Source organism: Streptomyces sp. DSM 42067 (assembly GCF_055792885.1).
Window position 1 is genome coordinate 7,248,025 of record NZ_CM147706.1, and the last position, 113,504, is coordinate 7,361,528.

Genomic DNA, 113,504 nt, shown 5'->3' on the forward strand with positions numbered 1-113,504 from the left:
GTGTCTGCTTGCGCTGTTCGAGCCGGTGCGGGACACGTTCAGCTTCGGGCAGGTCAATCTGCTGCTGCTGGCCCTCGTCCTGGGTGACGCCTGGCTGCTGGCCGGCGCGGCCCGCGGGCGCGCGCGATGGGCGGGCGTCGGCATCGGACTCGCTGCGGCCGTCAAGCTCACGCCCGCGCTCTTCATCGGCCTGCTCCTGCTTGCCCGGCGGCCCCGCGCCGCCGCTGTCGCGACGGGCGTCGCAGCCGGTGGGACGGCGCTCGCCGCGTGGGCCGCGCCCGACGCCTCCCGCTTCTACTGGACCGAGGCCCTGCGCGACACCGACCGCATCGGGCAGCTCGCCTACGTGTCCAACCAGTCGCTGCAGGGCGTCCTCGCCCGCCTCGCCCAGCCCGCCGAACCGGACCGCGTCGTCTGGGCGTTGGCCGGCGTGGCGGTCCTGTGCGTATGGGCCCGGCGCGCCTCCCGCGCACTGCGCAGCGGCGACACGATGGCCGCCTTCGCCCTGACCGGCCTCGCCGCCTGCCTGATCAGCCCGATCACCTGGGTGCACCACCTCGTCTGGCTGCTGCCGGCCCTCGCGGTCCTCGCCGACGCGGGACTGCGGCACGCTCCCGGCACCGGCGCCCGGCGCCGGCTTCTCGCCACGGCGGGCACGGTGTACGCGGTGTTGTGCAGCAGCGTGGTGTGGCTCTGGTACGACGACGCGTCCGGCATCGACGGGTTCCTCGGCAGCAACGTCTATGTGTGGATCACGCTGGGGCTGCTGCTGTGGCTCCCGGTGCGCGGGCGGGCCGTGGCCGCGGCGTCCGTACCGGACGGCCGGGCCCTGGACGACTACCGGGACCGCCGGGCCCCGGGCGACTGCCAGGATGCGCGGGAGAGATAAGGAGGGCCAAGACGACCGGAACGGCGTCGAGTTCACCGCTGCGGAAATTCTCCTCGAACATCTGTTGACTTGCTCCTCGTGCTGAAGCCCGGGGATTCTGGCCTTCCGGTCCGGGACTGTGCCGCTACGCGGCACTGGCTCCGGTTCGGATTCCATGGCTTCCTGCTTCACCGCGCTGTGCCGGAACACGTTCCGGTCTTACCTGCGCTCCACAGGCTGAAACCGCCAGTCCGGCGGCCTTGATGTTCTTCGCGGCATTGTGGTCCCGGTCGTGGACCGTTCCGCACGCGGGACAGGTCCACTCCCGCACATGCAGGGGCTTGGGCCCGTCCTTGATCCCGCAGGCGGAGCACACCTGGCTGGTGGGCTCGAACCGGCCGATCTTTACAAATGTGCGGCCATAGCGTGCCGCTTTGTACTCGAGCATTGCCACGAACGCGGACCAGCCCGCGTCATGGACACTCTTGCCCAGCCTGGTACGTGCCAACGCTCGCACCGCCAGGTCCTCCACCGCGACCGCTTGGTTCTCGCGGATCAGTTTCGTGGAGAGCTGGTGGTGGAACTCGCGGCGCGCGTCGGCCACCTTGGCGTGCGCGCGGGCCACCTTCAGGCGGGCCTTCTCCCGGTTCTTCGAGCCCTTCTGCTTGCGGGACAGCTCCCGTTGGGCCTTCTTTAGCTTCTTCTCGGCCCGGCGCAGGAACCGCGGTGAGTCGACCTTCGTGCCGTCGGACAGGACCGCGAAGTGGTTCAGCCCCAGATCGACCCCGACCGTTTGGTCCGTGTCGGGCATCCGCGCCAGGTCGGCGTCCGGGTCTGTCTCGATGACGAAGGAAGCGAAGAACCGCCCCGCCGCGTCCCGGATCACGGTGACGCTGGACGGGATCGAGGGCAGGGCCCGCGACCAGCGCACCCGCACCTCGCCGATCTTCGGCAGCAGCAGCCGCCCATTCTCGGTGATCTTCCAGCGGGCGTTGCGGGTGAACCGGATCGCCTGCTGGGCATCCCTGCGGGACTTGAAGCGCGGCGCGCCCACCCGCGCCCCACTACGCGCACCCTTCAGGGAGGCGAAGAAGTTCCGGTAGGCGCTTTCCACGTCCCGCAGCGACTGCTGCAGCACCACCGCCGACACCTCGCCCAACCAGTGCCGCTCAGGGGTCTTCTTCGCCTCGGTGATCAGCGTCTTCGACAGCGACGCCGCGGTGGGAAACGCCTCCCCCGCCGCCCGCTCCCGCGCCGCGATCGCGTCGTTGTACACCACCCGCGCGCACCCGAACGCCCTGGCCAGCGCGGTGCGCTGACCCGGACCAGGGTCGAGGCGGAAGGCATAACGAAGCTGCATGACCCGGACGCTAACACCGGCCACTGACAGCCCGGGACGCCTCAGCCAAATCCAGCTCCGCTGGAACGATTCGGCGACGCTCTCCCGTCGCCACGTTCCCATTCGCTTCACCACCGGCGCGAACGCCGATGCAGTGCGAATCCCCGGTAGCGCTGGCCGTGCTGCTGGCCCATGCGCAGGGTCAGGCCCTTGTTCATTGTGGCTCCGAGCGGGACCTTGTCGAGCACGCCGCCGAAGACGCCGAGGATCGAGACGGTTTGTGCGGCACGCGTAGATGGCTTCGCGTAGAGCGATTGCGCCGCAGCGGCTGATACGTGACTCATGTGCCGCGCACCAAGCCACTCAGACGTCGCGCCTGTCGAGCGGCCGGTTCGCGGGTCCTTCGAGCACCTCGCCGTCGACACCGAAGCGGGAGCCGTGACAGGGGCAGTCCCAGGACCGTTCCGCGGAGTTGAAGCCGACGAAGCAGCCGAGGTGCGTGCATCGCGGGGACACGCCGTGCAGGGCCCCGTCCTCGTCGCGGTACACCGCGCAGCGCCGCCCGCCGTGCTGCACCACGGCGCCGCTGCCAGGAGCGATGTCGTCGACGGAGTGGATGGTCACCGAGCTCAGCCGGTCGCCGATGAAGTGGCGGCCGGTCTCCAGCTGGTGCCGGACGAAGGCCGGTGCCTCGCGCAGCAGGCTCCGCATCCGGCGTGGGTCGTACAGGCCTGCCCAGGGGGGCCGTTCGCCGGTGACGAGGTCCGCGAGGAGCCGGCCGGACATGATCCCGCCGCTCATTCCCCATCCGCCGAACCCGGTCGCCACGTACACATGCGCGGCGCCGGGATGCAGAGGTCCGACCAGCGCCACGGTGTCCGTGGGATCGCTGTCCTGCGCCGCCCAGCGGTGGGTGATCTCCACGCCGGGGAAACGCTCATGCGTCCAGTCGGCCAGGTTCCGGAAGCGCTGATCCGTGTCGCCCGTCCCGGGCCTGGCGAGCTCGCCGGTGACGATCAGCAGCCGCTGCCCGTCGCCAAAGGGGGCCGTGCGTACTGAACGGGTGTTCTCCTCCTGCGTGATGTACATGCCGCCGGGATCCCGGTCGGGCGGAAGCGGCCCTGCCACGACGAGGTCGCGATGGGCCGAGAGGCGGCCGAAGAGCAACGCCCGGTCGAAGACGGGGTAGTGGGTGGCGACGACGACGTCCCAGGCGGTGACCGTCACCCCCGACTCGGTCCCGAGCAGGCACGGCGCGCCCTCGTCGAGGCGCAGGACACGGGTGCCCTCGTAGATCCTCCCGCCGTGTGCCAGGAGGTCCCGTTCCAGCGCCAGTAGGTACTTTCGGGGATGGAACTGCGCCTGGTCCTCGACCCTGACCGCGCCCGCGACCGGGTACGGCAGGCCGGTCTCGGTGACGAAGGAGGCGTCAAGGCCCGCCTCCCGGGCGGCGTCCGCCTCGGCCCGTATCCCGTCCAGCCGCTCCGGGTCCTCGCAGTACGTGAACGCGGGGACCCGCTCCAGATCGCAGTCGGCGCCGAGCTCGTCCGCGACCGCCACGGCGTGCTCGATCGCGTCGGACTGTGAACGCGCGTACAGTCGCGCCCCGTCCGGGCCCCGCGTGTGGCGCAGGTGGTCGTACATCAGGGTGTGCAGCGCCGTCAGCTTCGCCGTCGTATGGCCGGTGACACCCGCGGCGACGCGGGACGCCTCCAGGACCACCACGCTCCGCCCCTTGCGGGCGAGCTCCCAGGCCGTGCAGAGCCCGGCGATGCCGGCCCCGACCACGGCCACGTCCGCCTCGGTGTCCTCGGTGAGCGGAGGATGAGAGGGGAACTCGGCCGAGGCCATCCAGTACGACTCGTACACGCCGGGAAGGGCCGCAGTCATAGCCATGGCTGCCGGGTCCCCAGGAACGTCCGGCTGAAGCATCGATGAATCCCGTTATGCGGGTGCTCGCCCGTTATGCGAGCTTGTGCCGGTGTGGGTTGGGTGGGGGTGTGGGTGTCGGTGTCGAGGATGAGCGCGGGTCGAGCACCGCTGGGCGCACGCGTCAGGGCGGCAGCCCCATGTGGTCGCCGCCCCTGCGGCATCCGCCTCCGCCTACCAGCGATACCAGCGCGTCCGTCCGCCCCCAGAGCCCGTACGGGTCGAGAAGAATCCGATGATCCACACGATCAGCAGGATCAGGGCGATCCACCACAGGACGTCCACGGCGAATCCGGCTCCGAAGAGGATCAGGATCACCAGGAGCACCAAGAGCAGCGGGATCATGTCAAGCACCTCCTGACCTTCCGACTGCCCGAAAAATCCCCTTTTACTGCTGTCAGGCCTCTCTTGATCGGTTCCTGTTCGCGTCTCGCGTCCGGTCCACGTCCGTTTCGTGTCTTCAACGGCCTGTCGCGCCATGTGCCAAGGCGTGCCGCCATGCTCATACTGGCGTTCTGGTCCGGGTTTCCGTGGTTCCGATGTCCTGACCGGAGCACGGCAGAATGCCGCGAGGCGGGGTTATTCACTGCATCTCCGACAAAACGAGGAGAGTCTGCATGATGTCCGGGGTGACGGGAAGCCGGAGGGTGGAGTGACCGGCGGCGCACGCCTCACCGTCGATGTCAGGGTCAAGGGCGACGTCCTGGTCCTGGCTGTCAGTGGTGAGCTCGACCACGACTCGGCCGGCGAACTGCGCGACGCACTGACGGAGGGCCTGAGCACGGCCGCCACGCGCATCGTGGTGGACTGCAAGGACATGACGTTCTGCGACTCCACAGGATTGAACGTCCTGCTGCACGGGCGGCTCGACGCGCAGGACGCCGGCGTCGGACTGGAGCTCGCAGCCCTTCGCCCGCCGGTTGCCCGCATGTTCGACATCACCGGAGCCGGCGCTGTCTTCCGGTTGTACGGCAGCCTCGACGAGGCGCTGATCGGCCGGCCGCAGGAGTGACGTGGCCCGGAGAGCGACCGAGATCGGCGAGCAACGGTGCTCGGCGAGTGAGCAGCGCAGGCAGGAGTGACGGACCGCAGCTATGACGGAGCGCGCCATGATCGACGGACTCCCCGCGCAGGGGCAGACCCGCCGGCTCGCCCTGTACGGCACCAAGGGCGTGGTCGGCCGGTGCCGGGACTTCTGCCGGGCGTGTCTCCTGGACTGGCGGTGGCTGCCCGCAGGGGACGAGGACGGCCAGGCTGTGGTCGACGATGTCCTGCTCCTCGTGTCCGAGCTGGTCACCAACGCCTGCCTGCACGCCGGCGGGCCGCAGGAGCTGATGCTGAACTACACCCCGGAACGGCTGCGTATCGAGGTCACCGACGCCAGCCCCGTCCCGCCGCGTCCGCGGCCCAGGGGGCCCGCGGGACGTCCCGGCGGCAACGGACTCGTCGTGGTGGAACGGCTGGCGCGCACCTGGGGATCCACGCGGCGGGGAGCCGGCAAGGCCGTATGGATCGAGGTGGCGCCACCGCTCAGCGTGCCGCGGACTGCGTCGCGGGTGCCGGGGGCGCGGGCGTGACCGCTGCCTCGGTGGTCTCATCCGGGTCCGGGGCGGAGTCCGGTTCCGGCTCCGGTCCTGGCTCCGGTTCGGGGTCCTCCAGCAGGCCCGTCCGCAGTACGTCCAGGGTGCGGGCCAGCAGCCGGGAGACGTGCATCTGGGAGATGCCGAGCCGGGCACCGATCTCCGACTGGGTGAGCTCGTCGCAGAACCGCAGCGACAGGATGAGCCGCTCCCGCTCGGGAAGTGTGGCTATCAGCGGCTTCAGCGACTCCAGGCATTCGACGACATCGAGCGCCGGGTCCTCCTCGCCCAGCTGGTGGGTCGCCCTGCTGCTGGGCTCGTCGTTCTCCACCGGGGCGTCCAGCGAGCGCGCCGCGTAGACGTTCGCCGCCTGGCGGCCCTCCTCGAGCTCGTCCTCGCTGATGCCCAGGCCCTCGGCGAGCTCCGTCGCCGTGGGGGCGCGACCCAGCTGCTGCTCCAGGGTGTCGACCGCCTTGGCTATGTCGATCCTCAGCTCCTGCAGCCGGCGCGGCACCCTGACCGCCCAGCTGGTGTCACGGAAGAAACGCTTGATCTCGCCGACGATCGTGGGCAGTGCGAAGGAGCGGAACTCGACCTCGCGCTGCACGTCGAAGCGGTCTATGGCCTTGATCAGACCGATCGTCCCGACCTGGACGATGTCCTCCATGGACTCCCTGCGGTTGCGGAACCGGGTCGCCGCGTACTTCACCAGGCTGAGGTTCAGTTCGACGAGGGTGTTGCGCACGTACGAGTACTCGGGTGTGCCCTCCTCCAGCGTGCGGAGCCGCTTGAAGAGCGAGGACGACAGTGCCCGTGCGTCCATCGCGCCGATGGTCCTCAGGTCCGGTATCTCCGGCAGACCGGGCAGGGCCGCGCGCACGGCCGCCGGCGGTGCCGCCGACGGGGCTGTCGGCGGGGCCTCGGCCGGGGGGTCTGTGTCATGGGTACGGACGGGGCGAGTGAGCGGGGACATGGGCGCTCCTTCGACGGATGGCGGGCGCTGCCCGCTGAGGCGGACCGTCGGGCTCCCCGCACGGCACTTTACCGCCTGGTGCGATTTAACGCATTTGTTCCATTTCGTGCTATTCCAAGTCTGACGGCTCATTGCCGTTGCCGCTTGTCGTGGGCCGCTTGTCGAAGGGGGCGCAGGGGCTGTCCGGAGGGCCTGACCAGGAAGCCGTCCGGCACCACTCCACGTGGGACGGTGACGTGCGACAGTGGGGACATGGCCGCCCCTCGCCCGCCCGGCGAGAGGCTCCTCTGGCCCGGACGCCGGTTGCGCGAGGTCAGCGATGAAAGAGTCATCCTCAGTCCGCACTTTCGAAGGCACCGAGCGCCCGCCGGTGCAGCTCAGTGAAGAGGGGCTCCGCAAACTGCTCGCCGGGCTCACGGCGGTCCGTGACGGCGACTTCTCCACGCGCCTGCCCGACGATGCCGAGGGGCTCCTCGGCGAGATCGCGGGCGTCTACAACGGCATGATCGACCAGCTGGCCCTCGTCACGTCCGAGGTCACCCGCGTGGCCAGCGAGGTCGGCGGACAGGGCCTGCTCGGGGGCCATGCACGGGTGCCGAGGGCCGGCGGCGTCTGGCAGGAGCTCACCACCGGCGTCAACACGATGGCCGACAACCTGACGTCCCAGGTGCGCTCGATCGCCCAGGTCGCCACGGCCGTCGCCCGCGGCGACCTGACGCAGAAGATCCGGGTGGACGCCCGCGGCGAGATCCTCGAACTCAAGGAGACCATCAACAGGATGGTCGACCAGCTGTCGTCGTTCGCCGAGGAGGTCACCCGCGTCGCCCGCGAGGTCGGCACCGAGGGCAACCTCGGCGGACAGGCCACCGTACGCGGCGTGTCGGGCACCTGGCAGGACCTGACCGACAACGTCAACTCCATGGCGGACAACCTCACCAACCAGGTGCGCAACATCGCCCAGGTCACCACCGCCGTCGCCCAGGGCGATCTGAGCCGCAAGATCGATGTCGACGCCCGCGGCGAGATCCTGCAGCTCAAGACCACCATCAACACGATGGTCGACCAGCTCTCGTCCTTCGCCGCAGAGGTCACCCGGGTCGCCCGCGAGGTCGGCCGCGAGGGCAGGCTCGGCGGCCAGGCCGAGGTGGAGGACGTCTCCGGCACCTGGCGGCGGCTCACCCAGAACGTCAACGAACTCGCCGGCAACCTCACGCGCCAGGTGCGTGCCATCGCCGAGGTCACCAGCGCGGTCGCCCAGGGCGATCTGACGCGCTCCATCACGGTCGAGGCACCCGGCGAGGTCGGCGACCTCAAGGACAACATCAACTCCATGGTCGAGTCCCTGCGCGCCACCACCCGCGCCAACGAGGAGCAGGACTGGCTCAAGACCAACCTCGCGCGGGTCTCCGGACTCCTCCAGGGCACCCGCGACGTCACCGCCGCCGCCCGGCTCATCATGGACGAGGTGCCGCCGCTGGTCTCCGCCCAGTACGGCGCGTTCTTCCTCGCCCAGACGGACGCCGACGGCACCCGGCTCGACATGATCGCCTCGTACGGAGCGCCCGACACCGGGCCTCGCAGCTTCCGCCTGGGCCAGTCCCTTGTCGGCCAGGCCACGCTGAGCCGCCGCACGATCGCGATCGAGGACGTACCGCCCGGCTACGCCACCATCTCCTCCGGTCTGGGCGACGCCGATCCCGCAGCGCTGCTCGTACTGCCCGTCGTCGTCGAGGACCAGGCCATCGGCGCCCTGGAGTTGGGGTCGCTCCACCCCTTCACCGACATCCACCGGGACTTCCTCGACCAGTTCATCGAGACCCTCGGCGTCAACATCAGCTCGCTCACCGCCCACGCCCGTACCGACGAACTCCTCGAGCGCTCCCAGCGGCTCACCGCCGAACTGAGCGTCCGGCAGGAGGAGCTGCAGCGCTCCAACGCCGAACTCGAGGAGAAGGCGGCGCTGCTCGCGGAACGCAACCGCGACATCGAGGCCAAGAACCTCGAGATCGAACGCGCCCGCCAGGAACTCGAGACGCGCGCCCAGCAGCTCTCCCGCACCTCGATGTACAAGTCGGAGTTCCTGGCCAACATGAGCCACGAGCTGCGCACACCGCTCAACAGCCTGCTGATCCTCGCCCAGTTGCTCGCCCAGAACCCCGAGGGCAACCTCACCGACAAGCAGGTCGACTACGCCGAAGTGATCCACTCCGCCGGCTCCGACCTGCTTCAGCTGATCAACGACATCCTCGATCTGTCGAAGGTCGAGGCCGGAAAGATGGCCATCCACCCGACCACTTTTCCGCTGCACCAGCTGCTGGACTACGTCGAGGCGGCCTTCCAGCCCGTGGCCAGCGAACGGGGCCTGGAGTTCCGGGTGGTCACGGCCCGGGACCTGCCCGACGAACTCACCACCGACGAGTCGCGGCTGCGCCAGGTGCTGCGCAATCTGCTCTCCAACGCGCTCAAGTTCACCGAGCAGGGCTGGGTCGAGCTGCGCGTCGAGAACGCCGCGGACGACGAGCTGCCGCCCGCCCTGCGCGGCCGTCCCTCGATCGCGTTCCGGGTCACCGACACCGGCATCGGTATCGCCGACGAGCATCTGGAGATCATCTTCGGCGCCTTCCAGCAGGGCGAGGGGCCGACGGCACGCCGCTACGGCGGTACCGGACTCGGCCTGTCCATCAGCCGGGAGGTGGCCCAGCTCCTCGGCGGTGCGATCACCGCGCACAGCGCGCTCGGCGAGGGCAGCTCCTTCACGCTGTTCCTGCCGGTGAGCAGCGGTCCCGTCGCCGTCCCCGAGAGCGGCGCCGAAGGACGGGCGCGCGCAGAGGGCAGGCAGCACGGCGACGACGTACTGGCCGGACGCCTGGTCCTCGTCGTGGACGACGATCCCCGCAACGTGTTCGCGCTCACCGAGATCCTCGAAGGCGCCGGTATGCGCGTACTCCAGGCCGAGGACGGCCGACGCGGCATCGAGCTGCTGACCGAGCACGACGACGTCGACCTGATCATCATGGACGTGATGATGCCCGGCATGGACGGATGGTCCGCGACCGCCGCGATCCGGCGGATGCCGCGGTTCGTCGACGTCCCGGTCATCGCGGTCACCGCCAAGGCCATGCCTGGCGACCGGGCCAAGACGCTGGCCGCGGGCGCGGACGACCATGTGACGAAGCCCGTGGACGCGGGGGATCTGTTGGCGAGGATCCGGAGCCGGCTCAGTCGGTGAGCCGGCGACGGGTCGTGCTCACAGCACCCGGACCACCACAAGGCTGGTGTCGTCGTCCGTGTCGCCGGTCACGGCGCCGAGCAGCCGGTCGGCCTGCTCGTCGATCTCGCCCGGGCCCAGCCGCTCGGCCTCGTGACGCAGCAGCGCCAGGCTCTGGTCGAGCCCCATGTGGTGCGACTCGATGAACCCGTCCGTGTAGAGCACCAGCGTGTCCCCGGGGAGCAGCGGCGTCACCGTCTCCTGGTACTCGGCGCCGGGTACCGCGCCCAGCAGGATGTTCCGCGGCGGATCCAGCAGCTCCGCATGCCCCTCGCGCAGCAGGAGCAGCGGCAGATGGCCCGCGCTCGCCCAGCGCAGCGAGCGCGTGTCCGGGTCGTACAGCGCGCACACCGCCGTGGCGGTGGGCTGCCCGTCGGAGTGCAGCGTGACCTCGTTCAGCCACGCCATCAGCCGGCCGGGGGAGTGCCCGGTGACGGCCAGCCCGCGCAGTGCGTTGCGCAGCGCGACCATGCCGGTCGCGGCATCGATGCCGTGCCCCGCGATGTCCCCGACCGCCATCAGTACTCCGCCGCTCTCCAGCGGCATCACGTCGTACCAGTCGCCGCCCACCTGGTACTCCTCGGCCGCCGGCCGGTACCGCGCGGCGACCTGCAGGCCCGGCAGCTTATGGAACGTCGGGACCTCCGGGACGATGGCCTGCTGCAGCTCCAGCACCAGCCGGCGGCGGATCGCCGCCTGCGCCTGCACGGTCGTCAGCTGGTCGAAGGTGGCGTTCAGCGCGACCTCGGTGTGGTGCTGTGCGGAGACGTCCTGGTAGATGCCGGTGATACCCGTGAGCACGCCGCACGTCAGGAGGGGCTCGGCGGCGATCCGCACATGCCGCAGCGCGCCGTCGTCGCGGATCACCCGTACGACGGTGTGCGCCCCCTCCTGGCGCCCCGTCAGCGACAGCAGCAGCTCCTCCAGACGTACCGCGTCCTGGGGATGCAGCCGTTCGCCCAGCTGCCGCAGCGGGAGCGGGGGGCCGCCCCGCGCCACGCCGAAGATCGTGTACGCCTGGTCGCTCCACCGGGACTCGCCGGTGGTGAGGTCGTCCTCGAACGTCGCGACGTTCTCCAGCCGCCGTGCGACCCGTACGACCGCGGGACCCGGGTCCGTGGAGACATGCCAGAGCACGAGCGCGCGGTCGGCGGACAGCAGCAGGATCCGCACGTCGAGCAGGGGCGCCGGGACGCTCGGCCGGTGCCCGGCCGGCAGCCGGACCGCGCGCTGCGGGACCGCGTGCGCGCGGGCGTCCGCGATCAGCCGTACCAGATCGGCGTGGACGGACGGGAAGACCTGCGCCAACGGCCGACCGGCCGGGTCCGGCACCAAGTCGGTGCTGCACAGCGCCGCCTCGTTGAGATGCTCGACGATGACGTCCGAGGTGTCGGGCTCGGTGCGCAGCACCATCGCCGGATGGGTCAGCAGATCGAGGAGACCGCCGAGGACAGGCGGGTCGTCGGGGTCGGGGCCGGCCAGATCGAGCAGCCGCGCGGCGGGCTCCAGCAGACCGGTGAGCGCCCTGCACACCGTCTCGTCCAGCTCGGCGGGACCGGGCCAGATCGCCAGCGCAAGCCCGGCTGTCAGTCCCGCCCGTCGTAGCGGTACGACGGCCCGGGCCGCGTTCCGGTCCGGCCCCGGGAGGCGCTCGCCGTCCGGCGGGCCGTCGGGCAGCCAGGCCGGCGCGCCCGCAGCCAGCGCCCGGTGCAGCGGCCCCGACGCCTCCGGAGGGAGCCACCGCCAGTGCGAGGCCTCCAGCGGGCTGACCCCCGCGTGCCCCACCAGTTGCAGACAGCCACTCGCGGTACGACGCCACAGCCACACGGCCTGCACACCGAGTGGCCGCAGCCCGCCGTCCAGCAGGGAGTCCGCCACGGCGGCGATACGGTCCTGCGTCTCCGCCACAGCAGCGGCCTGCCGCACCCGCCGCGCGGCGTCGCGGCCCCGGCTGCCGCCGGCCGTCGCGGCGGCGGTTTCGCGAACGGTGACGGCTTCGTGAACGCCTTCGGCGGTGCGTGGTCCGCTGGTGTCCGGCGGTCTGCCTGGTCGGGGACCGTCGTCTTCGCGAGCGCGGGCGGCGGTGCGTGGTCCGCTGGTGTCCGGCGGTCTGCCTGGTCGGGGACCGTCGTCTTCGCGAGCGCGGGCGGCGGTGCGTGGTCCGCTGGTGTCCGGCGGTATGGCCGGTCGGGGACCGTCGTCTTCGCGAGCGCCGGCGGCGGTGCGTGGCCCCGCAGTGCCCGCGGGCCTGCCCGGTCGGCGGCCGTCGTCAGCCCTGCGCGGTTCGCGCCCGTGCTCTTCTGTGCCGGGACCGCCGGACGTCGCACGAGTTCCGCGGCCGTCCGGTGCCGCTGCGCTGCCCCCTGCCTGCGCGTCCGGTGCGGCACCGGAAGGTACGTCCGCGCGGTCGCCCGCCGCGCCCCCTGTCGCCTCGCCCCCGTAGTCGTGTTCAGCCCCGGCAATGGTGGCGTCGGGGTGCCCGGCGACCACCGTTCCCGCTGCGGCGTTGACGACATCCGCTGCCAGGTCATCCAGGCTCAGACCTGCCGATCCTGCGAGCCGCGACAGATGGTCGGTGGCGTCCGACGGGGACAGGGCCAGCTGGGCCACGAGGATGCCGGCCGCCAGGTCCAGCAGATGGCGGCGCGCGAGCTCGGCGCGGAGGGCGTTCACCTCGGCGGTGAGAGCGGTGACGGCCGCGGCCAGATCGTCCCGTCCCGCATCAGGCCCTCGGGACGGCCCCTGCTCGCGAACGGGAGGGATCATGATTTCTCCGGCTTCCGGCTTTTCGGGAGGGCCGTGGGCACCTCGGTCGCTCCAGCCGGGCGCCTCGGATTCTACTCGGCCCCGGCTCGCACAGCAGTGCCCCTCGCACAGCAGTGCCCCTCGCACAGCAGTGCCCCTCGCACAGCAGTGCCCCTCGCACAGCAGTGCCCGATGATTGAGCGGCCTCCGCCGGGGCAGCGGCAGGGACGAAGGGTCGCAGCGGGCCGGTGCATAAGCAGCTGGCTACACCTGTGGCCCGGAACGGGCGCGCCGGTACGCGCTCGGGGGCGCGTTGCCGCGTACTCCTGGCGCATCCGGTGCGGAGGGAGGCAGCAGCCCATGACCGGCGCAGTCCCGCCGGACCCCGACATCTCGCCCGTCCCGCGGCCGGGCCCGCGCCCCGACGAGCCGGGGCCGAAGCCGGGTCCGGGCCCGCGGCCCGACCCGCGGCCCGATCCGGGCCCCGAGCCCCGGCCTCGTCCGGGACCACCGCGGCCACCGGACGCGTGAGGGCGCAGTAGGAACACGGACGAGGAACACGGACGGTCCGGTACCAACCCTCCGGATCAGGTTCAGGCCGCCTACTCCGGATACTCCTCGCGGACGTCACCGATTTCCTGCTCCGGTTCGTGGCGCAGGGCGGGCTCGCTCTGGTCCTGCAGCTTCTTCGCCTCGTGGCGCAGGCGCTCGGCCTCCGCGGGGTCGGTCGAGCGCTGCGCCCGCTGCATCAGCTGCTCGGCCTTGTCACGCAGGTGCTCTGCGCGGACGCGTGCGGACTCTGACTGGCCGTTCATGACGGGTCCTTCGACGTGGTGCGGTCAGTGGGCGGCTGCCCCCGCGCCCCTGGCACAAACGCCTGTGTGAAGCGCCTGTGTGAAGCGCCCGTGTGAAAGGCCTGCCCAGGGGAAATCGGTCCGGGTACACCCGGACGTATAGGCCCTGCACGTATGCAATAAGTGCAATAGGCCGCAATTGGGTAATAGGCCGGAATAGGTACGTAAAGGTGGGATGACCGTGAAGGTCGCATTTCTCATGGCCCCCGAAGGTGTCGAGCAGATCGAGCTGACCGAACCGTGGCAGGCCGTCATCGACGCCGGAGGCACGCCGAAGCTGATCTCGACCAGGTCCGGAAAGATCCAGGCCTTCCACCACCTCGACAAGGGCGACACGTTCCCGGTGGACCAGACGGTCGCCGACAGTGCTGTGGAGGACTTCGACGGACTCGTACTGCCGGGCGGCGTCGCCAACCCCGACTTCCTGCGGATGGACCCCAAGGCCGTGGCCTTCGTGAAGGGCTTCGTGGAGGCGGGCAAGCCCGTCGCGGCCATCTGTCACGCGCCCTGGACCCTGGTCGAGGCCGACGTCCTGCGCGGCAGGACGGTGACGTCCTGGCCCAGCCTGCGGACCGACATCCGCAACGCCGGTGCCACCTGGGTCGACGACGAGGTCAAGGTCTGCGACGCCGGGCCGGCCAAGCTGATCACCAGCCGTAAGCCGGACGATCTCAAGGCGTTCTGCACGACCTTCACCCAGGAGTTCGGCGGCGGCTGACCGCCGGCACCGGGCCCGTGTCAGGCCCAGTGCAGCGGTACGACACGGGGGCAGGAGTGACAGAAAGACAGGAGTGACAGGAAGGAGCAGCAGCCATGGCGAACCGCCGCCGCGAGGGTCCAGGCCCCGTCCCCACCCAGCCGGAACCGATCCCACACGACCCGGAGCCGCCCGGTCCGGAACTTCCCGACCGTGCGCCCCCGGACGAACACCCGCCGCCCGATCCGGGACCCGGTCCGCACACGGGACCGAACGAGGAACCGGTCCCCGAACCGCCCGACTGACCAGAGACCCGCGTGACCACACACCTGCGCCTCGGCGATCTGCAATCTGCATGTGTCTGCATGTGTAGCAGTCGCATCGCGTCGGGGGCCGCCCAGGCCTGCCCCGCCCCGGCCTGGGTACCCGGCGGCGATGCGCAAGACTCCGCAGCGCCCCGCGAGGCGCAAGAAGGCAGCGACCCGGACCGCCACGGAGGAGTTCCTCGAGGAGGTCGAGCAGACCGCTCACGAGGAGGACACCGACACGGCGCCCGCCGGCGGCGGGTCCGGCGACCCGATCACCCCGAGCCGGCAGGCCAACAAGAACACGGCCGAGGGGCACCCCTCGAACCCGGACGAGTCGTCGCGGCCGCAGTGACCGCGTGGCCGGACCGGCGTCCCGTACGGACCGCGCGGGCGCCGGAAAGGAGCCAGGCGTGGGCGCCGGAAAGGAGCCAGGCGTGGGCGACAACGACGCGCTGAAGACCTACCGCGCCAAGCGTCACTTCGGCCGGACCAAGGAGCCGCGCGGGGACGCCGCCCGGCAGCAGGGCGGCGAACGGGCCCGCTTCGTGGTCCAGATCCACGACGCGAGACGGATGCACTTCGACTTCCGGCTCGAGGCGGACGGTGTGCTCAAGTCGTGGTCGGTGCCGAAAGGGCCCTCCAGCGACCCGGAGGACAAGCGGCTCGCGGTGCCCACCGAGGACCATCCGTTGGAGTATCTCGATTTCGAGGGCGTGATCCCGAAGGGCGAGTACGGGGGCGGCACCGTCATCGTGTGGGACCGGGGCACGTACCGGCCGCTCAGCCATGACCGCCGCGGCCGGCCCGTGCCGTTCGACGAGGCTCTGCGGCGCGGCCATGTCACCTTCTGGCTGGACGGCGAGAAACTGCACGGCGGATACGCGCTCACCCGCTTCCGCGGCGGCGACGGGGACCCGGACGACGAGGCATGGCTGCTGGTGAAGACCGACGACGAGCGGGCCCACCACGGCGAACACGGCACATCGGCGCCGCGCCGTGCCCGCTCGGCCCTGACCGGCCGTACGCTGCGCCAGGTCGCCGAGTCCGACGAGCCGGATGAGTTCCCGGTGGGCCACGCGCCGAAGGAGGCTGATCAGCCCGGCACGGTACGCACCCGGGGCGTGGCCAACCCCCGCCGAAGCCGCCGCACATGAGCGACCGTGGGCGACCAATGAGTGATCAGAGCGACCAGAGCGACCAGGGCAACCAGAACGACCTCCTGGACACCGTGCCCGCCGACCAGCGCCGACTCCTGGCGGAGGCGCGCCCCGGTGCGGAACTCGCCGCCCGCCCCATGCTGGCCACGCTCAGCGACCGCCGGGACTTCCCGGGAGGCCGCTGGGTCTTCGAGCGGAAGCTGGACGGCGTGCGCCTCCTCGCCGTACGAGAGGAGGGCCGCATCACCCTGCTCTCCCGGACCGGCAGGCGCCTCAACGCCACCTACCCCGAGGTCGCCGAGGCGCTCGCCGCGCAGGAGCGCACGGACTTCACCGTCGACGGCGAGATCGTGGCGTTCGACCACGGCCGCACGGACTTCGCGCGCCTCCAGAAACGGATGCAGCTCACCAACCGGCGCCAGATCGAGGCCACCGGCGTCGCGGTGACCTACTTCGTCTTCGACCTGCTGCGGCTCGACGGAACCGACACCCGGCGCCTGCCCCTGCGCACCCGCAAGTCCTTGCTGCGGCGGGCGCTCACCTTCCAGCCCCCACTGCGGTTCACCCCCCATCGCAACCAGAACGGCGTGGACGGCGCGGACCTGCTGGCCGACGCCTGCGGCCGCGGCTGGGAGGGCCTGATCGCCAAGCGTGCGGACGGCCCGTATGTGCCCAGCCGGTCCACGGACTGGCTCAAGCTCAAGTGCGCCCAGGGCCAGGAGTTCGTGATCGGCGGGTTCACCGACCCGGCAGGCACGCGCGTAGGGTTCGGGGCCCTGCTGATCGGTTACTACGACGCGCAGCGGCGCCTGCGCCATGCAGGCAAGGTCGGCACCGGTTACGACCGCAGAACCCTCCTCGACGTACGCGCGCGTCTCGACGAACTGGCCACCTCACGTTCGCCGTTCAGTGATCCGGTGCGCGAGCGCGCCGTGCACTGGGTCGAGCCGAGGCTGGTCGCGCAGATCGCGTTCACGGAGTGGACCCGCGACGGCATGCTGCGGCACCCGCGCTTCCTCGGCCTGCGCACCGACAAGTCGCCGGCCGAGGTGGTTCGGGAACGGCCCGCCGCGTAAGGACGGGCTCGCACCGGCCGCCGGCCCGGCTGGGGAGGCCTTGGCGGCCGACCGCCGGCGGCACCCTGCGTCGTGGTTGTGCCCGCCCTCCCCAGCTACCTCCCCCAGACTCCGTCCGGGAGGTGCCCCCAGGAGGTGCCCCCGGCCCTGCTGAACGTCTGTCCACAACGTGCGACCCGACGGTGCGAGATTGCGCTTCGACCGCCGTGGGCACTTGTTTCCAGTACGAGGCCGGGACCCGCCGGTACCCCCGGGGGGCGTGCCGCCCAGGGCGGCACGGCGTCCCGCGGGATAGTAAAAGCCCAGGTCAAAAGCCCAGGTCAAACACGCCTCGGAGCGCCAGCCGGGAGTCGGCTGGCGCACTTCAGTGACAGGCTGCACCATCTTGGGAGCGGGTGCCGACCCCAACCGGCACCGGCGAGAAAGGGGCGTCTCATGCCTCTCATCGACTTCCACGTTCTGCGTGAACTCGTCGCCGAACACGACAGGCTCACCGCCGGGCTGTTGCTGGCCTCCGGGACACCGGAGGGGCGCCGTCGGCTGGAGGACCTGCAGTACACGGTCTGCGTGTACACCGGCGTCCGCGACCCCCATCAGGCCTTGAGCCACGCACGCAGACTCCTGGCCGACCGGGCGCGGCGCGCGGAGGCATAGGGCATAGGGCATAGGGCCTGTGTCGGGCGGGCGGGGCCGTCCCGTTTCCAGGGGCCCCGTCCGGGAACTCGCCCAGCATGGTGCATTTCGGATACACGATGTGACCGAGCAGGCAGGCCCCCGAGAGCTCGTCGAGCACGTGGTGAGGGCCGAGGAGGCGGGTTTCGAGTTCTCCGTCACCTCGGATCACTACTTTCCGTGGCTCGAGACGCAGGGGCACTCCCCGTACGCCTGGAGCTGCGAAGGCGCACGCACGGTGTGAAAGGAGCACCGGAGATGACGACGTCCAACCAGGATCCGCGGCTCACGCCCGGACAGAAGGGCGGCGGAGGCCCGCCGCCCGAGGAGACCCCGCCGGCCGAGGAGAGTATCCACGGCATCGCCTACCCGGAACCGGTCGAGGTCCGCAAGGCATGGGGTTTCGTTCCCCTCGTACTGATCTTCGCCGTCGCCGTGCTGATCGCCGTCGGTCTGATCGCCATGGTGGTGTCGCTGTCGCTGTAGCGCCCCGTTGAGCCTCGGCGGCGGTGGCCGCCACACAGCTGCCGGAAGGGTCGCCGAACGCGGCCCTTCCGGCAGCTACCGCCGCATGGGCCCCCACTGGCCGTCGTGCCCGGCCGCCTCCCCCACCTCGTCCTTCGCCTCGTCGATCACCTGCAGGCCGATCCAGGCCACCGGTCGGACGTTGCATACGAGCGGCTCGTTGTCGGGGCCGCGGGCCACCTGGTCGCCGGTCAGCACCCAGGGCCGGACCTCGCCCTCCTTGTCCCAGCGCAGATGGGAGTAGTCGTACAGGCGTCGGGCCACCCACAGGCGCAGTGAGCGGCTGCCCCACCAGTCCTCAGCGACCAGGCAGTTCACGGACAGGCCCGGCATGGGCACCCCGGTCAGTTCGTCGACGCTGTTCTCGCGCTGGAGGTCGTGGTCCGGACCGGTGGACCAGCGCACGTACAGATGCCGGGCGGCCACCAGATCGCACAGTTCGTCGAGGGACTGCACCGTCGGCAGGTTGTCGCCCGTGCTGTTGCCGGTCATGTGGCGCGCCTCCTCCGTTCAGTCCTCCGTCGGCCGTCTCTCAGTCCTCTCTCCAGCCCATCACCAGTCCCATCAGGCCGCATGCCGTACGCGCCGTTCACCCGCGGCGGCCAGCCGTCGGCCACGACCGTGCGGTCAGACCTGGGGCGCGCGGTGGGATCCCATTGATCGATATGGCGAGTCCAGTAATCGAGACGCCATTGACCGTGCCCAGACGAGCTGGCTACTTTCGACCGCATGTCGCGTTCAGTCATGCTCACCACGCGCGGTCACATCGACCTGCTGCGGGTGGCCTCCGCCGCCTGTCGTCTCGGCTGCTGACGCCTTTTCACTCTCCGGCTGTTCGCCCTCCGGGCTGCTGTCCGCTCACGCCTCTGGCCCCCGGGCGGTCGCCATTCCTCTCACCTGCGCCCCGTTGCCGTAACGCGCCCTCGGCGCCCCCTCACCTCACGCGTATCCGAGACCGGTCATCGGATGACGCTTTGACGACGCGTCGACGACGCGTCAAGGGGCCTGGAGGGTTCGTGCGAGCGGCCTCTGACGCGTAGCCCCCCTGCGCCTCCTGCCTGTCCCTGGAGCACTCATGAGTGTCAGTCATGCTCCGCCGAGGAAAGAATCGGCGGATATTTCCCCCGTATCAGGGTTCGAGCCACCCGAGCTGGAGCCCATCGTCCCCTCCTCCGCCCGCCGCGTCCGAGTTCCCCGCTGGCTGCGCCGCCCTACCGGCCCGCTCCTCCTCCTCGTCCTGTGGCAAGTCCTCAGCAGTGCAGGCGTGTTGACGTCCGACATCCTCGCTTCGCCGGGGACCATCGCAGGCGTCGGGTGGGATCTGATCACCGACGGCTCGCTGCCGTCCGCGATGGGCGTCTCGCTGCAGCGGGTCGCGATCGGTCTGCTGCTCGGCACCGTCGTCGGTACGACCCTGGCGCTGATCTCGGGGTTGTTCCGCATCGGCGAGGACCTGGTGGACGCGAGCGTCCAGATGCTCCGTACCGTGCCGTTCGTCGGCCTCATCCCGCTGTTCATCATCTGGTTCGGCATCGGTGAGGCGCCGAAGGTCGCCATCATCACGCTGGGCGTGTCCTTCCCGCTCTATCTGAACGTGTACGCGGGCATCCGCGGCGTCGACTCCCAGCTGATCGAGGCCGGGGAGTCGCTCGGGCTGTCCCGCTGGGGCCTCGTACGGCATGTCGTCCTGCCCGGTGCGCTCCCCGGAGCGATGACCGGACTGCGCTACTCGCTGGGCATCGCCTGGCTGGCCCTCGTCTTCGCCGAGCAGATCAACGCGGACGCCGGAATCGGCTTCCTCATGGTCCAGGCACGCGACTTCCTGCGGACCGACGTGATCGTGGTCTGCCTGATCGTCTACGCCTTCCTCGGCCTCTTCGCCGACTTCGTCGTCCGCACTCTCGAAAGGCTGCTGCTGCAATGGCGACCGACGTTCACGGGCCGGTGACCCCGGCCAAGGCGGCCTCCGCCGAGCCGCTCTCCGCCAAGCCCCTCTCCGCGAAGCCGCTCTCCGCGGCGAGCGCCGACGACGGCGCCCTTCGCGACCCGGCCAAGGACCCCGTACGCGACCCCTCCGGCGCCGTCGTACGGGTGGAGGAGCTGACCCGCTCCTTCGGCGGTCGCGCCGTGATCGACTTCCTCGACCTGGAGATACAGCCCGGCGAATTCGTGGCCCTGCTGGGGCGCAGCGGCTGCGGCAAGTCCACGCTCCTGAAGATTCTCGCCGGGCTCGACCGGGACATCGCCGGCACGGTTCTCGTCCCGCGGCGCAAGGCCGTCGCCTTCCAGGCACCGCGGCTGATGCCCTGGAAGAAGGTCTGGCGCAATGTGCTCCTCGGGCTGCCCGGCAAGCCCGAACGGGCCGTCGCCGAGAGGGCGTTGGAGGAGGTCGGCCTCTCGCACCGCGCCGACGCCTGGCCCAAGACGCTCTCCGGGGGCGAGGCTCAGCGCGCCTCGCTGGCCCGCGCTCTGGTGCGCGAGCCCGATCTGCTGCTGCTCGACGAGCCCTTCGGCGCGCTGGACGCCCTCACCCGCATCAAGGCCCAGCGGCTCGTCGACGAACTGTGGCAGCGCCGCGGCTGCGCCGTGCTGCTGGTCACCCACGACGTCGAAGAGGCGGTGCTGCTCGCCGACCGCGTCCTCGTGATGGACGAAGGCGCCATCGCCTACGAGACGCGCATCGATCTGCCACGCCCGCGCGACATCACCGATCCGCGCTTCGCCGAGATACGCGGACAGCTTCTCGAACGCCTGGGCGTCGAAGCGCCCGCCTCCGCCGCCTGACCCTTCCCGCACCGCTCACCGCCCACCGCTCACCGCTCAGCCCTCTCCTGCTCACCCACGTCCCCAGTACCGGCCTGCGTACTGACTCACGTACCAACCGAACGGAATCCCATGCGACGACGACTCGCCCCCGCCCTGCTGCTCCCACTCGCCCTGCTGCTCGCCGCCTGCTCCGGCTCGTCGTCCGCCGACACCTCCTCGGGCGGTACGGGTGACGGGACCGACGGCAAGGGGTCCCTCACGCTCAACGTCGGTGACCAGAAGGGCGGTTCCGAGGCCGTACTGCGTGCCGCCGGCGAACTCGACGACCTCGACTACAAGATCAAGTGGTCGACGTTCACCTCCGGTCCGCCGCTTCTCGAAGCCGTGAACGCCAAGGCCGTCGACATCGGCGGCGTGGGCAACACGCCGCCGGTCTTCGCAGCCGGAGCGGGCTCGAAGATCAAGGTGGTCGCGGCCACGCACGGCACGTCCCAGGGCGAGGTCATCCTCGTGGCGAACGACTCGCCGCTGAAGAAGACGGCGGACCTCAAGGGCAAGTCGGTCGCCGTGGCGCAGGGTTCTTCGGCGCACTTCCAGCTCGTCGCCTCGCTTGAGGAGGCCGGTCTGAGCCTGAACGACGTCAAGGTCAAGTATCTGCAGCCGGCCGACGCCCTCGCCGCGTTCACCGGCGGCAAGGTGGACGCCTGGGCGGTCTGGGACCCGTACACCTCGCAGGTGCTGCAGGCCAAGCAGGGCCGCGTCCTCACGGACGGCGAGGGCGTGGTGAACGGCCTCGGCTTCCAGGTGGCCTCGCCCACCGCACTCGCGGACAAGAAGAAGGCCGCTGCGATCGCCGACTACCTGGAGCGGCTGCGGCGCGCCCAGGACTGGGTCTACGAGCACCCCCAGGAGTGGGCGAAGGTCTGGGCGAAGGACACCGGGCTGGCGCCCGACGTGGCGCTCGCCTCGGTGAAGCGGACCAACGGCACCCGCGTCTACGTCGCCGTCGACAAGGCGGCCATCACCTCCGAGCAGGAGATCGCCGACACGTTCACCCAACTCAAGCTGATTCCTCGCAAGGTCAGCTTCGAGGACTTCGTCGACACCCGCTACAACGGCGACCTGCCGCCGTCCACCACCGCTCCCCGCCTCTACAAGGAGTCCTGACCGATGACCGTCCATCTCCACTGGTTCCTGCCGACGGGTGGCGACGGCCGCACCCTCGTGGACCGGCACGCCTACACCGACGGCGGCATCAAGCGCTCCCGCGTCACCCCGGTGACCGGGGTGCGCGCGCCCGACATCGACTATCTGACGCAGATCGCCAAGGCCGCCGAGCAGCTCGGGTTCGAGGCGGTGCTCACCCCGACCGGCACCTGGTGCGAGGACGCGTGGCTGACGACGGCGGCGCTGTCCCAGCACACGGAGCGGCTGAAGTTCCTGGTGGCGTTCCGGCCGGGCGTCATCTCGCCAGTGCTGGCCGCCCAGATGGCGGCCACCTACCAGCGCATCACCCGTGGACGGCTCCTGCTGAACGTCGTCACGGGCGGCGACTCGACCGAGCAGCGCCGCTTCGGCGACCGTCTCGACCACGACCGCCGTTATGCCCGCACCGACGAGTTCCTGTCGGTGGTACGCGGTGTGTGGAGTGGAAAGCCGTACGACTTCGACGGCGAGCACTACACGATCGAGGGCGGACTCACCGCTCTGCCCCCCGACCCGCTGCCGGAGATCTTCTTCGGCGGTTCGTCCGCGGCGGCCGGACCGGTCGCGGCCCGCCACAGCGACGTGTATCTGACGTGGGGCGAGCCGCCGGAGCAGGTGAAGCAGAAGATCGACTGGATCCGCGGGCTCGCCGAACAGGAGGGCCGCACGGTCCGGTTCGGTATCCGGCTGCATACGATCTCCCGCGATTCCTCCGCCGAGGCCTGGGCGACCGCGAACCGGCTGCTCGACGACCTCGACGCGGACACCGTCGCGGCAGCGCAACAGGCCCTCGGCCGCAGCGAGTCGGTGGGCCAGCAGCGCATGCTCGCGCTGCACGGAGGCTCCCGCGACAAGCTGGAGATCTCGCCGAACCTGTGGGCGGGCGTCGGTCTCGTACGAGGCGGCGCCGGTACCGCCCTCGTCGGCAGCCACGCCGAGGTCGCCGACCGGATCGAGGAGTACCACGCGCTCGGCATCGAGCACTTCGTCCTCTCCGGCTATCCGCACCTGGAGGAGGCGTACTGGTTCGGCGAGGGCGTGATCCCCGATCTGGCGACGCGCGGTCTGCTGCCGCGCATCCCGGCCACCCCGCTGTCCGCAGGCCCGGCGGCGAACGGCCGGCCGGGAACGGCCCCAGGCAGGGCGCCGCTGCTGGTCGCCGGGGGGCGCTGAACCGGAGGCCCGTGCGGCGCAGCCGAACCGAGGGCCGGTGCGGCTCGGCTGATCAGAGGGCCCGCGCGGCACAGGTGAACCGAGGGCTGGGCGGCTCGGCTGAGCCGAGGGCTTGGGCGGCTTGTCGGCAGGCTCACCAGTCGGATTAGCGATCCGTAGTGATCCTGTGGCAGGCATGTCACATGCACGCCCGGCGCCCAGGCGACGTTGGGCACCCTCCTCGGTCAGGTCATACGGCCTGACCGACCAGTGTCCGGAGGGACGTGCCACGAGGGCTGACGGCACCTGCCGCTCAGCACCAGGGCACGAAGGCGATTGGCTCACACCCTGCGCAACACTCAGGGTCACTAAGCCAATCAGAGACGCTGCGGACATGCGGCCGGGACGAGCCGCCCGGCCCCTCGCCTCGCAGGAATCACGGCCGCCGCCATCGTCGCGTGGTGACCGTATGGGGCGATGGGGCCGAGGGGCCCCTGCCGATGCCGCGGCCCTCAGAACTTGCCGGACTGCTCTTCCGTACGGTGTCCCAACTCCCTCCTGAACTCGGCGAGGAAACTGTCGCTGAGCGGTGGCCAGCCCCAGAAGTCGAACGCGAGGGCGCCGAGGGCGAAGCCCGAGCCGAACCGCCACTCGGTGACCGGGACGGAGGCTCCGCAGACGGGGCAGACCACGCTTCCCTCGCCCGTCTCCTTCCAGGCCGCTATGCCCTCCCTGAAGGGCCGCCAGGCCTCCGCGTCCGCCTCGAACTTCTCCGGGTAGTCGATGATCACGGTCTTGGCGTCGCACAGCGGGCACGTCGCGGAGGCAGCCTCGTCCTGCCCCTGACCACCGACGTGGTACTCGCGCCCGACAAGCACCGCCACCGGCCCAGGCTGCCACCACGTCTCGGCGGAACCCTGCACCGCCCGGGCCCAGTCGTGACCCGGCTCGTACCCCTCGTCCACCGTCGTGCTGTACACCCCTTCGCCGGACATCTCCCGTGTGATCAGTCCCTCGGAGACCAACCAGTCGACCATCCGCTCCGCGAGCGGCCCGGCTTCCTCGCCGGTCGCCTCGACGTCGACGATGCGCTCGAAGTAGTCACCCATTGCCCTTCAACTCCCCGCCTTGTCCCGGTCGTCGGAGTCAAATGTGCCAGCCCCCTCTGACAACGGGCCGGACAGTCGCCGCGCCCACAGCACCGGCTCGTGCACCAGGCGGTGCACGAGCCCATCCCTTGCGGGGCTTCTGGGCGTGGCTGAGGCATTGTCAGAAATATGTACGAAACAAGGCCTTGTCGCCGACTTAAAACGAGGGTTAGTTTAACCGCCACTCGAAGCCGGGCCCGGTAGTCGGGTGACCTCCAGAGCGTTTGCACACTTCAAGGAAAGGCAGTGCCGTGACGCTTGACAGAGCTGCGGTTTCGCGTCGGAGTTTTCTTGGTCTGGGAGTCGCGGCGGGCGTCATCACGCTCACGGCGTGCGGCTCCAGCAGCGGTTCGAGCGACGAGCCCCTCGTGATGACGGTGTGGGGCGGCGAGACCGACCGGAGCACGTACCAGAAGCGCATCGACCTGCTGGTGAAGAAGTACCCCGACCTGAAGGTGAAGCTCCAGCTGATCCCGTCGGACTCGTACCCGCAGAAGGTGCAGACGATGATCGCGGGCGGCAAGGGCCCGGACATCATGCAGGTCGCGGAGAACGTCAACGTCTATTCGAGCAAGAACCAGCTCCAGCCCCTGGACGACCTCGCCAAGGGCGCGGGGCTGGACCTGGAGAAGCGGTTCGGGGCGATCGGGTCGCTCTACTCGTACCAGGACAAGGTGTACGCGATACCGGACCGTTCCGGCGCGATGATCGTCTACTACAACAAGACCCTGTTCGAGTCGAAGGGCATCGAGGCGCCGACGGCCGACTGGACGTGGGACGACACCCTCGACGCGTTCAAGGAGCTGACGAGCTCCGGCAAGACGTGGGGCTACGGGGGCGCGGGCTGGTGGCCCCAGTGGTGGAGCTTCGCGTACCAGAACGGCGGCGCCATCATCGACGCGAACGGCAAGCCGGCGGTGGACAGCGACGAGGTCGTCGAGGCGTTGCAGTGGGCGGGCGACCTGCTCTTCAAGCACGGCGTGGTGCCGACGAAGGCGCAGTACGCCGACATGGGCGCGGACGTGGGCGGCGACCAGGCCTTCGCGGCCGGCAAGGTCGCGGTCAACACCACCGGGTTCTGGGCCATCAGCGGCCTTGCGAAGACCAAGTTCGAGTGGGACATCGCGCCGATGTGGCGCGGCAAGGAGCAGGCCGTGTCCTCCTTCGGCAGCGGCCTCGCCATCTCCCGTACCGCGAAGAACCCCAAGAACGCGTTCAAGGCGATCGACTTCCTCACCTCGCCGACGGCCCAGCAGCAGATCATCGCCACCGGTCAGGACGTGCCGGCCAACATCGAGGTGCAGCAGAGCGACGCGTTCCTCAAGCCGGCGTGGATGAAGACGCCGGTGAACATGAGCGTGTTCGCCGAGTCGGGCACCTTCCTCTTCAAGGCACCGTTCATTCCCCAGTGGAACGAGATGCAGGCGGCGTTCGACACGGGACTGGCCGACTTCTGGCTCGGCAAGGAGAAGAACGCCAAGACCGCGCTCACCGCGGTCCAGAAGAACCTCGAGTCCATCATCAAGTCCGCGGGATAACCGGCGATGGCGATGTCGAAGCTGCGGCGCCGTGAGGCGCTCTGGTTCTATCTGTTCGTCTCGCCGTGGGTGATCGGGTTCCTGGTGTTCCTGCTCGGGCCGATGATCTCGTCGATCTACCTCTCGCTGACGGACTGGGACTCCTTCACCCCGCCCAAGTGGGTCGGTCTGCAGAACTACGTCAAGCTGCTGACCGATGACCCCGTGTTCTGGAAGGCGCTGGGGAACACCTTCCACTATGCGGCGATCTCCGTCCCGCTCGGACTGCTGGTCGGGCTGTGGCTGGCGAACCTGCTCAACAAGCAGGTCCGTGCCCGCAAGGTGTTCCGCACCCTGATCTACCTGCCGACGCTGGTACCCCTGGTCGCCGCGGCGCTGGTCTTCCGGGTGGTGCTCGCCCCGTCGGGTCCGTTCAACGACGTGCTCGGGTTGGTCGGTATCTCCGGGCCGCAGTGGTTGCTGGACCCGACCTGGGTGAAGTACGCGCTGATCCTGCTGTCGGTGTGGGGCGCCGGCAGCGCGACCGTCCTGCTGCTCGCGGCCATGAAGGGCATTCCGCAGGAGCTGTACGAGGCGGCCGAGGTCGACGGCGCAGGCCCGGTGCGGCAGTTCTGGAGCATCACGGTGCCGCATCTGACCCCGGTCATCTTCTTCAACCTGGTGATGGGGCTGATCGCGGCGTTCCAGGTCTTCTCGCAGGTGTACATCCTCACCCCCAAGGCGTCCCAGCCCGGAACGTACAACGCGAGCCAGACGATGGTGCCGTTCCTGTTCGACCAGGCCTTCTCCTACTACCACATGGGTTACGCGTCGGCGATCTCGTGGCTGCTGTTCGCCGTGATCCTGGTGTTCACCCTGCTGGCCTTCCGCACCACCCGCCGCTGGGTGTTCTACGAGACCGAGGTGAAGTGATGGCGACCGTGGTATCCGCCGCCGCGCCGCAGCAGGAAGGTGAAAAGCGCCAGGACGGCGAAGAGCGCACGAGCGATGCGCCCCGCACCCTGCGGGCCTTCCGGGCGACGCCGTTCACCTACGCGACCCTGATCGTCGTGTCGGCGATTCTCTCGATGCCGTTGGTGTTCGTCGTGTCGATCGCGCTGTCGAGCGACCAGACGGTGAACACCAACACGTTCACGATCTTCCCGACCGAGTTCCACTGGGAGAACTTCAGCCGGGTGTTCGGAACGGATCTGCCGATGGGCCGGTTCCTGGTGAACTCGCTGATCATCTCGGTCGGTTCGGTCATCGGCCAGATGGTGTCGAGCGGACTGGTCGGCTACGCGTTCGCGCGCCTGCGGGCCCCTGGGAAGAACGCGCTGTTCCTCGTCGTCATCGCGACGATGATGATTCCGACGCAGATCACGATGATTCCGCAGTTCATCCTGTTCAAGGACCTGGGCTGGGTGAACACCTACCTGCCGCTGATCGTGCCCAACTTCTTCTCGAACGCGTTCAACGTCTTCCTTGTACGCCAGTTCGTCTCCCGCCTGCCGAATCAGCTCGACGAGGCGGCCATGGTGGACGGGCTCGGATTCTTCGGCATCTACCGGCGCATCATGCTCCCGATGCTGTGGCCCGTACTGATCGCGATCGGCATCTTCACCCTGACGTACAACTGGGGTGACTTCATGGGGCCGTTGATCTACCTCAACGACGAGTCGAAGATGCCGCTGGCGCTGGGCGTTCAGTACATCACCACCACGGGGGTGCCAGGCCAGCCGCCGCCGTGGAACCTGGTGATGGTCGGGTCGATCCTGCTCACGCTGCCGATGATCGCCGTCTACTACCTCGGCCAGCGGTACCTGTACGAAATGGACATCAGCGGCGGAAGCGCGGGGGTCAAGTGAGCCATTCGGCCATCGTCAACAGTGGCATCGAGCTCGACGCCCGGGGTATCTCGATCGACGGCAGTCCACGCGTCGTGCTGTGCGCGTCGCTGTTCTACTTCCGCCTTCCACGGGAGCAGTGGCGTGCGCGGCTCGAACAGGTACGGGCGTCGGGATACACCTGCGTGGACGTCTATCTGCCGTGGAACTTCCACGAGACGGCGCCCGGCCGCTGGTCCTTCGAGGGTAGACGTGACGTCGCCGCCTTCCTGGATCTCGCGCAGGAGATCGGGCTGTACGTCATCGCGCGGCCGGGCCCGTACATCTGCTCAGAGTGGGACGGCGGCGCGCTGCCGGCCTGGTTGGGCCTCGATCCCGACCTGAGGGTTCGTCAGCATGAGCCGCGCTTTCTCGCCCAGGTCACCGCGTGGTTCGACCAGGTGCTGCCCATACTGGCCGACCGGCAGTACCCGGCCGGCGGCCCGGTCATCATGGTGCAGTTGGAGAACGAGCTGGATTTCTTCGACTGCGAGGATCGCACGGGATATCTGACCGCCCTGCGCGACCAGGCGATCCACCACGGCATCACCGTGCCGCTGATCGCCTGTGCCGGACAGGGCGATCTCGCGGGCGCCACCGGAAACGTCCCCGGCGTCGTACCGGCCTGCAACTTCTACCCGGACGACGACTCCCCGCACATCGAGGCCGAGGTACGGCGCTATGCCGAGCTGTTGGCGGACCGCGGTCTGCCGCTGATGATCACCGAGACGAACCGGCGCCATCGGACGCTGCGGCGGCTGCTGGCGAGCGGCGCCTCGTTGATCGCGCCCTACCTGCAGTCGTCCGGGTGGAACTTCGGGTACACGCCGTCCAGCGGGAACTGGGGTAACCCCGGCAACTTCATGAGCCATGGCTACGATTTCGGCGGATACGTCTCGTCGACCGGTGCCGAACGGCCGGAGTACACCCAGGCGCAGGTGTTCGCGCGCGTGATCGACGCGTTGGGGTCGCGGCTGGCGCTCGCGACGTCGACCGTGCCTCGCGTGGAGGTGACCGCCGACTTCCCGACCAGCTCGTCACCGTCGGCTCTGGACCTCTCTGAAGGCGGACAGCTGATTGCCGTACCGAATCTCGGCACGGCACCTGGTCGGGCGGTCGTGAACGGCGTATCGGTTGCCGTCGCACCGGACTCATGTCCGCTGATGCTGGTGGACGTACCGCTGCGGTCCTGGGGCTTTGACGCTTCCGACGCCTCGCTGACCCTGGCGTCGGCGGATCTGGTGGCGGCTACGGACGGCGCGCTGGCGTTCTCCTCCGACGTGCCGGTCACCGTTGTCCTGGGTGAGACCCAGGTCGAGATCCCGGCACCGGCGGCCGGCGCACCCGAGCGCACGGTCGTCGAGGGACTGACGCTTGTCGTGCTGGCGCCGTCGGACGCCGGGCGCCTTCAAGCGATGGACCGCGACGGAACGGTGCGTCTGACCGACGCGCCCCACCGACAGGGCACGACGCCGCCGACCGCAGTACGGGCGGTTCGGCGGCGGTCGGTCGCCGCTCCCGAGAAGCCGTCCGGCATCCACGAGCTGCCGCCGACGCTGGAGTCGCTCGGCGCCTACCGGGGCCGCGGAACCTACCGGACCACGGCGGATCTGACGGGCGTCGACGAACTGCTTCTCGTCGGCGCGGCGGACATCGTCGACCTGTCGATCGCGGGTCGGGTGTGTCCGACGATCGCCGGATTCGGTGCGGCACAACGGATCGACGTCCATGAGGTGACGGGCAGCGTCGCAATCGAGGCCCTCGTGGAGATCTGGGGGCACGCGAACTTCGACGACGCGCGCCTGCCCGCGCTCCGCCTCGGCGCGCTTCGCGGACTCGGCACGCTGTGGACGGTCCGGGACGTGAGGGACCTGTCGGCCCTGTGGACGGTGCACGGCCAGTGGGCGGGCGTACCGGCGCCCACACGGGAACTCGGCGGCTGGAGCAGCACCCGCGTCGGCATACCCCTCACATATACGCGCGACGTCCAGTTGAAATCCGTGTCGGCGCTGCACCTTCGGGGTGTGGTCGAGCCGGTGCGCGTGACCGTGGACGGCGGTGAGCCGAGCACCGTCCACGCCGAGGATCCCTGGGTCCTGCTGCCTGCCGGCACCCATCAGGTCTCGATCACGATGCCGCACCATCCGAGTGGCGGGGGCCTTCGCGCCGAGCTGCTCGGCCTCGAGCCGGTGACGGACTGGTCGTGCGGCGCCCAAGACGACGACCTGCTGACCGGGTTCGCCGCCGGGGCCGGCCCTTCGGAGGGCGTCCGGCTACCGCTGGCTCTGAAACCCGGTGAGGAGGCGTGGCTCGACGTCGACCTGCCGCCATCGGACGACGGCTTCCTGGTACGGCTGGACGGATCGGGAATCCGCGCGACCGGATGGGCCGCCGGAGAGTGCCTGGGCCGTATCTGGGTCGGCGACCGACCGGCCTTCTCGGGCGGAGACCCGGACGTGCTCTGGGTCCCGGCGGGATGGACCGGGTTGACCCTGCTGATCAGGGGAATCGAGGGGCAGGGCGCGCCGGAGCTCCGTACGCTACGGGTGGAGTCGCCGAACGGTTGAGGGAGGAATGGTGTCGCGGCGCACGGCCCGTGATCTTCGGAACGAGAACCGTTTCGAGGTCCTGCACGCGCTGTTCGAACTCGGGCCGTCCACCCGCCAGGAACTCGCCCGGCACACCGGGCTGAGCTCGGCGACCGTGGCGACACTGGTCACCGAGTTCCTGTCCGAGGGCGTGCTGCACATCGCCACCGTGGAGCGCAACACCGGGGGACGGCCGCAGGAGCGGCTCACCATCGACCCCGGCCGCGGACGCATCGTCGGCGTCGACGTCGCCGAGACCTACGTCGACGCCACGGTGTACGACCTCGCGCTCGGCGTGCTCGGCCACGGCGAGGTCGCGCTCGACGAGCACGAGAACGGCCAGGCCTACGTGGTCGACGGGATCGTCCGCGCGATCGAGTCGGCCGTCGAGGCCAGCGGAACCGAGCACGAGCGCATCATCGGCGTCGGTGTCAGCATGCCGGGCCACGTCCATCCCGACGCGGGCGTCTCGGTCTTCGCGCCGAACTGGGACTGGCACGACGTCCACATCGAGGAAATGCTGGAGAAGAGCCTCCAGATATCCGTGTACGTCGACAATCCGCTCAAAGCGGTCATCCTGTCGGAGATGTGGTTCGGTGTCGGGCGCGTCGTCGACAGCATGGCCGTCGTCAACCTCGGCACCGGCGTCGGCGCCGGCATCGCCATCGACGGTTCGCTGATCCGCGGCGCCACCAACAACGCCGGCGAATGGGGCCACACACTCCTCCAGTTGGACGGCCGACAGTGCCGCTGCGGTCGCCGCGGTTGCGTCGAGGCGTATCTCGGTGTTCACGGCCTGGAGATGACGCTCGCCGAGATCGACCCGGAACACCCGGCGCTCCGGCAGCCACGGCAACGCGACTTCGTCGAGGCGATCGCCGACGGCCTCACCGCGGGCGATCCGGCACTGACGGACCTCGCCCGCCGTACCTCGCACTACCTCGCCGCGGCCCTCGGCGACCTTGTCAATCTGCTCAACGTCCCCACCGTCACCCTCACCGGCTGGACCTCCGACGCACTGGCCGAATGGCTCGTACCCGCCGTGCGTGACGAACTCCCCGATCACGTGATGCCCGGTTCACTGCCCGACCTCGCAGTCGAGGCGTCCCAGGTCCCCGGCAACGCCGTGGCCCTCGGAATGGCGGCCTTCACGCTGGAGCAGTTCCTCATTCGACTCGGCCTGGCCAGCCCTGCCAGAACCCGGCCCCAGGCGGACCCGGATCGGGGCCTCGATCAATCAAGGCACGGGCACGTCTAGCTGACGCGGCACTTGGTCTGCGTGCAGGGGACTCCCCAACGCAGGAAACGCAGGACCCCTCCGCGGGAGATCGCTATCGCGCCGGGGCGGTCTCCAGTAGTTCGCGGGCCATTCGCCGCGCGGGTGCCGCGGTCTGTTCGGCGACGCGCCGGAAGGTCTCCTGAGCGGGGCGTGCCGGCCAGGCGGGGGGAAGGTGCCGGGCGGGAAGCCTGGGGTCGGTACGGATGGTCCAGAGCCATTCGCTGACCAGCCGCAGCCGGGTCCCGATCGGGTCGTCTCCGGACCCCGCGCCGAGGTGGGCGGTCCAGCGCTTGTCGAAGGTGACGTAACGCGCGGCGATGCTTTCCAGGTCCCAGGTGTCGCGGATCATCAGCTCGATGTCGGTGGCCTGGTCGGCCTGGGCGTGGAAGATCTTGACGTGGTCGGCCAGACCGAGTTCCGAGACGACGGCGGAGACGTCGACGTTTCCGGGGGCGATCCACAGCCCGCTGTACAGCGCGCCGAATCCGGACCAGGTCAGCCGTGAGCGCAGGTCGTGGCGCTGGCGCTTCCAGGAGTCGGGGAGGGAGAAGCCCAGCAGCGTCCAGGAGCCGTCCCAGTCGTCGTTGACGGCACCCTGCTTCCAGATGCGGATGCGGCCGTCCTCCAGGACGCGCATCGCCTGCGGGGTCAGGCCGAAGTACATCCTGCGGCCCTCTCGTTGGCGCCGCAGCAGGCCCCGGTTGACCATGCGGGTCAGCGTGGACCGCACGGCCTGTTCACCGACCCCGACCCGGCCGAGAACGTCGATGATGCTGCCCGAGTAGACGCACAGGTCTCCTTCGTCCAGGACGTGGTTGCCGAAGAAGGCGAGCATGAGCGACTGCGGGCGCAGCTGCGGGCCCTCAGAGGTATCCAGGATGTCGTCGTCCTCCACGGTGGCAAGCGTACGTGTCTTTCATGCTCCGCCTCCGGGGCGCCTCAGCCGGTGCCGAGGGGACGACCGTGCTCAGCCCTTCGGGCCTCCGCGCTCCCCCACTCTCGGCTTCTCCCCCAGTGCCTTAAGGGCCTGGGAGGTACCCCCACAGAGCGGGGGGACCCTCATGTCCCCTCGACCGTCGCGCCAATCCGGCTCCGCGGGCCGCCCACCGACAGCGCGGCGGGCGGTCGTACGGCGTCACTGGCCGTCGGCGGGGTGGGCAAGGTCGTACGGTTGCAGGTACGGGGTGGGGCGGTAGGGGACGTAGCGGGCCGGGCCCGAGGGATCGGCCGCCGCGGCACGGGAGTTGAGGGTCCCCGGGTCGGCGCTGATACGCGGGGTGCCGGTTGTCATGCGGGGATCTCTTCCGTGTGAGGGGCGGTGGCACCTTCGGCATTGTCGGCGAGGGACGTCCGGTTGGTCTCGCGCACGAACCAGACGGTCAGCGCGGTGACGAGGGAGCCCCCGCACACCAGCAGGGCGACGGGGGTGCCGTTCCCGCTCCCGGCCACCAGACTTCCGGCGATCATCGGGGAGAAGCCGGCGCCGATGAGGGTGGCTCCCTGGTAGCCGAGGGAGGCGCCGGTGTAGCGGACCCGGGTGCCGAACATCTCGGTGAGCAGGGCGCCCAGCGGTCCGTACATCGTGGACTGGGCGATGCCGTGGCCGAGGACGACGGCGAGGATCAGCAGGCCGGGGGACTTCGTGTCGACCAGCGCGAGTACGGGGAAGGCGAGCGCGGCCGAGATGAGGGCTCCGGCGAGGACGACCGGGCGGCGGCCGATCCGGTCGGAGAGCGCGGAGGCGCAGGGCAGCACGACGAGGGCGACGGAGGCGGAGACCGTGAGGGCGGTGAGCACCTGCGGGCGGGCGTAACCGATGCCGGTGGCGTACGCGATCATGTAGCTGGTCAGCAGTGACTGGGCGGTGAAGGCGCCGATGCCGACGCAGCAGGCCAGCAGCAGAGGACGCGGGCGCCGCAGTACGTCGAGGATCGGCAGCCGCGACTCGGCGCGGTCCTTCTTCACCTCTGCGAAGAGCGGGCTCTCCACCACCTTGAGTCGTACGAAGAGTCCGACACCCAGCAGCACCACGCTCATCAGGAACGGTACGCGCCAGCCCCAGGCCGCGAACTCGTCCCGGGGCAGGGTGACCACGAGGGTGACGACGGCGGTGGAGAGCAGGGAGCCGAGCGGGGCTCCCATCTGCGTGAAGCTGGACCACAGGCCGCGGCGCCGGTCGCCGGCGTGCTCGACCACCATAAGCGTGGCACCACCCCATTCACCGCCGATGGCGATGCCCTGGAGGACGCGCAGGGTGATCAGCAGGACCGGCGCCCAGACACCGATCGTGTCGTATGTGGGCAGCAGGCCGATGAGGAAACTGGCGCCGCCCATCAGGCCCATGGTGAGCAGCAGCATGGACTTGCGGCCGAGCCGGTCGCCGAAGTGTCCGAAGAGGATGCCGCCGACCGGGCGGGCGACGTAGCCGGCGGCGAAGGTACCGAACGCGGCGATGGTGCCGACGGCGGGGTCGGCACCGGGGAAGAACAGTTCGCCGAAGACGAGGGCGGCGACGGTTCCGTAGACGAGGAAGTCGTAGAACTCCACGGCGGTGCCGAGCAGTCCGGAGAGGGCGACCCGGCGCAGTTGCCGGGTTCGTTCGGGCGTCGTGGACGGTGATGCGACGGGGGACGTGGGCATCGCGGTCTCCCTTGACCGGGGGGAAGGACACCGCGAACTTAGGCTCACTGCTGACCGCCGTCAATAAACTGCACAACATTGCCGAGGGTGGGTGGGTTGTCCGCCGCGGTCGTCGCAGTCGATGGCGGCCCCTCGCCCGCAGGACCGGCCATGCCCTGCGCCCTCGCCGACGGGCGCGGAGCCGCCCTGGAGTACGCCTCCGACGACCTCGACGAGTGGCGCTACCAGGGGGTCTTCCTGGCGCGCCCACCCCACCTCCTGCCCGGTGGCCGCAACACCGAGGAAGGCTGGGAGTGCGCCCAGTACGCCGCCTTCTTCGACGGCACCGGGGCCGTCCTCGCCAGCGCCTGGGACCCGCAGGACGGCGCAAGCTGCGCCGTCTACTGGCCGGGCCGCGAACAGGACGGTGAGTTCCGCGCCACGGCGCCGGGGCTCCTCGACCACGGCCCCGACTTCTACGCTCCCGCCCTGCTCCGGGCGCCCGACGGGCGCTGGCTGATGTGGGCCTGGATCTGGGAAGCCCGGGACGAGGAACGCGTCGGCGCCCCCAGCGCCTGGACCGACGATGCCGGCTGGGCGGGGATGCTCTCGCTGCCCCGTGAACTGGCACCGGGCACGGGCGGCGAGCTGATCCAGCGGCCGGCCCGCGAACTGCTCGCCCTGCGCGGAGAGCGCAGGATCGCCGCCGCCGGTGAGGCGCCCGCGGAGGAGCCGGTGGACCTCGGCGAGGTGGCCCGGGCGACCGACCTGACGGTGACCCTGGAACGCGGCGGACGCTTCCGGCTGCTGACCTCACCGGAGGGCACCGAGTACCTCGATGTCCTCCACGACCCGGTCAGCGGTGAGCTGGTCGTCGACCGCGACCGCGCCTCCCTCGACCCCCGTGCGAAGGGCGGCCGTTGGCGCCTGCCTCCGGAAGGTCGCACGGCGACCCTGCGGATCCTGCTGGACCACTCGGTCGCCGAACTCTTCAGCGCCTTTGGCCGCACCCTCACCGTGCGCTTCTACCCTGTAGGCGAGGGCCCTTGGCGCGTGCAGATGGGCGCCATGGGCGTGGCGTCCGCCGCGTACGCGGTCCAGGCGTGGGATCTGACCGCACCGGTGTGACCCGGACTGCTCTCGCCAACCGAGAGGATCAAGCCCCCTGCAGCACCGGAGCAGGGCGCTCGCCCGAGCCCCTGACGATCAGTCGGGTGGGGACGGTGATGGTGCGGGCGCGGGAGCGGTCGCCGTCCAGGCGGGCCAGGGCGGTGGTCGCTGCCGCCCTGCCGATTTCTTCGGCGTCCTGGGCGACCACGGTCAGGGCCGGTTCGAGTGCCTCGGCGAGCTCCACGTCGTCGAAGGCGACGACAGCGACGTCCTTCCGCTTGCTGCGGGCGAGTTCGGCGACGATTCCCAGCGCGACGATGTTGTTGCCGGCGAACAGGGCGGTGGGGGGATCCGCCAGGCCCAGTAGCTGTGACGTGGCGGTGGCGGCCCCGTGCTGGTCGTGGGCGTTGGCGACCAGCGAGCGGTCGTGGGGGAGGCCGGCTTCCTGCAGGGCCGCGCGGTATCCGGCCAGGCGCTCGCGGCGTGTGTAGAGCTTGGTGGGAAGGTCGCCGATGAACCCGATGCGCCGGTGTCCGTGGAAGATCAGGTGGGCGACGCCTTCGTGGGCGCCGTCACGGTTGGAGCTGACGACGCTGTCCGTTGACAGGCCCGCTCCCGGACGGTCGAGGAAGACGACGGGCAGGCCCGCGGCGCGGTGGGTCTTGAGGTGGGAGTGGTCGGCGCCGACGGACGGCACGACCATCAGGATGCTGATGCGACGGGCGAGGAACTTGTCCGTCAGCGCGCGTTCGCGGTCGGGATCGTCCGCGGAGGAGCCCATGAGCAGAGTCAGGCCGCGGTCGCGGACAGTGTCCTCGATGCTCCTCGCCACGGCTCCGAAGAAGGGGTTGCCGAGGTCGGGGATGACCAGTCCGATGGTCGTGTCGGGTCCCCCGACGCGGATGTTGCGGGCCATGAGGTTCGGCTGGAAGCCGAGCTTGGCCACGGCGGCGAGCACCTGTTCCCTGGTCCGGGCCGAGGCGGGCCCGTCCTCGTTGAGGACGCGGGAGACGGTTTTGGCGCTGACGCCCACTTCTCGGGCGACGTCGGCCAGGGTGGGGCGGCGGTTCGCTGCCATGGAGGGAACAGTCTCCTGTGCTCGTCGGTTCCGGCCGCGGCCTCGGCCGGAACCTGTGAGTGGTGAATCGTGTCGTCAGTTGGCCTGGACTCCCGCGGCTTTCGCCGCCTCGGAATCCGCTACGACAGTACCTCCGGCCGCGTCGACGGTGAGCGCGCCGGTCATGATGGCGACGACCTCCGCCATGGAGTAGTCGGAGGGCTTGATCACGGCAGCGCGCCGGCCCAGCCGGTGGACGTGGATCCGGTCGGCGATCTCGAAGACGTGCGGCATGTTGTGGCTGATCAGGACGACCGGCATGCCCTTGTCCCGGACGCGGCGGATGAGGTCCAGGACCTGACCGGACTCCTTGACGCCGAGGGCGGCGGTGGGTTCGTCCATGACGACGACGCTGCGGGCCAGGCGACGGAACGGGCGACCGCGACGGCCTGCCGCTGCCCACCGGAGAGCGTCTCGACCGACTGCGTCAGCGAGCGCAGGCCGATCTTCAGGTCGGCCATGTGCTCGGCGGCCTCCTGGCGCATGCGCTTCTTGTCCAGCATGCGGAAGACACTGCCGAGGACGCCGGGACGGCGGAGCTCGCGGCCTAGGAACATGTTCGAGGCGATGTCCATGGAGGCGGCCACGGCGAGGTCCTGATAGACCGTCTCGATGCCGTGGGCGCGTGCGCTCTGCGGTCCGGAGAACGTGATGGGTTCGCCGTTGAGTCGTATCTCGCCCGCGTCGGGGACCAGTGCGCCGGTGAGGGCCTTGATCAGGCTGGTCTTGCCGGCTCCGTTGTCGCCGATGACCGCGAGGACCTCGCCCGGCAGCAGGTCGAAGTCGGCACCGTCGATGGCGGTGACGTGGCCGTAGCGCTTGACCAGACCGCGGGCCTGCAGCACGGGGGTGGGGGAGGAGGTGGCAGTCATCGCGCCTTCTTCCGGGAGATCTGGTCGACGGTCACCGCGAGAATCACCAGGACTCCGGTGATCAGGGTCTGGTAGATCGAGGCGACGCCCATCAGCTGCAGGCCGTTGCGGAAGACACCGACGATGAGGACGCCGATGAAGGTGCCCAGGACCGAACCGCGTCCGCCGAAGAGGCTGGTGCCGCCGAGGACGACGGCGGTGATGCTGTCGAGGTTGTCGGTCTGTCCTGCCTGCGGGTCGCCGACTCCGGTACGGGAGATGAGCAGCAGAGCGGCGATGCCGTAGAGGAGACCGGCCACGGTGTAGACGCCGACGGTCAGCCGGGAGGTGCGGATGCCGTTCAGCCGCGCCGCTTCCTGGCTGTTGCCCAGCGCGTAGACGTGCCGGCCCCAGCCGGTGCTGCTCAGCGCGTAGGCGAGGAGGAGGAACAGGGCGATGGTGACCAGGGAGCCGTAGGTGATGTCGGTGCGGCCGAGGGGGAAGGTCTGCCCGAGCGCCGTCAGCGGGCCGGGCAGGTTGGAGACCGTCTGCTCCTCGGAGTAGATGTGGGTCAGCGCGAACGCCACGTTGAGCATGCCGAGGGTGACGATGAACGGCGGCAGCGGGATCTTCTGCACCAGCAGCCCGTTGAGCAGCCCGAAGCCGCCGCAGACGGCTATGCCCAGGGCGATGGCGGCGAGCGGGGGCAGGGAGCCCTCGGCGGCCATCTTGGCGATCATGATGCTGCCGAACGCCATCACGGCACCGCACGACAGGTCGATGCCCGCGGTGAGGATGATCAGGGTCTGCCCGATGGCGAGGGTGCCGACGACCATGACCTGCTGCACGATCAGCGAGAAGTTCCCGCCGGTGAGGAACTGGTCGGTCGAGAGGGAGAAGAAGACGCAGGCAAGAAGGAGGGCGACCAGCGGGCCGGTGGTCGGCTGTGTGAGCAGTCTGCGGACCGTGGTCGGTGCCTTGAGCTCGGCGTACGGCGTGGTCGTGGCTGTCATGCGAAGTCCTTGTCGGAAGACAGAGGTCCTTGTCCGTCCCCGTCGGAGGACAAGGGAACGAGGGGGCAGCCGCCCCCGGTCGGGGAGGAGGGGGCGGCCGCCCCGCTGAGGGGGAGAGGCGATGTCGTACGGTCTTCGGGGGCGGCTCAGCCCCAGCAGTTCTCCAGGCCGTAGGCGGTGTCCTTGGACGTGACCCCGTCCTGCGGCTTGTCGGAGATCAGAGTGACGCCCGTGTCGGTGTAACCGGACGCCTTCTCGCCGTCCTTGGCGTACGTCACGACGGCCTTGACGCCCTCGGCGGCCATCTTCAGCGGGTACTGCTGCGACGTGGCGGCGATCTTGCCGTCCTTGACCGCCTGGGTGCCGGTGCAGCCGCCGTCGACGGAGACGATCAGGACGTCCTTCTCCCGGCCCTTGGCCTTGAGCGCGGTGTACGCGCCCAGGGCGGCCGGTTCGTTGATGGTGTAGACGACGTTGATGCCGGGCTCCTTCTGGAGGCAGTTCTCCATCGCCGTCTGGCCCTTGGCCTGGTCGCCTCCGGTGTCCTGGGAACAGACGACCGACGGGTCCTTCTCGTCGATGCCGAAGCCCTTGAGGAAGCCGTTGTGCCGCTGGACGCCGACGGACACGCCCGGCGCGAGGTCGAGGGTGGCTATCTTCGCGGTCTTGCCCTTCATAACGGCCTTGGCGTACTCGCCGATCAGCTCGCCGGCCTTGAGGTTGTCCGTGGCGAACAGGGCGTCGACCGCGCTGTCCGGCTCGGTCGGGGTGTCCAGGGCGATGACCAGGACGCCCTTGGCGCGGGCCTTCTCGATCGCCGGCACGATGGCCTTGGAGTCGCTCGGGGTGATCAGAATGCCCTTCACGCCGGAGGCGACCATGTTCTCGATGGCCGTGACCTGACCTGCGTTGTCGCCGTCGAACTTGCCCGCTGCGGTGACCAGTTCGGCGCCGTTGTCCTTGGCGGCCTTCTCCGCGCCCTCCTTCATCTTCACGAAGAACGGGTTGGTGTCGGTCTTGGTGATCAGACCGACCTTGACGTCGCCCGAACTGGCGCTGGACGAACCCGATCCGGAGCCGGAGCCGGATCCGCAGGCCGTCAGGGTGAGGGCCGCGACGCCCGTGACAGCGGCGGCCCTGAGGAGGGAGGAGGACAGACGAGTGCTGCGAGACATGTTCGACTCCTGTGGGATAGCGAGCGGCACGGGGTCGGGTTCGAAGCATGCCGCCCGAGGTGTCATCGTTGACTTATGTCATCGTTGACACCGCATGGCGAGGATGATGGACTCCGTCTCCCGGAAACGTCAATGCCTTGCACTCGTCACAAATCGGCAACGCCCGCGGCCGCCGCCCACCTAGCCGTCCGGCAGCCGCGCCACGACGTGCCCGGTTCGCCCGTACGTTCGCGAGAGAAGAGCAGCCCATGAGCCCGCGTCAGATCACCGTCCTGGGGGAGTGCGTAGCGGACGCGTTCGCCGAACCCGCAAGCACCTCGAACGAACTCGCCCTGCGCGTACTGCCCGGCGGCGGACCCGCGAACACTGCAGTGGCCCTGGCCCGGCTCGGCACCCCGGCCCGCTTCCTCGCGCGGTTGTCCGGCGACGTGTTCGGCCGCCTGTTCCGCGCCCATCTGGAGGCATCCGGGGTGGACCTTTCGAACGCCGTCGCGGCCGCGGAACCCAGCACGCTGGCCGTGGCGGAGCTGGACGCCCAGGGGCAGGCCGCGTTCTCCTTCCATGCGCAGGGCACGGCCGACTGGCAGTGGACCGCCGAGGAACTGGCGCGGGTGGACCTGTCCGAAGCCGCCTGTGTGCACACCGGATCCCTGGCCCTGGTCCGGGAACCCGGGGCGGCGGCGGTGGAGGACTTCCTGGCGGCGGCCGCCCCACAGGCGACCATCAGCATCGACCCCAATGTCCGGCCGCTGCTGGTGCACCCCGACGTCTACCGCGCCCGGCTGGCCCACTGGTGCGGCCTCGCCGATGTGCTCCGGCTGAGTGAGGACGACCTGGAGCTCCTGCTGCCGGACACGCCGCCCGAGCAGGCATGCGACATCTGGCACGCGGCCGGGGCACGGCTCGTCGTGATCACACGCGGTGCCGACGGCGTCCTGGCCTCGTTCGACGGCGAACGGATTCAGGTGCCCGCCGTGTCGACGAGGGTCGTTGACACGGTCGGGGCGGGGGACTCCTTCACCGCCGGGCTGCTGCACCATCTCGGCGCCCGGGGGCTCCTCGGCGGCCGGCTGACGGAACTCCGTCTCGACGATGTCGCGGAAGCCTGCCGGTTCGCCGTCCGGGTCGCGGCTCTGACCTGCTCGGTTGCCGGTCCCAATCCGCCGTGGCAGAGCCAGTTGGCGCAGCTCGCCACAGCTGACGGCGTATGACGGGCAGGCGAGACGCGTAGGGGTCCGGCACGCCCGAACCGGTTGACGCATCGGCCGGATTGCCTCCATCATCGGGCCACTCGATGTCATCGATGACACAAGTCAACGATGACACCACCCTTGTCGGTGCCGTGGACGTCGGCGCCGACGGGGCGTCACTTTTCGGTCAGTCCGCGCCGGGCATCAGGCTCCGCTGCGCGGAAAGCCGCAGCCACAGGAGACACCATGAGCTCTGGACGTGTATCCCGGCATGCCCGCACACGGATGATCGCGGCGGTGGCGACCGTCTGCGCCCTCTCCGGGGCCCCGCTCGCCCCCCAGGCCGTCGCCGCCGACACCCCGCCGTACACCGAGACCTACAGACCCCAGTTCCACTTCACGCCGGAGAAGAACTGGATGAACGACCCCAACGGCCTCGTGTACTACCAGGGCGAGTACCACCTCTTCTACCAGTACAACCCCAACGGCAACTCCTGGGGCGACATGTCCTGGGGGCACGCGGTGAGCAAGGACCTCGTGCACTGGGAGGAGTTGCCGCTCGCCTTGTCGCACGACGACGAGGAGATGGTGTTCTCCGGCAGCGCGGTCGTCGACTGGAACAACACCACCGGGTTCGGCACGAAGAAGAACCCGCCCATGGTGGCGATCTACACCAGCGCTTACAAGAACGGCGGCAAGCAGGCGCAGTCGCTCGCGTACAGCACCGACCGCGGCCGCACCTGGGCCAAGTACCAGGGCAATCCCGTCATCGACATCGGCTCCAGAGAGTTCCGGGACCCCAAGGTCCAGTGGTACGCGCCGACCCAGAGCTGGCTGATGACGGTGTCGCTGTCCACCGAGCACAAGGTGCAGTTCTACTCGTCGAAGAACCTCAAGGACTGGACGCTGCTCAGCGAGTTCGGGCCGGCCGGTGCGACGGGCGGCGTGTGGGAGTGTCCCGACCTGTTCCCCCTCGCGGTCGACGGGGACGAGAACAACATCAAGTGGGTCCTGGTCGTCAACATCAACCCCGGCGGCATCGCGGGCGGTTCGGCCGCCCAGTACTTCATCGGCGACTTCGACGGCAAGAAGTTCACCGCCGAGGACAAGGGGACCTACACCCCGCCCACCGGCACGGTCGTGCAGGACTTCGAGAGCGCCGGCTTCGGTGAGTGGACGACGACCGGCACCGCGTTCGGCGAGGGACCGACGGCCGGGGCCCTGGACGGGCAGGGGGCGATCGACGGCTTCGAAGGCAAGGGCCTCGCCAACAGCTTCCACGCAGGTGACGGCACCACCGGCACGCTCACCTCACCCGAATTCACCGTCGACAGCCCCTACCTGAACTTCAAGGTCGGCGGCGGACGGCACCCGCACGAACCCGGAACCGTCATGGAGCAGGGACCGCCGCCCGCGGGCACGGTCCTCGCCGACTTCGAAGGCGGCAGCTACGGAGACTGGACGAAGACCGGAGACGCCTTCGGCTCGGCACCGGCCCCCGGTACCCTCCCCAATCAGCAGGAGGTCTCCGGATTCCTGGGCAGTGGCCTGGTCAACACGTTCCTGAACGGCGACTCCACCACCGGCACCCTCACGTCGCCCGAATTCACCATCGACAAGAAGCACATCAACTTCCTCATCGGCGGCGGCAACCACCCCGCCGGCTCCGCCAACCCCACCGCCGTCGAACTCCTCGTCGACGGCCAAGTGATGCGCAGCGCCACCGGAAAGGACGCCGAGGCACTCAACTGGGCCTCCTGGGACGTCAGCGACCTCGCCGGCAAGAAGGCGCAGATCAGGATCGTCGACGACAACACCGGCGGCTGGGGCCACCTCAACGTCGACCACATCATGCTGTCCGACACCGAGGCCCAGCCGGTCTCCCAGGAGACGTCCGTCAACCTGATCGTCGACGGCGAGGTCGTCCGCAGCGCCACCGGTTCCAACAGCGAGACCCTGGACTGGGCCTCCTTCGACCTGCGTCCCTACGCCGGCAAGGAGGCACGTATCCAGATCGCCGACATGAACAGCGCGGGATGGGGCCACATCCTCGCCGACCAGTTCACCGCCGCCGATACCCCCGCCAAGTCCCTGGTGCAGCGCGCCGACTGGGCCGACTACGGCAAGGACTACTACGCGGCGGTGTCCTGGGAGAACGCACCGGGCGGCAAGCGGTACATGATCGGCTGGATGAACAACTGGGACTACAGCGGCGCCATCCCCACCTCCCCCTGGCGCGGCGCGCAGAGCGCTCCCAGGGAGATGGCCCTGCGCACGGTCGACGGCCGGATCAGGCTCACCAGCAAGCCGGTCGACAGCCTGGATTCCCTCCGGCAGAAGAGCCCGGCAACAGAGACCGGCGTCACCGTCAAGAGCGCGTCACAGCCCCTGATCGGCCCTGCGGCCAGGGGCAGGGCACTCGACATCGAGGCGACCTTCTCCCTCAAGGACGCCGAACGCTTCGGCCTGAAGGTGCGCACGGGGCCCGGAGGCGAGGAGACGGTCATCGGCTACGACACCACGACAAAGGAGCTGTACGTCGACCGCACCCGCTCCGGTGCCGTGGACTTCAACAGCGCCTTCCCCGGCGTCCAGAGAGCCCCGCTGCAGGCCAGGAACGGCAAGGTGAAGCTGCGGATCCTGGTCGACTGGTCGTCCGTCGAGGTCTTCGGCGGCAGCGGCGAGGCAGTGATCACCGACCAGATCTTCCCCGACCCCGCCAGCCAGGGAGTGGAGGTCTTCGCCGAGAACGGCTCGGTGAAGCTGGACCGTGCCACTGTCTGGCACCTCGACTCCTACCGCGACTGATCCCGACCACGTCCGACCACGTCCGACCACGGAGGACGCCACATCGTGAACAAGACCCTGCTCGCCGAGTTCACCGCCCGCGAGGGTGCGGAGGACGAGGTCGCCCGCCTGATCCTGGACTACGCCAAGAAGGTGCGTGAGGAAGACGGCAACCTCGCCTTCGACGTCTACACCAAGACGTCCCAACCACGCGCTTACTGGATCTTCGAGGTGTACCGCGACGAGGACGCCTTCCAGGCCCACCTGAAGGCCCCGTACGGCGGCCCGTTCAACATCGCCCTCGCCCCACTGATCGAGGAGGACGCCTCGGTGCTGACCTTCCTCGATCCGGTGACCTGACGGTCCCTTGATCCGGTGACCTGACGTCGGCCGGGCCCGCCCCGCGGGCCCGGCCCTTGGCGCGCCCTGGGACCGGCCACCCGCCGCTGTCCGAGGAGATCCGAGGCGGCCGAGCGGCCGCTGTTTCGCCGGCGCCGAGCGTGCCTGGCAGAACCGCGGGCTCGGTGGGCCTGGTTGGCGCCCACGGGGCCAAGGGCGGGTGGCCCCCGGTTGCCACCTCGGCCGACATTGCTCGGCCACGAGTTCGTAACGAGCCGTTGACAGGGGTGCCTTGCGGGGAGCACTCTCGTCCCGCACTCACTTGCCAAAACGATTGGGCACGACATGGGCAGGCGGATCGGGATCAAGGACGTGGCGGCGGCCGCCGGCGTCTCGGCCACGACCGTCTCCCACATCCTCAACGAGGTCGAGGGCAAGCGCATCAACGCCGAGACCCGGCAGCGCGTTCTCGAAACGGCCCGGGAGCTGGGGTACGCGCCCAACGGGCTGGCGCGGGGACTGCGGCTGAAGCGGTCGAACACGATCGGCTTCGTCAGCGACCAGATCGCCACCACTCCGCACGCCGGCCGGATCATCCTGGGAGCGCAGGAGGAGGCGGCCAAGCACGGCCTGCTGCTGCTCATGCTGAACACCGGTGGCGATCCGGAGCTGGAGCGCAAGGAGATCGATCTGCTGCTGCAGCGCCAGGTCGACGGCGTGCTGTACGCGTCCATGTACCACCGGGTCGTGGAGGTGCCGGAGCGGCTGCGGTCGGTCCCCACGGTGCTGCTGGACGCGCGCTCGGACGACCCCGCCGTGCCCTCCGTCGTACCGGACGAGGTCCTGGGCGGGGAGACGGCGGTGCGCGAGTTGGTCCGCCACGGCCACCGCCGCATCGGCTTCATCAACAACGTCGACGACATCCCGGCCACCCACGGACGTCTCGAGGGCTACCGGCGCGCTCTCGCCGAGGCGGACATCGCCGAGGACCCCCGGCTGGTCGTGGCGGAGACCAGCGACGCCGCCGGTGGGTACCGGGCGGCGCTGCGACTGCTGCAGGCGGAGCCACGGCCCACCGCGTTGTTCTGCTTCGCCGACCGGATGGCGATGGGCGTCTACCGCGCCGCCGCCGAACTGGGGCTGTCGATCCCCGGGGACCTGTCGGTGATCGGCTTCGACAACCAGGAGCTGATCTGTGACGGCTTGTTCCCCGGGCTGACCACCGTCGCCCTGCCGCACTACGAGATGGGGGCGCGGGCTGTCGCACAGCTGCTCGCGCTCACGGGCGCACAGGACCACGGGACTGGTGCGGTCGCTCAGGAAATGTTGCCCTGCCCGCTGGTGGCACGGGCATCGGTCGCTCCGCCGCCCCGACTCTGACCCCGGAACGGCGAAGCACCACCGATACAGGCGGCCGTCATCACCGGCCGCCGACACGGTCTGCCAGGACCGTGCCCAGTGACAATGGAGGAACCCAGGTGGAATCGAGAACCAGGCGCCTCGCGGTATCGAGCATAGCCGCCCTGGCCGCGGCGACGCTCGTGGCCGGATGCGGCGGCAGTGGCAGTACCGGCTCGTCGGGCGCCGACGGCAACACACTGACCCTGTGGACGCACAACGCCGGCAACGCCGCCGAGTACGGCGTCGTGAAGCAGATCGTCAAGGACTTCAACGCCAGTCAGAGCAAGTACAAGGTCAAGATCCAGGCGTTCCCGCAGGGTTCCTACAACGACTCGGTGGTGGCCGCGGCCTCCGCCAAGAAGCTGCCGTGCATCCTCGACGTCGACGGGCCGAACGTCCCGAACTGGGCCTGGGGTGGGTACCTCGCGCCGCTGGACCTGTCCAAGGGCAAGGTCGCCGTGAAGGACCAGCTGCCCAGTACGGTCGCCACGTACCAGGACAAGACCTACGCGTTCGGGTTCTACGACGTGGCGCTGACCATGTACTCCCGCAAGTCGGTGCTGAAGAAGCACGACATCCGCGTCCCCACCCTCGACAAGCCCTGGACCAAGGACGAGTTCATGGACGCGCTCGCCAAGATCAAGGCGAGCGGCACGTTCAAGAACACACTGGACCTCGGCACGGGCGACCCCGGTGAGTGGTGGCCGTACGCCTACTCCCCGATGCTGCAGAGCTTCGGCGGCGACCTGATCGACCGCTCGGACCACAAGACCGCCAAGGGTGCGCTGAATGGTGAGAAGGCCGTCGAGTGGGGCAAGTGGTTCCGCTCGCTGGTCACGAAGGGCTACGCGCCGCAGAAGTCCAGCAAGAGCCCCGCCGACGACTTCCGCAACGGCAAGACCGCCATCCACTGGGACGGCAGCTGGTCCGCCCAGGCCAACACCGACAAGTTCGGCAGCGACCTGGCGATCCTCCCGCCGGTCGACTTCGGCGACGGACCGAAGATCGGCGGAGCATCCTGGCAGTGGGGCATGAGCTCGTCCTGCTCCAACAAGGAAGGCGCCCAGGCCTACCTGAACTTCTCCCGGCAGACGAAGTACTTCGTGGACTTCGCCAAGGCCACCGGCACCATCGCCGCCACCGACGCGGCAGCGGAACAGGTCAAGGGCTACGAAACGGGCGGTCAGTTCAACGTCTTCCTCAAGACGGCGCAGGAGTTCGCGGTGGTCCGGCCCGTCACCCCGGCCTACCCGTACATCTCCACGGTGTTCGCCAAGACGGCTCGGGACATCCTGGCCGGCGCCGACGTCAAGGGCGCCCTCGACCAGGCCGCCAGCGAGATCGACAACAACCTGTCGACCAACAACTACTACTCCACCGGCAGCTGACCGCGTCCGCCCGTCCCGGCGGACGGTGGATGCGGTTCATCCTCTCCGCCTCTGCCGGGACACGTACCTGCCTGGATGTCCCATGACCACCACAATGTCTTCAATCTCCACCCGACCCGGCGCCGCCGCCGGTGCACCACCGACCCGACGCGCAACGCGCCGGCGCGGGCGGCGCAGAGAGAGCCTCGCCGCACTCGGCATGGTCAGCCCCGCCGTCTTCCTGCTGGTGATGTTCATCGTCATCCCCGTGGTGCTGGCCTTCGCGCTGGCGTTCACCAACGCCCGCCTGGTGTCGCCGACCCCGGCGCAGTTCACGGGCCTGCAGAACTTCCGCACCCTGCTGGACGACCCGCTGTTCTACAAGTCGCTGCGGAACACCTTCTACTTCGCCGTCGTCGTCGTCCCGCTGCAGGGCGGCCTGGCGCTGGTGCTCGCGCTGCTCGTCAACGCCAAGGTCAAAGGCGTCAACTTCTTCCGGACCGTCTACTTCCTCCCGGTCGTCACCTCGATGGTCGTGGTCTCCATCCTGTGGACGCTGCTGTACCAGAAGACCGGGCTGGTCAACGAGATCATCTCCCGCCTCACCCTCGGCCAGGTACAGGGACCGGACTGGCTGACCAACCCGTCCACGGCCATGCCCGCCATCATCGTCATGTCCGTCTGGCAGGGCGTCGGCTTCCACATGGTCATCTGGCTGGCCGGACTGCAGACCATCCCGCAGGACCTGTACGAGGCAGCCGACATGGACGGGGCCACGCGCTGGGTGCGCTTCCGGCATGTGACCTGGCCCGGCCTCAGCGCCACCCGGACGTTCGTGCTCATCACCATCACCATCAGCGCGTTCGCCCTGTTCACCCAGGTCAGCGTGATGACACAAGGCGGGCCTCTGGACGCCACCAGCACGGTCGTCTACCAGGCCGTGCGGACCGGTTACAGCCAGCAGCAGACCGGATACGCGTCCGCGATCTCCCTCGTCTTCTTCGTTCTGGTGCTGGCCGTCTCCCTCGTCCAGCGCTTCCTCACCCGGGAGAAGGACTGACATGACCTCCGTATCCCCTGCTCCCGCCCCAACTCCCGCACGCCCGGGCCGCCGTCGGAGGCCGTCGCCGCGCCGGATCGGCCTGCAGGCGGCTCGCATCGCGCTCGCGCTGTTCTTCGCGTTCCCGATCGTCTTCATGCTGGTGTCGTCGTTCAAGCCCGACGAGCAGATCTTCGGCGACCTGGACGGCATCAAGGCGTTCCTGCCGGTCGGCGCTCTGTCCCTGGACAACTACACCGGGGTCTTCGACCGGGTGCCCGCCGTCCGGTTCCTGCTCAACTCCATCGGGATCTCCGTCATCACGGTGGCGCTGAGCATCCTCATCAACAGCCTCGCGGCGTTCGCGTTGTCCCGGATGCGGTGGCGCGGCAAGAAGATCGTGCTCACCGCCGTGATCGCGACGCTGGTCGTGCCGTTCGAGACCTACGCCCTGCCGATGGTCTGGTGGGTCAACAAACTGCCCTGGCTGCAGCTGGACGGCGGCCGGCTCATCGTGACCGAAGGCTGGCTGGACACCTACCAGGTGCAGATCCTGCCGTTCGTCGGCAACGCCCTCTTCATCTTCCTCTTCCACCAGTACTTCCAGAGCATCCCCAAGGAACTCGACGAAGCGGCGGTCATCGACGGGGCGAGCTGGTTCGGCATCTACCGGCGCATCGTCATGCCGCTGTCCGGTCCGGCGATCGCCACGGTGGCGATCCTGTCCTTCCTGCCGATGTGGAACCAATACCTGTGGCCGCTGATGGTCGTCCAGAGCGAGGAACTGCGGCCGGTCATGGTCGGCATCGACTACTTCTTCCAGCTCAACCCGTCCTGGGGCGAGGTCATGGCCTACTCGTCAATGATCACCGTGCCGGTGCTCGCGCTGTTCGTGGCCTTCCAGCGGGCCTTCGTCAGCAGCATCGCCTCCAGCGGCGTCAAGGGCTGACCCCGGCCGGGCCCCGCACCCGCCTCCACTTCTTCTGCCACCCCCCTGTGCCTCGCGCACCCCTTTGAAAGGCCCTGTGTGTCCACGCCGCCCGCCGACCCTCACCTGCCCGCCGTACACCTGCGCCCGCCCCGCAACTGGATCAACGACCCCAACGGGCTGGTCTTCCACGACGGTTACTACCACGTGTTCTTCCAGTACAACCCCTACGGCCCGCAGCACGCGAACGTGCACTGGGGCCACTTCCGCAGCCCCGACCTGATCACCTGGGAACCGCTCCCGGTCGCCCTCGCCCCCACCCCCGGTGGCGACGACGCCGACGGCTGCTACTCAGGCAACGCGATCTCCGTCGACGGCCGACTGGTGGCCTTCTACTCCGCCAACCGCACAGGCCGCTGGTGGCAGCCGGTCACCACCGCCGAGTCCTACGACGGCGGACACACCTGGACCAAGCGGCCGGAGTTGCTCATCCCGCAGCCGCCCGCCGGAACCACCATGTACCGGGACCCGTACGTCTGGCGGCAGGACGGCCGCTGGCGGATGCTCGTCGGCTCAGCCCTCGCCGACGGCCGCGGAGCGGCACTGCTCTACGAGTCCGACGACCTGGAGAACTGGGAGTACCGTGGCCCTTTCCACACCAGCAGCCCCGCCGACCCGGCCGGCTGGGAATGCCCCCAGTACGCCACCTTCGGTGACCGTGGCGTCCTGATCGTCAGCGACTGGACCCCGCAGGGCGGCCCAAGCCATGTGACGGTCCACACCGGCCACGAGGAACACGGCCGTTTCACGGCGGCCGCACCGCCCGTACGGCTGGACCACGGCCCGGACTTCTACGCCCCGGCCCTGCTCAAGGCTCCCGAGGAAGGCCGGTGGCTGCTGTGGGGCTGGGCGTGGGAGGCCCGCGACGACTCCTGGGCGCACGAAGCCGGCTGGGCAGGCGTCCTCACTCTCCCACGCGAACTGACCCTGGCTGACGGCGGCACGGTCGCCCAACGCCCCGCACGCGAACTGCTCGCCCTGCGCGGGGAACGCGTCCTGCACCGCACCGGACACGTCACCCGATCCCTGCCGGTCGAACTCGGGGAGGTCGGCCGCACCTTCGACCTCACTGCGGTCCTGACCCCCGACCCCACTGGCGCCGGCGGTCTGCGTTTGGTCACCTCCGCGGACGGCACCGAGTACCTCGACATCGACCTCGACCCCACCGCAGGCCGGCTCACCGTGGACCGCAGCCGCGCATCACTGGACGCACGAGCACGAGCAGGCACGTACACCGTCCCTTGCCCGGTCGCGCCGATCCCCGGCACTCCTGTCGAACTGCGCGTCATCGTGGACCGCTCGATCGTCGAGATCTACGTGTCCACCGGCCAAGTCCTCACCCTCAGGTTCTATCCCATCGGCGACGGACCATGGCGGCTGCAGGCCCACACCACAGGCACCGGAGGCAGCGACTTCACGGTCGAGGCGTGGGACCTGAATCCCGGCGGAATCCGCCAAGAGTCGCTGCTTGCAAGCCAACAGCAGGACGCATGACCGACGAGCGACCGGCGAGGTCTAGAGCCAGTCCCGCCACTGGGGACGCTGACCTGCGATTATGCGGTACTGCTCACACCGTGTCACGGTCAGCCTCCCACCAGTTCCTCGGGGGTCCACTCGGGTGCCTCGGGGTCGAGGCGCAGCCGCTCGGCCGCTGCGACGCGGACGCGGCGGTGGAGCCGGATGTCGTCCGGTGAGTGGACCACCAGTGCCGCCCGGCTGTTGTGCGGCTCGTCGCAGTACGGCCACGGCTCGTCGGCGGGCCACAGGAGCGGCCCGCCGACGGAGCTGTCGTGCACGGTCGGCGACCCCGGCCGCGGGTGCAGCCGGGTCGCCGTCCGCGCCAGCGGGGCCAGTTGAGGGAAGAGGGCCGTCACGTCGAGTGGCCGCGACGGGGTCGTGAACGTCCTGCCGGCTCCTGGCCTACCGGTCACTGGACCAGCTCGATGTGCGGGTGGTCCGGGGAGGACGGGCAGGCGTGGAGTTGCAGGGCGTAGCCTCTGGCAACAATGATCTTGGTGAAATTCGCCGGAGGAGTTCCGGGAGGAATCGGTGTCGGGTTGGTCCGCTCCTCCTCAGGGGCCCAGCTCTTGCTCCCCGCGTTCCACTCGGTACTGGCGATGGTGAGGAGCGGGACCGTCTCGGAGCCGCATACGGGGCAGGGGCGGGGGATGGGGTCGGTGAGGCCCCACCGGGACCAGCCTCCAACTTTCCATCCGGGGGCGTGGCACAGCTGGTCCCGGTAGAAATCCGCCGGGTCGGCATCGTACGTGCCGTCCCATGCTCCCCCGGCCGCCTCCCACCGGCTCAGGTCGCCCAGCTCCTGTTGCAGCTCCGTGGCCAGCTCCATGGGATTGGGGTACTCAGTGACCTGTTCCGGTGAGAGCACGCACGGCTCCGGCAGGTAGCTGGAGAACTGGATCGCGGGCGGCTCGGGCGGTGCGCTGAGGACTTCGGTGACCGTTGCCGAAGAACGCCAGTACAGCGCGGTTCGGGGTGCCACCGGGTGGTCGAAGGGACACCACAACACCTGGAGGACATCAGCCTCGGAAAGGCCGGGAGCGGCCAGGAGCGGGATATCGCGGATGTACAGCTGGGCCACCGGCAACATAGCGATCGGACCTTCGGGCCAGGGACATCCGGCGTTGAGACGCTTCTCGGCTGTTAGTTCCTCGGGCGTGAGCACAGGCGCCCGAGAGGCTCGGCGCCGCCGGTCGACCGTTGCCGCCCGGTTGAGGCGCTGCAGTCGAACGTCGTCCGGTGACACGGCGGGGTTTACGTGGTCCCACACGTGCGGTCCATCACAGTGCGGCCACGGCTCGTCGGCGGGCCACAGCAGCGGCCCGCCGACGGAACTGTCATGCACCGTCGGCGACCCCGGCCGCGGGTGCAGCCGGGTCGCCGTCCGCGCCAGCGGGGCCAGTTGAGGGAAGAGCGCGGTCACGTCGACCGGCCGCGGCGGGGTGGTGAAACTCATGCTGGCTCCCGAGGGCACGAAAACGGTGTGGAGAGGTATCAGTTGCCGAGGTTGTGCGATCCGCCGGTCTGAGTGTTGGGGATGTAGACGTCGGAGAAGAGCTGTTCCACCGATCCGTCCTCGTGTTCGATCTTGGCGCTCATCGTAACGCCCGCCGGAATCGTGCTGTCGTCGCTCAGATAGGTGGGAGTCACCTCGTAGAGGATCGCGTCGTCCTCCCCGATTCCACCGTCCAGCCTGTTTTGAACCACGGACTCGTAGGTCCGCATACTGGGCGTCCCTGTGTTCATCCCGATCTGCCAGCAGGGGACAAGGTTGTTCGAGATCCTGCCGCCGAGGACGTTGGCGATCAGGTGGCACCGGGCGAGCTGGTCGGTGAGATTGTTCGCGGTGGCGTACGCGGCCGCGTCCTGCCAGCCGGTTATGTCTCCGCCGGCTTCGCTGCCGGGTCCGAGCTGCTTGCCCAGACAAGCGGTGGACTTGGTCGCCCGGGCACCGGCCGCGCTCGTCGGGTCGCTCTTGTTGATGTGCGGGACCGGTTCGGTGGTGTTCAGGATCCATCCGTTGCCGGCCGGGCGCGCACCCTCGGGCGAGATCCCCAGGCACTCGGCGTGCGAGCCGTCGAGCGACGCCGTGAACCCCAGCTTGAACTGGTCGGCGTCGATGACCCGCTGGCCCGCGAAGCCGTCGGCGAGTTGGCTGTCCGCGAACTGCTTGTCAGCTGCGGCGACATGGGCGCGAACACAGCGCTGGGAGGTGTCGAGGCTCGAACCGCCGTTGAGCTCGTGGATGACCCATCCGCCGTTGCCGTAGTAGGGAATGAGCTCGGCGCACTCGGCCCCGTCCCTTCCTCCTTCCTCCGTCTCCGCGAAGGGGAACTGGGCACAGGTGTCGGTCGGTATGAGGTCGCTCGCGTCCGCGAACGGCTTCGAGGATCCGGTTCCGCAGGTGTTGCTCGTTCGGTCGGCGATGCCGCTCGTCGACCGGGTCATCGGGGTGTTGAGCCCCCAGCGGTCAGCGAGGTTCTTCTGGGCCCACAGATAGGCCGCTACCGCACCGCCCTGGTCCGAGCCCTGCGTGCTCATTGGCAGCTCGGCCATGATCGACGGGACGGCACACCCCGCCGACGAAGCCCCCCCGACCGCGTCGTCGCACCTGATCTGACGCGCGTTCTTCCACGACGCGTTCGGGTCGACCGCCGTCGCGCCCGGGGACGTCACGTACATCGCGTAGGCCGTGTAGAAGGAGGCGGAGGAGCCCGTCGTCTGGGACGAGGAGTAGGTGACGGTTCCGGTCAGGGTCTGGCCGAGGGTGAGGTCGCCGCCGTACCAGGGGGCGGTCTTGGTGGCCGTGCAGCCGGCGTCGCACGAGGCGCGGAACTTGGCGTTCAGCGCGGCGACTTCGCCGGTGGCGCTGATCATGGTGACGGAGACCTGCTCGCTCCAGGTCGTTGCCGTCGCCGAGAGGTCACCGCCGGTGGAGACCTCCAGGACGCCGCGGCCCAGCTCAAGGCCGTTGCTGTCGCGGAGGATGTAGGTGACGTTGATGCCGGTCACGCAGTACGAGAAGCGCTCGTAGCTGTAGCTGCCGGGGTTTGTGATGTCGCAGCTTCCGGCGGCGGCAGCAGCGGTGGCGGCGACACCGGCGCGGGTCTCCGCCTTCGCGGGGGCGGGGGTGACGGTCACACAGGACTCGACTGCGCCCGCGCGGCGCTCCTTGGAGCCGGGCGCGGTGGCCGTGCACTTCTCACCAGACTCGCCCGCGATCTCGCTGGTCTCGGTGGTCTCCGAGCTGGGCTCGGCGGCCTTGCTGGCGGACGACTTGGCCGCCGTCGCGGACGAGTCCGTCGCCGTGCCCGACGGCTGCTCGGCCGCTTGGCTCGTCGCGGCCGTCGTGAGGACGAGGGTCAGGGCGGTGAGGACGGTCAGGACCGTCGAGCGGGCGCGTCTCCTTGTGGCGCGCCCGCCACGTATTTCATGCATGGGGGAAGGAACTTTCCGTGGAAGGGGATAGGGCAGGGCAGGGGGCGCCGCCTGATCGCGGCGCCCCCCGGAGGGGGATCAGGCGGCCAGGCCCCAGAGGTCGCTAAGGCCCTTCGTGATGCCGGAGACCAGGTCCTCGCCGGTGTCCGTGATCTTGCTGACCACGGGCTTCACGAGGCCGCCGTCGAGCGCCTTGTCGGCGGCGCCGACCCACTTGTAGGCGCCGAAGGAGACCAGGCTCAGGCCGGTGCCGACGGCGGACTCGAAGAAGGCGCCGCTGGTGAAGCCGTGCTCGATACCCGTAAAGAGGGAGCCCAGGGCGCCCGCGCCCGCGGAAACGCCGGCGAAGAAGCCGGCCGCCGCGAGGGCTGGTGGGAAGACGAAGGCGGCGAGGGCGCAGCCGGCCGCCAGGAACCCGGCGCCGATGCTGACCACGTTGGCGGCGTCCGCGTAGAACTGGGCGTCGTTCCACCACTCGTCGGCGTCGCCGTCCGCGGTTCCGTTGGGGTTGACCTGATTGTTCTTGTCGTTGTTGGCCGGGTCCTGCTTCGCTTCGCGCTCTTCCTGGGCCTTGAGGGCGGCCGCCTTGGCCTTGGCGATGTCCTCGGCCCGCTTCTTGTCTGCGGCGATCTGCTTGGCCTCGGAGTACGCGGCGGCGGCGGCCTTCGCGTCGGCGTTGGCCGCGAGCTCGGCGGCGCGGGCGGCGGCGGCCGACCGCTGGGCCTCGGCGGAGGAGGCGAGGGCGGTGCGTGCCGAGTCGACGGCCTTGTTTGCCGAGTAGTTGGCGGAGCGGGCGGCGCTGCGGGCGGTGGCGGCGGCGTTCTTCGCCGTGGTGGCGGAGGCCTGGGCGTCGGCGGCCGATTTGTCGGCGGCGTCGGCGTTGTCCCGCGCCTGCTGGGCGTAGTCGTCGGCCTTGGCGGCGGAGTCGAGGGCCTTCTGCGCCCACTCCTGGGCCTCGGCGGCGGCGTTGCGGGCGTCGGCGGCGGCCTTCGAGGCGAGGGCCGCGTCTTCCTGCGCCTTCTCCGCGATCTTCGCGGCCGCGGCGATGGCTCCACGGACCGCGGCGACGTGGGTGGCGGTGTCGTGGTCGAGCTGAGCTGTGCGGTACTGGATCACGGTGATGAAGTTGCGCAGCATCCACGCCGGGCCTTCGAGTGCGACCTCCGCGTAGGCCTTGGTGAACTCGCCGGCGGTGGCGATCAGCTCGCTGGCGCGGACCCGGTCGTCCTCCTGGACGGCCAGGGGGTAGTCGTGGTCGAAGAAGTAGTTGAGGGATTCGGTGGTGTTGGAGTCCAGCGCCTTGTTGGCGGCTTCGATGACGGCCTTGCCCGCACCCTCAGCGATGATCTTGTTGATGGCGACGCGCAGGTCCTCGTCCGAGGCGCGCTTCATACCGCTGGTGAGGAAGTCCCCGACGGCGAGCGAGTCGGTGCTCTCCAGCGCGGCCGCGGCGGCCGCAGCGACCTTCGGTCCGGCGACCGTCGCCACGTGGAGGGTGGTCTCGCGGTCGTCCTGCGCCTGAGCGAGGGCACGGTCGAGGTCGATCCAGGCGTAGACGTCGTCGTCGGAACCGGCGAGGGCGTGCTGGGCTGCCTGACGGGTGTAGGCGCCGCGGGCGTCGATCAGGGCGATCGCGGCCTGCCGGCCCAGGGTCGCGGCGAGCGTCATGTCGCCGGAGTACAGGGCCGTTTCCGCCTTGGCGATGACGTCCTTGGTCTGCTGGCTGGTGCGCTCCGCCATGAGCCGCTTCTCGCGGACGTCGGACAGCTCGGCCTGCTCGATGGCGGCGAGCTGCTGGGCCTCCTCGATGGCCTGCTGCTTGTCCTGCTCCAGGGTCTGGGCCTCGGCGGCGCGGGCGTTCTTCTCCACCTCGATGGCGTCCGTGACGGCCTGGGTGGCGATGTTGGCCGCGTTCACGGCCTCCGTGGCGTGGGCGGTCGACTTGTTGGCGTAGTCGATGGCCTTGCCCGCGTTGAGGACGGCCTCGTCGGCGGCGGCCGCCGCCTTCTCGGCGTGGTCGGCGGCGGAGTTGGCGGCGTCCCGGGCGGTGCGGGCCGCAGCCGCGGCGGTGGTGGCCAGGGCCTGGGCGGTGGAGGCCGCGTTGGTGGCGCGGTTGGCGGCACTGGTGGCGATGGCGGCCTGGCGCTTTGCCTCGTCGGCCTCCGCCTGGGCGGCACCGGCCGAGACGGCGGCCTGGGCGGCGGCGGTGGCGGCGGCGGCCGCGTTACGGGCGGCGGAGGCGGCGGCCAGGCCCGCGTCCGAGGACGCATCGCCGGCGAGGGCCGCCTTGGCGGCGGCCGCGGCGGCGCTGCGGGCCTTCGCGGCGGCGTTGCGGGCGGCGACCGCGGCGTTCTTGGCATCCTCTGCCTTGCCCGCGTCCTTGGACGCGGCGATCGCGGCGTTGTAGGCGCGGGCGGCGGCGTTGCCGGCCTTCGCGGCGGCCTGGGCGGCACCGGCGGCCGCCCAGGAGGCGCGGCGGGACGCCTTCACCGCGGCGTTGGAGGCGTTGATGGCGTTGCGCGCGGCGTCTGCCGCGCCCTTCGCCGCGCTCGCCGCCTTCCGGGCCGCGGCCCCCGACTTCGCCACGTCGCTCTGTGCGGCGGACGCCTCGGCGGCGGCCTTCTCTGCGGCCTCCTTGGCCTTCGTGGCGGCGGTCTCGGCGCGGGCCCCTGCCTCCACGGCGAGGTTCGTCTCGCGCTCGGCGCGCTTGCCCTCCCGCTCGACGACGGCCACCAGCTCCTCGATGGTCGCCGACTCCTGGTCGCGGGCGCGCGCGATGTGCTGGCCTGTCTCGATGAACCACTCGACATCGGCCGCGGTGCCGCTGAGCGCGCGGTCCGCGTACTTCTGCACCTCCGGACCACCGGTCATCAGCATGGCGCTGACCTGGACCCGGGTGTCCTCCAGGCGCGCGTCGTACTGCTGGTCGGTGAGGAAGGCGGTGAGCGCCTGCGCGGTGCCGGCGTCGAGGGCGGCGTTGGCCTCGCGTACCACCGCCTTGTCTCCGGTGGACGCGACGATGCTGGTGGCGACCTGGAGGTCTTCGAGGATGGCGGGGCTGAAGCCGTCCTTGAGGAAGGCGGTTATCGCGGTGTCGCCGTTGTCCAGGGCGGCGACGGCCTCCCGGCGCAGGCCCTTGCCCGCGCGGTCCAGGCTGCGGACGATCGCGACCCGGTTGTCCTCGGCGGTCTGCTTCGGCAGCGTCTCGGCGAGGAAGGTCTGGATGTCGGTGTCCGCCCCGTAGAGGGCCTCGGCGGCGGCAGCCTTGACGCCCTTGCCGCCCGTGAGCCACGCCCTGACGACCTTGGCGCGCTCGGTGTCCGGCAGCGGCACCGGTTCGGGCGCGGTGCCTTCGGCGGCAGTGGCGGTGGCCGGTACCAGGACCGAAGGGGTGGCCGCGACGGCGGTCGCGGCGGCGAGCACACCGAGCACGCGGCGTCTGCTCCAGAACATTGTCTGCATAGGGGAATTCCTCGCGAAGGCAGTGGGTGAGGCCCGTCGCAATCCTGCGGGCAGGACTCGCCACAGAATGCGGCGGGGCAGTCACTGGATTCCGATGACCCTATCAACTCGAAGTAATGGAAGCCGAGTTGTATATCCGGACAATGGAACTCGGCTGCAATGCAAGCATTTACGTAACCGTATCTGGACAATTCAACTCGGCTGTAATGTAAGTATTTACGCAACCCTCACAACTATCGATACAACCTTTTCGCAAGATGGCGAAGGTCACACCGAGTGTGTGGTCGATGCCCGGTTTCGGATGGATCAAGGTGCTGGACCAGGCCTTTACTTCGTGTTGGCATGGCGGGGCCCACGGCGCTGACGCAGCGTCATGGCCTGTTGCTACGGGGGTCAGGCGAGCCATCTCAAGGCAAAGAGATAGCCCTTGGATGCAGGGCCTGTTTCGTATGCCTGTGATTCCGTTTCGAACTGAGGAATGCAATGAGGAGACACCGCACAATGACCATGCGGCGGCGGAGAAATCGGCTTGCGGCAAGGATTCTCGGCACTGCGGCGGCAAGCGCACTTGCCGTACTCGCCACGACCGCTGGCGTCCTCGCTTCGCCATCCGAGAAGGCCGACGCGGCGAGCGTCGCAGACGGCACCCCCGGCTATGCCGTGGAGGACTTCAACTACCCGCAGGCCGACAAGATCCTGGCGGAGAAGAACCTCGTCCTGAAGCGCGGCGACGGCCACATCACGCTCGCCGACTGCGTGGCCGGCACCGGGCAGATCGAGCTCCTGGCCCGCGACAACGCCAGCAAGATCTGCTTCAAGGTCGTCGGCGACGAGGGCTGGCTGACCCTGGAGATCCCCGCCGTCTACTCGGTCAAGGGCAACGACTACTCCACCACCGTCGACATGACCGTCGGCACCGAGGAGAAGACCTTCGAGATCACCAAGAACACCTGGACCCCGGTGGGCGAGTCCGCCGACCCGGAAGGCCGTGAGTTCCTGCTTGTCGAGATCAGGACCTCCAAGTAGCCCCTCACAGCCGTCCCGTGACCACCACGCTGCGGTCCGGTGTGTACCGGACGAGCAGTCCTCGCTCCAAGGAAACAGCTCACCCATGACAGACAGAACCGTGAGCGTCTCCAGACGCTCCCGTCTCCTTGCATCGGCCGCATCCCTCATGGCCGTGCCACTTGCGCTGTGCGCCGCGCCTGCGGCCGCCGTCACCGGAGTGGCCTCCGAGGCCTCCGACACCACCCACGCCTACACTGCGCAGATCGTCGTCGGGTCCCACGACCGCGGCTGCTCCGGCGTTCTCATCGATGCCGACTGGCTGCTCACCGCCGCCAGCTGCTTCGCGGACGACCCGACACAGAGCCTCTCCGTGGCCGCCGGAGTCCCGAAGTCGACGGTAACCGCGACGATCGGCCGCACGGACCTCACCACCACCTCCGGTGCCCAGCGCCGGATCGTCGAACTGGTGCCGCGCACCGACCGTGACGTGGTCCTGGCCCGCCTCGACCGGCCCGTCACCGACGTCGCCCCCGCTGCCCTGGCCACAGCCGCCCCGGCCGCCGGCGAGGAGCTGAAGTTCGCCGGCTACGGCCGTACCAAGGACGAGTGGGCGCCGCTCAAGCTGCACACCGCCGCCTACACCGTCGACTCCGCGGACGGCACCACCGCCACGGTCACCGGCAAGGACGGTGCCGCCGCCTGCGCCGGCGACTCCGGCGGCCCGGTGCTGCGCGGCACCGGCACCGCCGCCCAGCTGGTCGCCCTCAACAGCCAGTCGTTTCAGGGCGGTTGCTTCGGCATTGATGCCACCCAGACCAGCACGGCAGGTGTCACCGCCCGTGTCGACGACCTGAAGTCCTGGATCGACTCCAAGGTCGGTGCCCCCGCGATCACCGACTTCAACGGTGACGGTGTCGAGGACATCGCCGTCGCCGATCCGAAGGCGAGTGTGGGCGGGGATGCCGGCGCCGGCCTGGTGCGGGTCGTGTACGGCGACGGCGGGGGCACCGCCCAGTTCGACCAGGACCTGGACTGGGTGTCCGGCGGGGCCGAGGCGAACGACGGCTTCGGTGAGGCGCTGGCCACCGTCGACTACGACCAGGACGGCTACACCGACCTGGTGGTCGCCACCCCGGGGGATGAACTGGCCGGCGCCGCGAACGCGGGCATGGTCGACGTGCTGTTCGGCGGCCCCAGCGGGCTGGGTACCGGTGCGGTGAAGAGCAAGCACCTGGAGCAGGGCGCGGGCACCGGCGCGATCCTCGCCTCGGCCTCCGAGGCCGGTGACCGCATGGGCCAGGCCCTCGCGGCCGGCACCACGGCCGCAGGCCGCCCCTGGATTCTCATCGGAGTACCGGGCGAGTCCGTCGGCACCGAGGCCGAGGGCGGTTTGGCCTTCTACGTCTACGGCGACACCAGCCGCAGCGTCCACCAGGACCTGCCAACCGAGGTGCCTGGAGTGGCCGAGGCCGGCGACAAGTTCGGGGCCGCAGTCGCCGGTGACGAGAACTTCTTCGCCATCGGCGCGCCCGGCGAGGCCATCGGCACCGCCACCGACTCCGGCACGGTGGCCCTGTTCAGCCACACCCTGGACGCGGACGGCCGCCCGACAACGATCGGCGGCATGGACCAGGACAACAGCGCGGTGACCGGTGCCGCCGAGGCGGGCGACGAGTTCGGCGCGGCCCTGGCCATGACCGCCTACCGCTCCTCCACCACGGCCGGCACCGACACCTCCATGCTGGCGATCGGTTCGCCGGGCGAGACCACCACCGCCGGTGGTAGCGACCAGGCAGAGGCGGGTCGCGCCATCCTGGTGCGGGTCAACGCCGACAGCACCTGGAGCTTCCTTCGCGAACTGCGCCAGGGCGAAGCGGACGACACTGTCGTGAGTACTTCGGAGGCCGGTGACCGGATGGGCGAGAGCCTGACTGCGATCAACACCGCACCGCGCGAGGTCGCCACCGCCGCCACCCTGCTCGTCGCCGTCGGAACCCCGGGCGAGGCCATCGGCACGGAGGCCGCATCCGGCGCGATTCACACCTTCTCGATGCTGGGCGCGGCCGGTGACAACGATCTGTGGATCGAGGCCGGAGACGGCGACGGCATCCCCGGCACCCCCAAGGCCGGCCAGCGCCTGGGCCAGAGCATCCACTTCACCGGCACCCGCCTCTACGCCGGCATGCCCTACGGCCCCAGCACCTACGGCGCCCTGCACGCCCTGCCGATCGGTAACGTCATCCCCGGTGGCACCGACGGAACGGTGACCACCTACCAGCCCGGTACCGGCGGTCTGCCCGCAGTCGGCACCGCCTTCGGGTACGCCGCGCGCTGAGCCACAACCCATCGGCGCGGGGCGTCGAAACGCCATCGCCCCGCGCCCTCTGGGCCTGCACGGGACCGCGTGCGACATCGCCGAGATCCTTCGCGCCGTGTGTGGACATCCCGTCCCCCGTCGGGCCGCGCTCGATGATGCGCTCATCAACAACCCACTACCAACAGCTCTGAGGAACCTGTCGACACCAGCGCGGCCGGTCAGAAGGGAAACGTCAGCGTGAACAGGAGCGAAGCATCCATGCCCGATGAGGAGTGGGAGCGCTTCCTGCGGGACGCCGCGGCCGGAGTCGGGTCCAAGGACGCACCCAAGGAGCCGTCGGCGCGGGCGCGGATGGTGACACGACGACTCCGCGAGCAGCCGGCGGCGCCTGAGGGGTGGCGGACTTATCGTCCGGCCACCCCTACGCGCCGCCGAAAGCCCTGGTACGCGATAGGCCTGACAGCCGCAGTCGCGCTGGTGGTCTTGGCTCTCGCTCCGGGGTCGGTGATCGGGTGGTTCGGAGACGGGGATGAGGGCTTGCCCTTGGCTGCCGAGTCCGAGCGGCCGAGCGAGCCACCCTCAGGCGGGTCTTCCGGCCAACTCCCCACTGCCAACGCCCCGTTCCGGGGCTCGCCCGCAGCGCACTGGGCGGACGGCGCGGACGGGATCTACGTCCCCGCCGCGCGGGCGACGGGCTGGATGAGCAAGGTCCAGGTCAGGCAGGCGCTCGACCGGACCCGGGACTTCCTCGTCGGGTCGAACCTGGACGCTGACGTGCTGCGGGGCGAACGCCCCACCGAGGCGATCCGATTCCTCAACCCCCAGCAGCGCGACGTTCACGACTACCTGAGGGACGCATTCCGCGCGCCCAGCCCAGAGAACGACCCCCTACTGCTCTTCACCCGCTTCGACACGGCGAAAGTGCAGCTCGTCGGGGACGTCGTCAAGACACGTGGACGGATCACCTACCGCGAAGGCGAGCGCGGTGCGCTCGAAGTGTCAACCGACGTCAGCTACGTCTATCCGGTCATGCGAGCCGCCGCCGGCAGCAGCGAGGTGGTTCGTACCATCGTCCGTCGCGAGGTGGTGATGAGCTGGGACGACCCGGCGAAGGTCCGCATCGACCGGGGTACGTTCTCCCTCGTCTCGTATAAGTCGCACACCACCAATGGTGGCTGCGGAACCTACACCGGCTACTTCACCCCCGAGTTCGGCACCGACCGCGCCACGGTCCCCCCGGGAGACGGTTCCGCGATCGACCCGTACGATCGCAGCCGGCCGGTCGACGAGCGCACGCGGGGACGAGGCGACGTCCGGCGGTGCGGCACCGCGACACGTTCCTGAAACGCTCATGCGGGCAAGTCTCGCCGATGAGGGGTGCAGTAATACTGCGCCGCTCATCGGCGTTTCCTCGCTTGGCGAGTAGTTACAGTGAGTAGTCCGTTCTGTAGGCGGCTGCCCAGGTGGTGGCGCGGCCCGTCCACGACAGTTACTCAGAGCCAGTCGCGCCGCTTGAAGATGAAGTACAAACTGGTGCATACAGTGGCCATCAGGGCGATCGAGAGCGGGTAACCAAGTACCCAGTGCAACTCCGGCATGTGATCGAAGTTCATGCCGTAGACCGTCCCGACCAGTGTCGGCGCGAACAGGATGGCGGCCCACGACGAGATCTTCTTGATCTCCTCGTTCTGTTCGAAGCCCGCCTCCGCCAGAGCCCGCATCTCCGCGTTCTGCTGCTGGGTCACCAGGGTCGCGTTGACCGTGAGGATGTCCGCCAGGGCCTGGCGGAAGCCGTCGACGCGTTCGCTGGTGTGGGTGACGTGGTCGGCGACGTCGCGGAGGTAGCGCTGGAGTTCCTCGTCCGTGCCGTATTTCGTGAAGCCGGCCATCAGGCCGTGCAGCATGCTCACCAGGGGACGGGTGGCGCGCTGGAACTCCACCATCTCGCGGGAGAGTTCGTAGATGCGGCGGGACACCTCGGGGTCGCCGCGGAAGACCTCGGTCTCGATCTCGTCGATGTCGTTCTGCACACCGGCTACGACGGGCGCGTAGCCGTCGACGACCGCGTCGAGGATGGCGTACAGGACCGCCTCCGGGCCGAGTTTCAGCAGCTCAGGGCTCTCCTCCATCCGGCGGCGTACCGCCGACAGGTCCGGGGCCGCGCCGTGCCGGACCGTGATGACGAAGTCGGGGCCCACGAACACGTGCAGCTCGCCGAAGTCGACCTCCTCGGGCGCGTCGAGATAGCGGGCGGCGCGCAGGACGACGAAGAGCGTGTCGCCGTAACGTTCCAGCTTCGGGCGCTGGTGGGCCTCCATCGCATCCTCGACGGCGAGCGGGTGCAGGTCGAACTCGGCCGCGAGCGACTTCAGCTCGGCCTCGGTCGGGCGGGCCAGGCCGATCCACGCCATGCCGTCCCGCTGGTCGCGCAGCTCGTGGAAGGTGTCCGCGAGGGAGGCCGGCGCCGAGACGCGTACGCCGTCGCGGTACAGCACCGCCTGCACGACGCTGCCGAGATCCGCGGCGGGGTCGGCGGAGGCGTCCTGCGGCTGCTGCGGCGACGTGGGCTCCGCGGATGACGGTGGGGGAGAGGCCGCCGCACGCCGCCATGCGTACTTCTTCGCCATTTTCCGAGCCGCTACGGGGCGCGCTCGTCGCTCTGACATCGCGGCAGCCTCCCGTGTCCGTGTCGCTTGTGCGTCTGTCGCCGTTCTGAACCGGTGTTCCACTGCCCAGCGTCCCACCGGCGGTCTCCGATGGCCGGTGCCCCACTGGCCGTCGTCCCACTGGCGGTGTCCATCTTGTCGGCCCCCATTGACCGCTTTGGCAGGACTGTAGCTGTCCGCAAGCCGGGCTACCGTGCGGGGCATGACCAAGACGACGACCTCGGCGGCGCGCGTGCTCAGTACCCGTGAGCTGAACCGCGCCACCCTCGACCGTCAGCTGCTTCTGCGCCGGAGCGCCGTGTCCGCGCGCGACGCCGTCGAGCACCTGCTCGGATTGCAGTCGCAGAACGTCAAGCCGCCGTACTTCGCCCTCGCCGCCCGGCTCGACGGCTTCGACCCCGAGGAGCTGTCGGCGCTGATGGCCTCCCGCGAGGTCGTCCGCATCGTCACCATGCGGTCCACCATCCACACCCACACCGCCGACGACTGCCTCACGTTGCGACCGCTCGTGCAGCCGGCACGCGACCGGGAGCTGAACAACTTCCGCGACGGGCTCGCCGGAGTGGATCTGGACCGGCTCGCCGAGCTCAGCCGGGAACTGGTCGAGGCCCAGCCGCGCACCATGAGGCAGCTGCGTGAGGCGCTGCTCACCGAGTGGCCGGAGGCTGATCCGCAGGCGCTCGCCGTCGCCGCTCGCTGCAAACTGCCGCTCGTCCAGGTCACCCCGCGCGGCCTGTGGCGGCAGAGCGGCCAGGTCGTCCTCACCACCGCCGAGAAGTGGCTGGGCCGCCTCACCGAGCCGTCCCCCAGGCTCTCGGCTGTGCTCGAGCAGGGAGGTACCCCCATCGCGCCGGACGCGACCGTCCTGCGCTACCTCGCCGCCTTCGGCCCCGCATCCGTCAGGGACATGCAGACCTGGGCGGGCCTGACACGGCTGCGGGACGCCGTCGAGCGGCTGCGGCCCCAGCTGATCACTTTCCGTGACGAGCACGGCATCGAACTGTTCGACCTGCCCGCCGCACCCCGCCCCGCGCCCGACACCCCGGCAGCGCCCCGCTTCCTGCCCGAGTTCGACAACCTGCTGCTCTCCCACGCCGACCGCACCCGCGTCGTCCCGGCCGAGCACAAGGGCCGCAGCTGGAAGGCCAACCAGGCCTTCTGCACGCTGCTGGTCGACGGCTTCCTGGCAGGCGTATGGCGGCTGGAGGAGAGCAGGGACGGCGCGGCGGCAACGCTGACGATCCAGCCCTTCGACGCCCTGACCCGGGTACAGCGGGACGAGGTGGCGGCGGAGGGGGAGCGGATGCTGAAGGTGATGACCGGGGCCTCGTCGTACGACATCCGGTTCGGGACTGTGGTCGCATAGGCGGTGCCGCTGGACGCGAGGGGCGGCTCAGTCCGCGCGGCCCGTCGCCGCGACCGTCACGCCGAGGCCGATCATGGTGAAGCCGCCGGCGCCGCCGATCAGCGACAGGCGGCGGTCGGAGCGGGCGAACCAGGTGCGCGCCGCGGACGCCGTCAGCCCCCACAGCGTGTCCGTGATCAGGCCGATGCCGATCGGGACCAGTCCCAACAGCAGCATCTGCGTGGGCAGATGCCCCGCCGTGTGGTCGACGAACTGCGGCAGCACCGCCGCGAAGAAGACGATGCCCTTGGGGTTCGTCGCACCGACGAGGACACCGTCGAGGACGGTACGGACATCGCCGTGCGCCGCGGCGTCGGACGGCTCGGCCCTGATGACGTCGGCCTTCAACTCCTTGCGGTGCCGGAACGCCTGGACGCCGAGGAACACCAGATACGCCGCCCCCGCCAGCTTCACCGCCATGAAGACCACGACCGACCGCTCGACGATCGAGCCGACACCGAAGGCGACCGCCACGACCAGCAGATACGAGCCGACGACATTGCCCAGCACGGTCGCCATCGCGGTCCGCCGCCCGTGCGCCAGGGCCCGGCCGATGACGAACAGCACGCTCGGCCCCGGGATGACGATCACCAGCAAAGACATCGCGGCGAAGGCCAGAACCCGGTCCGTGGACACCATGCCCATCACCTCCAACGCCCGCCATTCAACCGCACGCGGCCCGCTGTGGAGAGGGCTCTGCGGGCCGAGCCGCGAATCCGGCCGCGGAGTCACTGTCACAGCCGTGCATGGGAATCGCCGTGTTCCGTGCGGGACATGCGGGGGAAACACCGCGGCCCTACCGTGGCGTGAACCACGTGAACCAATCGGTTCAACGCTGCATCCATGTCAGCTGCATCCATGTCAAAGGGGAGTCGGGCAATGGACGTCAGTTCCGCAAGTTTCATCCCGCGCCGGGTGGCCGGTGCAGCCGAGGCCCGCGAGGTGCTCGCCACCGAGGGTGCGGCCATCGTGACGGGGCTCTGCGACGAGGAGTCGGCTGTCGCGTACGGCCGTGAGGTCATGGGTGACAAGGCCGTCCGTATCGGTACGCAGTTCGAGGCCACCAAGGCGCACGGCGAGAAGGAGGCGGCGCAGGTGGCCATGCAGCCCGTCGACTCGCGCGGCCGCAAGCGCAGCATGGCGCCGACGGAGGAGCGCATGGTCGCGCACAACGACGGCTTCGCCTTCGGCGACTACGCGCCCGACCACCTGTTCCTGTGGTGCGAGCGCCCGGCGGCCAGGGGCGGCGACTCCTTCCTCATCGACACCTCCCGGCTGCTCGATCTGCTCGCAGCCGACCCGGAGTGGGCCGCTGTCGCCGACTTCTGCCGCGGCATCGACATCGACCACTCCGAGCCCAACTACCCGCAGGGCACGCACGCACCCATCGCCCGCACCGCCCCCTCCGGGCGCTTCCAGGGCCGCTACCACCCGTATCTCGCACCGGTCGAGGGCCCGTCGGAGGCCGAGCACTGGACCTTCGTACGCAGGTGGGAGGAGGCGGTCGTCGCGGCGCGCGACACAGGGCCCATGTTCCGGGTCGACGCGGGCGAGATGATCTGCATCGACAACTACCGCGTCCTGCACGGGAGGGACGGCCACAGTGATCCGTTGCGCAAGGTCTGCTCGATCTGGGGCTGGTCGACGGACGCGGTGGCGGTTCCGGAGGGGCCGCTCGACATCGTGGTGCCGAAGCTGCCGATGAGTGCGTAGCGTGCGGCGGCCGCCGCACGCAGCCACAGGGACGGCCGGGGGACCACAGGAAGACGCGATGTGCGACGCGGCCGATCGAGCAGCGCAAGCCGGAGATCAGCCCGGGGTCCGCGGATCAGCGTCCCCCGAGCGGCGCCGCCGTCCGCGCCTTCCTCGCCCTCTCCGCGAAGGAGGCCGCCGCCGCCGCGTTGACGCGGAGGGTCGCCTCGCGGTCCCCCGCCGTGAGCAGGTCAAGTTGCAGGCCGCGCCAGAGCGAGACCAGCTCGCGCGCCAGATCGTCGGCCGCGTCCGCCGGTACGCCGTCGGCGCGCAGCGCGGCAGCCGCCCGCTCGCGCCAGTCCTTGGCGACGGCTCCGAGGAACGCGTCGAAGCGGCCGCGCTGGTATCCCGCGAGGCCGAGTACCTCGAAGAAGACGCGGTGGAAGGGCAGGTTCTCATCCGCCGACAGCGTCTCCCAGGCCGCCTCCAGCCGGGCACGCAGTGGCTGTGACCGGTCCTCGAGGAGCTCGAAGACCGGCTCGAGCAGCGGAAAGCGGCGGCTGGCCTCCGTGAGCGCCGCCGTGATCAGCTCCTCCTTGGACCCGAAGTAGTACAGCAGCATGCGGTTGTTGCTGCCCACGGCCTGGGCGATGCCGCGCAGGGACAGGCCGGCGACACCGTGGGCCACGATGTGGTCGGCGCACAGCCGCAGCAGGCGGGCACGCTCGCTCTCCTCCGGGGAAGGGGACATGTCTCGCACTCTAAGAGCCTCCGGCAGTAGGTGGGGCGGCGTCGCGGGCTCTGGCACGCGCATCTGCGGCGTTGTCGTCAATCACCATCGCTCCGCGATGCCTCAATCCTCCGCCTTGCAGCTGCACGCACCAGAGCCCGCTCCTTCTTCCGCCCCACCTACTGCCGGAGGCTCTAACGGGGCTCCGCCCACGTGCCGCCCGGACAAGGGAGAGGGGCGCCGCGGACCGCTTGTGGCAGTCCGCGACGCCCCGGCGCACCTGAGGGTTCTCAGGAGGTGATCATGAGGTGGTGATCGGGGAGATGGTCAGGCGTCAGGAGTTGACCTGTGCCGTCACGAGGGACGAGAAGGTGGTCAGCCGGGTGTAGACGCCGGGGTACTCCGCGTCCGCGCAGCCGTAGCCCCAGGACGTGACGCCCGCGAGCCGGCCGCCGATGACCAGCGGACCGCCGCTGTCGCCCTGGCAGGTGTCCACGCCGCCGCTCGAGTATCCGGCGCAGACCATGTCGGATGCGATGTACGACGAGCCGTACGCGGCCGAGCAGGTGGCGTTGGAGACGGTCGGGACGGTCGCCGTGCGCAGCTGGTTGGAGGACGAGCCGCCGGAGGAGGTGGTGCCCCAGCCGAGGATGCGGGCGGTGGTGCCGGCCGCGTACACACCGGTGTCGGACGAGGAGACATAGCCGATGGGCGTGTACGGCATCGAGGTCGACAGGGTCAGCACGGCGACGTCGTCGCCCTCCTCGGCGGACGTGTAGTCGGGGTGGATCCATATGCTGCTGACCGACGCGACGGTGCCGTTGGTGCCGTTGCGGTAGGTGCGGCCGCCGACGACCTTGGTGCTGCTGGTGGTCCGGCCGTCCACACAGTGGGCGGCGGTGACCACCTTTCTCGCCGCGACCAGCGTGCCGCCGCAGAACTGGCTCTGAGAGGCGTTGGTGATCTGCATGACGTACGGGTAGGCGGACGCCGTGGTGGTCGTGCCGCCGACGATGGGCTGGGGCGCGGCGACGGCGGCGGGAGCGCCCAGGGCGACGGTCGCGGCGGCGGCAGCGGTCGCCGCGCACACGGCGGCGGCCTTCTTGACACGGGTGAGCCCGAACATGGATCTCCTCAGGGTTGCCGGTGGGGGGTGATGCGCGGGTGGGGGGTGCTGCACCGGCCTTGCGGGGAGGCGAGCGCCGGTGCCCGTGCGTACGGCACGGCCTCACGCTAGGGGCGGCCCTCCGGGTGGCCCAATAGGGGTTCTCCCTCGGGGAGTTGCCCAGGGAAAACCCTCGATCCGGTTCCGGCGGCCGTCACCCGGTCCGCTGTCCCGCCGCCAGCCGAACGATGTCCACCCGGGACCGGATGCCCAGCTTCCGGTAAACCCGCGTGAGCGTGGCCTCGACCGTCTTGACGCTGATGAACAGCCGTGCGGCGATCTCGCGGTTGGTGGCGCCTTCCAGTACGAGCGCGGCGACCTGACGCTCCGTCGTGGCGAGGGTGTCGAGAGCCGGGGGAGCTGACCCGACGAGGCCCGGTCGAGCCGCCCTCTGCGTTCTCGCCGGGACCGCGGAGGTGGGGGCCGAGGCGGCGGCCGGCGAAGGGGCGGGCGAGAGGGCCCGCGCAGTGGCCGGAGAGGACACGGCCTCCAGCGCCTCCAGTTGCCGCAGCCACGGCTGCGCCTTGCAGCGCCTCAGCAGCCGCGCAGCCTCGTCGTACGCGCTCTGCGCCGCCACCGTGTCCGGCCCGCCTGCCCTCAGGCGAGCGAGTTCGACGGCCGCACGGGCCTCCTCCAGCCCGTACCCCAGCCTCCCGAGACGGTCCCGTGCGGCGGTCAACCGCAGTGCGGCGGCGTCGCGTTCGCCGTGTGCGGCCACTACCAGCGCCTCGGCCCGGTCCAGTACGGCGATAACGCTCTCGCGCCCGAGCCGGGCCGCGTGCACGCGCGTGGCGTCGATGACGTCCCGGGCCTCGGCCAGCCCGCCCGTCCGTACGAGAGCCTCCGCCAGGTCGCCGTGCCAGCGGCCCCGCGCGGGGTCCGACACGCCGAGGCGGCGCTCCAACTCCCGTACCCGCCGCAGCGCCTGGGCCGCCGCCGTGTCGTCCCCGGCCACGAGGTGGGCGTGGCCGAGCGCGGCCAGGGCCCGCGACTGGTACATCAGGTCGCCGTCCTCCTCGGCGCGGCGTACCGCCTCCCCCGCCAGCGCGAGTGCCCGCTCCACCTCGCCGCCCGCGGCCTCTGCGAGCGAGGCGAACATGGCGGCCGCCCCCTCGCCGATCCCCGTGTCCCGCGCCAGCCGCAGGCTCTCGTGGGCGAGGTCGAGTGCCCGGCCGCAGTGCCCGGAGCGCAGTTCGGTCTCGGCGAGCCCGCGCAGGAAGTGCACCTCGCTCTCGGCCATGCCCCGCCTGCGCACCTCGCGGAGCAGCCCGGTGATGGTGGTGCGTGCCTCGGTGAGCCGGTCGCTCATGATCTGCCAGCGGAACCGGGCGCTGCCGACGCCGTTGTGGTCGCAGGCCACGCCTGGGTCCTGCGGCTCGCGCAGGGCACGTTCGAGGGTCGCGGGGGCCTCGGGGTGCCCCATCAGGGTCTCCATCTGCGCCTGGAAGGCGAGGGCCATGAGTTCCGTACGCCGGTCCGCGGCCCTGGCGGCGAGCCGGGCGGCGCGAGCGGCCTCGGCCCGGCCCTTCTCCATGGCGCCCTCCACCAGCAGCGCCCGCCACGCCAGTTGGTAGCGCACAAGCGCCAGCAGCCGCGGATCGTCGCCCGCGTCCGCCAGCGCCTGCGGGAAGACGGCGTCGACGCCGCCCATCGCGTGTCCCGCCGTGTCGATCACGACCATCCAGGCGCGCACCCGGATCGCCGGGTCGGTGGCGCGGTCGAGGACCTCCCGCGCCACCTCGCGGGCGAGGTCCTGTTCACCGGAGGTGAGAGCGTCCTCGGCGGCCCGCAGCCGCCGTTCGTCCACGTCGTGCACGGCATCCGGCGGGGTGTGCCGGGCCGCGAGCAGCCCGAGCTGCGCGGCGATCGAGGGGGCGCCGCGGTCGCGGGCCAGGGCCGCGGCCTCGGCGAGCCGGAGGGCCACCTGCTGGTCGGTGCCCGGTGTGGCCAGGGCGAGGTGGCGGGCCCGCTCGATCGGGTCGGATGCGGCCGTGGACAGCGCGGCATGGGCCGCCCGCCGCTCCTGCGGCGTCGCCTGTGCGTACAGCGCCGCCGATATGAGCGGGTGCGCGAACCGTATGGCGCCGTCCTGCCCGCCGGATGTCTCCCGCTCGGTCGACAGCATCCCGAGCCGGGTCGCGCGGGCGGTCTCCGCCTCGGCGTCCTTCCGGCCCGCGGCGTGCAGCAGTTGCAGCGTGGGGCGTGCCCCCGCGCTCGCCACGAGGAGGGTTCTGCGGGCCTCGGTGGAGAGCATGCCCAGCCGGCTGAGTACGAGGGCGCGCAGCGACGTCGGCACGGGCAGCGGCTCGCCGGGTCTCGGCGGGGTCGGGCTCTCGGCCAGGGCGCGGCCCAGTTCGAGCGCGAACAGCGGGTTGCCGCCGCTGGTGCGGTGGATGTCGCGGACGGTCGAGCGGGGCAGCCCCGCGTAGCCGCGCCGGGTGAGGAGTTCGGAGACCCCGGTACGGGAGAGCGGCGGCATCCGCAGGACCAGCGTCTCCGGGACGGACGCGCGTAGATACCGGTCGTACGGCTCTCCCTGCGGCTCCGTGCCCGTCCGTGCCGCGCACAGCATGCGCACCGGCATCCCGCCCAGGCGGCGGGCCGCGAAGCCCAGCAGCTCGGTGCTCGCCGTGTCCAGCCACTGCAGGTCGTCGGCGACGAGCAGCACCGGGCCCCTGGCCGCCAGCGCCCGAAGCACCGACAGCACCGCGAGGCGCAGCGCGAGTCCGTCGTGGTGCAGCGACGAGTCGCCCCGTCCGGTGAGCGCCGCCTCGAGCGCGGCTCGCTGTGGCGCGGGCAGCTGGTCGGACACCTCGTCCACGACAAGACCCAGGAGGTCGACCAGCGTCAGGAACGGCAGATGGGATTCGGACTCGGTGGCCGAACACCGCAGCACAGTCCGTGCCGTTTCGGCGTATTCCGAGGCCAGGGCACGCAGGACGGTCGATTTTCCTATTCCGGCCGGGCCGTGCAACAGGACACTTCCGCCCCGGGAGAGCTGTTCGCGTGCCCGCGCGAACAGGTCGTCCCGCCCGGTGATCCGCTCCATGACCTGGTCGGTGACCTGGGCGGGTCGGGATCTGGCCGGCTCCTCGAGATCCCGTCGCATGGCCCCGCTCCCCTCATGTCGTGTCCGGGACAATATTATGCAAAGAGGCCTGAGAATTCGGGCGGTTGTGCGGGTGAGTGGAATAACAATCACTCCGCATAAGGGGTTTCACGATGTTGCCGCATGAATAACAAATGACGCGCGTGGGCGGCCGGACGGAACCGGGTCGGCCGGAGGGGACCGGGTCGGCCGGAGGGGACCGGGTCGGCGCGGGGTCGGCCGGAGGGGACGGGGGCTGGCATGCCCCTTCACGATCCCACCCCCGTTCGGGGGTAGTGAGATCCACGTCATGGATTGGACGATGGCAGGCGGCTGTCCGGCAAGGTCCGCAACGAGGAGGGCATATGACGGCGACGACGAGCGCCACCGAGCAGTTCCGCACCGTGCGGGACTTCCTGCTCAGGCACCGGGAGGACTACGCCACCGCGTACGAGGGCTTCGTCTGGCCCCGGCCGGAGTTCTTCAACTGGGCGCTCGACTGGTTCGACGTGATCGCGCGCGGCAACGACAGGATCGCGCTGCACATCGTCGAGGAGGACGGGCAGCGCGCCCGCCTGTCGTTCGCGGAGCTGTCCGCCCGCTCGGCTCAGGCCGCCAACTGGCTGCGCGCCCAGGGCGTACGACCCGGTGACCGCATCCTCGTCATGCTCGGCAACCAGGTGGAGCTGTGGGAGACGGCCCTCGCCGCGATGAAGCTGCGGGCCGTCGTCATCCCGGCCACACCCCTGCTGGGCCCCGCCGACCTGCGGGACCGCGTCGAGCGCGGCGACGTGCGGCACATCATCGTCCGGGCCGAGGACACGGCGAAGTTCGACGACGTGCCGGGGGACTACACCCGGATCGTCGTAGGAGGCGGCGGGACCTCCGCGGCTGAGCCCACGGGCCGCTGGGTCGCGTACGAGGAGGCCTACGAAGCGTCCGCGTCCTTCGAGCCCGACGGCGTCACCCGCGCCGACGACACGCTCATGCTGTACTTCACCTCCGGCACGACCGCCCGGCCCAAACTCGTCGAGCACACCCATGTGTCGTACCCGATCGGCCACCTGGCCACGATGTACTGGATCGGGCTGAAGCCGGGCGACGTCCATCTGAACATCTCCTCGCCCGGCTGGGCCAAGCACGCCTGGTCGAACCTCTTCGCCCCGTGGAACGCGGAAGCCACCGTCTTCATCCACAACTACACGCGTTTCGACGCGGGACGCCTGATGGCCGAGATGGACGAGGCGGGGGTCACCAGCTTCTGCGCGCCGCCCACCGTGTGGCGCATGCTCATCCAGGCGGACCTCGGCCAGCTGCGTACGCCGCCGCGCGAGGCCGTCGCCGCCGGGGAGCCGCTCAACCCTGAGGTTATCGAGCAGGTGCGACGCGACTGGGGCGTCACCATCCGCGACGGGTTCGGGCAGACCGAGACGGCCGTGCAGGTGTCCAACAGCCCCGGGCAGCCGCTGAAGACGGGCTCCATGGGACGACCGAGCCCCGGCTTCAAGGTCGAGCTGCTCGACCCCGCGACCGGCGCTCCCGGGGCCGGCGAGGGGGAGATCGCCCTCGACCTGTCGGCTCGCCCGGTGGGCCTCATGACCGGCTACCACGGCGACCCGGAGCGCACCGCCGAGGCCATGGGCGGCGGTTACTACCGCACCGGCGACATCGGCGCCCGCGACGCCGACGGCTACATCACCTACGTCGGACGGGCCGACGACGTATTCAAGGCCTCCGACTACAAGATCTCCCCGTTCGAGCTGGAGAGCGCCCTGCTGGAGCACGAGGCGGTCGTCGAGGCGGCCGTCGTGCCCGCGCCTGACCCGCTGCGGCTGGCCGTACCGAAGGCGTACGTGGTCCTCGCCGAGGGGTACGCGCCGGGACCGGACACCGCGAAGCTGCTCTTCGAGCACTCGCGGACCGTCCTCGCGCCCTACAAGCGCATCCGCCGCCTGGAGTTCGCCGACCTCCCCAAGACCGTGTCCGGCAAGATCCGCCGCATCGAGCTGCGCGAGCGCACGGCCGCGGGCTCCGCCGACGAGTACCGCGAGGAGGACTTCCGGTGACCCCGAAGCTGCCGGGGTCGTCTTCCGGGGTCACACGGGTCTGCGCATGCACACCCGCGGCCACCGGTCGAGTCCGTGCTCGGCCTCGGCGGCGCGGATCTTCCGCAGTCCCGGGGTGAGTTGGGCCTCGTCGAGGATGCGGAAACCGAGGCGTGCGTAGTACGGCGCGTTCCAGGGAACCTCGGCGAAGGTGCTGAGGGTGAGGGCCGGCAGGCCCCCGGCACGCGCCCGTTCGGCGGTGTGCTCGATGAGCAGCCGGCCCACCCCGCGGCGTGCGGCGCGGGGGTGCACGGAGACCTGCTCGATGTACTCGGCGCCGTCGACGGTCGCGCTGAGCAGATACGCGACGGGGTCGCCGTCGTCGTCCTGCCCGTCGAGGGCCACCCAGGCGCGCCCGGCCCTCCGGAAACGTTCCAGCATCTCGAGGGCGGGCGGCTCGTCGTCGGCGACGGCGGCCATGCCGAGCGCACGGAAGGGCTCGCCGGCGGCGCGCTCGATGTCCTGGAGGGCGGGCAGCTCGGCGGGTGCGGCGCGGCGGATACGCATGGGACGAGTATGCGGGCGCCCGGGAATCCGCGCCCCGCATCGGCGCCTTTCCGGGCAGACCCGGCTTCGGATCCGGCCCACGGATCCCGGCCCATGGATCCCGGCCGGCGGACCCGGCCCGTGGATTCGGGCGGCGGATCCCGGTCACGGACCCGGTCCACGGGTCGTGCCGGCGGATCCCGCCCATGGGTCCGGCCGGCGGACTGGCCCTCGGATCGGGCCGGCGGACCTGGCCCGTGGATTCGGGCGTCGGATCCCGGCCACGGAGCCGGCTCACGGGTCGGGCCAGCGGATCCCGCCCATGGATCCGGCCGTCCGGCCGGCGGACTGGCCCTCGGATCGGGCCGGCGGACCCGGCCCGTGGATTCGGGCGTCGGATCCCGGTCACGGACCCGGCTCACGGGTCGTGCCGGCGGATCCCGCCCATGGATCCGGCCGTCCGGCCGGCGGACTGGCCCTCGGATCGGGCCGGCGGACCTGGCCCGTGGATTCGGGCGTCGGATCCCGGTCACGGAGCCGGCTCACGGGTCGGGCCAGCGGATCCCGCCCATGGATCCGGCCGTCCGGCCGGCGGACTGGCCCTCGGATCGGGCTGGCGGACCTGGCCCGTGGATTCGGGCGTAGGATCCCGGCCACGGACCCGGCTCACGGGTCGGGCCAGCGGATCCCGCCCATGGATCCGGCCGTCCGGCCGGCGGACTGGCCCTCGGATCGGGCTGGCGGACCCGGCCCGTGGATTCGGGCGTAGGATCCCGGCCACGGAACCGGTCCACGGATCGGGCCTGCGGATCCCGCCCACGGATCCGGCCGGCGGACTGGTCCTAGGGCTACGCCCCCGCCGAGTACAGCTCGTCCGCCCGGCTGTTGACCGGCTGCGGGGTGCCCGTGAGGTCGACGACGAACAGGGGGACGCCCAGTTCGTCCGCGCGGACCCGGGCGTCGGCCGCGTAGCCCGCCAGTGAGAAGTAGACGGACAGCGCGGACTCGGCCGTACCCGTGAGCCAGAGGCACTCGACGTCGCGCAGCGTCGCCGGCCGCAGGGACGGCTCCACCTGGGCGACGAGTCCCGTGGCTGCGAGCCCGATCCCGGACGAGGGGCGGTGCTCGGCGCTGCGGATGTCGCGGTAGCCGAGCCAGCGCAGATACAGCGCGACGGCGGTGACCGCGTCGCGTGCGGTGCGGATGGTGACCGGATGGAACGCCGGGCGGGGCGAGGCGGCGGTCCGCGGCAGCGGGATGTGGACAGGCAGGGAGGGCGCCTGCCGGCTCCGCGTCGTGGCCCCTGCCGCGACCGGGATCCTGAGCACCGTCCCGCACGCGCACCCCAGTTCGGGCTGCGGCCACTCGTCCTCGCGCCCGCACGACTCGCACTGCACGCTCACCCAGTCGTCGGACCAGGTCCGGTGGGTGATGGGCTCGGGCGCCGAGCGTGCCATGGGCGGCTGGACGGGCGCGCCGCACGTGCACGGATAGGACGGCGGTGCGTAGAGCTGCTCGCGGCGGCAGACGGGGCACCGCACCGGCACGCTCTCGACCATGACCCACCCCAGAACTCAGAACTCGCGACGGTACGTCAGGACAGCCCTCTCATCGGGACAGCCCCTCCCATCGTCCTCCAACGACCCCTGCCCTGACAGCCGGTCGGGCCAGATCGACCCATGCGGGATCGCGCTGAATGCCGTCCGGCGCCTGTCTGTTGACGCTCCCCGCGCCGCCGCCTACATTGCTTCCATATAGCAGAACATTTTTTCCGCAATGTGGAATCTGCGGAATCAGTGCGGAGTCAATACGGAACAAGGGAAGCGAGCACTCTCCGCGGGGCGCGACGGGAGTCCGAATCCGACAGCCGGATCAGGAGTACTCATGGCTCGAATGACCGCTGCCCGCGCGGCAGTTGAGATCCTCAAGCGCGAGAGCGTCACCCATGCGTTCGGTGTGCCGGGCGCGGCCATCAACCCCTTCTACAAGGCGCTGAAGGAGGCCGGCGGCATCGACCACACCCTCGCCCGCCATGTCGAGGGCGCCTCGCACATGGCGGAGGGGTACACCCGCACCCACCCCGGGAACATCGGCGTGTGCATCGGTACGTCGGGACCGGCAGGCACCGACATGATCACCGGCCTCTACTCCGCCACCGGCGACTCGATCCCGATCCTGTGCATCACCGGTCAGGCGCCGACGGCCGTGATCCACAAGGAGGACTTCCAGGCCGTCGACATCGCCGCGATCGCCACTCCGGTCACCAAGATGGCCGTCACCGTCCTCGAGGCCGCGCAGGTCCCCGGCGTCTTCCAGCAGGCGTTCCACCTGATGCGCTCCGGCCGACCCGGCCCGGTCCTCATCGACCTGCCCATCGATGTCCAGCTGACGGAGATCGAGTTCGACCCGGAGACGTACGAGCCGCTGGCGGTCTACAAACCGTCCGCGAGCCGCGCCCAGATCGAGAAGGCCCTCGCGCTGCTGAACGCCTCGGAGCGCCCCCTCATCGCCGCCGGCGGGGGCGTCATCAACGCCGACTCCTGCGAACTCCTCGTTGAATTCGCCGAGTTGACCGGCGTTCCGGTCATCCCCACGCTCATGGGCTGGGGCGCCATCCCCGACGACCACGAGCTGAACGCCGGCATGGTCGGACTGCAGACCTCGCACCGCTACGGCAACGCGACGTTCCTGGAGTCCGACTTCGTCCTCGGCATCGGCAACCGCTGGGCCAACCGCCACACCGGCAGGCTGGACGTTTACACCCGGGGCCGCAAGTTCGTCCACGTCGACATCGAGCCCACCCAGATCGGCAAGATCTTCGCCCCGGACTACGGCATCGCCTCCGACGCCAAGGCCGCACTGGAGCTGTTCGTGGAGGTGGCGAAGGAGCTCAAGGCGGAGGGCGGCCTCCCCGACCGCTCGGCCTGGGCGGCCTCCGCCCAGGAGCGGAAGGCCACCCTCCAGCGCCGTACGCACTTCGACGACATCCCGATCAAGCCGCAGCGCGTCTACGAGGAGATGAACAAGGCGTTCGGGCCCGAGACCCGGTACGTCACCACCATCGGCCTCTCGCAGATCGCGGGCGCCCAGATGCTGCACGTCTACCGGCCGCGCCACTGGATCAACTGCGGCCAGGCGGGCCCTCTCGGCTGGACCGTCCCGGCCGCGCTCGGCGTGGCCACGGCCGCCCCGGACGCCCAGGTGGTCGCGCTCTCCGGCGACTACGACTTCCAGTTCATGATCGAGGAGCTGGCGGTCGGCGCGCAGCACAGGATCCCGTACGTCCATGTCCTGGTGAACAACTCGTACCTCGGGCTGATCCGCCAGGCGCAGCTCGGTCTCGACATCGACTTCCAGGTGAACCTGGAGTTCGAGAACCTCAACTCGCCCGAGCTCGGCGTCTACGGCGTGGACCACGTCAAGGTCGCCGAGGGTCTCGGCTGCAAGGCGATCCGGGTCACCGACCCGAACGAGCTCGGCGCCGCCTTCGAGGAGGCGAGGAAGCTCGCCGCAGAGCACCGGGTGCCGGTAGTCGTCGAGGCGATCCTGGAACGCGTCACCAACATCTCGATGTCCACGACCGCCGACATCAGCAACGTCGTCGAGTTCGAGGAGGTCGCCACGGAGCCGTGGCACGCGCCCACGTCGGTACGGACGCTGAAGGCCTGACGGCACCACGACAACCCACAAGGCACGGCCCCCGCCCCGGACTTCCGGGACGGGGGCCGTGATTTCCCCCTGTGTGCTTCCCCCTGCGGTATCCCCCCCGAGCCGAACTCGAGGCCCGCCGCCCCCGTGTCGGCGGGCCTCGTGTGCTCAGGTTGTGCCCAACGGTGGTCAGAAGCGAAGCCCTCGGGACCGAGTTCAGAGGAAGACTTGAGGTTTCCGTAGCCCGGGTACGCCCGACGGCTACGCGCGACGACGTCCGGGCGCAGCTCCGCGTCCCGGTTTGCCCGAACTAGGCTCAGTATTCGCGTAGTTGAGACCGTGGAGATTGGAATCCGGGCCGCGGCGGCGCCTGGGCGCGACAGGACATATGTCGGCGCCGACGCGGCCCGGACGTCTCGGAGGGACTCAGTCCGCGGCACCCGACAGGCGCTCGACGCCCCGCAGCAGCGCCGAGTGGTCGAGGCCGCCGTCGCCCTGCGTGCGCAGGGAGGCGACGAGCTGGGCGACCACGGCACCGGCGGGCAGCGTGGCGCCGACGGCGCGGGCGGCGTCGGTGACGATGCCCATGTCCTTGTGGTGCAGGTCGATACGGAAGCCGGGCCTGAAGTCCCGGTTCAGGAAATTGTCCTTCTTGCGGGTCAGGACCGTGGAGCCGGCCAGACCGCCGTTCAGGACGTCGAGGGCGGCGTTCAGGTCCACGCCGGACTTCTCCAGGAAGACCACGGCCTCGGCGCAGGCCTGGATGTTGACCGCGACGATCAGCTGGTTGGCGGCCTTCACCGTCTGGCCGGAGCCATGCGGGCCGCACAGCACGATCGTCTTGCCGAGGGCCTCGAAGATCGGCCTGGCCTCGTCGAAGTCGGCCTGCTCGCCGCCGGCCATGATGGACAGCACGGCCTCGACCGCCCCGGCCTCACCACCGGATACGGGGGCGTCCAGCACGCGAATGCCCTTGTGGGCGGCGGCCTTGGCGAGGTCGACCGAGGTCCCCGGGGTGATCGAGGACATGTCGATCAGCAGGGTGCCCGGCCTTGCGTTCTCCAGGATGCCGTCGGGTCCGTAGGCGACGGCTTCGACCTGCGGCGATGCGGGCACCATCGTGATCACGACGTCGGCGTCCCCGACGGCCTCGGCGATCGAGCCGGCCACGGTGCCGCCCGCGGCGGACAGCCGGTCGAGCTTCTCCTGCTCCAGCGTGTAGCCGGTGACCGCGTATCCGGCCTTGATCAGGTTCTCGGACATGGGGGAGCCCATGATGCCGAGGCCGATCCATGCCACTTTGGGGAGGTGGTCGGGGAGGTTGTCGCTCATGAGGGTGCCTCCTCAGAAAGCCGTGCATGCGTCGGTAAAGCCGTGCGTGATGTCGTGCTGTGTCGATGAGTTGTGGCCGAGCGCCGTTGCAGAGACGGCGTCAGCGCGCGGCGCGGGCCTCCAGTGGCAGCCAGTCGAAGGCCTCGGCGCTCGGGCGGTCGCCCGGCTTGTACTCCAGGCCGACCCAGCCGTCGTAACCCGCCTTGCGGAGCAGACCGAGGAGCTCTTCCAGCGGCAGCGAGCCGGTGCCGGGGGCCCCGCGGCCGGGGTTGTCGGCGATCTGCACGTGGCCGGTCCGTGCGGCGTACTGCTCGATCACCGAGGGCAGGTCCTCGCCGTTCATGGACAGGTGGTACAGGTCCATGAGGAAGCGGGCGTTGCCGAGGCCCGTCGCCTTGTCGACCCCCTCGACGACCTCGATGGCTGCCGGGGCGCTCACCAGCGGATAGAGCGGCGACTCCGGCCTGTTGAGGGTCTCGATCAGCAGGATCGCGCCGATGCGGTCGGCGGCCCGGGCGGCCAGCGCAAGGTTCTCGAGGGCGAGTTCGTCCTGGACGGCCGGGTCCACTCCCTCGACGCGGTTGCCATAGAGGGCGTTGAGGGCCTTGCAGCCCAGCGACTCGGCGAAGCCGGCGGCCACGTCGATGTTGGCGCGGAACCTCTCCGACTCCTCGCCGGGGATCGACAGGGCTCCGCGGTCAGGGCCCGGCAACCGCCCGGCGTAGAAGTTCAGGCCCACCAGTTGCACACCCGCGCTCTCGATTGACCTCTGCAGGGCGTCGAGTTCGGACTGCTCGGGCACGGGCGCGTCGACCCAGGGCCACCACAGCTCGACCGCCGTGAAACCCGCTGCCGCGGCGGCCGCAGGGCGCTCCAGGAGCGGGAGTTCCGTGAAGAGGATCGACAGGTTGACGTCGAAGCGCTGGCCTGTGGCGGCTGTCTCGGAACCAGGCATGAGAGGGAGGCTTTCCTTCCGTATAGCGGAAGTTTTATTTTGCTTAATGGAAGACTGCCTCTGGCTCGGCGGTGGTGTCAAGGCGCCCGACAAGAACGCCCCCGCACGAATGCGCGGGGGCGTCTGGGGCGGCTGCCGGGGAGGACGGTTCAGAGCGCGTCGACAGCGCTGACCTTCCAGCCGTCGGACGTACGGGTGAGTGTCATCCGCACCCGGTTCAGGTCCACACGGGAGCCGGAGACCTGTGTGCTCTGGGTGACCTGGTTGACGAAGAGCAGGACGACGGCCTTGTCCGGCGAGGCGGACACCACGGAGGCCGCCGGGTCCCCGCCGCCCGCGGGCTTCACCACGGTCGCCTTCACCACCCCCTTGTACTTCGCGGCCGTGGGCCCCACCACCGTCCTTGTGGTCTTCGCGTACTGGTCGCGGAAGGCCCCGGTGAGATGCTCCCGCGCCGCGGCGAAGTCCCGGTCCAGACGCCGGTAGTCGTACGACAGGACGACGGGCGCCGCCTTCCGCGCTGCCGCCAGCGCCTGTCCGCGCGCCTGTTCGGCGTGCCGCCCCTCGCGGTACTGCCAGCCGAGCACGGCCACAGCGACCAGACCTGCCACGAGGAGCACGGCGAGCACCGCCGTGAGCAGTCCCCGTCGGCGCCGTCGCGTCGTGCGCGCGGCGGCGGGAGCCTCGGGAGCCTCCTCGTCGGCGTCCTCGGAGGCCAGTCGCGGCTCCGGCGGATCGTCCCAGCCGTCCGGGGGTTCGATGAGCAGCGTGCGGCCGACCTGCTGTCCCTCCGGGCGCCGCGGGGCCTCCCCCAAGCTCGCGTCCTCCGCCAGGGTTTGCGCCGTGGACCCCGGGGGCTGGTCGGCCACGGGATCGTGGCCGCTGCGTTCCGCGCGCTTGGCCGCCGCGCGAGCGGCCGCGGTCAGGCTCCGGCGGGCGGGGGAGCCGGTGCGGCTTCGGGTCGTCGGGTTCGCCACGGTTCTCTTCTCCTTACGAGTCGTACGGGGCCGTCGGCCGGGTCGTACGGAAGTGCGGTCAGCCGACGAACTCGACGCCGGACGTCATCCAGCGGCCGTCCACGAGCACGAGGTCGAGCTGCAGCCGGTAGGTGCGGGCCTCCCCCTTGGGCACCGACGCGTTGGTCACCTTGCTGTCGGCGACCACCAGGACGCGGGCCGACCGCTCGTCGGAGCGCGTGATGCCGGCTTCGAGGACCTGGCCCTCGGAGACCGACTTGTTCTCGGCGACGAGCTTGGTCAGCTCCTCGGTCTGCGCCGCGAACTGCTCCTTGAAGTCACCCGTCGCGCCCTTCAGCACGTTCCGGCTGTCCCGGTCGTAGTGGCGGTAGTCGATCGACGTGAAGTTCAGCGCCGACTGCCGGGCCGCGGCCAGGATGTCCTGGCGCCGCTGCTCCACCTCGTGCTGCTCGTACAGCTGGACGCTCAGCCAGCCGGTCACCGCCGTCGTCAGGACCGTCGCCACGGCCAGTCCCGCGGACCAGGCCCGGCCCCGGCCGGTGCCGTCCACGGGGCCGGCCGCAAGCCGCCGCAGCGGGCGGATCGCCCGTACGACGCAGCTCCCGATCACGCCCCGGCCGGCGCTGCCCCCTGTGCCTTCGGCGGTCGCCTCAGCCACGTCAGTAGTCCTGTCGGTCATGCCATCGGTCCGACGAGCAGCCATTGCCACGACTCCTTTCCGAACACGCTCTGTTCGCCGCCCGTCGAGCCGATCTCGACGAACGTTCCGTCAGGACCGGCCGCGGTGCCGGTCTCCGGGTCGTACGGCGTGACGTACGCCGCCTGATCGGCGCCGGCCGAACCGGCCGACGCGCCGGGCGCGTTCTGCGCGCCGCGTACCGACGTCTTGCTGCCGCGCGGGGCGGTGCAGCGCGCGTTCGTGTTCGCCTCGCGCGTGCTCGTGTCCGCGGGGTCGCGTCGCTGTGTCCCGTATCCCTGGGTGCACGCGGGCGGGTCGTCGGCATTGACGACCAGCCCGAAGTGGGTGGTGCCGTCGCCCGGGATGACGGTGTAGCTGTCCGCGACCACCACCGGGAAGGTGACCAGGGCCTGTTCCACGCCGGGCAGCCGCGCCAGCGTGATCTGGCCGCCGCTGATCAGATTGGCCAGCAGCACCGGCAGATGCGGCCGCGTCGACTTCAGCAGCGAGTTGACCTCCTCCGCCGCGGGCGGCGTGTTGCCGATCAGCTTGCGCAGGTCGCCGTCGCTCTTCTTCAACTCCGCGGTGAGGTCGGCGAGATCGCTCGAGAACGATTTGATGGACGAGCCCTGGTCGGCCTGCGTCTTGAGGACCGTCCGGGAGTCCTCGATCAGGGAGATCGTCTGGGGGAGCGAGTCGGAGGCCGACTCGACCAGCTCGTTCCCGGAGTCCACCAGCCGGCTCAGCTGCGGTCCCGTGCCGGCGAAGGCCTCACCCAGCTCGTCGACGGTGACCCGCAGATCGTCCTTGCCGACGGAGTTGACCAGCCGGTCGAGGCTGATGATGAGATCCGTGGTGGGCAGCGGCACCCGCGTGTTGCTCCGGGAGATCGTGCTGCCGTCCAGCAGATAGGGCCCGCCGCTGCCCCGCGGCTGCAGGTCGACGTACTGCTCGCCCACCGCCGAACGGTTCGCCACCATGGCCAGCGTGTCGGCCGGTATCCGCGGCCCGCCCTCGATGTCGAGGGCCACCGACACCCCGCCGGAGCCGGTCAGCCGCAGCTTGCCGACGCGGCCCACCGGCACTCCTCTGTACGTGACCTCGGCGCCCGGGAAGATGCCCCCGGACTCGGCGAAGTCGGCCCGCACGGTGTACCCGCGGTCGAGGAGGCTGTCCACGAGACCCGTGTACTGGGCGCCGACGTACGACACACCGACGGCCGTCACGGTGGCGAAGGCGATCAGCTGGGCCTTGACCGTTCGTGTGATCACGGTTGTATCCCCTTCAGCATGAGCTCCGCGAGCGCGAGATCGATCCCGGGCGGCAGGCCGTCACCGTCCTGTCCGCCGTACCCGTACGCGGCGTAGCGGCTGCTGCACACCGGCGGGCACAGCAGATCGCCGTCCGAAGGGGGCGAGGGGGCGGTGGGAGAGTCCGGCACGTCCGGGCCGTCCGGCAGCGCGGTGGGCGTCGGGAGGCCGGGGATGTCGGGCACGTCCGGGGTCTTCGGAAGATCCGGGGTCCCGGGGCCGCCGGAGTCGCCGTCTCCCTTGCCCGACCCGTCCTCCTCGCTGAGATTCCCGTAGATGCCCGCCAGATCGAGATCGGCGGTGATCCTGAGATTGACGTAGTCGCCCTTGATCGCGTCCGTCGCGCCGCGGGGGAACGGATAGGTGGTCAGCAGCTCGAGGGAGTTCGGCAGATCGTCGCCCGCCTTGTTCAGCTGCTCCAGGATCGGCCGGAGCAGCTTCAGATTGGCGATCGCGTCGTCCCGCGAGGCGTTGACGACCTCGGTGCCCGTCTTGCCGAGCTTCGACAGGGCGGTGAGCATCCTCGTCAGACTGCGCCGCTGGTCGGCGAGCACCTTCAGTGCGGGCGGCATCGTGTCGACGGCCACGGCTATCGTCTTCTTCTCGTTCTTCAGCCGCTTGGCAAGCCGGTCGATGCCCTCGAGCGCGCGGACGATGTCCTTGCGCTGCGAGTCGAGGCCGCCGAGGAACGTGTCCAGCTCCTTGAGCAGGGACTTGACCCGGTTCTCGCGGCCCTCCAGGGCCTTGTTCAGCTCCACGGTGATCGTCTTGAGCTGGGCCACTCCGCCGCCGTTGAGGAGCGCGGACAGTGCGGACAGCACCTCCTCGATCTCCGGGTTGCGGCCGCTGCGGGACAGCGGGATACGGTCGCCGTCGCCGAGCCGTCCGACGGGGTCGGTGTCGGGCGGCGCGGACAGCGCCACGTACTTCTCGCCGAGCATGCTGGTCTGCCGCAGCTCGGCGATCGCGTTGGCCGGCAGCTTCACGGAGTCGGCGACCCGCAGCCGCACGCGCGCGTGCCAGCCCACCAGCTCCACCTTCTCGACGGCGCCGACGGTGACGTTGTTGACCTTCACGGCCGACTGCGGCACCAGGTCGAGGACGTCCCTGAACTCGACGGTGACGTGGTAGGCGTTGCCGTCCGCGGCGGCGCCTCCGGGCAGATCGACGTCATACCAGCCGTTGAACTCGCAGCCGGACAGCAGCAGCGAACCGACTGCCGCCCATGCGACCGCCCCGCCCTTGAGCAGCATGGTCTTGCGCCCCTGATTCATGCGCAGCTCACTCTTGGGCCCCTGGTTCATGCGCAGCTCACTCTTGGGCCCCTGGTTCATGCGCAGCTCACTCTTGGGCCCCTCCTTCTTACGCGGCTCGCTCATGCGCTGGCCCCCAGGATTCCGCCGAGCGTCTTGTCGACCGTGCCCGTGCCTCCCGAGAGCGTCTGACTCCCGGCCTTCGGCAGCTCCGGCAGCGAGTCGAAGAGTTTCTTCAGCTCCTGGCAGTCGGGGTTCTTGCCGCCCTCGTCTCCGGTCGTCTTCAGCACGGAGCACAGCAGTGAGGCCGGGTCCTGCGGGTGATCGGGGTTGTTGCGGGTGTCGAGGGTGCCGGAGGACGGGTTGCCGGCGTTGTGCAGGTTGTCCAGAGCAGCCGGGGCGACCTCCAGCAGCTCCTCCAGCGCGGCCCGCTGCGTGACCAGCACCTTCGTGACCTTGCTGAGGCCCTCCACGTCGGACGTCAGCGACTTCTTGTTCGCCTTCACGAACTCGGACACGTCACCGAGCGCCGTCCCCAGATGCTTCAGCGCCGCCGCCAGGTCCTTGCGCTCCCCGGCGAGCTGCTCCGCCACCTTGGTGAGGCTCTCGTTGAACGACCGCACGCTCTTGTCGTCCGCAGCCAGCGCGGCCGTGAACACCTGCAGGTTCCGTACGGTGCCGAACAGGTCCTGCCGACCGTCGGACAGGGTGGTGACCGCCAGCGAGAGGTCCTCGACGGTCTGGTTCAGGTTCTTGCCCTGCCCTTCGAGGTTGTCGGCGCTGACGCCGAGGAGCCGCGACAGGGAGCCGTCCTTGTTGGCGCCCTTCGGGCCGAGCGCGTCGGCGGTGGTGTGCAGGCTGTCGAAGATCCGGTCCAGTTCGACCGGTACGGCCGTGCGCGACTCGGGGATGACAGCGCCGTTCCGCATCGCAGGGCCGCCCTGGTACACCGGCAGCAGCTGCACGTAACGGTCGCTGACCACCGATGAGTTGATGATGGCGGCCTTGGCGTCGGCGGGGACCTTGCGCCCCTCGTCGTATTCCAGTTCCACTCGCACCCGCTTGCCCTCCGGCGTGATCTTCTTGACCTCGCCGATACGGACGCCGAGGACGCGTACGTCCGAGCCGGGGTAGATGCCGACGGTGCGCGGGAAGTACGCCGTGACGCGGACGGGTTCGGAACGCGGCCACAGCGCGACGGTGAGCGTGCCGACGAGGGCCGCAGCGGTGAGCAGCGCCAGGAGCCGGGCCCGGCGGCCCTGCAGCGTGATGAGGCGTCCCTTCATCGCGAGCCTCCTGTCCGCGGGGTCACCGGGGTGGGGGCGACCATGTTCTGGACGTAGCCGTCGAACCAGGGGCCGTTGCCGAGGGTGTTGGCGAACACCCGCACATAGGGCGCGAGCAGTTTGACGCTGCGGTCGAGGCTCGCCTGGTTGCGTTCGAGCATCGTGACCACGGTGTTCAGGCTCTTGAGCGCGGGGCCGATCTGCTTGCGGTTGTCCTCGACCAGGCCCGAGAGCTGGATGCCGAGGGCGGCCGAGCTCTTGAGCAGGTTGTGGATCGCCGTCCGCCGCCTGCTGATCTCCTTGAACAGCTGGTCGCCGTCCTTGATCAGCGCGGAGAAGTCCTCGGAGCGCTCGGCCAGCACACCGGTGACCCCGTTGGCGTGCTCGAGGAGTTCGCGCAGCGCCTTGTCACGCGATGCCACCGTCCGGGAGATCCTCGACAGGCCCTTGATGGATGCCTGAACCTCCTCGGGCGAGTCCTGGAAAGTGGTGGAGATCGTGTCCAGGGCGGTCGCCAGCCGCTCCGTGTCGACCTTCTCGCTCGTGGTGGTCAGATCGCTGAACGCCTGCACGACGTCGTACGCCGCCACGGTCCGCTTCAGCGGGATCTCGCTGCCGGGCTTCAGCTGCCCGGTGCCCTTCGGATGCAGCGCCAGGTATTTCGCGCCGAGGATCGTCTTGACCCGGATCGACGCGCCGGTCCGGGTGCCGAACTCCGGGTCGCCCTTGATCTTGAAGACCACCTTCACGTGGTCGCCGTCCAGGTCGACCTCCTCGACCTTGCCGACCTTGACCCCGGCGATCCGCACCTCGTCACCAGGCTTCAGGCCGCCGGCCTCCGAGAAGGCCGCGCTGTACTCGTCTCCGTTGCCGATCACCGGAAGGCTGTCGGCGTTGAACGCGGCGACGGTCAGCAGCGCGAGCGTGGTGAGGCCGACGGCCCCGATCACCACGGGGTTCCGCTCGCGGAACGGCATCATGCGCAGCCCTCTCGGCATGCGCAGCCCCCTCGGCATGCGCAACGCCCGGGGCAGGAGACGTATCCTCATCCGCCGCACCTCGCCCGTGCCACATGGAACTCAGGGGTGAGCACCTCTTTGGTCTTCGGCAGCACGATCCGGCCGTCGAAGTCGCAGAGGTAGAAGTTGAACCAGGAGCCGTAGGTCGCCGTCCCGGTCAACTTGTTGAGCTTGTTCGGCAGCCGCTTCAGGACGCCCTCCACGGTCTTCTCGTTCTTGTTCAGCGTTCCGGTGAGCTCGGTCAGCTCGGCGATGTCGTCCTTCAGCGGCGGGCGGGCGTCCTCGAGCAGCCCCGAGGTGGCGTCGGTCAGTGCGCCGATGTTCACCAGCGATTCCCCGATGGGCTTGCGGTCGGCGGACAGGCCCGAGATCACGCGCCGGAGCTGCTTGAGCAGCCCGGAGAAACGGGCGCCGCGCTTGTCGAGCGTCGCCAGTACGTCGTTGAGGTTGTCGATCACGGATCCGATCAGCTCGTCGCGGTCGGCGAGCGTCGTGGTGAGCGAGGCCGTGTGGGCGAGCAGGCTGTTGACCGTGCCGCCCTCGCCCTGCAGCGTCTTGATGATCTCGGTGGCGAGCTGGTTGACGTCCTTCGGGCTGAGCGCGGCGAACAGCGGCTTGAAGCCGTTCAGCAGCGCGTTGAGGTCCAGCGCGGGCTGGGTCCGCGGCAGTGGAATCGTGCCTCCGGGCCGCAGCCGTGTGCCGTCGCCGGCGCCCTCCGTCAGCGCGATGTACCGCTGCCCGACCAGGTTCCGGTAGCGGATGACGGCACCGGTGCTGGTGAACAGCGGACGGTCCTCGCTGACCGTGAAGGTGACCTCCGCCAGCGTCCGGTCCTTGATCCGGATGTCCGCCACCTCGCCGACCCGCACTCCGGCCACCCTGATGTCGTCGCCCTCCTCCAGGCTGGTGACATCGCTGAACACCGCGCGGTACGTGTGCTCGGGGGTGAAGGAGATGTTGACGATGGTGGCGGCGAGCAGCGCCGTCGCCAGCACGGTCACCACCGTGAAGAGGCTGAACTTGATCAGTGGCGACGCGGCGTCCCTGGCTCCCTTGACACTCATGCGACGCTCACCGCCGTTCCGCGTGCCATCGGGCCGAACAGCAGCGTGGCGACCGGCGGCACCTCGTCGGCAGGCACGCCCATGACGGGCGCGACGAGCGAGCCGATGGCGCGCTGTTCGGCCTCGGTGCTGGAAACGTTGACTCCTCCGGGCAGCGTGCCGTCACCCGAACTTCGCGACTTCGTACCGTCGTTGAGTTTGACGGCCGGTGCGGGCACCTGGGGGTGGGGCAGGCCTCTGCAGTTCGGGCCCGATCGCTCTGCATAGCGCGGTTCCTCGCCGGGTTCGTACGGAGATCGCTGGCGGACGACTTCGAGCGTGATGTGCATCTCGCCGCCCCTGAACGTCGCGTCCGACGCCTTGTCCTGCCGCACCAGGCCCTCGAGGAGACAGGGGTACTCGGGTGCGTAGCGGGCGAACAGTTCGAGCGTGGGGCGGGAGACACGGCCGAGGGTGATCAGCCGGTCGCCGTTCTCGTCGAGGAAGTCGTCCGCGGTGCCCGCGACCGTGGCGGTCGAGGCGAGCGCGGCGGCCAGCTGGTCCTTCTGCTCGACGAGGGTGCGGCTGGTCGTGACGGTGTTGCGGAGGATCCTCATCAGGTCGGGTGCCGCGTCGGCGTACACCTCGGCGACATCCGCGAACCGCGAGATGTCCTCCTGGATCGACGGCATGTGCGGGTTGAGCTTGCGCAGATAGCGCTCGACACGGGTGAGGTTGTCGCCGATCCGGTCGCCGCGGCCCTCGAGGGCGTCGGAGAACGCGGACAGCGTGGCGTTGAGCTTGCCGGGCTGCACGGTACGCAGCAGCGGCAGCAGGTCGTTCATCAGGTGTTGCAGCTCGATGCCGACCTGCGTCCGGTCCTGCGTGATGACGTCCCCGGCCTGGATGGGCCTGCCCGAGGACCCCCGCGGCACCACGAGGTCGACGTACTTCTCGCCGAACAGCGTCTTGGGCAGCAGCCGCGCGTGCACATCGGCCGGGATCTGTGCGACCTGCTCCGGCTTGAGCGCGATGTCGAGCGTCGCCTTCTCGCCGTCGGCCCGCACCGCGCGCACCTCGCCGACCAGCAGCCCGCGCAGCTTGACGTCGGCGCGCGGGTCCAGCTGGTTGCCGAGCGTGTCGGCCTCCAGCGTGATGCGTACGGCCGGGGTGAACACCTGCTGGTAGACGGCGACGGACAGGCCGAGGAGGGTCGCGATGACGACGATGAAGACGATGCCGTACAGGCGCAGTCTCGCCTTGTGTGTGACGATCCGCATCGGCCCTACCCCGCAATCCGTACGGTCGTGTTGGCGCCCCAGATCGCCAGCGACAGGAAGAAGTCCAGGACGTTGATGGCGACGATCGAGGTCCGCACCGCGCGGCCCACCGCGACACCGACGCCCGCGGGGCCGCCACTCGCGTAGTAGCCGTAGTAGCAGTGCACCAGGATGATCACGACGGCGAAGACGATCACCTTGCCGAAGGACCAGAGCACGTCGACGGGCGGCAGATACTGCTGGAAGTAGTGGTCGTAGGTGCCCGCCGACTGCCCGTAGTAGCCGGTGGTGATGGTCCGGGCGGCGAAGTACGAGGACAGCAGCCCGACCACGTACAGCGGGATGACCGCGACGAAACCGGCGATCATCCGCGTGGTCACCAGGAACGGCAGCGACGGGACGCCCATCACTTCCAGCGCGTCGGTCTCCTCGCTGATCCGCATCGCACCGAGCTGGGCGGTGAATCCGGCACCGACCGTCGCGGAGAGCGCGAGGCCGGCGACCAGCGGGGCGATCTCGCGGGTGTTGAAGTACGCCGACAGGAACGCCACGAAGTTGGAGGTGCCGAGCTGGTTGAGCGCCGCGTACCCCTGCAGGCCCACCTCGGTTCCCGTGAAGAAGGACAGGAAGGCGATCACGCCGACCGTCCCGCCGACCACGGCGAGCGCTCCGCGGCCGAAGCTCACCTCGGCGAGCAGACGCAGGATCTCCTTCTTGTAGCGGCGCAGGGTGCGGCCGGTCCAGGCAAGGGAGCGGCCGTAGAACGACAGTTGGGTGCCAAGCTCCTCCAGGGAGCGGAGCGGGCGCCCGACGAAACGGTTGATCAGCGCCATGCCTCAGCCCCTCTGCGGAACGATCTGGAAGTACACGGCGGTCATCACGAAGTTCGTCACGAACAGCAACATGAAGGTGATCACCACCGACTGGTTCACGGCGTCGCCCACGCCCTTCGGCCCGCCCTTCGCGGTCAGCCCCTTGTAGGAGGCGACGATCGCGGCGATCGCGCCGAACACCAGCGCCTTGAGCTCGGCCGCCCACAGATCGGAGAGCTGGGCGAGGGTGGTGAAGGACGCCAGATACGCGCCGGGCGTGCCGTTCTGCAGGATGACGTTGAAGAAGTAGCCGCCCGCGACGCCGACCACCGACACCAGGCCGTTGAGCAGCACGGCCACCACCATCGAGGCCAGGACGCGGGGCACCACGAGCCGGTGGATCGGGTCGATGCCGAGCACCTGCATCGCGTCGATCTCCTCGCGGATCTTCCGCGCCCCGAGGTCCGCGCAGATCGCCGTGCCGCCCGCGCCCGCGATCAGCAGCGCGGTGACGATCGGCGAGGCCTCCCGCAGCACGGCGAGCACCGAGGCGGCACCCGAGAACGACTGGGCGCCGAGCTGCCGCGTCAGGCTGCCGATCTGCAGGGCGATGACCGCGCCAAAGGGGATGGAGACGAGGGCCGTGGGCAGGATCGTGACGCTCGCGATGAACCAGGCCTGCTGGATGAACTCCCGTACCTGAAAGGGGCGCCGGGGCATCGTCCGGGCGACGTCCAACGCCATCGCGAACAGATTGCCGGACTGCCGGAGCGCTCCTGTGGGCGACAGACTCATGCGCCCGTCACCGCCTTCCCGTGCAGCGCGGCCTCGCGTTTCGCGATCGCCTCCCAGCGGGGTGGGCGGGTGATGCCGGGGCCCGGCAGCAGGCGCGGAGTCATCTCCTGGCTGCCGGGGGTCCCTCTGCGCTCGCTCTTCGCGACGTCGCCGAGCTGGGCGAGCTCCTGCTCGACCTGGGCGGCGTCCTTCTCCTCGGCCATGCCGATCGGCCCCTGCATCCGGCCGTTCAGGAACTGCCGCACGACCGGTTCGTTGCTGGTCAGCAGCTTTTCGCGGGGCCCGAACATCACCAGCTCGCGCCGGAACAGGAGACCGATGTTGTCCGGCACCTGGCGGGCCGAGGCGATGTCGTGGGTGACGATCAGGAAGGTCGCGTCGATCTGGGCGTTGAGGTCGACGATCAGCTGGTTGAGATACGCGACGCGCACCGGGTCGAGGCCCGAGTCCGGCTCGTCGAAGAGGATGATCTCCGGATCGAGCACCAGGGCCCGCGCCAGACCGGCCCTTTTCCGCATACCGCCGGATATCTCACCCGGCAGCTTCTCCTCGGCTCCGATCAGCCCGACCATGTCCATCTTCTCGAGGACGATCCGCCGGATCTCGCTCTCGGACTTACGGGTGTGCTCGCGCAGCGGGAAGGCGATGTTGTCGTAGAGATTCATCGACCCGAACAGCGCGCCGTCCTGGAACAGCACCCCGAACAGCTTCCGCACCTCGTACAGATCGTGCTCGCGGAGCTTGGTGATGTCCTGGCCCGCGATACGGATCGAGCCCCGCTCCGGCTTCAGCAGTCCGACGAGCGTCTTGAGGAACACCGACTTGCCCGTGCCCGAGGGGCCGAGCATCACCGATACCTCCCCGGCAGGCAGCGTCAGCGAGACGTCCTGCCAGATGACCTGGTGTCCGAAGGACTTGGTCAGCCCTTCCACACAGATCTCGACACCCATCCGGTCCACCCTTCAGCCCGTGGAGCAGCTCCGACATCTGCTCTACGGGGAGAGGAAGGGCGTCCGTCGCTCCGGTGACCGTATTTTTTCGACGAGGCCGGAACAGGCGGGGCCGGATCAGACGGGGCCGGAACAGGCGGGGCTGGATCTGAGGGGCCGGATCAGCGGGGGAGACCGCCGGGCAGGTCGCCGGCGGGCGCGTTCTGCGTATCCGTGGCGTCCACCAGCGCGGAGGCATTCGGGTTGACCGTCGCGTCCGGGACCTCCACCCCCGGCACGGAGGGCACCTCGGTCGCGTCGGGAACGCCGGGCACCTGCGGAACCTCGGGCACGGAGGGGACCTGGCCCACCTCCGTCAGATCAGGGGCGGACAGCGTCGGCAACGGCTCCACGGAGACAGCCGGGACCCCTGACACGGAGACCTCCGGCACGGACAGCGGCAGCAGTGACTCGTCGCCGGCCGATCCCGCCCCTTCTGTGCCACCCACCGCCTGCGTCCCCGGCATGTCGCGTGCGGGAGCCGGCGTACGCCCGTCAGCGCCCGTCCCCCACACCTCCGTGGTCTGCGCGGTGTCCGAGACGGACGGCCGCGGTGCCGTGCCGTGCCCGTCCCCGTCATGTGCGTACGGCAGCACGAACCCCGCCACTGCCAGGGTCGCCGCCGTCGAGGCCGCGGCGGCCACCTGCACGTGACCGCCCGCCCGCGGCCGGCCGCGTCCGACCAGGAACAGGACGACACCCAGCGTGGCCGCCAGCGAGTTGCGCAGCGTCCGCCGGGCCCTGGCGAGCAGCGACTCGACCGTCCGGTAGCTCAACCCCATCTTGACGGCGACCTGCCCGACGTCCAGGTCCTCGGACTTCAGCCATATCGCCTCCGCCTGGCGCGCGGGCAGCTCATTGCTGCGTACGGCCAGCCACCGCGCCTCGGCCCGGTCGCACACCGCCTCCTCGACGGGCACCGGTCCGGGCGTCACCAGGGTCGGGCTCGTGCGCACCTCGGCCTCACGGTTGACCTGACGGTGGCGGTCGATGCACAGCCGCATCGTCACGGTCGTCAGCCAGGCACCGAGCCGCTCGTCGTCGAGGTCCGGCCGCTCAGCGGCGCGCAGCATCGCCTCGTGCACCGCGTCCTCGGCGTCCTCCGGGCTCAACGACCGACGGCGGGCCACCTTGAGCAGCTGCTCGCGGTGGCTCCACATGCGCTGCCAGCGGTCCCGCTCAGCGTCCGGCTCTTCACCCGCCCCGTCCGCATGAGCTGGATGCATGTCCGTCGCCATGAGAGGGCCCCTTCGCGCTCACCCGCCGGTCGTCCCGTGCTTGCCCGGCGGGTCGCGACATTACCGCCCGGTATCCGCGGTTGTGGAGGGGGAGGCGCTCATCGAGTCCTTACCGTTGCTGGCCAGCGGCTCGGCGTCTGTCAGCACCCCGTCACCGGGCAGGTCGACGGTGGGATCCGGAAGCGGAAGTACGGGCTCCTGCGTCTCCTCCGCAGGGCGGGTCTTCGAGGGTGACGGTGACGGCGAGGAGGGCGCGGGGGCGGGGGAGGACGGCGCACCGGATGGGCCGCCGGGGCGCGGCTCCGACTGGGAGGGTGCGGGTGAACTCTCGGGTCGCGCTGTCTCCGAGGCCTTCTTCTTCGGGCTCGCATCGGACGCACCGGGATTGTCCGGTACCACCCGGTGCCCGTCGAGGAAGTACGCGAACCAGGCCCTGACCGTACGCAGGTAGGCCTGCGAGTGGTTGTAGCCGAGGATCGCCCGGTCGAGGTCCGCCGGATCGGAAAGGTCACGTCCGCCCGCGCACAGATAGCGGCCGGCTGCGAGTGCCGCGTCAAAGATGTTGTGCGGGTCGGCGCGTCTGTCGCCGTTGCCGTCCGCGCCCCAGGACGCCCAGGTCGACGGGATGAACTGCATCGGCCCGACCGCCCGGTCGTACACCGTGTCCCCGTCGTACGCACCGCCGTCGCTGTCCCGGATGAGGGCGAACCCGTTGCCGTCAAGACGCGGCCCGAGGATCGGCGCCAGGGTCGTACCGTCCGCGGTCACCCGGCCGCCGCGTGCCTGCCCGGATTCCACCTGGCCGATGGCGGCGAGTAGTTGCCACCGCAGATCGCAACGGGGCGCGCTGCGTGCCAGCTCGGACTCCGCATGCCGGTATGCGGTGAACACGGTGGCCGGCAACGCGCCGCCGACCGCGGCGGATTCCCCCGCCGACGAGCCCTCTGCCGATGACGTGCCCGACCCGTCCCGCACGCGCAGGGGCGGGAGTTCGGCGCGGAACGGCGTGTCTCCGGAGATGCTCGGACCGCGTTCCGTCGCGCTCTCCGGGGCCGGCGCCGATGCCCGTGCCACCGCCCCCGGCGCCTGGGACGCGGTCAGCGCGGCCATGGCCGCCGTCGCGATCGCCGTGCCTTTGACCCCTTTTCCGGTCCTTCTTCGCGTACGTCCTGCCATGGCGCAGTAGCCCCTCCCTGTCGCGTCGCCGCACCGCAGATGAGAGACGGCACGGCTTCCGTCATCTGCTCTACGGCGAGGAGGCGCGGGTCCGTCGCCCGGGTCGGGCGATCTCCGCGACCCGCATGACCGCGGCCGTCCGCCATGGGCCGTCGGTACGGTCGCCTCACATTGATGGGATGTACATCCAACGTTCGCTAACGCAAGGCGGCTTGGGCTGACCGCAATGCTGTGCAACTGACTTTGTCCATGCGCGTAGACGCGACCTGATCTGCTGCAGTACGGTCCAGCACGGCATGACGCGATGACAGGTTTTCTAGCATCGCGCCTTTGTCATGAACCTGTCGTCCACGCACGTCGGGCCCGTGCGGCACCGAACCTCAGGCCGCCCGGGCTTCTGAAAGGGATTCAGAAACGAGCGTTCCAACCGACTTCAGGAGCCTTCATGAAGCTGTTCCGCAGACCGGCGTCGGTCGTCGCGACTCTGCTCCTCGCACTCACCGGTGTTCTGACGGGTGCTCAGCAGGCCGTAGCCGCCGCTCCCGCGTATGTCGCGCTGGGCGACAGCTATTCGTCCGGAACCGGAGCCGGCGACTACGGCGACAGCGGTGACTGCAAGCGCAGCGCCAACTCGTATCCGTCGCTGTGGGCCGCGGCAAACAGCCCCTCGTCCTTCTCCTTCACCGCGTGTTCCGGAGCCACCACCACGACCGTGATCAGCGGGCAGCTCTCGCCGCTGAGCACCGGCACCGGCCTTATCAGCGTCAGCGCCGGCGGCAACGACGTGGGCTTCGCCGACGTCATGACCACCTGCATCCTCGAGAACGAGGAGAGCTGCCTGTCGGCCGTCGCGACCGCCCGGAGCCAGATGTCCAGCCTTCTGCCCGGCAGGCTCAACACCCTGTACGCGACCATCAAGAGCAGGGCGCCCAACGCCCGTGTCGTCGTGATGGGCTACCCGCGCCTCTACATGCTCAACGGCACGTGCATCGTCGGCCTGCGCGAGAGTGAGCGCGCGGCCCTGAACGCCGCGTCGGACCAGCTGAACTCCGTGATCTCGGCCCGCGCCGCGGCATACGGCTTCACCTTCGGCGACGTCCGGACCACCTTCACCGGGCACGAGATCTGCTCGGGTGCCGAATGGCTCCACAGCCTGACCGTCCCCGTCGGCAACTCCTACCACCCCAACAAGAACGGCCAGGCCCTCGGGTACCTGCCCGTCTTCCGGGCCAGGGCGGCGTGACGCCCCGGCGGCGGCCTTTGCAGCACCGCTGAAGGCCGCCTGAGCACCACCGCTGACGGCCGCATGCGCGCACCACCGCTGATCAGCCGCACCATCTGATCCGCTCGAGCCGGGCGGTACGCGCTGTGGGTCGCGTACCGCCCTTCGGCGTGGGTCGCGTATCGCCCTTCGGCGGCTGATCGCCTCGGGAGAGTGCGACGTCGGAGGAGTCCGTTAAGGTCGGTCTCGGGAGCGGCCGGGGCGCACGGAGCGCGGGATCACGCCGGCAGGGTGTGTCGGCCGCCCCGACCGGAGGATGTGCCCTGGATGTGCCCTCCCGGCCGGAGGGCCCCGAGAACGCACAGGTCACAGCGGATGCCATGGGGGCACAGTGCGATTGAAAGTGGAGTTCACGACCGAGCCCTTCGATCTCGAAGCGACGCCGCAGCACGCACTGGTGGCGCGCGAGGTGGTCGAGGCTGCCGACCTGGACGCCGTGGACGTCGGACCGTTCGGCAATACGGCGGAGGGCGGCGCGGATGTCATCCTGACCGCGGTCGACGCCCTGCTGCGCAAGACCCTGGAGGCGGGCGCCACCCGGATCTCCCTGCAGATCAACGTGATCGGGGAGGGCGATCGGTGACCGGCATCGAAGACCACCCGTTCATCACGGCCGTCAAGCCGCTCGTGGACGCGATGGGCGGCGAGATCCTGCCGCCGGACCAGGCGGGGAGTGACGACGTCGTTCTCGCCTGGGAGGGCCGGGACGTGATAGCCGTACGGCTGCCGCAGCTCGCCGACTCGCTGGACCACATCCTGGCCGCGCTGGAGCGCAAGCACGGCAAGCCGCTCGCCGAGCTCGACCGCAAGGAGAAGCAGCAGGTCGTGAAGGCGCTGGAGGCCCGGGGAGCGTTCTCCGTGCGGCACGGCGTCGAGACGGTGGCGAGCGCGCTCGGGGTGAGCCGCTTCACGGTCTACAACTACCTCAACCGGGAAACGGGCGAGCGGCAGACAAAGCCGCAGGCAGGGTAGGTGCGTTGGCCGGAATCCCGCGTGATGCCGGCCGCCCGGTCCTGTCTTCCGGCCGGTAGCCGCACCGGGCGGGAGATTTCAACAAAGTGTTGACGTGGGGTCGTCGAGGGGTATTGGGTTATCCCAGCACGCCCGTATCAAGGCCACGGAGGCATCCCGTGACGTCGAGCGCGACGACCCCGAGTCCGGCGACACCCGGCCTGGCCCGGTTCAACGCCATGCCGGAGGCCGAGGCCGCCGCCGTCCTCCATGAGGTGTGCGCCTCCTCGGCCTGGGGCAGGGCGCTGCTCGCCCAGCGACCTTTCGCCGGCGCGAACGATCTCCTGGCAGCGAGCGACGCCGCCATGGCCGGGCTCACGGTCCCGGACCTGGAGGAGGCGATGGCGGGCCACCCGCCCATCGGACGCCCGAAGCCGGGAGACCCGGCCTCCTCGCGCGAGCAGCGGGGCATGGCCGGCGCCTCCGACGAGCTCAAGGCGGAGATGCTCGAACTGAACCTGGCGTACCAGGACCGGTTCGGGCACGTCTTCCTGATCTGCGCCACCGGACTGACCGGCGAGCAGATGCGGGACGCGGTGAAGACCCGGATCGGCCACTCGCCCGAGCAGGAGCGCGACATCGTCCGTACCGAACTGGGCAAGATCAACCGCATCCGGCTGACTCGACTCCTCGCAGAGGGAACCGCATGAGCACCGCCACCGCCGCCTCGGTGTCCACGCACATCCTGGACACCAGCATCGGCCGCCCCGCAGCGGGCGTGGCCGTCCACCTCGCCGCCCGCGGCGGCCGGTCCGCGGACTGGCGGGCGCTCGGCGGCTCCGCTACCGACGCGGACGGGCGGTGCAAGGACCTCCCGGCCCTGCCGGACGGCACGACCCACGTACGGCTCGACTTCGCCGTCGAGCCGTACTTCGAGAAGAAGCAAGCCGAGGCGCAGCAGGACGCCCCCGCGAATCGGGACAGCGGCACCGCCGGCGTGTTCTTCCCGGAGGTCACGGTCACCTTCGCCGTGCAGCCGGGCGAGCACTACCACGTACCGCTGCTGCTCAACCCGTACGGCTACTCCGTATACCGAGGGAGCTAGCAGACACATGACAGCCCATGCCCATTCCGGTCCCTCCCGCCCTGTGCTGCTCGGCCAGAACCAGTACGGCAAGGCCGAGAACCGCGTCGTCAGGGTCGTGCGGGACGGTGCCACCCACCACATCAAGGACCTCAACGTGTCCGTGTCGCTCTCCGGCGACATGGAGGAGGTCCACTACTCGGGCTCGAACGCGAACGTCCTGCCGACCGACACCACCAAGAACACGGTGTTCGCGTTCGCCAAGGAGTACGGCATCGAGTCCGCCGAGCAGTTCGGCATCCACCTCGCCCGGCACTTCGTGACCTCGCAGGAGCCGATCCACCGGGCGCGCATCCGTATCGAGGAGTACGGCTGGGAGCGCATCGAGACCGCCGGCGACTCCACAGGCGGTGACCAGCCCAGGCACTCCTTCGTACGCAAGGGCCAGGAGACGCGTCTCACCCAGATCACCTTCGACGGCGAGCGGTGGGAGGTCGTCTCCGGCCTCAAGGACCTCGTCGTGATGAACACGACCAACTCCGAGTTCTGGGGCTACGTCAAGGACAAGTACACGACGCTCCCGGAGGCGTACGACCGGATCCTCGCCACCCAGGTCTCCGGCCGCTGGCGGTTCAACTGGACTGCCGACGAACAGGACATGCCCGACTGGGAGACGTCGTACGAGCAGGTCAAGCGGCACATGCTGGAGGCCTTCGCGGAGACGTACTCGCTGTCGCTGCAGCAGACCCTCTACCAGATGGGCGCGCGGATCATCGACAACCACGGCGAGATCGACGAGGTCCGCTTCTCGCTCCCGAACAAGCACCACTTCCTCGTCGACCTCGAGCCGTTCGGCCTGAAGAACGACAACGAGGTGTACTTCGCCGCCGACCGGCCGTACGGCCTCATCGAGGCGACCATCCTGCGGGACGGGTGCGAGGCGCACATCCCGGTGGACCTCACCAACCTCTAGGCATCCAGGAGTTCCTGCCGTGGCAGCTTCGCAGTACGCCCAAGGTGTCGAGCGCATCGTCATCGAGAACTGCGCCGTCGCGACCGTCGACGCGGACGACACCGAGTACGCCTCGGGCCATGTGGTCGTCGCCGGGAGCACGATCGAGTCGGTGGGTCCGGGCAAGGCTCCGGAGAATCTCGAGAACGTGGTCCGCCGCATCGACGGCACCGGTCATCTGGCCACTCCGGGCCTGGTCAACACCCACCACCACTTCTACCAGTGGATCACCCGCGGCCTGGCCACCGACCACAACCTCTTCAACTGGCTCGTCGCGCTCTACCCGACCTGGGCGCGCATCGACGAACAGATGGTGTACGCGGCCGCGCAGGGGTCCCTGGCCATGATGGCCCGCGGCGGCGTCACCACCGCCATGGACCACCACTACGTCTTTCCGCGCGGCGCCGGCGACCTGTCCGGCGCCATCATCCGGGCCGCCTCCGAGACGGGCGTCCGCTTCACACTGGCGCGCGGCTCCATGGACCGCGGCGAGTCGGACGGCGGACTGCCGCCGGACTTCGCCGTCGAGACCCTCGAGGGCGCGCTGGCCGCGACCGAGGAGACCGTCGACCGGTACCACGACGCGTCGTTCGGCGCGATGACGCAGATCGCTGTCGCCCCGTGCTCGCCCTTCTCCGTCACCACCGAACTCCTCCGGGAAGGCGCGGAGTTGGCCCGCCGCAAGGGCGTACGCCTGCACACCCACGGCAGCGAGACGGTGGAGGAGGAGAAGTTCTGCCACGAGCTGTTCGGCATGGGCCCCACCGACTACTTCGAGTCGACCGGCTGGCTCGGCGAGGACGTGTGGATGGCGCACTGCGTCCACATGAACGACTCGGACATCGCCGCGTTCGCCCGTACGAGGACGGGGGTCGCCCACTGCCCGTCGTCCAACGCCCGCCTGGCCGCCGGGATCGCGCGCGTCCCCGACATGCTCGCGGCCGGCGTCCCGGTCGGTCTGGGGGTGGACGGCACCGCGTCCAACGAGTCCGGCGAACTCCACACCGAGCTGCGCAACGCGCTGCTGATCAACCGCCTCGGGCCGCACCGGGAAGCCGCCCTGAACGCGCGCCAGGCCCTGCGCCTCGGGACGTACGGAGGCGCCCAGGTTCTGGGCAGGGCCGCCGAGATCGGCTCCCTGGAGCCGGGCAAGCTCGCCGACCTGGTGCTCTGGAAGCTCGACACGCTCGCCCACGCGTCCATCGCCGACCCGGTGACCGCCCTCGTCTTCGGCGCCGCGGCCCCGGTCACGCTCTCCCTGGTGGGCGGCCGCCCGGTCGCCGAAAACGGCCGGCTGCTGCACGTCGACGAGGACGCCATCGCCCGCTCCACGCGGCACGAGGCACAGCGCCTGGCGAGGATCGCCGCGGAGCGATGATCGGCCCCCATGCCGTGCCTATCGGCCAGGGAGCGATCGCGGCAGCCCGAAGCATGGCAGCACGTTGTTGTCGAAGCGGGTGAAGGCTCAGATCCGGTCGCCGGTGAGGGGTTGTCCCGAAGGACTCAGTCGGGCTGGCCTTCGGTGCCTCGGCGGGTCTGGGCCAGCCACTCCTGCGCGGGCTCGGCGTCGCCGTATTCGTCATGCCAGTTCCACCATTCGTACGGCGGGGTCTGGGGATAGCCCTCGGGCGAGTCCTCCCAGGTCTCCTGCCGTCCGAGCGCCGTCATGTCGAGGTAGCTCCAGAGGCTCCCCATCGCCTCGTCACCGCGGGCGTTGATGAAGTAGGTGCGGAACACTCTGTCGCCATCGCGGATGAACGCGTTCGTGCCGTGCCACTCGTCCACACCGAAATCGGTGTCGAAATCGTCGGTGATCGTGTACCAGGGCATCGTCCAGCCCATCCGCGCCTTCACACGCTCGATCTCCGGCTGTGGCGCGCGCGAGACGAAGGCGAGAGTGGTGTCGCGGGCGTTCAAGTGGGCGAGGTGGCCGACCTGGTCAGCCAGCATGGAGCAGCCGCGGCAGGCGTGGTCGGGCCAGCCGTAGACGCCGGGCTCGAAGAAGGCGCGGTAGACGATCAGCTGACGGCGACCCTCGAACAGGTCGAGCAGACTCGTCCTACCCTCGGGTCCGTCGAACTCGTACTCCTTCTCCACTGCCAGCCACGGCATCCGCCGGCGCTTGGCGGCCAGTGCGTCACGGGCGCGCGTCAGCTGCTTCTCTTCCACGAGCAGCTGCTGGTGCGCGGCCTCCCACTCCTTCTGCGAAACGATCGAGGGTGTCTTCACTGTGACGTTCACCTTCCAGTCATCGGCCGGGCTCATACGGATGAGCGCGCACCGGCGCGCTCATCCCGCTGTGAAGGTCACCGCCCCGTCGCCTCCGCAGGCCCCGTGAACTGCACGATGTCGTCGGACGCCACATCGTGCAGCCGGACGGCCAGATCCTCCAGGGCGCGGCTGGCGGCCAGCTCGTCGCCGATCTCCGCCACCGGCCGGTCGATCGGGTTCCGCCTCGCCACCCCGGTACCGGTGACCTCGTGGGTCTCGGGTGTGTCGAGCACGGCGCGGGCGCGGGTCTTGTCGCCCTCCTCGGAGATGTAGACCTTCACGTTCCACTGCTTGGATTCCATCGTGATCACCTCTGTACGGAGGCGGGGCCCCGGGCGTGGCCCCGGCTCTGCGGCCTCGTACTCCCAGCGTGCGCCGGACCGCGCGACGGGGCCAGAGGTGACGGCGGTCCGGCGGCCGGCCTTCCGGCCGCCTTGCCGGAGGCGTCGCGTGGCAGCCGCCGATAATCGGTGGCCTCGCCGGCCCGACCCCAGCACAGTGGCCGCATGACGACATCCGACGCCACGTTCTTACCGGGCCTCGAGCTCTCGCGGATCCTGTACGAGGAGGCTGTGCGGCCCCTCCTGGCCGAGGCGTTTCCCGGCCTGCGGTACGCCGCCGCCCGGGTCGGTACGGGCTCGGAGGTGCTCGGCTTCGACACGGCACGGTCGGCCGACCACGAGTGGGGGCCGCGGCTGCAGCTGTTCCTGGCGCCCGAGGACGCGGCGGCAGGCGCCGCCGCCGTCCACCGTCTCCTCGCGGAGCGGCTGCCCAAGCACGTACGCGGCTGGCCCACGCACTTCCGCCGCCGGGACGACGATCCGCTGGACCCGGTCTCGGGACATATGGAACCGACGGACGGTCCGGTGGACCACCGGGTCTCGGTCGACGACACCGGCGGCTGGCTGACCGCGCAGTTCGGCCTCGATCCGCTGGCCGGCGAACCGACCGCCCGCGACTGGCTGGTGATGCCGCAGCAGAAACTCGCCGAGGTCACCTCCGGCGCGGTGTACCACGACGGGCCCGGCACGCTCACGGCAGCGCGGCGGCGGCTGGAGTGGTACCCGGACCAGGTATGGCGCTATCTGCTGGCCTGCCAGTGGCAGAGGCTCTCCCAGGAGGAGGCGTTCGTCGGCCGTTGCGCCGAGGCCGGGGACGAGCTCGGCTCGGCGGTGGTCGCCGCCCGGCTCGTACGCGACCTGATGCGGCTGTGCCTGCTGCTGGAGCGCAGGTCCGCGCCGTACAGCAAATGGCTGGGGAGCGCATTCGCCCGGCTCGCCGTAGCGGAACGGCTCACCCCGTCGCTGCGGGGCGCCCTGGCGGCGACGGAGTACCGGGAGCGGGAACGCCATCTGTGCGACGCCTACGAGACGGTCGCCGCGCTGCAGAACGAGACCGGGCTGGCACGTCCCGTGGACCCCGGGCGCCGGCGCTACCACTCACGGCCTTTCCTCGTCCTGCACGCCGAACGATTCGCCGGGGCGCTGGCGGACACCGTCACCGACCCGGACCTGCGGTCCCTGCCGCTGACCGGCGGCGTGGACCAATGGGCGGACAGTACGGACTTCATCGGGCAGCAGGGCCCGATCCGTGCGGCGGTGAAGGCCTTTGCGTGAAGCGAGCGTGACGCGGCCGTGTCAGAGGCCCAGCTCCTCGGGACGGTCGGCCAGTGCCCGGAGAACGGGCCTGTCACGGCTTCCCTTTCGGCGGTGTACGGGCTTGTGGCCTCACGGGGCTGAGCGCTTGCTTACCATCTTTTTGTACCGTACAGCCGTCCTGAATGTGAGCCGCTCCCGGAGCGGGAGGGGCCGCCCCCCCATTTGCCGGTCGGTCTTACACGCGCCGCGGAGACGCCAGCAGATAGCGGGCGCCCGTGCGCGGTTCCGTGTACTCGCCGACCTGCCAGCCGGCCTGTTCCAGTGCGGCCGTGCAGGCCCGGCGGCCCTCGGGGGCGGGATGGCGTACGCCGACCGCCTCCGGTTGCGGGGTGCTGGTCACGCGGTAGCCCTCGCCGTCCGGAGTCGCGGGCGGGCAGCCCGCCGCCTCCAGGGCCAGCGCTGCGGCCTGCACCAGATGTGTGCGCTCCCAGCCGCAAGGGCGGTCGGTCGAGCCGTCCGGATTGGTGATCCGGCGCATCTCGATCAGCCCCTGCCAGGCGCCGCGGACCTCATGGATCCGGGCCGGTCCGCCGTCCTCGGGCGCCTCCTCGCCGCCGAGCCGTGCGGCGAACACGCCCGGTTTCTGCTCCGGAACGGGCGGCGGCTCGTCGGCTCGGTCCGGCGTCTCCGGCTGCTCGCGCAGCCGGTGGCCGGCCGCCGTCAGGAAGTAGTCGTGCGGCGGCCGCGGGTGCCGGAAGGCCAGCCGCAGCCGCACCAGGCCCGTGAGCTGCGCCTCCGTGCCCTGGATACGCCCGGTCACGGAATCGGCAGCCTGAATGATGCGCCGCTGCACGGCGGTCGGCGGTCGCGCCACAGCCACCACCTCCCTGTCATGCGGCACCCGCCCCCGGCCCCCACCAGGTGCCCCCGGCTTCTGCAGCCTACGACTGGGGTCTGACATTCCAGGCGGCCACGACAGGGCGCCCGTGTTCCGTGCCCAGCCGGCACAGCGTCCCCGTCGCGATCTGGAACAGGGCACCACCGGACGGCGGCAGCCCCAGCCGCCGCGCGGCCAGTACCCGCAGAAAGTGGGAGTGGGCCACCACGGCGACATTGCCCTCGCAGTCGGCGAGGGCCGCGTCCACCTTGGCCAGCATCCGGTCGGCCCGCGCACCGATCTGCTCCGGGCTCTCACCCGGGTGCCCGTCCGGCCCGGGCACGACCCCGTCGGTGAACAGAAACCAGTCGGGCCGGGTGCCCTGGATCTCGGGGGTCGTCATGCCCTCGTAGCCGCCGTAGTCCCACTCGCACAGATCCGGATCGATCCGCGCCTCGTGCAGACCCGCGAGCTGAGCCGTCTCCCGGGCACGCTTCATCGGGCTGACGAACACGGCCTCGATCCGGTACGAGGCAAGAAGCGGCCCCAGCCGGCGGGCCTGCTCCCTGCCGTTGTCGGTGAGGGGAATGTCGGTCCAGCTGGTGTGCTGCCCCGAGCGCGACCACTCGGTCTCCCCGTGGCGGACAAGGAGCAGATCACCCATGTTCGCGATCCTGTTCTGTCGGTACGAGCCGGGCCGGCCCTCGGCGTGCTGCGTTCGGTGCCCGGCCGATCATCACCGAGGCTACTGCCGGTATCCGCTCAGAAAGCGTCCGATGCGGCTGATCGCCGCGTCCAGGTCGTCGGCGTACGGCAGAGTCAGGATGCGGAAGTGGTCCGGGCGCGGCCAGTTGAAGCCCGTGCCCTGGACGACCTGGATCTTCTCGCGCAGCAGCAGGTCCAGGACGAACTTCTCGTCATCGTGAATGGCGTAGACCTTCGGGTCCAGCCGGGGGAAGGCGTAGAGGCTGCCCTTCGGCTTGACGCAGGAGACGCCGGGGATCTCGTTGAGCTTCTCCCAGGCGCGGTTGCGCTGTTCGTGCAGCCGGCCGCCGGGCGCGGTGAGCTCGTGGATGGACTGGCGGCCGCCGAGCGCGGCCTGGATGGCGTACTGGGCGGGCGCGTTGGGGCACAGCCGCATGGAGGCCAGCATGGTCAGGCCCTCCAGGTAGTCCTTGGCGTGCTGCTGCGGTCCCGTCACGACCAGCCACCCCGAGCGGAAACCCGCCACGCGGTACGTCTTCGACAGGCCGCAGAAGGTGAGGACCACCAGATCCGGGGCGAGGGCGGCGGCCGAGTGGTGCACGGCGTCGTCGTAGAGGATCTGGTCGTAGATCTCGTCCGCGAAGACCATGAGGCCGTGGCGGCGGGCCAGGTCGAGGATGCCCTCGATGATCTCCTTCGGATAGACCGCGCCGGTCGGGTTGTTGGGGTTGATGATGACCACGGCTTTGGTGCGGTCGGTGATCTTCGAGGCCATGTCGTCGAGGTCCGGGTACCAGTCGGCGGACTCGTCGCAGATGTAGTGGACCGCCTTGCCGCCGGCGAGGGTGGTGACCGCCGTCCAGAGCGGGAAGTCGGGGGCAGGGATGAGGACTTCGTCGCCGTCTTCCAGGAGCGCCTGTACGGCCATCGACACCAGCTCGGAGACGCCGTTGCCGAGGAACACGTCGTCCACGCCGACGTCGAGGCCGAGCGCCTGGTAGCGCTGGGCCACGGCGCGCCGGGCGGAGAGGATGCCGCGCGAGTCCGTGTAGCCGTGCGCCTGGGGCAGCATCCGGATCATGTCCTGGACGATCTCCTCCGGCGCCTCGAACCCGAAGAGCGCGGGGTTGCCGGTGTTGAGGCGCAGCACGCTGTGCCCGGCCTCCTCCAGCGCGTTGGCGTGCTCGATGACCGGGCCACGGATCTCGTAACAGACCTCGCTGAGCTTGCTCGACTGCCGGAACTCCATGCGCTGCCGCCCCTCTGGTTCGTGTGTTGCTTGGTTTTACCAAGTGGTCACTTGGAAAGTCCAACAACTTGTCTAGACTGCGTCGCATGTCACCGCGCCGAAGCTACGACCAGTACTGTCCAGCCGCCCGGGCCCTCGACGTCGTCGGCGACCGCTGGACCCTCCTGATCGTCCGGGAACTGCTGGCCGGCCCGCGACGTTACACCGACCTGCACGCGGACCTGCCCGGCGTCAGCACCGACGTACTGGCGTCCCGGCTGCGGGACATGGAACGCGACGGCCTGACGACGCGCCGCCGACTGGCTCCACCGGGTGCGGCGTACGTGTACGAACTCACCGCTCGTGGAAGGGAGTTGCTGCCGGTCCTGCAGGCCCTCGGCGAGTGGGGCGCGCCTGCGCTGGAAGAGCGCCGGCCCACCGACGCGGTGCGGGCCCACTGGTTCGCGCTGCCTCTGCTGCGGTGCCTGGAGGAGGCCGACCTGGGCGAGGGCCTCATCCAGGTGCGGCTGGGGGAAGGGGAGTTCCACGTACGCGTGGGGGAATCGGCCGGCGACCGTGCGGTCTACGGCGACGGTCCCGCGCCGGAGGGGGCCGATGCCCGGATCTCGCTGGACGCGGAGACGTGCACGGCGCTGAGCCGGGGGGCGTTGCGGCTGCGGGATGCGGTGCGGGAGGGACGTATCGATGTGACGGGCGAGGGGACGTTCGCGAAGGCGTTGCGGGAATGATCAGCCCGTCCGGCGTTGGCAGACGGTCTCGCCGGCGGGCTTGTCCGGCTTCGGATAGCGCAGGCCCGTGGAGATCACATCGGTACCCCGTCGCCGGCCTCCGAGCCGCGGACTATCTCCCGGCCCTGCACCGTGACGGCCCGCAGCAGCACGCCGTAGTCGTTGTTCACGGCGCGGTCGGCGGCGACGCTCACGGAGGCGCGCAGCTCCTGGCCGGGCAGGACGTCGACCCGGTACCAGCGGTGCCGGCCGAACTCCTCGCGGTCCGTGTAGAGCCCGGACTTCAGCTGCGGTGCTGCAGCGCACGCGGCGGCACCCTCCACCGCGACAGGCGTCACCACAGGATCGGCCGCCCTGTCCACCAATATCCCGACCCGGTCGATGAGTTCGTCGGTGTGCTGCACCGAGGTGTACGTATCGCCGGTGGCCTCGGCGATGCAGCTCAGCTGGGCACGGATCTTGGCGTTGGGTACGAGCCCGAGCGTGTCGATGGTGAGATGGACGCCCTTGGCCGCGATCTCGCGCGCCACCTCGCACGGGTCGAGTGGGGCGCAGGTGTCCTCATCGTCACTGATGAGCACGATACGGCGCGATCCGTTGCCGCCCACGAGTCGCCGCACGTGACGCCGCTGTTCGCCGTCCGGGCGTACTAGATCGCGGGTGGGGCGGTACGGGTGTAGGGAACGCCCGTGCTGGTTCCGGCCGGTGTGGTGACGGTGATGTCGAGGATGCCGGCCGGGCCAGGCGGTGCGACGGTGGCAAGGAGAGCATCGGAGACGACGGTGAACGCGGCCGGGGTGGTTCCGTACCGGACCTGGGTGGTGGCGGTGAGGCCGGTCCCCGTGAGCGTCACGGTGTTGCCGCCTGCCGTCGGCCCCTGGTTCGGTGTTGCGGCGCTCAAGGTCGGCGAGTTGAGGCGGGTATAGGTGGCGGCGCCGCTTGTGCCACCGGGCGTGGTGACGCTGACTGCGACGGTCCCGGCGGCTCCGGCGGGGGCGATGGCGTCGATCTGGTCGTCGGACACGACCGTGAAGGAGGCGGCCGGAGTCGAGTCGAAGCTGACCGCGGTGGCCGCAAGGAACCCGGAGCCGGTCAGCGTGATCGTGTTGCCGCCTGTGGTGGGTCCGGCCGAGGGAGTCAACGCGGAGACGACGGGGAGAGGCAGGTAGTGGTAGTAGACGTCGCCGGGCGAGGCGCCTACCGGGGTCACGACGGTGACGGGGACCTCTCCCGCGGCGGCCGCCGGAACGGTGGCCGTGAGCTGGGTGGCCGAGACGACGGTGAACGCGGCCGTGGCGGTCCCGAAACGGACCTCTGTGGTGCTGCCGAGACCGGTTCCCGTCAGCGTGACCGTGTTGCCGCCTGCCAGAGGGCCTTGGTCGGGTGACACGGCGGTGAGCATGGGAGCCTGCACGTAGGTGTAGGCGATGCCGTTGCTCGTGCCGCCGGGCGTCACCACGGTGATGGGGACAGTGCCCGCGACGCCGGCAGGGGCCGTCGTGGTGAGCTGGGTGGACGAGACCACGGTGAACGGGGCCGCGGTGGTCCCGAAACGGACCTGTGAGACGCCGCTGAAAGCGGTCCCTGTCAGAGTGACGGCGTTGCCCCCGGTGGTCGGCCCGTCGTCGGGCTCGACATCGTTGATCGCGGGCGGCGTCGGGGCTGTGTAGGTGAAAGCAACCCCGTTACTGATGCCGCCCGTTGTCGTCACGGTGATCTGCACGGTCCCCGAGCCGCCCGGGGCGACCGCGGTGATCCTGGTGGGGGACACCACGGAGTACGAAGTTGCTGGGGCACTCCCGAAGGTGACCGCGGTGACCCCGGTGAATCCGCTGCCCGTCAGTGTGACGGTGGTGCCGGCCACGCCGGACGCGGGGGTGCTCAGACTGATGACGGGGGCCGCCGCCACTGCTGAACGGTGTGCACTGTGGGAACTGATCCGCATGGTCTTCGCCTCCGGAGATGAGGGTCTCTTTCCCGCTGTGAGACACGTTCCGGGGGCCGGGTCGGACCAGCCGGTGCAGGACGGCACCGCTGGCGGACCAGTCAGCTCTGGGGGCGCCCATCCGACAGTGAGCGTCCGGTGCTGCGCTGCCGTCTCGTCATGAGCCGGTAGGACAGCGAAGAACGACGCACTGCCTCGTCCCCCGGAGAGGGATGGGCGGCCCGCCGGTTCGGATAGTTCAGTGACTCATAGAAGCAGCGCGTCCGACAACAAGGGGGAGCGGCTGTCACCCGCACGAGGGGCGCATACGTGGTGCGTGATGGAGGCGCGCGACGGAGGTGCGATAGCGCAGGGCGCCGCACTCGGCGCTGAAGTACGTCCGCCCTGCCGGGCTGAAGGACTTCAGCGCGACAGGGCGGACGCTTGATGGTGTCCAGCGGACACTTGACGGTGTGCCGTGCGGATCTAAGGGCTGAGCCGGTCGCTTTCTGCCGCGGCGGCGCGCCTTCTGCGGACCGTGTGAACGGCCAGGCCGCCCAGCAGAAGGGTGGCTGCGGACAGTGCGACAGGAGGGCCGTACTCGTCGAAGCCGGTATCTGCCAAGTGGTCTGTCTCCTTGGGCACGCTCTGGTGTTGCCCGGGATCGCGCGGCCGGTGCGGGTGCGAAGGGACGCGATCAGAAGGCTCCGGGTCGGCCGGTGAACCGCTCGGCTCAGGTGGGCCGGGTGGCCCGGGAGGGCCGGCTGGGCCGGGCTCTCCCTTCGGGCCTTGCAATCCGGTTGATCCCTGCGGCCCCTTGGGCCCCGGCGGGCCGCTCGGACCCCTGGCCCCGGCAGGCCCCGCTTGACCGGCCGGCCCGGCGGGTCCCTCGGGCCCCTCGGGTCCGCTCGGCCCTTCCGGGCCGGAGGGGCCCGCCGGACCCGCTTGTCCGGGAGGACCGACGAGGCCGTCGAGCGTCACCACGGAGCTGTCCAGCGTGACCTCGCCGTCGCGGGAGAGCGCACGGCCGTGGATCCAGCTGCCGGACTCCACGGAGATCGAGTCCCGCGCCATGATCGTGCCTTGGAAGAACGACTGGGTGCTGATTGTGGCGGCGCCCTCGACCTGCCAGAAGACGTTCGACGCCTGGGCTCCGTTGAGCAGTTGGACGTAGCTGTTCGCGCCCGTTGTCAGGTTGGCATTGACGCCAGGCGCAGGCGGCTGTGGAGGGGTGCCGATCTGGAACACGAAGACTGCATTCGGATCCCCTTCGGCGTCCAGGGTAAGCGTCCCCGTGGTGGTGAGATCAGTGGCGGCGCGGTAGACGCCTGGAGGAACGGTGAGCCCGTCGACGAGTACGGACCCCAGGCTGCCGTCCGGAGCCTGGCCCGCCGCGGCGGCGTAAGCGTCCTCGAGGTCCGACTGCGCCTCGAACGCGGCGCTGTCGGCCGTATGGGTCGCGCCGTAAATGATCCCCGGCGGAAAGCCCGTCACGCTGCTTCCGGGACTCACCCCGAGATCAGCCTGGACGATGCTGTTACCGGTGTTGGCGACACCCGTGTCGGCCAACACCGCGTAACTGGTGGCGCTGCCCAGATCCACCCAGGTGGCGATCGCGAGGGCACGGCCCGGCATCAGCGTGAATTGCGCCAAGCAGGTCAGGAAAACTCCGGCGACCAGTGCGATTAAAGTTCTGAATCGTCGCCGTTTGGGTCTGCTGAATAGAGCGGAACGACTAAAAATTGGCATCCATGTGACCTTCCGGATTTCAGAAGTCGCTATAACGGCAGAGCGAATAGCGGCAGCAAGGCATGGAAGACGTGAGTGACTTGGGTGGAAGCCCGGAGAGCGTTGCCGAAGGCAACTGCCGATTACATGAGATCACCGATGAGTGCCGTGTTCCGGTAACCATCTGAGTGATGTCGGCGTCCGGGGATTTCTGTCTTCTGCCCGATTTCATGCTTAGTTTTTCGTATTCGTCTGCGCGAAATGGCGGTTCACACCGGACGCCAGGCCGCGAGGCCGACGCCAGGCCACGCGGCCGGAGCCGTACTGCCGGCTCCGGCCGCGTGCCGTATGCGAGTGGGTCAGATGCCGGGGCCGGCGACGTAGGTGAAGGCACCCACGGCGGTGTCGGATCCGGCCGGGTTGGTGACGACCACGTCGACGGCGCCGGCGGTGCCGGACGGGGTGACGACCGACAGGGTCGTGGCGTTGATGACGGAGAAGGGACCGGGGACGCCGCCGAACGTCACGGAGTCGGTGGTGTCGAGGTTGGTGCCGGTGATGGTCACCGCGGTTCCGCCGGAGGTGGGTCCGGAGGCAGGGGTGATCGTGCCGACGGTGGGAAGGTCGACGTAGGTGTACGACAGACCGTTGTTGGTGCCGCCCGCGGTCGTCACGCTCACGGCGACGGGGCCTGCCGCGGCTCCCGCGGGGACCGTGACGCTGAGCAGACTGTCCGACGTGACCGTGGGTGTGGCGGTCACGCCGCCGAAGGAGACACTGGTGGCCGTCGACAGGCCCGTGCCGTTGATCGTGATGGTGTTGCCCCCGGCCAGCGGGCCGGAGCTGGTGCCCAGCGAGGACTTGAACGGGGCGCCGACGTAGAAGAACGACACCGGGTTGCTCGTCCCGCCGGGCGTGGTCACGGTGACCCCGACGGTTCCGGTCCCCGACGGTGAGACGGCGGTCACCTGCGTCGGGGACACGTTGGTGACGCTGGTGGCCGGCTTGCTGCCGAACAGCACCCCGCTGGTGTTGCTGAGATTGGTGCCGGTGATGGTGACCAGGGTGCCACCGCCGGTCGACCCCTGGTTCGGAGAGATAGGCATGTCGAAACCTCCTGATTGAAGGCAGGAACGGGACACGACTCACTGCGGACGCCTGCAGCAAGAGGAAGCGTGACAACGAGAAGGCGGCCACCCATGGAGAGAACGGTGCGAACCACCAGACCGCAGGCGGCGATTGCCTTGAACGGCAAGAAAAAAACCGGCAATGGGCTGCCTGTTTGATTCCCCCGGCGCGGGATGGGCAGCCCGCCGGTTTCGCATAATCAGTCACTCATGATGTCGTTCAACTGGCAAGGAGTTGTACTCGATGTCACCCGAACGGGTGACGATGTGATGTCCCGCTCCCGGTCTTTACGGGCGCCGTGAACCGGCCATTCGGAGAAACGATTTGTCTCGCTTGGGGTTTCAATTCCGGTGTGAACTGGGGCCAGTTATGGCGTTCGCGTCTCGGCGTGGAGCGAGGGAATGGCCAAAAGGCAACACCAGGCGCTGACTTGGGAAAAGTTGCCACGGTCACCTAATCGTGTGGCGTATGCTGTGGTCACTTGCCGATGATCTTGGATGGGTGGGTTAATCGAATCGATCCAGCCGGTGGGCCGCCCATCCTCTCCGGGGGAGTAGCAGTCAGCCTGCTCGGTGTTCCCGCCTGGAACAGCGGTGTAGCCGCTGATGCGCTGCGATGGGTGCCCTCGGTAGAGGTTCTGGATCGGGTCAGCCGGTGCCGTGCTTTTGGGCACCGGCTGACGCGCCCTGGTCCAGGCTTTCGCGGACGGCTGGACCACACTCAGCTTGCGGACCGGCTGACAGGGTTGGGCACGGATGTCCACCGGTCGCCGGGTGTCTCCGGCGACAGGCGCATCAGCGTCAGCGCCTTTGTCGGGAGCGGTTCGGTGAGCAGGGCCGTGAGGTCGGGGGTCCGCGGAAGGTCCCGTGCGACTGTGGAGAGGGCCTGGCGCAGGGCGGGGGTCGAGCCTGCTGTCGCGCCGAGGGTGCCTGTGATGAGGGAGCCGAAGAGCTTGCGGCGCAGGGCCGTGTCGTCGTCGGTGACCAGGCGGCCGGTGAGGGGCGGCGCCGGGATGCCGTGGCGGGCCAGGCGGGCCGGGCTGATACGGATGTCTGCCAGGTCGCGGTAGACGAGGCGGACCGGGGCGTTGGCGGGGGACAGGACCACGAGGAGGTTCTGGCCGTGTGCCTCCAGGGCGACGCCGAGGTCGAGCAGGCGCAGACAGACCGTGAGGGCCAGGCGGGTGAAGTCGGCCAGCCAGGCGGGGGATCGGGGCAGCGAGGTCGTGGCGAGGGCGGCCACGGGGATGACGCGTTCGCCCGATTCCGGGGGTGCGTAGGTCTCCGGGGACTCGCGCAGTACGGCCGCCAGGTCGGGGGAGTCGGCCGTCACCGCGCCCAGCGTGCGCGTGATGTGCAGCAGGCCGTCCAGGCGCGCGGCCAGCATGTCCGCCAGGGCTGAGACCGTCTCGGACGTCGCGATCGAGTAGACCGAGATGTCGCGGACGGAGGAGGTCAGGCGGGCGCTGACGGCCGTCTTGATGTGCGGCGTGCCGTCGAGGGTGGCAGAGGCGGGGGCGAGCGTCCGCAGGGACATCAGGGGATGGGCCATGATCTTCTCGTGGCCCGCTCCCCGGCCGGTGGACGGGGTCCCGAGCACGTGCGCCACCTGCCATGGGTGCACCGGGACCAGGAAGCGGTCCCCGTCCCGCAGCCGGTCCGGCCACTCGCCCGTCACCAGGCAGTCGTCCGCGTGTAGGGATGCCAGGTCCAGCGCCACCAGGGGCCGGTGCTCCGGTGCGTATGCGAGTTGGTCGGCCACCGTGAAGCCGGGCCGGGAGCGGCAGTTCGGGTGGTACGGGTGGCCGTCGACGATCCGCTGTTCCCACCGCCACGCGGTGCTCGGCCAGGTGCCGTCGTCCGGTGGCTGGTTGGCGCGGGACAGGGCCAAGGATGCGGCGCTGTGCTGCAGTTCGACGGCGAAGGCCGCGGCCCCCGGGACGGCGAGGGCCGTCATGAGGCGGGCCGCGCTGTCGTACGCCGTGCCGTCGAGGTCCACTTCGGCGGCGTACGCGGTGGTGGCGTACGGGTCCGCGTGCGGGCCGTGCAGACGGCGGCCGTCGGCAAGATGGAGGGTCAGGCTGTCACGTCCGGGCTCCCGGCGCGTGATCCACGGCAGCGGCTCGTACACCAGACCGCGCCACAGCCGGGTGAGGACGGACGCGCGGGCGCCGGGCAGCTCGGCGGCGTACGGCGTCAGCAGGCCGGGGCGTACGGCGCGCAGTTCGTCGGTGAATGCGGCCTCCGCCTCGGGGCCGAGGAGTGCGGACTCCGCCTCCGGCTCGGGCAGTGCGGACTCCGCCGCGGCGGCTACGGGGACGGCCTCGGTACGGGGCGGATGCACGTTCGGACTCCTCAGGTGCAGAGACCGCATTGCGGCGGCCTACGAAAGGACATACTGATCATCACCAGTGCACCGTTTGGACCGAATGGATCCCGTGGAACCCACGTACCCCACATACCCGGATCACTCCACACACCCGATGCATCCCACGGACGACGTCGCCGAGGCAGCTGACGCGTACGCGGCGGCGCCTCTGCTCAATTGTCTGCTGCGGGAGCTGGCTCAGCCCGCCGAGTCCGCAGACTCCGGCGCGTCGGCCGTGTCGGTCGTGTCCGATGAGTTGTCCGTGCCTCCCGTGTCCGCCGAGTCGTCCGGGTCCGACCCGTCCTCCGGGGACGGGCGGCGTGTGTACCGGCTGCCCGCCGTCGGGCGGCTGCTGCGCGTACGCGCCGGGCGCCGGCCCGCCGAGCCGGAGCTGCTCGTCGCAGGCGTGTGGCACCGGCTCGGCCACGCCGAACTGGTCAAACTGACGGCCGAGGAGCTGCGGCGGTACACGGGAGAGCCCAACGACGAGGTGACCGCCGAGATGATCGACAGCCGGGACGCGGTGGCGGCGCTGCTCACCGCCCGGGCCCGGGCGACCCCGCCCGACGACCCGTATGTGCGCTCCGAACAGTCCTTGATCACCGGGCATCCGTACCATCCGGCCCCCAAGGCACGCGGCGGCGGCCCGGTCGCAAGCTGGCTGCCGTACGCACCGGAGGCGCACGCCCGCTTCCCGCTGGTGCTGCTCGGCGTACGCGAGGACATGGTCGTCGAGGAGGGCGACACGCGGGCGCTGGACGCCCTGGCCGAAGCCCTGGGAGGCGGGGCCGGCGCGCTGCCTCGCGGGTACCGGCTGCTGCCCGCCCATCCCTGGCAGCTCGAACTGGTCGGCGGACGCCCAGAGTTGAGGGAAGCGTTCGCGGACGGGCGCCTCGTACGGCTGGGGCGGACCGAGTGGTCGGCTTGGCCCACGGCGGCCGTGCGGACGCTGTACGTCCCGGGCCGGGGCCCTTCCGGGGACGCCCCCGCGGCCGAGCTGCACGCCTCTGCGGCGGAGCTGCACGCCTCCATCGCCGAGCTGCACGCCCCCACCGCGGAGCAACGCGCCTCCATCGCCGAGTTGCACGGCCCCACGGCCGACATGCACGCTCCCGGGTTCGACCTGCACACCTCCGCAGCCGACCTGTTCGTGAAGTTCAGCCTCGACGTCCGCATCACCAACGACGTGCGGCGGCTGT

General features: G+C 70.0%; 95 protein-coding genes and 4 pseudogenes (2 of these 99 only partly in view). 47 read left to right on the forward strand and 52 right to left on the reverse strand.

Annotation, left to right across the window (positions count from 1 at the left end):
* Nucleotides 1–889 carry the 3' portion of a glycosyltransferase 87 family protein gene (locus ACSMXV_RS32640; protein ID WP_473179128.1) on the forward strand. Its footprint begins 434 nt before the window's first position, so the window shows 889 of its 1,323 coding nt (coding positions 435–1,323); its start codon lies beyond the left edge, outside the window; it ends in the stop codon at nt 887–889.
* A gap of 124 nt (nt 890–1,013) precedes the next feature.
* Here ACSMXV_RS32640 and ACSMXV_RS32645 read toward each other — a convergent pair whose 3' ends face one another.
* The 4 genes from ACSMXV_RS32645 to ACSMXV_RS32660 form a co-directional block, all read right to left on the reverse strand.
* Nucleotides 1,014–2,228, reverse strand: coding sequence for an RNA-guided endonuclease InsQ/TnpB family protein (locus tag ACSMXV_RS32645; protein ID WP_473174730.1), 1,215 nt, complete (start codon nt 2,226–2,228; stop codon nt 1,014–1,016).
* 107 nt (nt 2,229–2,335) lie between these two features.
* On the reverse strand, nt 2,336–2,551 hold the full coding sequence (locus ACSMXV_RS32650) for a hypothetical protein (RefSeq protein WP_473174731.1): 216 nt from the start codon (nt 2,549–2,551) through the stop codon (nt 2,336–2,338).
* A 19-nt stretch (nt 2,552–2,570) separates the two neighbouring features.
* Nucleotides 2,571–4,103, reverse strand: coding sequence for an FAD-dependent oxidoreductase (locus ACSMXV_RS32655; protein ID WP_473174732.1), 1,533 nt, complete (start codon nt 4,101–4,103; stop codon nt 2,571–2,573).
* A gap of 207 nt (nt 4,104–4,310) precedes the next feature.
* Nucleotides 4,311–4,481 carry a DUF5670 family protein gene (locus ACSMXV_RS32660; protein WP_473174733.1) on the reverse strand — a complete coding sequence of 57 codons (171 nt, stop codon included), beginning with the start codon at nt 4,479–4,481 and terminating at the stop codon, nt 4,311–4,313.
* A 307-nt stretch (nt 4,482–4,788) separates the two neighbouring features.
* Between ACSMXV_RS32660 and ACSMXV_RS32665 the strand changes: the two genes are divergently transcribed.
* Together ACSMXV_RS32665 and ACSMXV_RS32670 are read left to right on the forward strand one after the other, a co-directional pair.
* The gene (locus ACSMXV_RS32665) at nt 4,789–5,148 is read left to right on the forward strand and encodes an STAS domain-containing protein (protein ID WP_473174734.1); all 360 of its coding nucleotides are present in this window, start codon (nt 4,789–4,791) and stop codon (nt 5,146–5,148) included.
* A 97-nt stretch (nt 5,149–5,245) separates the two neighbouring features.
* The gene (locus tag ACSMXV_RS32670; RefSeq protein WP_181662636.1) at nt 5,246–5,713 is read left to right on the forward strand and encodes an ATP-binding protein; all 468 of its coding nucleotides are present in this window, start codon (nt 5,246–5,248) and stop codon (nt 5,711–5,713) included.
* Here ACSMXV_RS32670 and ACSMXV_RS32675 read toward each other — a convergent pair.
* Nucleotides 5,667–6,689, reverse strand: a complete 1,023-nt coding sequence (locus tag ACSMXV_RS32675) for a SigB/SigF/SigG family RNA polymerase sigma factor (protein ID WP_473174735.1) — start codon at nt 6,687–6,689, stop codon at nt 5,667–5,669. The genes ACSMXV_RS32670 and ACSMXV_RS32675 overlap by 47 nt on opposite strands.
* Nucleotides 6,690–7,008: 319 nt before the next feature.
* Here ACSMXV_RS32675 and ACSMXV_RS32680 point away from each other — a divergent pair, with 319 nt between their 5' ends.
* Nucleotides 7,009–9,918, forward strand: coding sequence for a HAMP domain-containing protein (locus ACSMXV_RS32680; RefSeq protein ID WP_473174736.1), 2,910 nt, complete (start codon nt 7,009–7,011; stop codon nt 9,916–9,918).
* An 18-nt stretch (nt 9,919–9,936) separates the two neighbouring features.
* Here ACSMXV_RS32680 and ACSMXV_RS32685 read toward each other — a convergent pair whose 3' ends face one another.
* Together ACSMXV_RS32685 and ACSMXV_RS32690 are read right to left on the reverse strand one after the other, a co-directional pair.
* Complete coding sequence (locus ACSMXV_RS32685; RefSeq protein ID WP_473174737.1) at nt 9,937–12,723, reverse strand: SpoIIE family protein phosphatase; 2,787 nt, start codon at nt 12,721–12,723, stop codon at nt 9,937–9,939.
* Nucleotides 12,724–13,304: 581 nt separating this feature from the next.
* The gene (locus ACSMXV_RS32690; RefSeq protein WP_181662640.1) at nt 13,305–13,517 is read right to left on the reverse strand and encodes a DUF6381 family protein; all 213 of its coding nucleotides are present in this window, start codon (nt 13,515–13,517) and stop codon (nt 13,305–13,307) included.
* 220 nt (nt 13,518–13,737) lie between these two features.
* On the opposite strand from ACSMXV_RS32690, the gene ACSMXV_RS32695 reads away from it, so the two are divergent.
* The 7 genes and pseudogenes from ACSMXV_RS32695 (at nt 13,738) to ACSMXV_RS32725 (ending at nt 17,952) form a co-directional block, all read left to right on the forward strand.
* Nucleotides 13,738–14,274: a type 1 glutamine amidotransferase domain-containing protein gene (locus tag ACSMXV_RS32695; RefSeq protein WP_473174738.1), complete on the forward strand. Its 537-nt coding sequence runs from the start codon at nt 13,738–13,740 to the stop codon at nt 14,272–14,274.
* Nucleotides 14,275–14,688: 414 nt separating this feature from the next.
* Complete coding sequence (locus ACSMXV_RS32700) at nt 14,689–14,913, forward strand: hypothetical protein (RefSeq protein WP_473174739.1); 225 nt, start codon at nt 14,689–14,691, stop codon at nt 14,911–14,913.
* An 82-nt stretch (nt 14,914–14,995) separates the two neighbouring features.
* Nucleotides 14,996–15,715 carry a DNA polymerase ligase N-terminal domain-containing protein gene (locus ACSMXV_RS32705; protein ID WP_473174740.1) on the forward strand — a complete coding sequence of 240 codons (720 nt, stop codon included), beginning with the start codon at nt 14,996–14,998 and terminating at the stop codon, nt 15,713–15,715.
* Between the two features lie 17 nt (nt 15,716–15,732).
* Nucleotides 15,733–16,794 carry a non-homologous end-joining DNA ligase gene (ligD, locus tag ACSMXV_RS32710; RefSeq protein ID WP_473174741.1) on the forward strand — a complete coding sequence of 354 codons (1,062 nt, stop codon included), beginning with the start codon at nt 15,733–15,735 and terminating at the stop codon, nt 16,792–16,794.
* 435 nt (nt 16,795–17,229) lie between these two features.
* Entirely contained in the window at nt 17,230–17,448 is a 219-nt protein-coding gene (locus ACSMXV_RS32715) for a DUF5133 domain-containing protein (RefSeq protein WP_473174742.1), read from the forward strand.
* Between the two features lie 77 nt (nt 17,449–17,525).
* Nucleotides 17,526–17,698 (forward strand): annotated as a pseudogene (locus ACSMXV_RS32720) (LLM class F420-dependent oxidoreductase); the annotation flags it as partial.
* Nucleotides 17,699–17,724: 26 nt separating this feature from the next.
* Nucleotides 17,725–17,952 carry a DUF6480 family protein gene (locus ACSMXV_RS32725; protein WP_473174743.1) on the forward strand — a complete coding sequence of 76 codons (228 nt, stop codon included), beginning with the start codon at nt 17,725–17,727 and terminating at the stop codon, nt 17,950–17,952.
* Between the two features lie 75 nt (nt 17,953–18,027).
* Here ACSMXV_RS32725 and ACSMXV_RS32730 read toward each other — a convergent pair whose 3' ends face one another.
* Nucleotides 18,028–18,483: a DUF6098 family protein gene (locus ACSMXV_RS32730; protein WP_473174744.1), complete on the reverse strand. Its 456-nt coding sequence runs from the start codon at nt 18,481–18,483 to the stop codon at nt 18,028–18,030.
* A 237-nt stretch (nt 18,484–18,720) separates the two neighbouring features.
* On the opposite strand from ACSMXV_RS32730, the gene ACSMXV_RS32735 reads away from it, so the two are divergent.
* The 5 genes from ACSMXV_RS32735 (at nt 18,721) to ACSMXV_RS32755 (ending at nt 23,136) form a co-directional block, all read left to right on the forward strand.
* Nucleotides 18,721–18,804 (forward strand): putative leader peptide, encoded by an 84-nt coding sequence (locus ACSMXV_RS32735; RefSeq protein ID WP_473179129.1) that lies wholly within the window; start codon nt 18,721–18,723, stop codon nt 18,802–18,804.
* Between the two features lie 262 nt (nt 18,805–19,066).
* Complete coding sequence (locus ACSMXV_RS32740; RefSeq protein ID WP_473174745.1) at nt 19,067–19,939, forward strand: ABC transporter permease; 873 nt, start codon at nt 19,067–19,069, stop codon at nt 19,937–19,939.
* Nucleotides 19,912–20,775, forward strand: coding sequence for an ABC transporter ATP-binding protein (locus tag ACSMXV_RS32745; RefSeq protein ID WP_473174746.1), 864 nt, complete (start codon nt 19,912–19,914; stop codon nt 20,773–20,775). The genes ACSMXV_RS32740 and ACSMXV_RS32745 overlap by 28 nt, the downstream gene beginning before the upstream one ends.
* Before the next feature lie 111 nt (nt 20,776–20,886).
* Nucleotides 20,887–21,924, forward strand: coding sequence for an ABC transporter substrate-binding protein (locus ACSMXV_RS32750; RefSeq protein ID WP_473174747.1), 1,038 nt, complete (start codon nt 20,887–20,889; stop codon nt 21,922–21,924).
* A 3-nt stretch (nt 21,925–21,927) separates the two neighbouring features.
* Complete coding sequence (locus ACSMXV_RS32755) at nt 21,928–23,136, forward strand: LLM class flavin-dependent oxidoreductase (protein WP_473174748.1); 1,209 nt, start codon at nt 21,928–21,930, stop codon at nt 23,134–23,136.
* Between the two features lie 491 nt (nt 23,137–23,627).
* Here the strand turns inward: ACSMXV_RS32755 and ACSMXV_RS32760 are convergent, their stop codons facing one another.
* Complete coding sequence (locus tag ACSMXV_RS32760; RefSeq protein ID WP_473174749.1) at nt 23,628–24,224, reverse strand: hypothetical protein; 597 nt, start codon at nt 24,222–24,224, stop codon at nt 23,628–23,630.
* 290 nt (nt 24,225–24,514) lie between these two features.
* On the opposite strand from ACSMXV_RS32760, the gene ACSMXV_RS32765 reads away from it, so the two are divergent.
* Genes ACSMXV_RS32765 through ACSMXV_RS32785 form a run of 5 tightly spaced genes read left to right on the forward strand, consistent with a single transcriptional unit; the run spans nt 24,515 to nt 31,512 of the window.
* A complete protein-coding gene (locus ACSMXV_RS32765) occupies nt 24,515–25,801 on the forward strand; it encodes an ABC transporter substrate-binding protein (RefSeq protein ID WP_473174750.1) in 1,287 nt (428 codons plus the stop codon).
* A gap of 6 nt (nt 25,802–25,807) precedes the next feature.
* Nucleotides 25,808–26,713: a carbohydrate ABC transporter permease gene (locus ACSMXV_RS32770; RefSeq protein WP_473174751.1), complete on the forward strand. Its 906-nt coding sequence runs from the start codon at nt 25,808–25,810 to the stop codon at nt 26,711–26,713.
* A complete protein-coding gene (locus ACSMXV_RS32775; protein WP_473174752.1) occupies nt 26,713–27,648 on the forward strand; it encodes a carbohydrate ABC transporter permease in 936 nt (311 codons plus the stop codon). Before ACSMXV_RS32770 ends, ACSMXV_RS32775 begins: the two co-directional genes overlap by 1 nt.
* Nucleotides 27,645–30,233 (forward strand): beta-galactosidase, encoded by a 2,589-nt coding sequence (locus ACSMXV_RS32780; RefSeq protein WP_473174753.1) that lies wholly within the window; start codon nt 27,645–27,647, stop codon nt 30,231–30,233. Before ACSMXV_RS32775 ends, ACSMXV_RS32780 begins: the two co-directional genes overlap by 4 nt.
* A gap of 7 nt (nt 30,234–30,240) precedes the next feature.
* Nucleotides 30,241–31,512, forward strand: coding sequence for an ROK family protein (locus tag ACSMXV_RS32785; RefSeq protein ID WP_473174754.1), 1,272 nt, complete (start codon nt 30,241–30,243; stop codon nt 31,510–31,512).
* A 73-nt stretch (nt 31,513–31,585) separates the two neighbouring features.
* Here ACSMXV_RS32785 and ACSMXV_RS32790 read toward each other — a convergent pair whose 3' ends face one another.
* The 3 genes from ACSMXV_RS32790 to ACSMXV_RS32800 form a co-directional block, all read right to left on the reverse strand.
* On the reverse strand, nt 31,586–32,428 hold the full coding sequence (locus ACSMXV_RS32790) for a PaaX family transcriptional regulator (RefSeq protein WP_473174755.1): 843 nt from the start codon (nt 32,426–32,428) through the stop codon (nt 31,586–31,588).
* Nucleotides 32,429–32,668: 240 nt separating this feature from the next.
* On the reverse strand, nt 32,669–32,824 hold the full coding sequence (locus ACSMXV_RS32795) for a hypothetical protein (RefSeq protein WP_473174756.1): 156 nt from the start codon (nt 32,822–32,824) through the stop codon (nt 32,669–32,671).
* Nucleotides 32,821–34,173 carry an MFS transporter gene (locus tag ACSMXV_RS32800; RefSeq protein WP_473174757.1) on the reverse strand — a complete coding sequence of 451 codons (1,353 nt, stop codon included), beginning with the start codon at nt 34,171–34,173 and terminating at the stop codon, nt 32,821–32,823. Before ACSMXV_RS32800 ends, ACSMXV_RS32795 begins: the two co-directional genes overlap by 4 nt.
* Before the next feature lie 87 nt (nt 34,174–34,260).
* Here ACSMXV_RS32800 and ACSMXV_RS32805 point away from each other — a divergent pair, with 87 nt between their 5' ends.
* Nucleotides 34,261–35,280, forward strand: a complete 1,020-nt coding sequence (locus ACSMXV_RS32805) for a GH32 C-terminal domain-containing protein (RefSeq protein ID WP_473174758.1) — start codon at nt 34,261–34,263, stop codon at nt 35,278–35,280.
* A gap of 28 nt (nt 35,281–35,308) precedes the next feature.
* Here ACSMXV_RS32805 and ACSMXV_RS32810 read toward each other — a convergent pair whose 3' ends face one another.
* The 4 genes and pseudogenes from ACSMXV_RS32810 to ACSMXV_RS32825 form a co-directional block, all read right to left on the reverse strand.
* Nucleotides 35,309–36,340: a LacI family DNA-binding transcriptional regulator gene (locus tag ACSMXV_RS32810; RefSeq protein WP_473174759.1), complete on the reverse strand. Its 1,032-nt coding sequence runs from the start codon at nt 36,338–36,340 to the stop codon at nt 35,309–35,311.
* A gap of 75 nt (nt 36,341–36,415) precedes the next feature.
* Nucleotides 36,416–37,251 (reverse strand): annotated as a pseudogene (locus ACSMXV_RS32815) (ATP-binding cassette domain-containing protein).
* Nucleotides 37,248–38,243 (reverse strand): ABC transporter permease, encoded by a 996-nt coding sequence (locus tag ACSMXV_RS32820; protein ID WP_473174760.1) that lies wholly within the window; start codon nt 38,241–38,243, stop codon nt 37,248–37,250. Before ACSMXV_RS32820 ends, ACSMXV_RS32815 begins: the two are co-directional and overlap by 4 nt.
* A 146-nt stretch (nt 38,244–38,389) precedes the next feature.
* Nucleotides 38,390–39,418 carry a substrate-binding domain-containing protein gene (locus ACSMXV_RS32825; RefSeq protein WP_473174761.1) on the reverse strand — a complete coding sequence of 343 codons (1,029 nt, stop codon included), beginning with the start codon at nt 39,416–39,418 and terminating at the stop codon, nt 38,390–38,392.
* Nucleotides 39,419–39,666: 248 nt separating this feature from the next.
* Between ACSMXV_RS32825 and ACSMXV_RS32830 the strand changes: the two genes are divergently transcribed.
* The 8 genes from ACSMXV_RS32830 (at nt 39,667) to ACSMXV_RS32865 (ending at nt 50,023) form a co-directional block, all read left to right on the forward strand.
* Entirely contained in the window at nt 39,667–40,629 is a 963-nt protein-coding gene (locus ACSMXV_RS32830; protein WP_473174762.1) for a carbohydrate kinase family protein, read from the forward strand.
* 225 nt (nt 40,630–40,854) lie between these two features.
* Nucleotides 40,855–43,416, forward strand: coding sequence for a GH32 C-terminal domain-containing protein (locus ACSMXV_RS32835; protein WP_473174763.1), 2,562 nt, complete (start codon nt 40,855–40,857; stop codon nt 43,414–43,416).
* Between the two features lie 45 nt (nt 43,417–43,461).
* Nucleotides 43,462–43,755, forward strand: a complete 294-nt coding sequence (locus tag ACSMXV_RS32840) for a putative quinol monooxygenase (protein ID WP_473174764.1) — start codon at nt 43,462–43,464, stop codon at nt 43,753–43,755.
* 324 nt (nt 43,756–44,079) lie between these two features.
* The gene (locus tag ACSMXV_RS32845; protein ID WP_473174765.1) at nt 44,080–45,114 is read left to right on the forward strand and encodes a LacI family DNA-binding transcriptional regulator; all 1,035 of its coding nucleotides are present in this window, start codon (nt 44,080–44,082) and stop codon (nt 45,112–45,114) included.
* A gap of 98 nt (nt 45,115–45,212) precedes the next feature.
* Complete coding sequence (locus tag ACSMXV_RS32850) at nt 45,213–46,523, forward strand: ABC transporter substrate-binding protein (RefSeq protein WP_473174766.1); 1,311 nt, start codon at nt 45,213–45,215, stop codon at nt 46,521–46,523.
* 199 nt (nt 46,524–46,722) lie between these two features.
* Nucleotides 46,723–47,562, forward strand: a complete 840-nt coding sequence (locus tag ACSMXV_RS32855; protein WP_473174767.1) for a carbohydrate ABC transporter permease — start codon at nt 46,723–46,725, stop codon at nt 47,560–47,562.
* A 1-nt stretch (nt 47,563) separates the two neighbouring features.
* On the forward strand, nt 47,564–48,490 hold the full coding sequence (locus ACSMXV_RS32860) for a carbohydrate ABC transporter permease (protein WP_473174768.1): 927 nt from the start codon (nt 47,564–47,566) through the stop codon (nt 48,488–48,490).
* 78 nt (nt 48,491–48,568) lie between these two features.
* Nucleotides 48,569–50,023, forward strand: coding sequence for a glycoside hydrolase family 32 protein (locus ACSMXV_RS32865; RefSeq protein WP_473174769.1), 1,455 nt, complete (start codon nt 48,569–48,571; stop codon nt 50,021–50,023).
* A 104-nt stretch (nt 50,024–50,127) separates the two neighbouring features.
* Here ACSMXV_RS32865 and ACSMXV_RS32870 read toward each other — a convergent pair.
* From ACSMXV_RS32870 to ACSMXV_RS32885, 4 genes and pseudogenes are all read right to left on the reverse strand, one after another.
* A pseudogene (locus tag ACSMXV_RS32870) lies at nt 50,128–50,460 on the reverse strand (hypothetical protein); the annotation flags it as partial.
* Nucleotides 50,457–51,503 (reverse strand): hypothetical protein, encoded by a 1,047-nt coding sequence (locus ACSMXV_RS32875; protein ID WP_473174770.1) that lies wholly within the window; start codon nt 51,501–51,503, stop codon nt 50,457–50,459. The pseudogene ACSMXV_RS32870 and the gene ACSMXV_RS32875, both read right to left, overlap by 4 nt.
* 38 nt (nt 51,504–51,541) lie before the next feature.
* On the reverse strand, nt 51,542–53,485 hold the full coding sequence (locus ACSMXV_RS32880) for a DNA/RNA non-specific endonuclease (RefSeq protein ID WP_473174771.1): 1,944 nt from the start codon (nt 53,483–53,485) through the stop codon (nt 51,542–51,544).
* Between the two features lie 78 nt (nt 53,486–53,563).
* A complete protein-coding gene (locus ACSMXV_RS32885) occupies nt 53,564–56,947 on the reverse strand; it encodes an ALF repeat-containing protein (RefSeq protein WP_473174772.1) in 3,384 nt (1,127 codons plus the stop codon).
* Nucleotides 56,948–57,448: 501 nt separating this feature from the next.
* Between ACSMXV_RS32885 and ACSMXV_RS32890 the strand changes: the two genes are divergently transcribed.
* The 3 genes from ACSMXV_RS32890 to ACSMXV_RS32900 all read left to right on the forward strand — a co-directional run bounded on the left by ACSMXV_RS32890 (nt 57,449) and on the right by ACSMXV_RS32900 (nt 61,616).
* Nucleotides 57,449–57,973, forward strand: a complete 525-nt coding sequence (locus ACSMXV_RS32890; RefSeq protein WP_473174773.1) for a hypothetical protein — start codon at nt 57,449–57,451, stop codon at nt 57,971–57,973.
* Between the two features lie 85 nt (nt 57,974–58,058).
* Complete coding sequence (locus ACSMXV_RS32895; protein WP_473174774.1) at nt 58,059–60,290, forward strand: trypsin-like serine protease; 2,232 nt, start codon at nt 58,059–58,061, stop codon at nt 60,288–60,290.
* Nucleotides 60,291–60,509: 219 nt separating this feature from the next.
* Nucleotides 60,510–61,616 (forward strand): hypothetical protein, encoded by a 1,107-nt coding sequence (locus ACSMXV_RS32900; protein ID WP_473174775.1) that lies wholly within the window; start codon nt 60,510–60,512, stop codon nt 61,614–61,616.
* Nucleotides 61,617–61,765: 149 nt separating this feature from the next.
* Here ACSMXV_RS32900 and ACSMXV_RS32905 read toward each other — a convergent pair whose 3' ends face one another.
* On the reverse strand, nt 61,766–62,938 hold the full coding sequence (locus ACSMXV_RS32905) for a magnesium and cobalt transport protein CorA (RefSeq protein ID WP_473174776.1): 1,173 nt from the start codon (nt 62,936–62,938) through the stop codon (nt 61,766–61,768).
* 202 nt (nt 62,939–63,140) lie between these two features.
* Here ACSMXV_RS32905 and ACSMXV_RS32910 point away from each other — a divergent pair, with 202 nt between their 5' ends.
* Entirely contained in the window at nt 63,141–64,304 is a 1,164-nt protein-coding gene (locus ACSMXV_RS32910; protein WP_473174777.1) for a winged helix DNA-binding domain-containing protein, read from the forward strand.
* A gap of 27 nt (nt 64,305–64,331) precedes the next feature.
* Here the strand turns inward: ACSMXV_RS32910 and ACSMXV_RS32915 are convergent, their stop codons facing one another.
* On the reverse strand, nt 64,332–64,982 hold the full coding sequence (locus tag ACSMXV_RS32915; RefSeq protein ID WP_473174778.1) for a LysE family translocator: 651 nt from the start codon (nt 64,980–64,982) through the stop codon (nt 64,332–64,334).
* Between the two features lie 240 nt (nt 64,983–65,222).
* On the opposite strand from ACSMXV_RS32915, the gene ACSMXV_RS32920 reads away from it, so the two are divergent.
* Nucleotides 65,223–66,056, forward strand: a complete 834-nt coding sequence (locus ACSMXV_RS32920; protein WP_473174779.1) for a TauD/TfdA family dioxygenase — start codon at nt 65,223–65,225, stop codon at nt 66,054–66,056.
* A 115-nt stretch (nt 66,057–66,171) separates the two neighbouring features.
* On the opposite strand, the gene ACSMXV_RS32925 is transcribed toward ACSMXV_RS32920, so the two are convergent.
* From ACSMXV_RS32925 to ACSMXV_RS32935, 3 genes are all read right to left on the reverse strand, one after another.
* A complete protein-coding gene (locus ACSMXV_RS32925; RefSeq protein ID WP_473174780.1) occupies nt 66,172–66,786 on the reverse strand; it encodes a TetR/AcrR family transcriptional regulator in 615 nt (204 codons plus the stop codon).
* Between the two features lie 313 nt (nt 66,787–67,099).
* Nucleotides 67,100–67,891, reverse strand: a complete 792-nt coding sequence (locus ACSMXV_RS32930) for a S1 family serine peptidase (RefSeq protein WP_473174781.1) — start codon at nt 67,889–67,891, stop codon at nt 67,100–67,102.
* Nucleotides 67,892–68,084: 193 nt separating this feature from the next.
* Nucleotides 68,085–71,039, reverse strand: a complete 2,955-nt coding sequence (locus ACSMXV_RS32935; protein WP_473174782.1) for a helix-turn-helix transcriptional regulator — start codon at nt 71,037–71,039, stop codon at nt 68,085–68,087.
* A 344-nt stretch (nt 71,040–71,383) separates the two neighbouring features.
* On the opposite strand from ACSMXV_RS32935, the gene ACSMXV_RS32940 reads away from it, so the two are divergent.
* Nucleotides 71,384–73,084 carry an AMP-binding protein gene (locus ACSMXV_RS32940; protein ID WP_473174783.1) on the forward strand — a complete coding sequence of 567 codons (1,701 nt, stop codon included), beginning with the start codon at nt 71,384–71,386 and terminating at the stop codon, nt 73,082–73,084.
* Nucleotides 73,085–73,114: 30 nt separating this feature from the next.
* On the opposite strand, the gene ACSMXV_RS32945 is transcribed toward ACSMXV_RS32940, so the two are convergent.
* Together ACSMXV_RS32945 and ACSMXV_RS32950 are read right to left on the reverse strand one after the other, a co-directional pair.
* Nucleotides 73,115–73,630 carry a GNAT family N-acetyltransferase gene (locus ACSMXV_RS32945; protein ID WP_473174784.1) on the reverse strand — a complete coding sequence of 172 codons (516 nt, stop codon included), beginning with the start codon at nt 73,628–73,630 and terminating at the stop codon, nt 73,115–73,117.
* Between the two features lie 827 nt (nt 73,631–74,457).
* The gene (locus ACSMXV_RS32950) at nt 74,458–75,168 is read right to left on the reverse strand and encodes a hypothetical protein (RefSeq protein WP_473174785.1); all 711 of its coding nucleotides are present in this window, start codon (nt 75,166–75,168) and stop codon (nt 74,458–74,460) included.
* 325 nt (nt 75,169–75,493) lie between these two features.
* Between ACSMXV_RS32950 and gcl the strand changes: the two genes are divergently transcribed.
* The gene (gcl, locus tag ACSMXV_RS32955; RefSeq protein ID WP_473174786.1) at nt 75,494–77,278 is read left to right on the forward strand and encodes a glyoxylate carboligase; all 1,785 of its coding nucleotides are present in this window, start codon (nt 75,494–75,496) and stop codon (nt 77,276–77,278) included.
* 405 nt (nt 77,279–77,683) lie between these two features.
* On the opposite strand, the gene ACSMXV_RS32960 is transcribed toward gcl, so the two are convergent.
* The 15 genes from ACSMXV_RS32960 to ACSMXV_RS33030 form a co-directional block, all read right to left on the reverse strand.
* Nucleotides 77,684–78,589 (reverse strand): 2-hydroxy-3-oxopropionate reductase, encoded by a 906-nt coding sequence (locus ACSMXV_RS32960; RefSeq protein WP_473174787.1) that lies wholly within the window; start codon nt 78,587–78,589, stop codon nt 77,684–77,686.
* A 100-nt stretch (nt 78,590–78,689) separates the two neighbouring features.
* Entirely contained in the window at nt 78,690–79,544 is an 855-nt protein-coding gene (locus tag ACSMXV_RS32965) for a TIM barrel protein (protein ID WP_473174788.1), read from the reverse strand.
* A 149-nt stretch (nt 79,545–79,693) separates the two neighbouring features.
* The gene (locus ACSMXV_RS32970; RefSeq protein ID WP_473174789.1) at nt 79,694–80,521 is read right to left on the reverse strand and encodes a hypothetical protein; all 828 of its coding nucleotides are present in this window, start codon (nt 80,519–80,521) and stop codon (nt 79,694–79,696) included.
* A 58-nt stretch (nt 80,522–80,579) separates the two neighbouring features.
* The gene (locus tag ACSMXV_RS32975) at nt 80,580–81,179 is read right to left on the reverse strand and encodes a hypothetical protein (protein WP_473174790.1); all 600 of its coding nucleotides are present in this window, start codon (nt 81,177–81,179) and stop codon (nt 80,580–80,582) included.
* Nucleotides 81,180–81,196: 17 nt separating this feature from the next.
* The gene (locus ACSMXV_RS32980) at nt 81,197–82,471 is read right to left on the reverse strand and encodes an MCE family protein (protein ID WP_473174791.1); all 1,275 of its coding nucleotides are present in this window, start codon (nt 82,469–82,471) and stop codon (nt 81,197–81,199) included.
* Nucleotides 82,468–83,763: an MCE family protein gene (locus tag ACSMXV_RS32985; protein WP_473179130.1), complete on the reverse strand. Its 1,296-nt coding sequence runs from the start codon at nt 83,761–83,763 to the stop codon at nt 82,468–82,470. The genes ACSMXV_RS32980 and ACSMXV_RS32985 overlap by 4 nt, the downstream gene beginning before the upstream one ends.
* A 122-nt stretch (nt 83,764–83,885) precedes the next feature.
* A complete protein-coding gene (locus ACSMXV_RS32990; protein ID WP_473174792.1) occupies nt 83,886–85,049 on the reverse strand; it encodes an MCE family protein in 1,164 nt (387 codons plus the stop codon).
* Complete coding sequence (locus ACSMXV_RS32995; RefSeq protein WP_473179131.1) at nt 85,046–86,029, reverse strand: MCE family protein; 984 nt, start codon at nt 86,027–86,029, stop codon at nt 85,046–85,048. Before ACSMXV_RS32995 ends, ACSMXV_RS32990 begins: the two co-directional genes overlap by 4 nt.
* A gap of 65 nt (nt 86,030–86,094) precedes the next feature.
* Complete coding sequence (locus tag ACSMXV_RS33000; protein ID WP_473174793.1) at nt 86,095–87,132, reverse strand: MCE family protein; 1,038 nt, start codon at nt 87,130–87,132, stop codon at nt 86,095–86,097.
* Nucleotides 87,129–88,391: an MCE family protein gene (locus tag ACSMXV_RS33005; RefSeq protein WP_473174794.1), complete on the reverse strand. Its 1,263-nt coding sequence runs from the start codon at nt 88,389–88,391 to the stop codon at nt 87,129–87,131. Before ACSMXV_RS33005 ends, ACSMXV_RS33000 begins: the two co-directional genes overlap by 4 nt.
* A 5-nt stretch (nt 88,392–88,396) precedes the next feature.
* On the reverse strand, nt 88,397–89,224 hold the full coding sequence (locus tag ACSMXV_RS33010) for an MlaE family ABC transporter permease (RefSeq protein ID WP_473174795.1): 828 nt from the start codon (nt 89,222–89,224) through the stop codon (nt 88,397–88,399).
* 3 nt (nt 89,225–89,227) lie between these two features.
* Entirely contained in the window at nt 89,228–89,998 is a 771-nt protein-coding gene (locus tag ACSMXV_RS33015) for an MlaE family ABC transporter permease (protein ID WP_181662101.1), read from the reverse strand.
* Complete coding sequence (locus tag ACSMXV_RS33020) at nt 89,995–90,948, reverse strand: ABC transporter ATP-binding protein (RefSeq protein WP_473174796.1); 954 nt, start codon at nt 90,946–90,948, stop codon at nt 89,995–89,997. Before ACSMXV_RS33020 ends, ACSMXV_RS33015 begins: the two co-directional genes overlap by 4 nt.
* Before the next feature lie 161 nt (nt 90,949–91,109).
* The gene (locus ACSMXV_RS33025; RefSeq protein ID WP_473174797.1) at nt 91,110–92,225 is read right to left on the reverse strand and encodes an RNA polymerase sigma factor; all 1,116 of its coding nucleotides are present in this window, start codon (nt 92,223–92,225) and stop codon (nt 91,110–91,112) included.
* A 60-nt stretch (nt 92,226–92,285) separates the two neighbouring features.
* Nucleotides 92,286–93,401 (reverse strand): lytic transglycosylase domain-containing protein, encoded by a 1,116-nt coding sequence (locus tag ACSMXV_RS33030; RefSeq protein ID WP_473174798.1) that lies wholly within the window; start codon nt 93,399–93,401, stop codon nt 92,286–92,288.
* 445 nt (nt 93,402–93,846) lie between these two features.
* Between ACSMXV_RS33030 and ACSMXV_RS33035 the strand changes: the two genes are divergently transcribed.
* From ACSMXV_RS33035 to ACSMXV_RS33065, 7 genes are all read left to right on the forward strand, one after another.
* Nucleotides 93,847–94,644 (forward strand): SGNH/GDSL hydrolase family protein, encoded by a 798-nt coding sequence (locus ACSMXV_RS33035; RefSeq protein ID WP_473174799.1) that lies wholly within the window; start codon nt 93,847–93,849, stop codon nt 94,642–94,644.
* 370 nt (nt 94,645–95,014) lie between these two features.
* Nucleotides 95,015–95,266, forward strand: coding sequence for a YkoF family thiamine-binding protein (locus ACSMXV_RS33040; protein WP_473174800.1), 252 nt, complete (start codon nt 95,015–95,017; stop codon nt 95,264–95,266).
* Nucleotides 95,263–95,655: a helix-turn-helix domain-containing protein gene (locus ACSMXV_RS33045; RefSeq protein WP_473174801.1), complete on the forward strand. Its 393-nt coding sequence runs from the start codon at nt 95,263–95,265 to the stop codon at nt 95,653–95,655. Before ACSMXV_RS33040 ends, ACSMXV_RS33045 begins: the two co-directional genes overlap by 4 nt.
* Before the next feature lie 218 nt (nt 95,656–95,873).
* Complete coding sequence (gene uraD / locus ACSMXV_RS33050) at nt 95,874–96,344, forward strand: 2-oxo-4-hydroxy-4-carboxy-5-ureidoimidazoline decarboxylase (protein ID WP_473179132.1); 471 nt, start codon at nt 95,874–95,876, stop codon at nt 96,342–96,344.
* Nucleotides 96,341–96,739 (forward strand): hydroxyisourate hydrolase, encoded by a 399-nt coding sequence (gene uraH / locus ACSMXV_RS33055; RefSeq protein WP_473174802.1) that lies wholly within the window; start codon nt 96,341–96,343, stop codon nt 96,737–96,739. Before uraD ends, uraH begins: the two co-directional genes overlap by 4 nt.
* A gap of 7 nt (nt 96,740–96,746) precedes the next feature.
* Nucleotides 96,747–97,691, forward strand: a complete 945-nt coding sequence (gene pucL / locus ACSMXV_RS33060) for a factor-independent urate hydroxylase (RefSeq protein ID WP_473174803.1) — start codon at nt 96,747–96,749, stop codon at nt 97,689–97,691.
* A 19-nt stretch (nt 97,692–97,710) separates the two neighbouring features.
* Nucleotides 97,711–99,108 (forward strand): 8-oxoguanine deaminase, encoded by a 1,398-nt coding sequence (locus ACSMXV_RS33065; protein WP_473174804.1) that lies wholly within the window; start codon nt 97,711–97,713, stop codon nt 99,106–99,108.
* A 125-nt stretch (nt 99,109–99,233) separates the two neighbouring features.
* Here the strand turns inward: ACSMXV_RS33065 and ACSMXV_RS33070 are convergent, their stop codons facing one another.
* Nucleotides 99,234–99,959 (reverse strand): DUF899 domain-containing protein, encoded by a 726-nt coding sequence (locus ACSMXV_RS33070; RefSeq protein ID WP_473179133.1) that lies wholly within the window; start codon nt 99,957–99,959, stop codon nt 99,234–99,236.
* 77 nt (nt 99,960–100,036) lie between these two features.
* On the reverse strand, nt 100,037–100,303 hold the full coding sequence (locus ACSMXV_RS33075) for a DUF1876 domain-containing protein (protein ID WP_181662087.1): 267 nt from the start codon (nt 100,301–100,303) through the stop codon (nt 100,037–100,039).
* 204 nt (nt 100,304–100,507) lie between these two features.
* Between ACSMXV_RS33075 and ACSMXV_RS33080 the strand changes: the two genes are divergently transcribed.
* Nucleotides 100,508–101,617 carry a DUF4037 domain-containing protein gene (locus tag ACSMXV_RS33080; RefSeq protein WP_473174805.1) on the forward strand — a complete coding sequence of 370 codons (1,110 nt, stop codon included), beginning with the start codon at nt 100,508–100,510 and terminating at the stop codon, nt 101,615–101,617.
* 217 nt (nt 101,618–101,834) lie between these two features.
* Here ACSMXV_RS33080 and ACSMXV_RS33085 read toward each other — a convergent pair whose 3' ends face one another.
* The 3 genes from ACSMXV_RS33085 to ACSMXV_RS33095 all read right to left on the reverse strand — a co-directional run bounded on the left by ACSMXV_RS33085 (nt 101,835) and on the right by ACSMXV_RS33095 (nt 104,430).
* Complete coding sequence (locus ACSMXV_RS33085; protein WP_473174806.1) at nt 101,835–102,473, reverse strand: hypothetical protein; 639 nt, start codon at nt 102,471–102,473, stop codon at nt 101,835–101,837.
* A 67-nt stretch (nt 102,474–102,540) separates the two neighbouring features.
* Nucleotides 102,541–103,140: a histidine phosphatase family protein gene (locus tag ACSMXV_RS33090; RefSeq protein ID WP_473174807.1), complete on the reverse strand. Its 600-nt coding sequence runs from the start codon at nt 103,138–103,140 to the stop codon at nt 102,541–102,543.
* Between the two features lie 81 nt (nt 103,141–103,221).
* The gene (locus tag ACSMXV_RS33095; RefSeq protein ID WP_473174808.1) at nt 103,222–104,430 is read right to left on the reverse strand and encodes a pyridoxal phosphate-dependent aminotransferase; all 1,209 of its coding nucleotides are present in this window, start codon (nt 104,428–104,430) and stop codon (nt 103,222–103,224) included.
* An 86-nt stretch (nt 104,431–104,516) separates the two neighbouring features.
* Between ACSMXV_RS33095 and ACSMXV_RS33100 the strand changes: the two genes are divergently transcribed.
* Entirely contained in the window at nt 104,517–105,158 is a 642-nt protein-coding gene (locus tag ACSMXV_RS33100) for a winged helix-turn-helix transcriptional regulator (RefSeq protein WP_473174809.1), read from the forward strand.
* Nucleotides 105,159–105,176: 18 nt separating this feature from the next.
* Here ACSMXV_RS33100 and ACSMXV_RS33105 read toward each other — a convergent pair.
* The 5 genes and pseudogenes from ACSMXV_RS33105 to ACSMXV_RS33125 form a co-directional block, all read right to left on the reverse strand.
* Nucleotides 105,177–105,769, reverse strand: a pseudogene (locus tag ACSMXV_RS33105) (VWA domain-containing protein); the annotation flags it as partial.
* Between the two features lie 38 nt (nt 105,770–105,807).
* Entirely contained in the window at nt 105,808–107,067 is a 1,260-nt protein-coding gene (locus ACSMXV_RS33110; RefSeq protein WP_473174810.1) for an IPT/TIG domain-containing protein, read from the reverse strand.
* A gap of 501 nt (nt 107,068–107,568) precedes the next feature.
* Nucleotides 107,569–108,735: an ice-binding family protein gene (locus ACSMXV_RS33115; protein WP_473174811.1), complete on the reverse strand. Its 1,167-nt coding sequence runs from the start codon at nt 108,733–108,735 to the stop codon at nt 107,569–107,571.
* A gap of 434 nt (nt 108,736–109,169) precedes the next feature.
* Nucleotides 109,170–109,916, reverse strand: a complete 747-nt coding sequence (locus tag ACSMXV_RS33120; protein WP_473174812.1) for an IPT/TIG domain-containing protein — start codon at nt 109,914–109,916, stop codon at nt 109,170–109,172.
* 742 nt (nt 109,917–110,658) lie between these two features.
* Entirely contained in the window at nt 110,659–112,227 is a 1,569-nt protein-coding gene (locus ACSMXV_RS33125) for an IucA/IucC family protein (protein ID WP_473179134.1), read from the reverse strand.
* 139 nt (nt 112,228–112,366) lie between these two features.
* Between ACSMXV_RS33125 and ACSMXV_RS33130 the strand changes: the two genes are divergently transcribed.
* Nucleotides 112,367–113,504, forward strand: partial view of an IucA/IucC family protein gene (locus tag ACSMXV_RS33130; RefSeq protein WP_473174813.1) — the 5' portion only. Its footprint extends 791 nt past the window's final position; only the first 1,138 of its 1,929 coding nucleotides appear in the window; it begins with the start codon at nt 112,367–112,369; the stop codon falls past the right edge of the window.

What these genes read in the sequence shown, in the direction of transcription:
- ACSMXV_RS32645 (WP_473174730.1), bottom strand. Translation starts at nt 2,228, where the DNA reads ATGCAGCTTCGTTATGCCTTCCGCCTCGACCCTGGTCCGGGTCAGCGC.
- ACSMXV_RS32650 (WP_473174731.1), bottom strand. Translation starts at nt 2,551, where the DNA reads ATGAGTCACGTATCAGCCGCTGCGGCGCAATCGCTCTACGCGAAGCCA.
- ACSMXV_RS32655 (WP_473174732.1), bottom strand. Translation starts at nt 4,103, where the DNA reads ATGGCTATGACTGCGGCCCTTCCCGGCGTGTACGAGTCGTACTGGATG.
- ACSMXV_RS32660 (WP_473174733.1), bottom strand. Translation starts at nt 4,481, where the DNA reads ATGATCCCGCTGCTCTTGGTGCTCCTGGTGATCCTGATCCTCTTCGGA.
- ACSMXV_RS32670 (WP_181662636.1), top strand. Translation starts at nt 5,246, where the DNA reads ATGATCGACGGACTCCCCGCGCAGGGGCAGACCCGCCGGCTCGCCCTG.
- ACSMXV_RS32675 (WP_473174735.1), bottom strand. Translation starts at nt 6,689, where the DNA reads ATGTCCCCGCTCACTCGCCCCGTCCGTACCCATGACACAGACCCCCCG.
- ACSMXV_RS32680 (WP_473174736.1), top strand. Translation starts at nt 7,009, where the DNA reads ATGAAAGAGTCATCCTCAGTCCGCACTTTCGAAGGCACCGAGCGCCCG.
- ACSMXV_RS32685 (WP_473174737.1), bottom strand. Translation starts at nt 12,723, where the DNA reads ATGATCCCTCCCGTTCGCGAGCAGGGGCCGTCCCGAGGGCCTGATGCG.
- ACSMXV_RS32690 (WP_181662640.1), bottom strand. Translation starts at nt 13,517, where the DNA reads ATGAACGGCCAGTCAGAGTCCGCACGCGTCCGCGCAGAGCACCTGCGT.
- ACSMXV_RS32700 (WP_473174739.1), top strand. Translation starts at nt 14,689, where the DNA reads ATGCGCAAGACTCCGCAGCGCCCCGCGAGGCGCAAGAAGGCAGCGACC.
- ligD (WP_473174741.1), top strand. Translation starts at nt 15,733, where the DNA reads ATGAGTGATCAGAGCGACCAGAGCGACCAGGGCAACCAGAACGACCTC.
- ACSMXV_RS32715 (WP_473174742.1), top strand. Translation starts at nt 17,230, where the DNA reads ATGCCTCTCATCGACTTCCACGTTCTGCGTGAACTCGTCGCCGAACAC.
- ACSMXV_RS32725 (WP_473174743.1), top strand. Translation starts at nt 17,725, where the DNA reads ATGACGACGTCCAACCAGGATCCGCGGCTCACGCCCGGACAGAAGGGC.
- ACSMXV_RS32730 (WP_473174744.1), bottom strand. Translation starts at nt 18,483, where the DNA reads ATGACCGGCAACAGCACGGGCGACAACCTGCCGACGGTGCAGTCCCTC.
- ACSMXV_RS32735 (WP_473179129.1), top strand. Translation starts at nt 18,721, where the DNA reads ATGTCGCGTTCAGTCATGCTCACCACGCGCGGTCACATCGACCTGCTG.
- ACSMXV_RS32740 (WP_473174745.1), top strand. Translation starts at nt 19,067, where the DNA reads ATGAGTGTCAGTCATGCTCCGCCGAGGAAAGAATCGGCGGATATTTCC.
- ACSMXV_RS32745 (WP_473174746.1), top strand. Translation starts at nt 19,912, where the DNA reads ATGGCGACCGACGTTCACGGGCCGGTGACCCCGGCCAAGGCGGCCTCC.
- ACSMXV_RS32750 (WP_473174747.1), top strand. Translation starts at nt 20,887, where the DNA reads ATGCGACGACGACTCGCCCCCGCCCTGCTGCTCCCACTCGCCCTGCTG.
- ACSMXV_RS32755 (WP_473174748.1), top strand. Translation starts at nt 21,928, where the DNA reads ATGACCGTCCATCTCCACTGGTTCCTGCCGACGGGTGGCGACGGCCGC.
- ACSMXV_RS32760 (WP_473174749.1), bottom strand. Translation starts at nt 24,224, where the DNA reads ATGGGTGACTACTTCGAGCGCATCGTCGACGTCGAGGCGACCGGCGAG.
- ACSMXV_RS32770 (WP_473174751.1), top strand. Translation starts at nt 25,808, where the DNA reads ATGGCGATGTCGAAGCTGCGGCGCCGTGAGGCGCTCTGGTTCTATCTG.
- ACSMXV_RS32775 (WP_473174752.1), top strand. Translation starts at nt 26,713, where the DNA reads ATGGCGACCGTGGTATCCGCCGCCGCGCCGCAGCAGGAAGGTGAAAAG.
- ACSMXV_RS32785 (WP_473174754.1), top strand. Translation starts at nt 30,241, where the DNA reads ATGGTGTCGCGGCGCACGGCCCGTGATCTTCGGAACGAGAACCGTTTC.
- ACSMXV_RS32795 (WP_473174756.1), bottom strand. Translation starts at nt 32,824, where the DNA reads ATGACAACCGGCACCCCGCGTATCAGCGCCGACCCGGGGACCCTCAAC.
- ACSMXV_RS32800 (WP_473174757.1), bottom strand. Translation starts at nt 34,173, where the DNA reads ATGCCCACGTCCCCCGTCGCATCACCGTCCACGACGCCCGAACGAACC.
- ACSMXV_RS32810 (WP_473174759.1), bottom strand. Translation starts at nt 36,340, where the DNA reads ATGGCAGCGAACCGCCGCCCCACCCTGGCCGACGTCGCCCGAGAAGTG.
- ACSMXV_RS32820 (WP_473174760.1), bottom strand. Translation starts at nt 38,243, where the DNA reads ATGACAGCCACGACCACGCCGTACGCCGAGCTCAAGGCACCGACCACG.
- ACSMXV_RS32825 (WP_473174761.1), bottom strand. Translation starts at nt 39,418, where the DNA reads ATGTCTCGCAGCACTCGTCTGTCCTCCTCCCTCCTCAGGGCCGCCGCT.
- ACSMXV_RS32830 (WP_473174762.1), top strand. Translation starts at nt 39,667, where the DNA reads ATGAGCCCGCGTCAGATCACCGTCCTGGGGGAGTGCGTAGCGGACGCG.
- ACSMXV_RS32835 (WP_473174763.1), top strand. Translation starts at nt 40,855, where the DNA reads ATGAGCTCTGGACGTGTATCCCGGCATGCCCGCACACGGATGATCGCG.
- ACSMXV_RS32845 (WP_473174765.1), top strand. Translation starts at nt 44,080, where the DNA reads ATGGGCAGGCGGATCGGGATCAAGGACGTGGCGGCGGCCGCCGGCGTC.
- ACSMXV_RS32855 (WP_473174767.1), top strand. Translation starts at nt 46,723, where the DNA reads ATGGTCAGCCCCGCCGTCTTCCTGCTGGTGATGTTCATCGTCATCCCC.
- ACSMXV_RS32860 (WP_473174768.1), top strand. Translation starts at nt 47,564, where the DNA reads ATGACCTCCGTATCCCCTGCTCCCGCCCCAACTCCCGCACGCCCGGGC.
- ACSMXV_RS32875 (WP_473174770.1), bottom strand. Translation starts at nt 51,503, where the DNA reads ATGAGTTTCACCACCCCGCCGCGGCCGGTCGACGTGACCGCGCTCTTC.
- ACSMXV_RS32880 (WP_473174771.1), bottom strand. Translation starts at nt 53,485, where the DNA reads ATGCATGAAATACGTGGCGGGCGCGCCACAAGGAGACGCGCCCGCTCG.
- ACSMXV_RS32885 (WP_473174772.1), bottom strand. Translation starts at nt 56,947, where the DNA reads ATGCAGACAATGTTCTGGAGCAGACGCCGCGTGCTCGGTGTGCTCGCC.
- ACSMXV_RS32890 (WP_473174773.1), top strand. Translation starts at nt 57,449, where the DNA reads ATGACCATGCGGCGGCGGAGAAATCGGCTTGCGGCAAGGATTCTCGGC.
- ACSMXV_RS32895 (WP_473174774.1), top strand. Translation starts at nt 58,059, where the DNA reads ATGACAGACAGAACCGTGAGCGTCTCCAGACGCTCCCGTCTCCTTGCA.
- ACSMXV_RS32905 (WP_473174776.1), bottom strand. Translation starts at nt 62,938, where the DNA reads ATGTCAGAGCGACGAGCGCGCCCCGTAGCGGCTCGGAAAATGGCGAAG.
- ACSMXV_RS32910 (WP_473174777.1), top strand. Translation starts at nt 63,141, where the DNA reads ATGACCAAGACGACGACCTCGGCGGCGCGCGTGCTCAGTACCCGTGAG.
- ACSMXV_RS32915 (WP_473174778.1), bottom strand. Translation starts at nt 64,982, where the DNA reads ATGGTGTCCACGGACCGGGTTCTGGCCTTCGCCGCGATGTCTTTGCTG.
- ACSMXV_RS32920 (WP_473174779.1), top strand. Translation starts at nt 65,223, where the DNA reads ATGGACGTCAGTTCCGCAAGTTTCATCCCGCGCCGGGTGGCCGGTGCA.
- ACSMXV_RS32925 (WP_473174780.1), bottom strand. Translation starts at nt 66,786, where the DNA reads ATGTCCCCTTCCCCGGAGGAGAGCGAGCGTGCCCGCCTGCTGCGGCTG.
- ACSMXV_RS32930 (WP_473174781.1), bottom strand. Translation starts at nt 67,891, where the DNA reads ATGTTCGGGCTCACCCGTGTCAAGAAGGCCGCCGCCGTGTGCGCGGCG.
- ACSMXV_RS32935 (WP_473174782.1), bottom strand. Translation starts at nt 71,039, where the DNA reads ATGCGACGGGATCTCGAGGAGCCGGCCAGATCCCGACCCGCCCAGGTC.
- ACSMXV_RS32940 (WP_473174783.1), top strand. Translation starts at nt 71,384, where the DNA reads ATGACGGCGACGACGAGCGCCACCGAGCAGTTCCGCACCGTGCGGGAC.
- ACSMXV_RS32945 (WP_473174784.1), bottom strand. Translation starts at nt 73,630, where the DNA reads ATGCGTATCCGCCGCGCCGCACCCGCCGAGCTGCCCGCCCTCCAGGAC.
- ACSMXV_RS32950 (WP_473174785.1), bottom strand. Translation starts at nt 75,168, where the DNA reads ATGGTCGAGAGCGTGCCGGTGCGGTGCCCCGTCTGCCGCCGCGAGCAG.
- gcl (WP_473174786.1), top strand. Translation starts at nt 75,494, where the DNA reads ATGGCTCGAATGACCGCTGCCCGCGCGGCAGTTGAGATCCTCAAGCGC.
- ACSMXV_RS32960 (WP_473174787.1), bottom strand. Translation starts at nt 78,589, where the DNA reads ATGAGCGACAACCTCCCCGACCACCTCCCCAAAGTGGCATGGATCGGC.
- ACSMXV_RS32965 (WP_473174788.1), bottom strand. Translation starts at nt 79,544, where the DNA reads ATGCCTGGTTCCGAGACAGCCGCCACAGGCCAGCGCTTCGACGTCAAC.
- ACSMXV_RS32985 (WP_473179130.1), bottom strand. Translation starts at nt 83,763, where the DNA reads ATGCTGCTCAAGGGCGGGGCGGTCGCATGGGCGGCAGTCGGTTCGCTG.
- ACSMXV_RS32990 (WP_473174792.1), bottom strand. Translation starts at nt 85,049, where the DNA reads ATGAAGGGACGCCTCATCACGCTGCAGGGCCGCCGGGCCCGGCTCCTG.
- ACSMXV_RS32995 (WP_473179131.1), bottom strand. Translation starts at nt 86,029, where the DNA reads ATGATGCCGTTCCGCGAGCGGAACCCCGTGGTGATCGGGGCCGTCGGC.
- ACSMXV_RS33000 (WP_473174793.1), bottom strand. Translation starts at nt 87,132, where the DNA reads ATGAGTGTCAAGGGAGCCAGGGACGCCGCGTCGCCACTGATCAAGTTC.
- ACSMXV_RS33005 (WP_473174794.1), bottom strand. Translation starts at nt 88,391, where the DNA reads ATGCGGATCGTCACACACAAGGCGAGACTGCGCCTGTACGGCATCGTC.
- ACSMXV_RS33010 (WP_473174795.1), bottom strand. Translation starts at nt 89,224, where the DNA reads ATGGCGCTGATCAACCGTTTCGTCGGGCGCCCGCTCCGCTCCCTGGAG.
- ACSMXV_RS33015 (WP_181662101.1), bottom strand. Translation starts at nt 89,998, where the DNA reads ATGAGTCTGTCGCCCACAGGAGCGCTCCGGCAGTCCGGCAATCTGTTC.
- ACSMXV_RS33020 (WP_473174796.1), bottom strand. Translation starts at nt 90,948, where the DNA reads ATGGGTGTCGAGATCTGTGTGGAAGGGCTGACCAAGTCCTTCGGACAC.
- ACSMXV_RS33025 (WP_473174797.1), bottom strand. Translation starts at nt 92,225, where the DNA reads ATGGCGACGGACATGCATCCAGCTCATGCGGACGGGGCGGGTGAAGAG.
- ACSMXV_RS33030 (WP_473174798.1), bottom strand. Translation starts at nt 93,401, where the DNA reads ATGGCAGGACGTACGCGAAGAAGGACCGGAAAAGGGGTCAAAGGCACG.
- ACSMXV_RS33035 (WP_473174799.1), top strand. Translation starts at nt 93,847, where the DNA reads ATGAAGCTGTTCCGCAGACCGGCGTCGGTCGTCGCGACTCTGCTCCTC.
- uraD (WP_473179132.1), top strand. Translation starts at nt 95,874, where the DNA reads ATGCCGGAGGCCGAGGCCGCCGCCGTCCTCCATGAGGTGTGCGCCTCC.
- uraH (WP_473174802.1), top strand. Translation starts at nt 96,341, where the DNA reads ATGAGCACCGCCACCGCCGCCTCGGTGTCCACGCACATCCTGGACACC.
- pucL (WP_473174803.1), top strand. Translation starts at nt 96,747, where the DNA reads ATGACAGCCCATGCCCATTCCGGTCCCTCCCGCCCTGTGCTGCTCGGC.
- ACSMXV_RS33075 (WP_181662087.1), bottom strand. Translation starts at nt 100,303, where the DNA reads ATGGAATCCAAGCAGTGGAACGTGAAGGTCTACATCTCCGAGGAGGGC.
- ACSMXV_RS33080 (WP_473174805.1), top strand. Translation starts at nt 100,508, where the DNA reads ATGACGACATCCGACGCCACGTTCTTACCGGGCCTCGAGCTCTCGCGG.
- ACSMXV_RS33090 (WP_473174807.1), bottom strand. Translation starts at nt 103,140, where the DNA reads ATGGGTGATCTGCTCCTTGTCCGCCACGGGGAGACCGAGTGGTCGCGC.
- ACSMXV_RS33095 (WP_473174808.1), bottom strand. Translation starts at nt 104,430, where the DNA reads ATGGAGTTCCGGCAGTCGAGCAAGCTCAGCGAGGTCTGTTACGAGATC.
- ACSMXV_RS33100 (WP_473174809.1), top strand. Translation starts at nt 104,517, where the DNA reads ATGTCACCGCGCCGAAGCTACGACCAGTACTGTCCAGCCGCCCGGGCC.
- ACSMXV_RS33120 (WP_473174812.1), bottom strand. Translation starts at nt 109,916, where the DNA reads ATGCCTATCTCTCCGAACCAGGGGTCGACCGGCGGTGGCACCCTGGTC.